General features: G+C 53.8%; 112 protein-coding genes and 1 other annotated feature (2 of these 113 cut by a window edge). Of the genes, 9 read left to right on the plus strand and 103 right to left on the minus strand.

Annotated elements, in window-relative coordinates:
- The 23 genes from parE to leuC all read right to left on the minus strand — a co-directional run.
- Positions 1-866 carry the beginning of a DNA topoisomerase IV subunit B gene (gene parE / locus MKY86_RS18765; protein WP_036732950.1) on the minus strand. It extends 1,117 nt beyond the left edge of the window, so the window shows 866 of its 1,983 coding nt (coding positions 1-866); the start codon lies at positions 864-866; the stop codon falls past the left edge of the window.
- A gap of 73 nt (positions 867-939) precedes the next feature.
- Entirely contained in the window at positions 940-1,929 is a 990-nt protein-coding gene (locus tag MKY86_RS18770) for an ABC transporter permease (protein WP_036732948.1), read from the minus strand.
- A complete protein-coding gene (locus MKY86_RS18775; RefSeq protein WP_036732945.1) occupies positions 1,922-2,905 on the minus strand; it encodes an ABC transporter ATP-binding protein in 984 nt (327 codons plus the stop codon). The genes MKY86_RS18770 and MKY86_RS18775 overlap by 8 nt, the downstream gene beginning before the upstream one ends.
- Positions 2,906-2,953: 48 nt before the next feature.
- Entirely contained in the window at positions 2,954-3,874 is a 921-nt protein-coding gene (locus MKY86_RS18780; RefSeq protein ID WP_076079228.1) for a GDSL-type esterase/lipase family protein, read from the minus strand.
- Positions 3,875-4,305: 431 nt separating this feature from the next.
- Entirely contained in the window at positions 4,306-5,085 is a 780-nt protein-coding gene (locus MKY86_RS18785) for a CAP domain-containing protein (RefSeq protein WP_076079227.1), read from the minus strand.
- Between the two features lie 265 nt (positions 5,086-5,350).
- Positions 5,351-7,312: a WG repeat-containing protein gene (locus tag MKY86_RS18790; protein WP_076079226.1), complete on the minus strand. Its 1,962-nt coding sequence runs from the start codon at positions 7,310-7,312 to the stop codon at positions 5,351-5,353.
- 1,478 nt (positions 7,313-8,790) lie between these two features.
- Entirely contained in the window at positions 8,791-9,798 is a 1,008-nt protein-coding gene (gene mglC / locus MKY86_RS18795) for a galactose/methyl galactoside ABC transporter permease MglC (protein ID WP_076079225.1), read from the minus strand.
- A gap of 109 nt (positions 9,799-9,907) precedes the next feature.
- On the minus strand, positions 9,908-11,419 hold the full coding sequence (locus MKY86_RS18800) for a sugar ABC transporter ATP-binding protein (protein WP_076079224.1): 1,512 nt from the start codon (positions 11,417-11,419) through the stop codon (positions 9,908-9,910).
- Positions 11,420-11,574: 155 nt separating this feature from the next.
- Positions 11,575-12,645: a galactose ABC transporter substrate-binding protein gene (locus MKY86_RS18805; RefSeq protein ID WP_076079223.1), complete on the minus strand. Its 1,071-nt coding sequence runs from the start codon at positions 12,643-12,645 to the stop codon at positions 11,575-11,577.
- Between the two features lie 151 nt (positions 12,646-12,796).
- Positions 12,797-13,819 carry a substrate-binding domain-containing protein gene (locus MKY86_RS18810; protein ID WP_076079222.1) on the minus strand — a complete coding sequence of 341 codons (1,023 nt, stop codon included), beginning with the start codon at positions 13,817-13,819 and terminating at the stop codon, positions 12,797-12,799.
- On the minus strand, positions 13,816-15,642 hold the full coding sequence (locus MKY86_RS18815) for a histidine kinase (RefSeq protein WP_083685057.1): 1,827 nt from the start codon (positions 15,640-15,642) through the stop codon (positions 13,816-13,818). Before MKY86_RS18815 ends, MKY86_RS18810 begins: the two co-directional genes overlap by 4 nt.
- 2 nt (positions 15,643-15,644) lie before the next feature.
- On the minus strand, positions 15,645-17,294 hold the full coding sequence (locus MKY86_RS18820; protein WP_076079221.1) for a response regulator: 1,650 nt from the start codon (positions 17,292-17,294) through the stop codon (positions 15,645-15,647).
- A gap of 560 nt (positions 17,295-17,854) precedes the next feature.
- Positions 17,855-18,319 carry a GNAT family N-acetyltransferase gene (locus MKY86_RS18825; RefSeq protein WP_076079220.1) on the minus strand — a complete coding sequence of 155 codons (465 nt, stop codon included), beginning with the start codon at positions 18,317-18,319 and terminating at the stop codon, positions 17,855-17,857.
- Complete coding sequence (gene purT, locus MKY86_RS18830) at positions 18,309-19,499, minus strand: formate-dependent phosphoribosylglycinamide formyltransferase (RefSeq protein WP_076079219.1); 1,191 nt, start codon at positions 19,497-19,499, stop codon at positions 18,309-18,311. Before purT ends, MKY86_RS18825 begins: the two co-directional genes overlap by 11 nt.
- A 474-nt stretch (positions 19,500-19,973) precedes the next feature.
- Entirely contained in the window at positions 19,974-23,636 is a 3,663-nt protein-coding gene (locus MKY86_RS18835; RefSeq protein WP_340827341.1) for a dynamin family protein, read from the minus strand.
- A gap of 372 nt (positions 23,637-24,008) precedes the next feature.
- A complete protein-coding gene (locus tag MKY86_RS18840) occupies positions 24,009-24,275 on the minus strand; it encodes a hypothetical protein (RefSeq protein WP_036697991.1) in 267 nt (88 codons plus the stop codon).
- 2 nt (positions 24,276-24,277) lie between these two features.
- Complete coding sequence (gene nth, locus MKY86_RS18845) at positions 24,278-24,985, minus strand: endonuclease III (RefSeq protein ID WP_036697993.1); 708 nt, start codon at positions 24,983-24,985, stop codon at positions 24,278-24,280.
- Positions 24,986-25,197: 212 nt separating this feature from the next.
- Positions 25,198-28,014: an S-layer homology domain-containing protein gene (locus tag MKY86_RS18850; RefSeq protein WP_083685051.1), complete on the minus strand. Its 2,817-nt coding sequence runs from the start codon at positions 28,012-28,014 to the stop codon at positions 25,198-25,200.
- 23 nt (positions 28,015-28,037) lie between these two features.
- Positions 28,038-28,697, minus strand: a complete 660-nt coding sequence (locus MKY86_RS18855; protein WP_076079218.1) for a GerMN domain-containing protein — start codon at positions 28,695-28,697, stop codon at positions 28,038-28,040.
- A 105-nt stretch (positions 28,698-28,802) separates the two neighbouring features.
- Complete coding sequence (locus MKY86_RS18860; protein WP_076079217.1) at positions 28,803-30,242, minus strand: N-acetylmuramoyl-L-alanine amidase family protein; 1,440 nt, start codon at positions 30,240-30,242, stop codon at positions 28,803-28,805.
- 199 nt (positions 30,243-30,441) lie between these two features.
- Positions 30,442-32,019 carry an N-acetylmuramoyl-L-alanine amidase gene (locus MKY86_RS18865; protein ID WP_076079216.1) on the minus strand — a complete coding sequence of 526 codons (1,578 nt, stop codon included), beginning with the start codon at positions 32,017-32,019 and terminating at the stop codon, positions 30,442-30,444.
- 191 nt (positions 32,020-32,210) lie between these two features.
- The gene (gene leuD / locus MKY86_RS18870) at positions 32,211-32,813 is read right to left on the minus strand and encodes a 3-isopropylmalate dehydratase small subunit (protein WP_076079215.1); all 603 of its coding nucleotides are present in this window, start codon (positions 32,811-32,813) and stop codon (positions 32,211-32,213) included.
- 29 nt (positions 32,814-32,842) lie between these two features.
- The gene (gene leuC / locus MKY86_RS18875; protein ID WP_076079214.1) at positions 32,843-34,267 is read right to left on the minus strand and encodes a 3-isopropylmalate dehydratase large subunit; all 1,425 of its coding nucleotides are present in this window, start codon (positions 34,265-34,267) and stop codon (positions 32,843-32,845) included.
- A gap of 168 nt (positions 34,268-34,435) precedes the next feature.
- Between leuC and MKY86_RS18880 the strand changes: the two genes are divergently transcribed.
- The 4 genes from MKY86_RS18880 to proC all read left to right on the plus strand — a co-directional run bounded on the left by MKY86_RS18880 (position 34,436) and on the right by proC (position 39,096).
- The gene (locus tag MKY86_RS18880) at positions 34,436-35,347 is read left to right on the plus strand and encodes a LysR family transcriptional regulator (RefSeq protein ID WP_076079213.1); all 912 of its coding nucleotides are present in this window, start codon (positions 34,436-34,438) and stop codon (positions 35,345-35,347) included.
- Positions 35,348-35,788: 441 nt separating this feature from the next.
- Positions 35,789-36,892, plus strand: a complete 1,104-nt coding sequence (gene proB, locus MKY86_RS18885) for a glutamate 5-kinase (RefSeq protein ID WP_036727210.1) — start codon at positions 35,789-35,791, stop codon at positions 36,890-36,892.
- 59 nt (positions 36,893-36,951) lie between these two features.
- A complete protein-coding gene (locus tag MKY86_RS18890) occupies positions 36,952-38,199 on the plus strand; it encodes a glutamate-5-semialdehyde dehydrogenase (RefSeq protein WP_076079212.1) in 1,248 nt (415 codons plus the stop codon).
- A gap of 30 nt (positions 38,200-38,229) precedes the next feature.
- Positions 38,230-39,096, plus strand: a complete 867-nt coding sequence (gene proC, locus MKY86_RS18895; protein ID WP_076079211.1) for a pyrroline-5-carboxylate reductase — start codon at positions 38,230-38,232, stop codon at positions 39,094-39,096.
- Positions 39,097-39,416: 320 nt separating this feature from the next.
- Here proC and MKY86_RS18900 read toward each other — a convergent pair whose 3' ends face one another.
- From MKY86_RS18900 to MKY86_RS19010, 23 genes are all read right to left on the minus strand, one after another.
- Positions 39,417-40,184, minus strand: coding sequence for a DnaD domain protein (locus MKY86_RS18900; RefSeq protein ID WP_076079210.1), 768 nt, complete (start codon positions 40,182-40,184; stop codon positions 39,417-39,419).
- 24 nt (positions 40,185-40,208) lie between these two features.
- Positions 40,209-41,504, minus strand: a complete 1,296-nt coding sequence (gene asnS / locus MKY86_RS18905; protein WP_076079209.1) for an asparagine--tRNA ligase — start codon at positions 41,502-41,504, stop codon at positions 40,209-40,211.
- Positions 41,505-41,525: 21 nt separating this feature from the next.
- On the minus strand, positions 41,526-42,734 hold the full coding sequence (locus tag MKY86_RS18910; protein ID WP_076079208.1) for an acetate/propionate family kinase: 1,209 nt from the start codon (positions 42,732-42,734) through the stop codon (positions 41,526-41,528).
- On the minus strand, positions 42,731-43,603 hold the full coding sequence (locus MKY86_RS18915; RefSeq protein WP_076079207.1) for a 3-hydroxyacyl-CoA dehydrogenase family protein: 873 nt from the start codon (positions 43,601-43,603) through the stop codon (positions 42,731-42,733). The genes MKY86_RS18910 and MKY86_RS18915 overlap by 4 nt, the downstream gene beginning before the upstream one ends.
- Before the next feature lie 132 nt (positions 43,604-43,735).
- On the minus strand, positions 43,736-45,238 hold the full coding sequence (locus tag MKY86_RS18920; protein WP_076079206.1) for an AAA family ATPase: 1,503 nt from the start codon (positions 45,236-45,238) through the stop codon (positions 43,736-43,738).
- The gene (locus tag MKY86_RS18925; protein WP_076079205.1) at positions 45,231-45,773 is read right to left on the minus strand and encodes a hypothetical protein; all 543 of its coding nucleotides are present in this window, start codon (positions 45,771-45,773) and stop codon (positions 45,231-45,233) included. The genes MKY86_RS18920 and MKY86_RS18925 overlap by 8 nt, the downstream gene beginning before the upstream one ends.
- Before the next feature lie 225 nt (positions 45,774-45,998).
- A complete protein-coding gene (locus MKY86_RS18930; protein ID WP_076079204.1) occupies positions 45,999-46,760 on the minus strand; it encodes an aminoglycoside adenylyltransferase domain-containing protein in 762 nt (253 codons plus the stop codon).
- Between the two features lie 198 nt (positions 46,761-46,958).
- The gene (locus MKY86_RS18935; protein WP_076079203.1) at positions 46,959-47,480 is read right to left on the minus strand and encodes a cell wall elongation regulator TseB-like domain-containing protein; all 522 of its coding nucleotides are present in this window, start codon (positions 47,478-47,480) and stop codon (positions 46,959-46,961) included.
- Between the two features lie 29 nt (positions 47,481-47,509).
- On the minus strand, positions 47,510-48,811 hold the full coding sequence (locus MKY86_RS18940) for an amidohydrolase (protein WP_076079202.1): 1,302 nt from the start codon (positions 48,809-48,811) through the stop codon (positions 47,510-47,512).
- A complete protein-coding gene (locus MKY86_RS18945; protein ID WP_036698060.1) occupies positions 48,801-49,451 on the minus strand; it encodes a redox-sensing transcriptional repressor Rex in 651 nt (216 codons plus the stop codon). Before MKY86_RS18945 ends, MKY86_RS18940 begins: the two co-directional genes overlap by 11 nt.
- A 138-nt stretch (positions 49,452-49,589) precedes the next feature.
- The gene (gene dinG / locus MKY86_RS18950; protein WP_036727234.1) at positions 49,590-52,451 is read right to left on the minus strand and encodes an ATP-dependent DNA helicase DinG; all 2,862 of its coding nucleotides are present in this window, start codon (positions 52,449-52,451) and stop codon (positions 49,590-49,592) included.
- 115 nt (positions 52,452-52,566) lie between these two features.
- Positions 52,567-53,205, minus strand: coding sequence for a tetratricopeptide repeat protein (locus tag MKY86_RS18955; RefSeq protein ID WP_076079201.1), 639 nt, complete (start codon positions 53,203-53,205; stop codon positions 52,567-52,569).
- Between the two features lie 114 nt (positions 53,206-53,319).
- Positions 53,320-53,703 (minus strand): aspartate 1-decarboxylase, encoded by a 384-nt coding sequence (gene panD, locus MKY86_RS18960; protein ID WP_036727238.1) that lies wholly within the window; start codon positions 53,701-53,703, stop codon positions 53,320-53,322.
- Positions 53,696-54,586, minus strand: a complete 891-nt coding sequence (panC, locus tag MKY86_RS18965) for a pantoate--beta-alanine ligase (protein ID WP_076079200.1) — start codon at positions 54,584-54,586, stop codon at positions 53,696-53,698. The genes panD and panC overlap by 8 nt, the downstream gene beginning before the upstream one ends.
- A gap of 1 nt (position 54,587) precedes the next feature.
- Positions 54,588-55,454 carry a 3-methyl-2-oxobutanoate hydroxymethyltransferase gene (gene panB / locus MKY86_RS18970; protein WP_076079199.1) on the minus strand — a complete coding sequence of 289 codons (867 nt, stop codon included), beginning with the start codon at positions 55,452-55,454 and terminating at the stop codon, positions 54,588-54,590.
- Between the two features lie 712 nt (positions 55,455-56,166).
- Positions 56,167-56,967, minus strand: coding sequence for a biotin--[acetyl-CoA-carboxylase] ligase (locus MKY86_RS18975; protein WP_076079198.1), 801 nt, complete (start codon positions 56,965-56,967; stop codon positions 56,167-56,169).
- A complete protein-coding gene (locus MKY86_RS18980) occupies positions 56,960-58,444 on the minus strand; it encodes a CCA tRNA nucleotidyltransferase (protein WP_076079197.1) in 1,485 nt (494 codons plus the stop codon). The genes MKY86_RS18975 and MKY86_RS18980 overlap by 8 nt, the downstream gene beginning before the upstream one ends.
- A 10-nt stretch (positions 58,445-58,454) precedes the next feature.
- Positions 58,455-59,612 (minus strand): N-acetyl-alpha-D-glucosaminyl L-malate synthase BshA, encoded by a 1,158-nt coding sequence (gene bshA, locus MKY86_RS18985; protein ID WP_036727254.1) that lies wholly within the window; start codon positions 59,610-59,612, stop codon positions 58,455-58,457.
- 91 nt (positions 59,613-59,703) lie between these two features.
- Positions 59,704-60,408 (minus strand): bacillithiol biosynthesis deacetylase BshB1, encoded by a 705-nt coding sequence (gene bshB1, locus MKY86_RS18990; protein WP_076079196.1) that lies wholly within the window; start codon positions 60,406-60,408, stop codon positions 59,704-59,706.
- Complete coding sequence (mgsA, locus tag MKY86_RS18995) at positions 60,405-60,830, minus strand: methylglyoxal synthase (RefSeq protein ID WP_076079195.1); 426 nt, start codon at positions 60,828-60,830, stop codon at positions 60,405-60,407. Before mgsA ends, bshB1 begins: the two co-directional genes overlap by 4 nt.
- 17 nt (positions 60,831-60,847) lie before the next feature.
- Positions 60,848-61,651 (minus strand): 4-hydroxy-tetrahydrodipicolinate reductase, encoded by an 804-nt coding sequence (dapB, locus tag MKY86_RS19000; protein ID WP_076079194.1) that lies wholly within the window; start codon positions 61,649-61,651, stop codon positions 60,848-60,850.
- Between the two features lie 32 nt (positions 61,652-61,683).
- A complete protein-coding gene (locus tag MKY86_RS19005; protein ID WP_076079193.1) occupies positions 61,684-62,205 on the minus strand; it encodes a tetratricopeptide repeat protein in 522 nt (173 codons plus the stop codon).
- Positions 62,206-62,264: 59 nt separating this feature from the next.
- On the minus strand, positions 62,265-62,594 hold the full coding sequence (locus MKY86_RS19010) for a nucleotide pyrophosphohydrolase (protein ID WP_036698080.1): 330 nt from the start codon (positions 62,592-62,594) through the stop codon (positions 62,265-62,267).
- Between the two features lie 167 nt (positions 62,595-62,761).
- Between MKY86_RS19010 and MKY86_RS19015 the strand changes: the two genes are divergently transcribed.
- The gene (locus MKY86_RS19015) at positions 62,762-63,634 is read left to right on the plus strand and encodes a YitT family protein (protein ID WP_200869567.1); all 873 of its coding nucleotides are present in this window, start codon (positions 62,762-62,764) and stop codon (positions 63,632-63,634) included.
- A gap of 91 nt (positions 63,635-63,725) precedes the next feature.
- Here MKY86_RS19015 and MKY86_RS19020 read toward each other — a convergent pair whose 3' ends face one another.
- The 53 genes from MKY86_RS19020 to MKY86_RS19280 all read right to left on the minus strand — a co-directional run bounded on the left by MKY86_RS19020 (position 63,726) and on the right by MKY86_RS19280 (position 108,015).
- Positions 63,726-64,625 (minus strand): sporulation protein YpjB, encoded by a 900-nt coding sequence (locus tag MKY86_RS19020; RefSeq protein WP_051478163.1) that lies wholly within the window; start codon positions 64,623-64,625, stop codon positions 63,726-63,728.
- Positions 64,626-64,680: 55 nt separating this feature from the next.
- Positions 64,681-65,328: a DUF1405 domain-containing protein gene (locus MKY86_RS19025; RefSeq protein ID WP_076079192.1), complete on the minus strand. Its 648-nt coding sequence runs from the start codon at positions 65,326-65,328 to the stop codon at positions 64,681-64,683.
- A 121-nt stretch (positions 65,329-65,449) separates the two neighbouring features.
- Positions 65,450-66,325, minus strand: a complete 876-nt coding sequence (locus MKY86_RS19030) for a menaquinol-cytochrome c reductase cytochrome b/c subunit (RefSeq protein ID WP_036727265.1) — start codon at positions 66,323-66,325, stop codon at positions 65,450-65,452.
- Between the two features lie 23 nt (positions 66,326-66,348).
- A complete protein-coding gene (gene qcrB / locus MKY86_RS19035; RefSeq protein WP_036727267.1) occupies positions 66,349-67,020 on the minus strand; it encodes a menaquinol-cytochrome c reductase cytochrome b subunit in 672 nt (223 codons plus the stop codon).
- 5 nt (positions 67,021-67,025) lie between these two features.
- Complete coding sequence (locus MKY86_RS19040; protein WP_076079191.1) at positions 67,026-67,577, minus strand: ubiquinol-cytochrome c reductase iron-sulfur subunit; 552 nt, start codon at positions 67,575-67,577, stop codon at positions 67,026-67,028.
- Positions 67,578-67,798: 221 nt separating this feature from the next.
- Positions 67,799-68,224 (minus strand): DUF2487 family protein, encoded by a 426-nt coding sequence (locus MKY86_RS19045; protein WP_076079190.1) that lies wholly within the window; start codon positions 68,222-68,224, stop codon positions 67,799-67,801.
- A 125-nt stretch (positions 68,225-68,349) separates the two neighbouring features.
- A complete protein-coding gene (locus tag MKY86_RS19050; protein ID WP_036698090.1) occupies positions 68,350-68,529 on the minus strand; it encodes an IDEAL domain-containing protein in 180 nt (59 codons plus the stop codon).
- An 18-nt stretch (positions 68,530-68,547) separates the two neighbouring features.
- Entirely contained in the window at positions 68,548-69,054 is a 507-nt protein-coding gene (locus MKY86_RS19055) for a gamma carbonic anhydrase family protein (RefSeq protein WP_076079189.1), read from the minus strand.
- An 11-nt stretch (positions 69,055-69,065) separates the two neighbouring features.
- A complete protein-coding gene (locus MKY86_RS19060; RefSeq protein ID WP_076079188.1) occupies positions 69,066-70,154 on the minus strand; it encodes a hypothetical protein in 1,089 nt (362 codons plus the stop codon).
- A 90-nt stretch (positions 70,155-70,244) separates the two neighbouring features.
- Positions 70,245-70,832 (minus strand): histidine phosphatase family protein, encoded by a 588-nt coding sequence (locus tag MKY86_RS19065; RefSeq protein ID WP_076079187.1) that lies wholly within the window; start codon positions 70,830-70,832, stop codon positions 70,245-70,247.
- 149 nt (positions 70,833-70,981) lie between these two features.
- Positions 70,982-71,572 (minus strand): anti-sigma factor family protein, encoded by a 591-nt coding sequence (locus MKY86_RS19070; protein ID WP_036727277.1) that lies wholly within the window; start codon positions 71,570-71,572, stop codon positions 70,982-70,984.
- A gap of 5 nt (positions 71,573-71,577) precedes the next feature.
- The gene (locus MKY86_RS19075; protein WP_076079186.1) at positions 71,578-72,165 is read right to left on the minus strand and encodes an RNA polymerase sigma factor; all 588 of its coding nucleotides are present in this window, start codon (positions 72,163-72,165) and stop codon (positions 71,578-71,580) included.
- Between the two features lie 640 nt (positions 72,166-72,805).
- The gene (locus tag MKY86_RS19080) at positions 72,806-73,900 is read right to left on the minus strand and encodes a prephenate dehydrogenase (RefSeq protein ID WP_076079185.1); all 1,095 of its coding nucleotides are present in this window, start codon (positions 73,898-73,900) and stop codon (positions 72,806-72,808) included.
- 58 nt (positions 73,901-73,958) lie between these two features.
- Entirely contained in the window at positions 73,959-75,056 is a 1,098-nt protein-coding gene (gene hisC, locus MKY86_RS19085; RefSeq protein WP_076079184.1) for a histidinol-phosphate transaminase, read from the minus strand.
- 23 nt (positions 75,057-75,079) lie between these two features.
- Positions 75,080-75,904: a tryptophan synthase subunit alpha gene (gene trpA / locus MKY86_RS19090; RefSeq protein ID WP_036727283.1), complete on the minus strand. Its 825-nt coding sequence runs from the start codon at positions 75,902-75,904 to the stop codon at positions 75,080-75,082.
- A complete protein-coding gene (gene trpB, locus MKY86_RS19095; protein ID WP_076079183.1) occupies positions 75,901-77,100 on the minus strand; it encodes a tryptophan synthase subunit beta in 1,200 nt (399 codons plus the stop codon). Before trpB ends, trpA begins: the two co-directional genes overlap by 4 nt.
- Positions 77,097-77,777 carry a phosphoribosylanthranilate isomerase gene (locus MKY86_RS19100; protein WP_076079182.1) on the minus strand — a complete coding sequence of 227 codons (681 nt, stop codon included), beginning with the start codon at positions 77,775-77,777 and terminating at the stop codon, positions 77,097-77,099. The genes trpB and MKY86_RS19100 overlap by 4 nt, the downstream gene beginning before the upstream one ends.
- Entirely contained in the window at positions 77,770-78,600 is an 831-nt protein-coding gene (gene trpC / locus MKY86_RS19105) for an indole-3-glycerol phosphate synthase TrpC (RefSeq protein WP_076079181.1), read from the minus strand. Before trpC ends, MKY86_RS19100 begins: the two co-directional genes overlap by 8 nt.
- On the minus strand, positions 78,590-79,630 hold the full coding sequence (gene trpD / locus MKY86_RS19110; RefSeq protein WP_036727291.1) for an anthranilate phosphoribosyltransferase: 1,041 nt from the start codon (positions 79,628-79,630) through the stop codon (positions 78,590-78,592). The genes trpC and trpD overlap by 11 nt, the downstream gene beginning before the upstream one ends.
- A gap of 78 nt (positions 79,631-79,708) precedes the next feature.
- Positions 79,709-81,262, minus strand: a complete 1,554-nt coding sequence (trpE, locus tag MKY86_RS19115; protein ID WP_076079180.1) for an anthranilate synthase component I — start codon at positions 81,260-81,262, stop codon at positions 79,709-79,711.
- Positions 81,263-81,616: 354 nt separating this feature from the next.
- Positions 81,617-81,988, minus strand: coding sequence for a chorismate mutase (gene aroH, locus MKY86_RS19120; protein ID WP_076079179.1), 372 nt, complete (start codon positions 81,986-81,988; stop codon positions 81,617-81,619).
- A complete protein-coding gene (aroB, locus tag MKY86_RS19125) occupies positions 81,982-83,085 on the minus strand; it encodes a 3-dehydroquinate synthase (protein WP_076079178.1) in 1,104 nt (367 codons plus the stop codon). Before aroB ends, aroH begins: the two co-directional genes overlap by 7 nt.
- Position 83,086: 1 nt before the next feature.
- Complete coding sequence (aroC, locus tag MKY86_RS19130) at positions 83,087-84,256, minus strand: chorismate synthase (protein WP_076079177.1); 1,170 nt, start codon at positions 84,254-84,256, stop codon at positions 83,087-83,089.
- A 183-nt stretch (positions 84,257-84,439) separates the two neighbouring features.
- Positions 84,440-84,616 (minus strand): hypothetical protein, encoded by a 177-nt coding sequence (locus MKY86_RS19135; protein ID WP_179090429.1) that lies wholly within the window; start codon positions 84,614-84,616, stop codon positions 84,440-84,442.
- Positions 84,617-84,724: 108 nt separating this feature from the next.
- Positions 84,725-85,528, minus strand: coding sequence for a CheR family methyltransferase (locus MKY86_RS19140; RefSeq protein WP_036727302.1), 804 nt, complete (start codon positions 85,526-85,528; stop codon positions 84,725-84,727).
- Between the two features lie 28 nt (positions 85,529-85,556).
- Positions 85,557-86,000 carry a nucleoside-diphosphate kinase gene (ndk, locus tag MKY86_RS19145; protein ID WP_036727303.1) on the minus strand — a complete coding sequence of 148 codons (444 nt, stop codon included), beginning with the start codon at positions 85,998-86,000 and terminating at the stop codon, positions 85,557-85,559.
- Positions 86,001-86,111: 111 nt separating this feature from the next.
- On the minus strand, positions 86,112-87,080 hold the full coding sequence (locus tag MKY86_RS19150; RefSeq protein WP_076079176.1) for a polyprenyl synthetase family protein: 969 nt from the start codon (positions 87,078-87,080) through the stop codon (positions 86,112-86,114).
- Positions 87,077-87,937 carry a menaquinone biosynthetic enzyme MqnA/MqnD family protein gene (locus tag MKY86_RS19155; RefSeq protein WP_076079175.1) on the minus strand — a complete coding sequence of 287 codons (861 nt, stop codon included), beginning with the start codon at positions 87,935-87,937 and terminating at the stop codon, positions 87,077-87,079. Before MKY86_RS19155 ends, MKY86_RS19150 begins: the two co-directional genes overlap by 4 nt.
- Complete coding sequence (locus MKY86_RS19160; protein WP_425355098.1) at positions 87,934-88,485, minus strand: UbiX family flavin prenyltransferase; 552 nt, start codon at positions 88,483-88,485, stop codon at positions 87,934-87,936. The genes MKY86_RS19155 and MKY86_RS19160 overlap by 4 nt, the downstream gene beginning before the upstream one ends.
- Before the next feature lie 53 nt (positions 88,486-88,538).
- Positions 88,539-89,414 (minus strand): UbiA-like polyprenyltransferase, encoded by an 876-nt coding sequence (locus MKY86_RS19165; RefSeq protein ID WP_076079174.1) that lies wholly within the window; start codon positions 89,412-89,414, stop codon positions 88,539-88,541.
- Positions 89,407-90,159, minus strand: coding sequence for a demethylmenaquinone methyltransferase (locus MKY86_RS19170; protein ID WP_076079173.1), 753 nt, complete (start codon positions 90,157-90,159; stop codon positions 89,407-89,409). The genes MKY86_RS19165 and MKY86_RS19170 overlap by 8 nt, the downstream gene beginning before the upstream one ends.
- A gap of 3 nt (positions 90,160-90,162) precedes the next feature.
- Positions 90,163-91,032: a heptaprenyl diphosphate synthase component 1 gene (locus MKY86_RS19175; RefSeq protein ID WP_076079172.1), complete on the minus strand. Its 870-nt coding sequence runs from the start codon at positions 91,030-91,032 to the stop codon at positions 90,163-90,165.
- 114 nt (positions 91,033-91,146) lie between these two features.
- A complete protein-coding gene (locus MKY86_RS19180; RefSeq protein WP_076079171.1) occupies positions 91,147-91,686 on the minus strand; it encodes a hypothetical protein in 540 nt (179 codons plus the stop codon).
- A 107-nt stretch (positions 91,687-91,793) separates the two neighbouring features.
- Entirely contained in the window at positions 91,794-92,042 is a 249-nt protein-coding gene (gene mtrB, locus MKY86_RS19185) for a trp RNA-binding attenuation protein MtrB (RefSeq protein ID WP_051478165.1), read from the minus strand.
- A 104-nt stretch (positions 92,043-92,146) separates the two neighbouring features.
- Positions 92,147-92,419 (minus strand): HU family DNA-binding protein, encoded by a 273-nt coding sequence (locus MKY86_RS19190; RefSeq protein ID WP_019909963.1) that lies wholly within the window; start codon positions 92,417-92,419, stop codon positions 92,147-92,149.
- A 354-nt stretch (positions 92,420-92,773) separates the two neighbouring features.
- A complete protein-coding gene (gene spoIVA, locus MKY86_RS19195) occupies positions 92,774-94,252 on the minus strand; it encodes a stage IV sporulation protein A (RefSeq protein WP_036727319.1) in 1,479 nt (492 codons plus the stop codon).
- 432 nt (positions 94,253-94,684) lie between these two features.
- Entirely contained in the window at positions 94,685-95,434 is a 750-nt protein-coding gene (locus MKY86_RS19200; protein WP_076079254.1) for a DUF3939 domain-containing protein, read from the minus strand.
- Between the two features lie 62 nt (positions 95,435-95,496).
- A complete protein-coding gene (locus MKY86_RS19205; protein WP_076079170.1) occupies positions 95,497-95,865 on the minus strand; it encodes a 2Fe-2S iron-sulfur cluster-binding protein in 369 nt (122 codons plus the stop codon).
- A gap of 27 nt (positions 95,866-95,892) precedes the next feature.
- Positions 95,893-96,513 carry a hypothetical protein gene (locus MKY86_RS19210; RefSeq protein WP_076079169.1) on the minus strand — a complete coding sequence of 207 codons (621 nt, stop codon included), beginning with the start codon at positions 96,511-96,513 and terminating at the stop codon, positions 95,893-95,895.
- A gap of 80 nt (positions 96,514-96,593) precedes the next feature.
- Positions 96,594-96,773: a DUF2768 family protein gene (locus MKY86_RS19215; protein WP_036698144.1), complete on the minus strand. Its 180-nt coding sequence runs from the start codon at positions 96,771-96,773 to the stop codon at positions 96,594-96,596.
- Between the two features lie 199 nt (positions 96,774-96,972).
- Positions 96,973-97,248: a stage VI sporulation protein F gene (locus tag MKY86_RS19220; RefSeq protein ID WP_036698146.1), complete on the minus strand. Its 276-nt coding sequence runs from the start codon at positions 97,246-97,248 to the stop codon at positions 96,973-96,975.
- Positions 97,249-97,315: 67 nt separating this feature from the next.
- Positions 97,316-98,356: an NAD(P)H-dependent glycerol-3-phosphate dehydrogenase gene (locus MKY86_RS19225; protein WP_076079168.1), complete on the minus strand. Its 1,041-nt coding sequence runs from the start codon at positions 98,354-98,356 to the stop codon at positions 97,316-97,318.
- Positions 98,349-98,966: a glycerol-3-phosphate 1-O-acyltransferase PlsY gene (gene plsY / locus MKY86_RS19230; protein ID WP_036727324.1), complete on the minus strand. Its 618-nt coding sequence runs from the start codon at positions 98,964-98,966 to the stop codon at positions 98,349-98,351. The genes MKY86_RS19225 and plsY overlap by 8 nt, the downstream gene beginning before the upstream one ends.
- A 12-nt stretch (positions 98,967-98,978) precedes the next feature.
- Positions 98,979-100,304: a ribosome biogenesis GTPase Der gene (gene der / locus MKY86_RS19235; protein ID WP_076079167.1), complete on the minus strand. Its 1,326-nt coding sequence runs from the start codon at positions 100,302-100,304 to the stop codon at positions 98,979-98,981.
- A gap of 175 nt (positions 100,305-100,479) precedes the next feature.
- Positions 100,480-101,808, minus strand: coding sequence for a 30S ribosomal protein S1 (gene rpsA / locus MKY86_RS19240; protein ID WP_076079166.1), 1,329 nt, complete (start codon positions 101,806-101,808; stop codon positions 100,480-100,482).
- 174 nt (positions 101,809-101,982) lie between these two features.
- The gene (locus tag MKY86_RS19245; protein ID WP_036727329.1) at positions 101,983-102,570 is read right to left on the minus strand and encodes a lysophospholipid acyltransferase family protein; all 588 of its coding nucleotides are present in this window, start codon (positions 102,568-102,570) and stop codon (positions 101,983-101,985) included.
- Positions 102,567-103,277, minus strand: a complete 711-nt coding sequence (gene cmk, locus MKY86_RS19250) for a (d)CMP kinase (RefSeq protein ID WP_036727330.1) — start codon at positions 103,275-103,277, stop codon at positions 102,567-102,569. Before cmk ends, MKY86_RS19245 begins: the two co-directional genes overlap by 4 nt.
- 211 nt (positions 103,278-103,488) lie before the next feature.
- Positions 103,489-104,142 carry a flagellar brake protein gene (locus MKY86_RS19255; protein WP_340827342.1) on the minus strand — a complete coding sequence of 218 codons (654 nt, stop codon included), beginning with the start codon at positions 104,140-104,142 and terminating at the stop codon, positions 103,489-103,491.
- Between the two features lie 212 nt (positions 104,143-104,354).
- Complete coding sequence (gene ypeB / locus MKY86_RS19260; RefSeq protein WP_076079164.1) at positions 104,355-105,713, minus strand: germination protein YpeB; 1,359 nt, start codon at positions 105,711-105,713, stop codon at positions 104,355-104,357.
- Between the two features lie 87 nt (positions 105,714-105,800).
- Positions 105,801-105,947 (minus strand): hypothetical protein, encoded by a 147-nt coding sequence (locus MKY86_RS19265; RefSeq protein WP_179090427.1) that lies wholly within the window; start codon positions 105,945-105,947, stop codon positions 105,801-105,803.
- 78 nt (positions 105,948-106,025) lie between these two features.
- Positions 106,026-106,721 carry a glutamic-type intramembrane protease PrsW gene (gene prsW, locus MKY86_RS19270; protein ID WP_036727336.1) on the minus strand — a complete coding sequence of 232 codons (696 nt, stop codon included), beginning with the start codon at positions 106,719-106,721 and terminating at the stop codon, positions 106,026-106,028.
- A 76-nt stretch (positions 106,722-106,797) separates the two neighbouring features.
- A complete protein-coding gene (locus MKY86_RS19275) occupies positions 106,798-107,412 on the minus strand; it encodes a genetic competence negative regulator (RefSeq protein ID WP_036698160.1) in 615 nt (204 codons plus the stop codon).
- Positions 107,413-107,643: 231 nt separating this feature from the next.
- Positions 107,644-108,015, minus strand: a complete 372-nt coding sequence (locus MKY86_RS19280; protein WP_076079163.1) for a hypothetical protein — start codon at positions 108,013-108,015, stop codon at positions 107,644-107,646.
- A 94-nt stretch (positions 108,016-108,109) separates the two neighbouring features.
- On the opposite strand from MKY86_RS19280, the gene MKY86_RS19285 reads away from it, so the two are divergent.
- On the plus strand, positions 108,110-108,982 hold the full coding sequence (locus MKY86_RS19285; protein WP_076079253.1) for a polysaccharide deacetylase family protein: 873 nt from the start codon (positions 108,110-108,112) through the stop codon (positions 108,980-108,982).
- A 62-nt stretch (positions 108,983-109,044) separates the two neighbouring features.
- Here MKY86_RS19285 and MKY86_RS19290 read toward each other — a convergent pair whose 3' ends face one another.
- The 3 genes from MKY86_RS19290 to MKY86_RS19300 are packed head-to-tail and all read right to left on the minus strand — an operon-like array spanning position 109,045 to position 110,875.
- Positions 109,045-109,857, minus strand: a complete 813-nt coding sequence (locus MKY86_RS19290; protein WP_340827344.1) for a metallophosphoesterase — start codon at positions 109,855-109,857, stop codon at positions 109,045-109,047.
- 50 nt (positions 109,858-109,907) lie between these two features.
- A complete protein-coding gene (locus MKY86_RS19295) occupies positions 109,908-110,285 on the minus strand; it encodes a hypothetical protein (RefSeq protein WP_076079161.1) in 378 nt (125 codons plus the stop codon).
- Positions 110,282-110,875 (minus strand): CPBP family intramembrane glutamic endopeptidase, encoded by a 594-nt coding sequence (locus MKY86_RS19300; RefSeq protein WP_036698166.1) that lies wholly within the window; start codon positions 110,873-110,875, stop codon positions 110,282-110,284. The genes MKY86_RS19295 and MKY86_RS19300 overlap by 4 nt, the downstream gene beginning before the upstream one ends.
- 67 nt (positions 110,876-110,942) lie before the next feature.
- On the opposite strand from MKY86_RS19300, the gene MKY86_RS19305 reads away from it, so the two are divergent.
- Together MKY86_RS19305 and serA are read left to right on the plus strand one after the other, a co-directional pair.
- Positions 110,943-111,848 carry a hypothetical protein gene (locus tag MKY86_RS19305; RefSeq protein WP_036727342.1) on the plus strand — a complete coding sequence of 302 codons (906 nt, stop codon included), beginning with the start codon at positions 110,943-110,945 and terminating at the stop codon, positions 111,846-111,848.
- 113 nt (positions 111,849-111,961) lie between these two features.
- Positions 111,962-112,189, plus strand: a binding site (T-box leader).
- 209 nt (positions 112,190-112,398) lie between these two features.
- Complete coding sequence (gene serA / locus MKY86_RS19310) at positions 112,399-113,991, plus strand: phosphoglycerate dehydrogenase (RefSeq protein ID WP_076079160.1); 1,593 nt, start codon at positions 112,399-112,401, stop codon at positions 113,989-113,991.
- Positions 113,992-114,072: 81 nt separating this feature from the next.
- On the opposite strand, the gene MKY86_RS19315 is transcribed toward serA, so the two are convergent.
- Positions 114,073-114,915: an SDR family NAD(P)-dependent oxidoreductase gene (locus MKY86_RS19315; RefSeq protein ID WP_076079159.1), complete on the minus strand. Its 843-nt coding sequence runs from the start codon at positions 114,913-114,915 to the stop codon at positions 114,073-114,075.
- Positions 114,916-115,050: 135 nt separating this feature from the next.
- Here MKY86_RS19315 and MKY86_RS19320 point away from each other — a divergent pair, with 135 nt between their 5' ends.
- Positions 115,051-115,343 carry the beginning of a helix-turn-helix transcriptional regulator gene (locus MKY86_RS19320; protein WP_076079158.1) on the plus strand. Its footprint extends 661 nt past the window's final position, so 293 of the gene's 954 nt are visible here — the first part of the coding sequence; the start codon lies at positions 115,051-115,053; its stop codon lies off the right edge, out of view.

Genomic DNA, 115,343 nt, shown 5'->3' on the forward strand with positions numbered 1-115,343 from the left:
GTCTCCGTATACCCCGCATTATACTGCAGCGCGATTTCCACCTCGATCTCGTCCTTCTCGGAGCTGAAATGGATTACATCGTGCAGTACATCCTTGCCTTCGTTCAGGAATTGCACGAACTGGCTGGCGCCGCCTTCGTAGAAGAATTCATCCTGACGCCCGCTGCGCTCATCGCTCAGATTGATTCTAAGCCCGGAATTCAGGAAGGCGATCTCCTGTACCCGTTCTGCAAGCGTATCATAGTTGAATGAAATGCCCGCAGCGAAGACGCGAACATCCGGCTTGAAGGTAATCTTCGAACCGGTCTTATTCGTATTCCCCAGTATCTCAAGACCGGTCACTGGCTCACCGACATGTTCTTTTCCGCTTTTGTCGACCCAGTATTCAAAGCGCTGACGGTGAATCTTGCCTTCGCGGTAAATCTCCACTTCCAGCCACTCGGACAACGCATTGGTAACCGAAGCCCCGACCCCGTGCAGGCCGCCCGACTTCTTGTAGCCGGAGCCGCCGAATTTGCCGCCTGCATGCAGTATAGTGAATACCACCTGCGGCGTTGGGACTCCTGTCTTGTGCATTCCGGTCGGTATTCCGCGTCCGTTGTCAATGACGGTCACCGATCCGTCTTTACGCAGTGTAATATCAATCTTCGAGCAAAACTTGGCCAAATGCTCATCTACGGCATTATCTACTATTTCCCATACTAAATGGTGCAGACCCGAGGAACTCGTACTGCCAATATACATGCCGGGCCGTTTGCGGACCGCAACCAGACCTTCGAGCACCTGAATGTCGTCAGCATCGTATCCAGTCCGGCCTGCTTCGCCGTTCTTAGAGACTTTTGCAAACATATCGATCTGTTCGAGCATTCATGCTCCTCCTTCACTTGTCTTCCTGTCTCTCTAAAAATGCAAACAAACGTTTTCGTTCACTTTGTACATTCTAATTCAAAATATCCCGTTTCGTAAAGACGGCGAATGAAATGATTACGGCCGCAAGCCCCCAAATGCCCAGAACCGCCATCGAAAAGCCCAGTGTCATGCCCTCTATCGGCGCGGGAGTGCCCGCTAAATAAGTCGTCAGCTCCATATTGACCATAAATAAATATTTGGCCGCCGTCCAGGCGGAAGCCATATTCGTCAGGATCGTTCCGGCAATCAGCGCCGCCATCATCACTACAATGCTCGCAGCCGTACTGCGGACCAGCACCGACACCATGAAGGCCAGCAGGGCCACCACGATGCTGACATACCAGATCAGCCCGCCCTGCATCAGCAGATACTTCCACTGCTCCACGGCATGAACCTTCGTCATATCCACAGTATCACCGTTTAGCTGGAAGCCTGTAAAGACTGGAACATTGAACCCCTTATAGCCAAAAGCCAGCCCCGATATCAGATAGCTGATTACGAATACGGACAGGACAATCAGCGAGACGAACATCAGCAGCGCTACCATTTTGCTGAACAGTACCTTCCAGCGTCTGACCGGGCGGGTCAGCAGCATTTTGATCGTGCCTGTCGTCCGCTCCCCGGAGACCAGGTCGGAGGCAACCGCCATGATCAGCAGCGGAATGAACAGGGAGACGGAATTATTGACAAACTCCCGGGTGAACGTTACTCCGCTCGGCTCGTTCGGATTCACATCATGGTCCAGATAATACTGCAATTGCTGGAGAAAAATCCGCCGGTACGACTTCCATTCCTCCGGAATCCGGTCGCTGCCGAGCGAATTCTGGTTATCGGTAATCTGCTGCTGGATCTCCAGCCTCCAGTCAGAGTTAAATTTGTCACGGCTGCGCTCGGCTATGCGCATTTGCGCATAGGTAAACATTGGCACCAGCACGAGCAGGATGAGCAGGATGACATAGAAACGTTTCTTTTTAATAATCTTCAGGCACTCATTTCGGATGAGCGGCAGCAGGTTAGTCAATGGCTTCACCTTCCGTTAGCTTCAAGAATAGCTGTTCCAGTGTAGGGTTGATTTTATGCACAGCCCGGACTTCCACCTCTTGTGCAACCAGCACGGCAACAATCTCCGGGATCAGCTCCTCGTCCATCGCCGTAACCAGGGAATTCACGCCCATGCCTGCGATGACCGAGTCATCCAGGGTAACCTCGTCCAGATGAAGCAGCGCGATATCCGGCCGCCCGGCCATGATGTCTCTTGCCCGCTGAAGCGGCTCCAGCTCCCACAGGACATAAGGCGAGTTACGGGCAACCAGCTCGTCTACAGCGCCAACAGCGAGTACACGGCCTTTGCTGATAATGGCTACCCGGTCGCACAGCAGCTGAATTTCGCTCAGCAGATGACTGGACACAAAGACCGCCAGCCCTTCGTCTGCCAGCTTACGAATGAATTCGCGCAGCTCCTTGATCCCCTTGGGGTCCAGGCCGTTGGTCGGCTCATCGAGAATCAGCAGCCGGGGACGGCCGAGCAGAGCTTGGGCAATACCGAGCCGCTGGCGCATCCCCAGCGAATACGTGCTGACTTTATCCTGGATGCGCTGATCGAGCCGCACAATTTCAACGACCTCGGCAATCCGCTGCTCGTCCACTCCGGGCTGCATACGGGCGAAATGCTGCAGGTTCTCCCAGCCCGTCAGATACGTGTAGACCTCGGGATTCTCGACAATAGAGCCAACGTATTGCAGCGCTTTTTCCGGATTCCGGTTCACATTATAGCCGCAGACGGTAATCGTCCCTTCGCTCGGGCGGATCAGGTCCACCAGCATGCGGATGGTTGTGGTTTTGCCTGCCCCATTCGGACCGAGAAAGCCGAAGATTTCGCCTTTTTTCACATCAAACGTGACATCATCTATAATCCATTTGCGGCCGATTTTTTTACGCACTCCCCGGGCGGACAGAACGACTTCTTCCCCCGGTGCCTCATGAATGGTTCTCGCCATCTTATACAGCTCCTTGCCACAGTCATTTCTGTTCAAAAAATCATCGATTCAACGAACCGCCTGTACAATCCGCTCGCTCATCCGCTGATAGCCGTCCCCGTTCGGGTGAAAATGATCATTTGACAGATATTTCGCCAAATGGCGGTCAAACAGGTCAAAGGTCGGGACCAGCGTCATGTTCTGATGCTTGTTGATCATATCCATCGCCGCATTATTCCACGCCGTTACCGCCTGATTACCGGGAATTAGCAGCCCCTCGATATCTCCAAAGGGATTATACAGTCCGATGTAATAGACTTGGGCCTGCGGATTCACTTCTGCAACTGTATCCAGTATGCTGCCCAGCCGTTTGGCGGCCCCAGGCAGAGCGGAGAGAAGCGATTCCGGGGTCAGATCACCTGCAGACGCGGTTGGAACCGGGGTAGTGCCTTCTACCTTGTTATTGGCAGGGGCTTCCGTGCTCTGAGGTACCGCTTGCTCCGAAGGCTTCGCAGAGGCGGCTGCTTGTCCGCTGCTCCCGCCTGTGCCCAGAATATCCGAGCCCCGGAACAGGTCGTTCCCGCCGATGGAGATCAGGATGACATTCGCCTGACGCAGCGCGTACTGTACCCCTTCCTCCTGAAGCTTGCTCTGTAAAGCAGCTGTGGTCAAGCCGTTAATGCCCATATTGCCCAGCAGCTCTGCCTTTCCTCCATTGGCCGACAAGGCATCCACGGTCCGTCTAACAAACCCTTGCCCGGAGTTGTCTCCGGTCCCTTTGGCCAGAGAATCACCAAGCGCCAGGATCTTGTATTCGTCACTTGCCGCGGCTGTCGGTGCAGCCGTCTCCTGCGGAAGGGACGAGAGGAACTGCTCCCCCTTCGGGTTCAGAATATCTCCCACTGCATACACAAATCCTGTAATCAAAAGTAAAGTTGCCAGGATGGACACCAGGCTTACTGTCCTCCAGGTCCATTTGGATTCCTTCAATGCTATCCCTCCATCTGCCGTACTCTTCTGCCTCTTCCATCATTCACAACATTATTAACTATGTAGATAAACATAATTCTTCTTTGCACAATTTGCAAACCGTAGGGGGGTTTAGGTGGGGGCGCGGCTGCGGTGATTTTGGACTTACGGCCGCTGTTGTCTCCAAATTTATTGAATGAACCGTTATACGGTTAAAATTCGGAGACAAAGGCGGACGCATTCGCTCCTACAGTTCCAAAATCCCCTCCGCCGCTTCACACCTAAACGGTGGAAGCAGTAAGGGCGGCACGATGGCGCTACGCTGATCGTGCAAGACCGCGGACTGCGGCACGATGACGCTGCGCTAATCGTATCAAGACCAATATTACTTTAATATCCTAAAAACATAAAAACGCCCCCCGGCAATGCCGGAGGGCGGAGTTAACGTAACTTTATTTACCGATGAATTCCTGGACCCAGTAATTATTATCGAAGCCCACGCCGATGTAGTTGAAATTCGCGCTCAGGATGTTAGCCTTATGACCCGGGCTGTTCATCCACGCCGTCATAACTTCCTGAGGGGTCTTCTGGCCCATAGCGATATTCTCACCAGCCGCCTTATACGTAATGCCGAACGCCGACATCATATCAAAAGGTGATCCGTAGGTCGGAGAAGTGTGTGAGAAATAGTTGTTCGAGCGCATGTCCGCAGCCTTCGCCGCAGCCACTTTGTTCAGGCTGTCCAGTGCGGAGACAGGGGCTAGTCCAGCTGCAGCGCGCTCTTTGTTCACCAGTGCGACTACTTGCTGTGTGTAGCTGGAGGCGTTATTGCCAACTGCAGGAACCGCAGATGGGGCAGGGGTTACCACAGGTTTTGCAGTGGCAGCGGGGGCCGGGGCTGGCTTAGCAGTTGCTGCCGGTGCCGCTGTAGCCACTGGTGCTGCTGTTGCAACCGGCTTAGCCGGAGCTACCGGCTGTGCTGCCGGGGCAGCTGCAGCTGGCGTTGTGTATACAAAGGTTTTAGTGACAGTGTACGTATTGCCATCCAGTACAAAGGTCTTCGAATTGTTCTGTGTGAAATAGTCCATGAGCTGTGCGAAATTCATATCTGATCCGGCTGCCGCAGAGGCACCGGCTGCTGCTGCGTTTGCTTGTAATGGAAGAGAAATGCCAAGCGCCATAACAGCGGCTACGCTTCCACCTATCATTCTTCTCAAAGTCTTGCTTTTCATTCTGCCATCTCCTTAATCTTCGTTGTGGTGTATCATGGGGACAAGGGTGTCTGTCTACATATGTTACAAAGTTGTAATCTGTTCTTAGGTCATTGTAACACAAAACTATCAGCTGTGCGCTTCTAAATTCTGTCATTTTATAGTATAGAAAGGATTTCATAGATAGGAAGGCTTGTCCCTCCGCCAGCGGCAAAAGAAAACAGCATTGCCGTCCTTTTCAGGACGGCTGTGTCTATCCTATATATCGGCGATTCTATCGCTTATTTTAATGAAAAGACTGCCAGAACTCCCCTTCGGTCGAGATCAGGCCCATAATCTCAGCATACGGAATGCGGAAGGTTGGAAATCCTGCGGCGTACGGAGCAATCTCATAAGGTGCAAAATACAGGTACAGCGCCTCAGCATCCACATAAAAGGGCTGATCGGCTGTAATGCCTTTATACGTATCAGGGAAAACATAGGAATACTGCGGATCATTCGCAATCTGCTTGCCGACAATATCACTGAGCTTCTGCACGTATTTGCTGCCGGGCTTGAACAGATCGCTGAGCGTGTAGAACTTGCCGGTGCGCAGGTTGATATGCTCATAGATCCGCGTAGGCATGCCGTGCGCAGCGCCGAACGGAAAATGATAACCGCTAAGCTCCAGCACCAGCAGATTCTTGCGGAAGAAGGATACGGCGAAATCTCCCGTATAGCTGAAATCCTGCGTGCCTCCCCCCGTCCCCGCCCCGTATGGGAGCGACAGGCCCCGCAGCTTGTCATTCACTGCCTTCGAGACCTCAGCAACCGCGATCCCTTCCACGACCGGATAATAGACCAGATAATCCCGGTTAGGCTTGTATTTCTTCTCCAGCACAGAGTATGGCGGTCTGAGCGGAATGACCCCGTTTTGCCGCCAGACCTGCTTGCCTTTACGGTCATAATAAGAGGTGCGCAGATCAATATCCGCGCGGATCAGGCTGCCGCTGAAGGACAGTGATCCTGAGCCTGCGATGACCGGGGGCTGGGCGGCTTTTTTCCCGCTGGTGTCAATAAAATACGTATCCTTCGCATCATACACCGACGCGAGTCCCTGCTGATAATTGTTCACGCCCAGCAGCGGGTGGGTGCTGAGAATTCTTCCGGTCAGCGCATCGGCGATGACATATCTGGAGCCTCTGTAGGGCTGATCCGCATACAGCGGGGTCCCCAGCGCCACACGGTTCTCTCCCAGCTGCTGCACCTCATAATAGACGGCGGGAATGATCATTTTCCCCTGCTTATCGATCAGACCGTAGGCGTTGCCATAATCAGCGGCTGTGTTAATCACCGCCCGGCCCTCCGAGAACGGCAGAGCTGCCGTATACTGCGGCTGGATAGCAATCGTGCCGTCCGTGTGCAGATAACCGTATTTTCCATTCTCCGTCGCCTGAAAGGCCAGCAGCCCATCCCCCGGATACCCGACAAAAGGATGTTTGTACGTATGCAGCACCACGCCATGGAGATCAATCAGCGCATATTCCCCTTCGGCTATTTTGACCAGTGCAGTCCCGTTTGAGAAATCCCCGGCGTCCAGATAGACGGCTGGCAGCACCTCTTTGCCCTGGGCATCCAGGTAGCCATACAACGAGTTCCCCCCGGTAGTATTCTGCTTGGAGAACAGCGCACGGCCTTCGTGCAGCGAATTCAGATAGTCATAGCGCGCGGACGTCACCTCTTTGCCTTTTTCATCAATAAAAGTGTAGCCCTTCACATCCGACACCACGGCCCGCCCCTCGGAAAAAGGACCAATAAAATTATAGACCGGTTTGACCCGCTCCCGCCCGGAGCTGTCAATCAGACCGCTGACATTCCCCCGCTGCACTACCGCCAGGCCATTCTCCTGAAACTCCTCCGCATAATCATATCTCGGCTCAATCACAATCCGGCCGTCGTTGTTGATATATCCCCACAGCGTCCCGTCCTTAAGCTTAAAAGGAGCCGGATGCAGCAGCGCTGCCCGCAGGCCTCCGCCGTCATCCGGAAGCACAATGAGCGCCTCCAGTGGCTTTTTGGAGTAGTCTACACGATATAAGCCCGCCTCTGCCGGGATTGTCACGAACAAATCCTCTTCCGCACGGATGAAATCCTCCTCCTGCTGCGGAATACACTCATTCCAGCCGATACCGTCCCACCGCCATACCTCCGTCTGAATCAAACCGTTGTCGTTCCCTTTTCCCAGCTCGTTCAGCTTAATCCTCAGCATGTTGTCGTTCTCCTTTACAAAGGCTTTTGCCTATAGACTATGAGAGCGAGGGGGAAAGGGTGTGCTTGGGCGTTAAAAAACAGAAAAGCGATGTCGTAACTGCGGTGAGTTTTGGACTTCCGGCCGCTGTTAGGTTTGGATTTCTTGATTCAGACCGCTGTTCGCGGTAGAAATCCAAACCTAAAGGCGGACGCTGCCGCTCCTACAGTTCCAAAATCCCCTCCGTTACTGCTGCCTTTCTGTTGTAAAAACACAAACACACCCTTTTGGAGGGTGTGTACCGGGTGAACAAGGGCTGCTGTGCCTGCCCTTGAAATATGAGAATAACCCTTTTGCTGGGCAGGCAAAGGTTTATAAAACTCTATAAAGGATAGAGGTCTAAAACTCTATTCAGCGGACTGGACAAATACGTCCGTAAAAACCGTGCTAATTCTGCCTGTTACCAGTCACTTGACTGCAACCCGACTACTTACTGCTAACTTGCTGACTGCTAACTGCTGACTATTCAATATTGACTGCTGACCGCTAACTATTTACCGTCTGCTACCTGATTACTAGCCACTTGTTACTTGCCGCCCACTGCCTGCTACCTGAATGCTAACTGCTTGTCTCCTGCTGCCTGCCGCCTGACTGCTTGCCACTTATCACCTGGCACCTCTCCCCCCACCCTCTGCCCCCTGACGCCTCTAAATCAGAATAAAAACTATTAATTAGTTACTGTAAGCTGCGAAATCCTGCCCAAAATGCAACATTCGGCTATGTATATCGACTTTAAACTAACATTGTTGTATGAAAGGCAGCATTTGTCCGCCCGCAAGCCAATTAGAAGAGGAAATGTTGTAATTCGTGCAGCAATCCCCCCTGAGTACCCCTACTCGAGCCAACTGGAATTGCATTTATTGCAACATTTTAGGATCATGTGATAGGAGAAGCAGATGGAAATCGGGAACCGAAGGAGGGGTAGCATCCGGAAGCCCCAAATCCGGCAGGCACGTGTATTCGAATGATTTGGAGCAACGCTGCGACAAATCCGAGCAGGCCAAAAAGCGTTTGCGTGGGTACCGCAAACGCTCTTTCCCTGCCTTCCCCACCCTTGGTGAGATGATAGGAGTACCGGAGGGGATTTGAGACTGAAGGAGCGCCAGCACCCGCTGAGTTCTTGAATTCAATTGTAATGGAATTTGAATTATGAACTGATCCTCGGGTAGAAGGAAAGTGGCGGAGGGGATTTTGGAACTGGAGGAGCGGGAGCGTCCGCCTTTGTCTCCGGATTTCTACCGCGATTAGCGGTTTAAATCAAGAAATCTGGAGACAACAGCGGCCGGAAGTCCAAAACTCACCGCAGTCACGATCATACCTTCCACCCAAGATGCTCAGTTCAGTTCAAATTATATGAACACTTGAATTCAATAACTTAGGAGCGACAGCGGCCGGAAGTCCAAAATCCCCGCAGGTACGGATCATCACCGAACCCAAGCCTATTTTTTCGATGAATATTTCCGCATATCAAACGATACAGCCGCGATAATGATCAGGCCTTTGATGATCAGCTGATAGTAAGGGCTGATGCCGATGAAGGTCAGGCCGTAGTTGATCAGGGTGAAGATGATAACGCCGACCAGGACGCCCGGCACGGTACCAATTCCGCCGGTGGTGGATACGCCGCCGACTACGCAGGCTGCGATGGCGTCAAGCTCATACATGTTCCCGTAGTTGTTGGTCGCGCCGCCGGTTCTGGCTGCTTCAAGCACACCGGCCAGACCGTACAGGGCACCAGCGATAGCGTAGATGTAGATCAGGTTCTTGGAGACATTGATCCCGGATACCTTGGCTGCCTGCATGTTGCCGCCGATGGCGTACATGTTCTTACCCAGCTTGGTTTTGTTGAACAGCACCCAGACTATCGCCGCGACTCCGAGGGCTATGAGCACGATGTACGGGATGGAATACTGGCCGCTGCCGATGAAGCCGGAGCCGATGTCGGTGAAGTCGGAACGCAATCCGCCGATCGGCTGGGATTGGTTCGGGTCCATATCGAAGTAGAGCGAGTTCAAGCCGTACACGATGAGCATCGTGCCCAGAGTGGCGATAAACGGCGGAACGTTCAGCTTAGATACGATAATCCCATTGACGAGACCGCAGAGCAGGCCGGCCACAATGGCAATCAGAATCGGCAGCCAGACCTGCACCTGCGGCAGATCGGGGAAGAAGCGGCGGGAGTAATCGGGTATCTGCAGCATGGAAGCTGAGATCACCGCTGTGAAGCCGACCACCCGGCCTGCCGACAAGTCGGTCCCGGCTGTGATCAGGATAAAGGCCACCCCAAGCGCAATAATCACGCGTGTGGAGGACTGGATCAGGACATCCCGCAAGGTATTGATGGACATGAAGCTTGGCTCGTATATGATAATCCCCATGATCAGCAATACCAGCACGATGTAGATTGCGTTTTGAGTCACGAAGGACTGCGCTCTTTTAATAGTCATAATTGTGTTCCTCCTTAATTGTTACGCGAAGTTTAAGCATTCATTGCTAAGCTTCTTCAGCCTTGCAGCAGCCCTATGGTCTTCGCCGTCCTGTGAGTATAGCTCCTGATTAATGCTGTGCAGCGAGACGCATCACTTCGGTTTCCGTAGCCTGCGCACCTTCTAATATTCCTGTAAGCCGTCCTTCCGACATCACCATAACACGGTCAGACATCCCCAGCAGCTCGGGCATTTCCGAGGAGATCATGATGATGCTCTTCCCCTGCTTCGCCAGGTCGGCAATAATCGTATAGATTTCGAACTTCGCACCGACGTCAATTCCGCGTGTCGGCTCATCGAGCAGCAGCACCTCAGGCTCAGTGAGCAGCCATCTGGCCAGCAGCACCTTCTGCTGGTTCCCGCCGGAGAGATTCATAATCTGTGTCTTGGTCGTTGGCGTTTTGGTGCGCAGCTTTTCAATCATTTTATCGACTTCTACCTTCTTCTTGCGGCCGTTCAGCAGCAGGTATGGCGTCTTGTAGCGGTCCAGGTTGGCGATGGCGCCGTTCTCATGCACAGACAGCACCGGAAAAATCCCCGTCACGCGTCGCTCCTCGGTCAACAGGGCCAGCCCGTGCTTCTTCGCATCCTGCGGAGAGTTAATCTTCACCTTCTTGCCGTCAATCGAGATGGAGCCGGATTTCACCGCGCGCAGTCCGAACAACGCTTCAATAACCTCGGTTCGCTGTGCGCCGACCAGACCGCCGACACCCAGAATCTCCCCGCGTCTTAATTCGAAGGACACATCCTTGAAGGATCTGGGCTCGGGTGAGGTCAGACCTTCCACCTTCATGAACACCTTGCCTGGAACATTGGTGCGCTCCGGGAAACGGTTCGTCAGATCACGCCCGACCATCTTGGAGATAATCAGGTCCGTGGTCAGCTCGGCCGAGGGCCAGGTGCCGATCTTTTTACCATCACGCATAATCGTCACTTCATCGGAAATCTCCAGGATTTCTTCCATTTTGTGAGATATATAGATAATAGCTACGCCTCTTTTTTGCAGGTCCCGGATGATCCGGAACAGATGCTCCACTTCCACGCTGGTTAAGGACGAGGTTGGCTCATCCATGACAATCACGCGGGAGTGAAAAGAGACCGCCTTCGCAATTTCGATGGATTGGATCTTGGATACAGACAGCTTGCCCACCAGTGTTTCGGGATTCAGGTCGATATCCAGATCTTTAAATAAGTTTTCGGTGTCTGTGAACATTTTTTTGTGGTCAATGAACTGAAGCGGCCCGATGCCCTTGGTTGGAAAACGTCCCAGCCAGATGTTCTCCATCACGCTGCGGAAAGGTACAGGGTGCAGCTCCTGATGGATCATCGAGATGCCGTGCTTCAGTGCTTCGCTCGAATTGGAGATGGAGGCCTTCTGGCCATCCAGGAAGATCTCACCGGCATCCGGTGAATAGATTCCAAAGAGACATTTCATCAGTGTGGACTTGCCTGCCCCGTTCTCGCCCATAAGTGCATGAACCGAGCCCGGACGAACCTTAATGCTGACTCCATCCAGCGCCTTCACGCCGGGAAATTCTTTGGTAATGCCGTTCATTTCCAGCAAAAATTCCGTATTTGCCATGTTGTTACGCCCCCTACGCTTTTTTTCTTTTTCCATGAGAGGCACAGCGGTTCCATCCTGCTCCCTACCCGTAAGGAATTCCGGAGAGCGCATTGCAGCGCCCTCCGGGACTGGTATCTATGATACGTATCTGTAGCCTTGCACCTGTTAACGGATTACTTGGCGTCTGCTACGTTGTCTTTGGTGATTTTTTTGTAGGAGATCCATACGAACTGGTTGTCCGTGATGTCGAAGCCTACGTTCTCTTTGGTTGGCGTTTCGCCTTTGGCCAGCAGAGCGGCCAGGGTGATCGCTGCTTTACCTTGGTTGTTGGCATCGTTCAGTACGGTACCCAGCATCGTTCCATCCTGCAAAGCTTGAACCGCAGGAGCTGTTGCATCCACGCCTACAACCGGCATGTATTTGTCGCCGCTGAAGTAGCCTTGAGCCTTCAGAGCTTCGATCGCGCCGAGTGCCATATCATCGTTGTTGGCCAGTACGGCTTCAATCTTGTCGCCGTGTGAGCCGAGGAAGGCGGCCATTTTCTCCTGGCCTTTTACACGATCCCACATCGCGGTATCTTCAGCCAGCTTCTCCACCTTGATGCCTGCATCTTCGATGGCCTGGATGGAATATGTGGTGCGAAGTTCTGCATCCTGATGTCCCGGTTCGCCCTTCAGCATGACATACTGCAGCACGCCGTCGCCGTTCTTGTCCGCTTCAGGGTGTGCCTTCCAGTAGTCCACGATCAGCTGGCCGGACATAGTGCCGGACTCTTCAGCTTTCGCACCTACATAGTAGACTTTATCCCATTTCTTCATATCTTCCGGCAGCGGCTCGCGGTTCAGGAAGACCACCGGAATGTTCGCTGTCTTGGCTTTGTCAATGATGACGCCCGCAGCGGTGCGGTCTACCGGGTTGATCAGCATGCCGTTATATTTCTTGGTGATGAACAGATCCACCTTATCGTTCTGTGTAGGCTGGGAATTCTGGCTGTCTACGATATCAACCGTGGCAATGCCCTTGGCAGCAGCATCGATGGCGTTGCGGACACCCGTCATGAACGTGTCGTCGAATTTGTAGATCGCTACGCCGACCTTCGGAGTCTCAGCAGAACCGGAATTCGCTGTGTTAGCCGAAGTTCCTGTGTTAGCAGCGTCAGCCGCCTTGTTATTGTTGCCGCCGCAGCCTGCGAGAGCAGCACCCAGCAATGCACTTGCAAGTAGAACGGAAGTGATTTTTTTCATGTCTAATTGACCTCCTGAGGATATTTCTTTATTTGGGATGATCCCGGTGTGTCCCGGGTACATCCTTATTATGCCCTACGTGAAAACGGTTGCGAATATAAAATCCTACTCAATTTCATGAAAATTCTAATGTTTAATTCTTAAATTTCTGCTACCTTACAAACGGGAACAGCAGCTTCTGATTCTCCGGCCACAGCATATTCTCCAGATCGATGAGCTTGGTGCCGGTGTCCACACGTTCGGGAATATCCATGCCTTCGAGTGCCTCCACGGCATATTTCACCGCCAGATACCCGTTGCTGAACGGATTCTGAATGACGGTCGCCTGCACCGTGCCATCCTGGAGCGATTCCATCATGGAGGGCGAGCTGTCAAAAGCAATCATTTTCACACTATCCCTATTAAGGCCCTGAATCACCCTGGCCGCGCCCTGTGAAGCAATCTCATTCAGGGTGGCAATACCTCGCAGATTGGGGTACTTGTTCAGCATCTCGCGGGTCAGATTTTCGGCGTCGGAGGTGCTGGAGGAGGTGTAGGCGATCTGTACGACCTTAACGTTAGGAAAGCGGGCGGCATAATTCAAAAAACCCTTTTCCCGCTCATCTGCATCCCGCGCACCATAGTCGATGCTGCCCGTCTTGCCGGAGTCCGGGGTAAGCGACGAATTGGTGAAGTTAATGATCCCGATCTCGCCATAGCCCCCCAGCAGCTGAATCAGCCGTTCGGCGGACTTCTGTCCGGCCTCGTACCCGTTCGACCCCACGTAAGTCCGAACCTTGGCCGAGCCGACCTCCGCATCGACTGAGATCACCGGAATTCGGGAATACGCCGCCTGATCCACGACCTGCGCCAGTCCCATATAGCTGCTGGCCGCGAGTATAATTACATCCGCCTTCTCCTGGATAGAATCCTCCACCATGACGACCTGCTCCTCAATATCACTCTCCGAATCGGGCGCCTTGAAGGTCAGATTGACATTGAATTCCTTCGCCGCAGCCTCTGCTCCGAGCTTCAGGGTGTTCCAGTAATCCCCTTTGTTCATCTTGACAATCAGGTGGATATTCCGCGTCTTGCTGGTGCTGATATAAGCTGGCGAGGCGTTAAAGCAAGAAGATACAGAGATCCACAGCACGCCGCACAGCAGCACGGTGAGCCATACACGCAGGCTTTTCACAGGTTCGTCTCCTCCTTCTGCTCATCCATAGCCTCTCCCGCCGGGAGGGCCGGGAACACAATCGTCACAACCGTCCCCTCTTCCAGCTCACTCTCAAAAGCAAGCCCGTACTCCCGCCCGTAATACAGGCCGATACGTTCGTGCACATTCCGGACACCGACCCCTGATCCGCTGGTGCTTTTGACGCTTCCGCTTAGAATGCCGTTCACCGTCTCTTTGGACATCCCGAGGCCGTTGTCGCTGACCCTGATGAGGATTAGCCCGTCCTGAAGCCCGGCGGTGATCGAGATCAGCCCCTCGTCCGGCAGCATTTCGATCCCGTGATAGAGCGCATTCTCCACGATAGGCTGCAGAATGAGCTTGATGGTCTGGCACTCTAGGACCTCCTCCTGCGCCGTGATCTCATAACGGAATTTATTCTTGAAGCGGAAGCTCTGAATCACCAGGTAATGGCGGATGTGGTCCAGCTCTTCCTGGATGGTGATAATGTTCTTGCCTTTGCTGAGGCTGATGCGGAAGAATCTGGAGAGCGACTGGATCATGGTGACGACTTCATCCGTTTTGCCGCGTTCTGCCAGCCGGATGACCGAATTCAGCGTATTGTACAGAAAATGCGGGTTAATCTGCGATTGCAGCACCTCAAGCTCACCCTTCCGCTTCGTCTCCTGCTCATAAATGATCTGCTCCATCAGCTGGCGGATACGCTGGAGCATCATGTTGAAGCGCCTCGACAGCTGCTCTACCTCATAGGCTCCGCTAACGTTAATCGGCGTATTCAGATCCCCCTCCGCCACCTGCTTCACAGTACGCTCCAACTTGCGGATCGGACTGGCAATCAGCCAGGACAGGAAGACCGACACCGCAATGACGCAGACCAGAACAACACCAAGAAACCACGCCAGGAACTGGTTCAGATCCCGCTTGGTGGTGACAATCTCATCGTAATAGGCGACCCCGACAATCTTCCAGCCGGTCTGCGCCAGCGTGCGTACGGTAATAAACCGCTTCTCCCCGGTCGATTCGTCCAGATAGCTGCGGTAGGCGTATTCCAGCACCGGCTCCACATTCTCATACTTCAGCCCGGCGTAGATGAGCTGCTGCTGCGGATGGTAGACGATATTGCCGAGCGGGTCGAGGATGTAGGCGTAGCCTCTTTTGCCCAGCTTGACCTGCTTGCTCAGTTCATCAATCGTTCTGAAGTTGAAGTCCAGCAGCAGCACACCGGTTCTCAGCTCCCCGTTCTCCCTGTATTGAATCAGCTTGGAGATGGAGACTACCCAGGTATACCTGCCCTTGAACAGATTCTGGATATGCGGGGCGGAATAGGAGATCTCGGAGGTACGCTTGGCTGTGGTGAACCAGCTCTGGCTCTCAAGCCCTGTGTTCATGCGCATCGTCTGCCCCGGCGTCCCAACCACATACTTCCCCTGGGGTGTAAAAACAGCCACGGACACCAGATCCTCGCGGCTGCTCATCAGGGTATCCATCCGTTCATAGAGCAACGGGGAATCGATGGAGGGCGTAGAGGTAATCTGCTTCTCGGCGGTCGCAAAAATACTGCCCATCCCCTTCACATACAGCTCCAGGTTATAGTTCACCTGCTCGATGATCTGCTGCATGTTGAGATTGGCATTCTCCTCGGCCGTGTTGGCGAACTTGCCGTACAGCATAATACTAACGATTACGGCCACCGCCGCAGTCACCGCCATGAACGTAAGCGTGATGATCAGCTGAATGCTCCGCAGCTTCGAGGACAGGCGCAGCCTGCCGCTCTTGCGGGACCCCGGCCGCAGCGGGAAGAAATAACCCCTCGGCTTGTTCATGGCTATTCTCCCCGCGCGCTGTTCTTATACTCTTTGGGGGATTGTCCGTATTTCTTGCGGAAGCAGAAGCTGAAATAGTTCGGGTCGGCAAAGCCGATCCGCTCGGCGATCTCGAACGCCTTCAGCTCGGTGGAACGCAGCAGCTCCTTGGCGGCCTCCAGCCGGATCTGCAGCAGATAGCTGACGAAGGTCATCTTCATTTCTTTTTTGAAAATGCTGCTGAAATAGCCTGTGCTGATATGCAGATGATGGCATACCCTGCCGATGGACATATCGGATTCTTCATAGTGGCTGCGGATATATTCCTTAGCCTGGTCAATGAGCTGCTTGTAGCTCGACTGGCGCTCCGAGGCGATGGAATCCATCAGCCGGCTGCATACGGTAATAATCCACTGCCGGGCTTCTTCCAGGTTGTTGAATTTGTTCATATCGCTAAGCGAGGTCAGGCCGGGTCCGATAAAATCATTCGTTCCGCTCCCGGATTCCTTCGCCACCCGCAGAATGGAGGTGATGATCTCCAGCAGGAAAATCTGATAATCCTGCGCCGAGACCTGCTCCGTATCCAGTCCCCGGAACAGCTCGTCCACTACTTCCCGTAGCTCCTGAATGGTGCCCAGCTTGATCGTACGGATCAGCGACTGCTGGGTCAGCTCATCATAGTCCAGCATCCGGCTGGACCGCGATTCCACATCCTCAATCCAGATGACCCGGTTGTTGCCGAGGATCAGCCGGTAATCAAGCGCTTGCAGCGCATCCCCGAAGGAATGGAACAGCATGGACGGTGCCTTGCAGACGGTTCCGGCCCCGGCAGTTACGGTCAGCTTGAGGAAGCGCTGCACATTCTGGCAGATCTCTTCGAGAATGGCGAAGGTTCTGGCAGTGATGTCACTCTCCTCCGGGCTCTGGCTGACCGAGAGCAGCACAACATCATCCCGGTGGATGAATACCTTGCCGAAGCCATGCTTCTGGCAGATCTCCTCCGCGATGTTCAGCACAGCATAGAGCTGGAGATTACGGTCGCCGGTATCCCGCAGGGAGACAGGCCGCTGAGCTTGAACGGCGGAAGAATGGTCCGGGCGGATATAATCGATGCTGATTACAGAGGACTGGAACAATTCACCGGTGAGGGGGATGCCGTACTCTGTGCTTTTCTCAGCGATCTCTGCGGAGCGCAGACGGCGGGACACCAAGGTGGAGAGGAACTGCTCGCGCAAGACTGGCAGGCTCTTACGGTAATGCTCGCTCAGCACGAACACATTCTCCTTCTCGGCGATCTCGGTCTCGATCGTGGCGCGAACCTTAAGCAGCACATCAATCAGCTCCTGGGACGAGAAGGGCTTCAGGATATATTCATCAATCTGCAGCTTAATCGCCTTCTGGGCGTATTCGAATTCATCAAAGCCGGTCAGAATGATAATCTTCGTATTCGGATGGCGGCTGCGTATCCATTCTGCGAGCTGCAGGCCATTCATGAAGGGCATCTGGATATCGGTAACGACCACATCCGGCAGCAGCCGGTCGATCGCATCCGCCGCCTCCCGCCCGTTCTCGGCCTGCTCCACGACCTCGAAGCCGTACTGCTCCCAGTCAATCTGGGCGATAATGCCTTCTCTTACATCTTCCTCGTCTTCGGCGAGTATTAATTTGTACATGCTTCATCCCTCTTCGGCATAGAATATGGAGGTTCACAGAACTATAATAGCTGATTCAAATGGCCCGATCTATGGTTATATAGAGAAGGCTGCGGATCTTGGGAAACACTATAGTGACTGATTTAGGGACAACTGTAGTGACAACTATAATCAATAGGAGCAATTCACTATATAGCGTGCCCTGATATAACGCAAGGGGAAATTATGTACATATTTTAGGGCAAGTGCTACTCATATAATTAACAAGTGGATTTTGTATACTTAATTTGATTATTTTAACCAATTAGGCTATTTCAAGTGGATAAATGACATTTATTTCTGCGGATTTACTCATAATACGGGGATTATGGACGAATAGATGTACTTTTTCCAACTGCTAGTTTGGACACGGGAATTTCGGGCGAAATAGATGCTCTTTTTCCACTAAATTCCGGGGGGAGCCTCGGGGAGAAGGCGAAACGGGGAGCATTCCCGACAAGCTGCGGCGGGGTTGCCGCGCTATCTCCAAAAAAAACCATCCCGATTACGCCGGGATGGGGATGTTCGGTACACGTATAGGATTATAGCAGGGCTTTGTTGAAGCGGTAGCCTGTTGTCTTTTCAAAGCCGATATGGCGGTAAAACGCATGTGCAGGTGCACGTTCAACGCGATTGCCGCTCCGCAGGAACAGCTGGCAGCAGCCCTGATGGCGTGCCCATTCTTCCGCTGCAGCTACGAGTCTTTTGCCAAGGCCTTGTCCTCTAAGCTCCTCTGCTACGATCAGCGCGGTAATCTCCGTAATACAATCGGCATGCTTGTAGTAGGACTTCACCTGCCGTAAACCGATCATTCCCACAACTTCGTTATTGAGCTCTGCGACCAGTGTGCAGTGGAACGGATCATGCTCCATGCCTTCCATTCTCTCTTTCATCACGCTAAGCGTTGTCGGATAGCCGAATTCACGCAAAAGGGCTGTCACTCTCTCCAGATCATTCATGCCGCATTTGCGAATTTGCAGTACCTGCTCCTGAGTACTACTGTTCATCCTTGTATACCTCCACTTGTAGCTTAGACGCAGCCTGCTTGGCCGTCATCCGCGCGATTTCAATATCTTCCGCTGAACTGAGTGTTACTGCCATCCGCCGTCCTGGGCGGATCTCCGGCTTGCCGAATATCCGGACCTGCGTGCGGGGAAGGGCCAGCGCCTCTTCAATCCCGGTCACCGCAAAAGCTTGTCCGGCTCCATCAGTCTTCAGGGTGGCCGAAGCTCCCGGTGTCAACAAACGTACCGCTTCCAGCGGAAATCCAAGAATGGCTCTGACATGCAGAGCAAATTCCGACAAATCCTGCGTAATCATTGTAACCATACCTGTGTCATGCGGCCGGGGGGACACTTCACTGAACAGAACCCCATCCGCGGTGAGAAACAGCTCCACACCAAAAATTCCATAACCGCCAAGCTGATCGGTAACCTTCCGGGCGATGGCCTCAGCCTCTTCCAGCTGCGCCCCGCTCATCTGATGTGGTTGCCAGGACTCTACATAATCGCCATCCTGCTGAATGTGGCCGATCGGCGGACAGAATACAGTTCCGCTAACCGAACGGACGGTAAGCAGTGTGATCTCGCTCTCAAACGTAACAAAAGCCTCCACGATGACGCGTGTTCCCTTCGCACGAGCGCCTTCGAGCGCCGTATTCCAGCAGCCTTCCGCATCCTCATGTGTTCTGCACACGCTCTGGCCTTTGCCGGAAGAGCTCATGATCGGCTTAATGACACAAGGCGTTCCCAGTTCCGACACGGCCTGGCGCAGTTCATCCAGACTGTCAGCGAACCGGTAGGCTGCTGTAGGCAGGCCCAGCTCTTCTGCCGCCAGACGGCGGATGCCTTCGCGGTCCATGGTCAGCCGTGCCGCACGGGCAGTAGGAACAACCAGGAATCCTTCTTCCTCCAGCTCCACCAGCGCCCCGGTAGCAATGGCTTCAATCTCCGGTACAATCAAATCGGGCTTCTCTGTACGGATAAGCTGCTTCAGTGCCTCTGCATCCAGCATGTCCAGTACATAAGAGCGGTGGGCCACGCCCATCGCAGGTGCCGCTTCATAACGATCCACAGCTACGGTCTCTACGCCAAGGCGCTGAGCTTCGATAATGACTTCCTTACCCAGTTCACCGCTGCCGAGCAGCAGCAGCTTTTTACTCCGGGCTGATAAAGGAGCTCCCCACATTGTCGACTCCAACCTCTTTTCGCAAATTTGTCTGCTGACTTCTCTGTTTCTGTAAAATGTCGCAGTTTGATTGTAAATTTTCAGTCTTCTTTATTTTCATCCATCATACACCAGATTGCAAGCGTTCTTCGACATTTTCCTACAAACTTCACAGATGGCTGTTCAACAGACTTGTGAAAACGGTTTTACTGTCCCTTTTAGGGGCGGCACCATTTCATTGAGAAATACAAGGATATGTTATCAAGTGCATTGAACAAATTCATCCTAACGGATGAATGGGATTACCTGCGCTCCGGCACAATGTATGCTGTTTTTCACATCCATTCCGCCTTTAGGTGAGATCAGATACGCTCCTGCTCCTCACGGCGAGTCTTCAGCCACATTCAGCCACAAAGTCACTCTATGCATCATTCAAAAACTCCCAACCACAAATTTACGCACACCTTGGCCACAACAGGAGGAAACTATAGTTTCCTATACAACGACGAAAGCCTGCTCCTGAAGCCGTAATTCTTCGGCGATCCGGCCCCAATGCTGCGCACCATCACCCCCTTTCAGCAGCGCCGACATGGCTGCCTCCTGTTCGGACAGGCCTTCACGCAGCTGATCTGCAGCCTGGGATAAGGCGGCTGCTGCTGCATCGGTATAGAATGTCAACAGAGAGTCCTCCTGTCCTTGCGCCGCCGCAGCCACCGCTTCTTTGAACCACGGCTCGGCAGCCGCGCGGATCTCTGCCCGGCCCGGCCCCTCGAAGAAGTGGCGCGGAGATTTGAAGCGGCTCCACAGTCCGGCCCAGTCCAGCGGAGCCAGTACGCAGTCCAGCTTCGCCGGTGCCGGCCAGCGCTCATCCGGATTCTCCAGCAGCTGAAGCTCCTGATCCGGGATGGACAGCTCGGCTGCAGCCGCTGTAGCCGCCTGGGTCACGAATCTGCGCCCTGCCGACTCCAGCCGCAGGGTCGTTGCCCACAGCTCCTGCTCCAGTTCACGCAGAATACTGCGCTCCAGCTCCCGCCCGCAGGCGATGAAGATGTCCTTCAGGTTCCCTCCGTCTTCCCGGAGAATGGAGGGATGGAAGGACTCCTGGAAGGAACGCCCGAAGGAAAAGGCAATCCGCTGCCGGACATGATAGAGCAGCTCCGCACCTTCTCGGCGCAGGTCCCGGAGCGGGCGGTCTTCCTTAGCAAGTGAGGCCAGCCGCAGATTCGCCGCTTCCCGGCGCTGGCGGAACTGCTTCATTCCTTCCTCCTGCTGGTCTGCCTCCATCAGCGCAAGGCGTTGCCATTCTTCCGCGCGCCCACGCACCGAGCTTAGACTGTCCCTGGCTGCTGCCAGAGACAGTCCCGGCAGTTCATCACCGGCGAACGCGGAGAGTGCGGCTTCAAAGCTGCCGAATCCCGAGGCCTCGTAGGCTTCCGCCGCTCCGCTTGACTTACCTTCCAGCGCAAGCAGGCTGGACACGCTGTAGATCCGCGGCGAGGTCAAGCCTCCAGCCCGCAGATTCTGCGCCACATGCTGCTTCACCTCTTCAAGCTCCGCCTCGTCCGCTGCGAGGTCTGCGGCGTTGATGATGAAGAACATCTTGTCGAGCGCGAAGCTGTCTTTGATTCTGCCCAGCTGGGCAAGCAGGCTGCGGTCAGCCTTGGAAAAGGCATGGTTATAGTAGGTCACGAAGCAGATAGCATCAGCATTCTTCATGTAACCGAAGGTTACACCGGTGTGCCGGGCATGCAAGGAATCCGCACCTGGCGTGTCCACTAATACAATGCCGCTCCGTGTCAGCGGGCTGTCATAATACAGATCCGTGCTCTGCACGAAACAGGCGCGCTTCTCGTCTGCGACCAGGCTGCGGTATTCGGCCAGACTGACCGTCCGCTCTGTTCCGAGCAGCGGACGGGATTCCTCCCATCCGGCGGCAGCTGCCCGCAGGAAGCCGGCATGCGGCAGCGCGGACGGATGGAGCCCGCCGGTCTGCAGCCGGGCCACGGCTGCGGTCCACGAGTCGTGCTGCGGCGTCGGCAGTTGCAGCACGCTGAAGGAATGGAGGATGTCCTCCCAGACCTCCTCCGCCCGCTTCATGGTGATGGCCGCCGTCCCGTGGGCGAAGCCGCCCTCCGGCGCCAGAATCCGCCCGACGGCAGCCGTTGCCGGATGCGGCGACACGGGCAGCACCTCTTCGCCCAGCAGGGCGTTGGCGAAGGAGGATTTGCCGGCGCTGAACGCTCCGAACAGCGCCATCGTGAAGCGGCCGCCGGCGAGGTCCTCCGCCCGCGCCGCCAGGCTGCGCGCAGCCGAGGCCATGGCCGGCTCGCTCCGCAGCACCCCGGCCGCCGCGTGCAGCGCCGCAGCGGCCTGCGTCAGCCGGCGGCGCCCGCCCGCCGGCGTTGCCGTTCCCGCCGCCCAGGCCGGGGCGGCGTTAGGGCTTGCCGCCGCTGCCACGCGCGGCGGCGGTTCCGGGCTGGCGGCGCTAAGCGCGCCAGCCGCCAGGGGCGGCACCCCCGGCAGCGCGCCGGGGGTGAGGGTGCGGCGCGGCGGCAGCAGCGCCGCAAGGGCGTCCGCGCGGGCGGCAGCCGCGCGGTCCAGGGCGGCCAGCGCGGCGTGGGCCGCAGCCTGCCGCCGCAGGGCAGCTTCGCGGTGCGCAAGCTCCGCGCGCCGCTCCTCCACCAGCGGCGGCAGCGCATCCAGCAGCGGCTCGCCGAAGGCCAGGACCGCGCGGCGGAACTGCGCCTTAAGCTCTGCCGCAAGCGTGCGGCAGAAATTAAGCAGCGCCTCGCCCGAAGCCCCGGTCCCCGGCTTCACCTGATCCGCCAGCCACTGCTGGCTCACCGCCGGGAAGGCCTGCTTCAGCAGCGGCTCCGCCTCCTCCTGCCACAGCTCCAGGCCTTCCGCCCACTCGCGCACCAGCTGAAGAGTGTGCCACTCCAGCTGGGCAGTGATCTCTCTCTGCTGAAGACTGTGCCAGTGCAGCAGCCGCGCTCCCTGCTCCTTCTCCCGCTTCGCAGCAGTGAAGAACAGGCCGCGCCGGAAGCCCGGCTGGAGGCTCTCGATGTATGCGCCCGCCGCGTCCCGCAGATCAGCCGGCATCAGATTCGTGTTGCCGAGCAAGGCGTCCAACCTGCTGCGCAGCTCAAGCCGCGCCTCTTCAGGCAGCTCCTCCAGCGATGCTTCCTCCTGCATCGTTGCCCGGATCTCTGCTTCCACAGCTTCCGCCGCTGAACCGCCTGTCTCTTCCAGCAGCGCCGCCCGCTCCTCCTCCTGCTGCTCACGATAATCCGCCAGGACAGCATCCGCCGTATGATGCATGGAGCGGGACAAGCTGTACTCCAGCAGCTCCTGCCGCTTCTCCAGCAGACCGGAGATCACCGCCAGCAGATTTTTCCACTGATTCAGCGGATGCTCTTCCACCTTAAGCGAAGTGAACAACAGTCCCGTAGAATGAATCCCCCATTCCCGGAAAGCGCTTTCCACTTGCTGCCGGTATTCCTCCAGCGGAATTTCCTGCTCCCTGTGCTTATCGATCTGATTAATGATCAGGTACAGCGGCTTACCCCAGTCGCTAAGGCTTTTGGCAAACGCCAGATTATTCTCCGACTGTACATGATTGTAATCCATCACATAGAACACCGCATCCGCCAGATGCAGCGCCGAGCGGGTCGCCGCCTGATGGCCCTCGTCTGTCGAATCTACGCCGGGAGTATCCATCAGTACCCCGTGATTACCCAGCACCGGGACATCCTCCCACACCTCTATCGCTGAATATTCAGTCCCCTGGCGGCAGTAATCCTGAAGCCGGTCAGGCGTAGTCTGGATCACCCCGGGATTCCCTCCGGTGCTTCCGTCCACCGGATGGAGCAGCACCTGCGGTGCTCCGCTGCGGATCGATACAATATTGGCGCTGGTTGGAACCGGACCCGAAGGCAGCACGGCCTTACCGCAGAGCTTGTTAATCATGCTCGACTTCCCCGCCGAGAAATGTCCGCAGAATGCGAGTGTCAGCTCATCCGCCTGCTCCTTGACCTTTAGATCCGCTACGATCTGCGCACTCTTCTGTTCTCCCCATTGCCTCAGCCGCTCCTCAAGCAGTCTAAGCGCTGATGACCCCGCTGTAACCTGCTTCACTCTTTCCCGTTCTGCTCCCACAACATCCCCGCCTCCGCTGCAATCTATAGCTTCTTTCATTATTATTACATTTGTATGATTTATCTCACTGCAAGAATAGAACAATTATATTTTATCATCAGATCGTCACAAATCAAATGTCCACATTTACAAAATCAGCTATAAACCTTCACGAAAAACAAGATTTCGCAGATGGCTTTCCAATCTCGCCCGCACATCCTGCTTATATGGGTTCGCAAAATAACCCCACAAAGTGGGGCTTTAGCGTAGGTGATGACTTAGGTACTTTGCGTGAACCCCAAAACATATAAATTCTTATCTGTCAAAAAAAGAGGCTGCCCCGTCAGCCACTTCATGGCTATGGGACAACCTCTCTAATCAACTCCAACCGAATTAAGCTGTTTCCAGCACGGGAAGCAGGATTTCAAAGACTTTGCCGTGCTGTAGAATGGTCAGGCCACGGGATTTGTCTTTCATTACGACAACCTCTGGCTTCGCGGACATACGCTCCAGGTAGAACTCAGGCACATCGCCGGAATGGCTGATTGTGATGCCTTCCACTTCCTGCTCTTCGTTCTCTTCCATCGGGCTGTCCACAACGCGGTCAAAAATATCAGAGAACGCTTCAAAATTATCAGTATATACAGAAATGCACTTCATCTCTATCCCATCCTCTTCTTCTCTAATTCTTGGTTAGCTTTCGTATGATCCTTAGCTTTCCTGATTACAGCAGTTTTCATACGTTTTTTGCCCTCCCGGCATACATCCAGCAGCGGGCAGATTTGGCACCCGGGATTCTGAGCCTTACAGTGATATCGCCCGAAAAAGATCAGCCGGTGGTGCGTCAGCGTCCATTCGTCACGCGGCACCGCCTTCATCAGCTTCTTCTCCACTTCCAGCACCGAATCTTTCCAGCCCGCAAGTGCGAGCCGTTTGGCTACCCGTTCCACATGAGTATCCACGGCAATCGCCGGAACGCCAAACGCATTGGAGACGACCACATTGGCAGTCTTGCGTCCGACACCAGGCAGGGTTACCAGCAAATCATGGGCCTGCGGCACTTCACCCCCGTACTGCTCAATCAGGATTGCGCAGAGGTTCTGAATATGCTTGGCCTTGTTGCGGAATAGACCAATCCGCCGGATATCCAGCTCCAGCTCTTCCAGCGGCACTGAGATATAGTCGATCGGCGCCTTGTACTTCTGAAACAGGTCCTCGGTCACCTTGTTCACTGTTGCATCCGTACATTGGGCTGAGAGCAGCACGGCTATTGTAAGCTCAAAAGCGTTGCTGTGATTCAGCTCACAATGTGCATCAGGGAACATGCCTCCGATAGTGTCCAGGATGTGGCGGACCTCTGCAGCTTTCATAGCGTCCCCTCCACGGAGCAGGTATGACTGCAAGTTCTCTTACAGCATATCTTCTCAAATCTGAAGAAATATAAGCAAAGATACATTATATCGTATACTTTCATAGCGTTCAAGCGAACACCCTGCTGCCCTTATATTTCAAAAAAAACGCCTTGATCCAAGGCAAAACCAAGGATCAAGACGGTGTTTCACACGGAAAATCACCAAAACGATTATTGTTTCACAATTTCTACAACCTTGCCGTTGTTGAAATACATTATAATATTATCATTTTCTTTGAGAGATTGCACGGATAAAGTCGTGTCACCTTGATGAATATATACATTTGGGGCAAGCCCAAACGTATAATTATCAGTCAGCGTGGCGCGTTTGGTCAATATTTCATTCGTTGCGCTCTCATAACGGGCGAACGTCCGGTTCAACTGACTGAACACGGAGATGATCACTACACCGCTGGCATCCTTACGCACCAATACCCGGTCTGCTGTGGTAAGTCCGCTCAGAGCGTTCGTTGCAACCCCGTCCCGGAGGATCCTCACTCCGCTGCCCGCAGTGAAAGGCTGGGAGGCTCCCGTATAATCCTTCACGGTGAACGTACCTGCTGCGGCATCCACTGCCGTTACCTGTCCGGCAACCTGTTTCACCGACTGCAGGGACAGCGGTGTGGAACCGTCGAAGCTGAGATTCACGAAATCTCCGGCCTTCAGCTCAGTCAGCGCGATCTTCTGGCCTGCTTCGTTGGTAAGCGGCACATTCACCAGGTTCAGCTCGCTGCTGTTGCTGCCACCCTCAAGCTTCACGGTCATTTTGTTAGTGCCCGCATTGATGGTAGCAATCTCGAACTGGGACGACCCGTTCACACGCAGCACAGAGATGAGCTCCTGATTGCTGGCAAGCACTGCCGTTACCGGCACATTGAGCGGAACATCGGTGATGACTGCCCCGCTTTTGCCAAACATTTCAATGGCCTGCGGATAAGACATCGTCAGCAATTGTCCGTTGCCCAGCTTGAACACAATCGTTCTGGCCGAAGTATTGATAGCCGTCAGCGTGCCGGAATATTTGGTCGTCAAATCAACAGACATTGCACGCTCATTAATGGAGGTCACATCAATCTTGCGGTTCTCAACCAGTCTGGACCCCATCGTGGTCAGCGAAGTGGTAAGCAGTCCGCCGTACGACATCTTTGTTTTCTCATCCATTTTGACTACATGAGCCTTGCCGTTATTGTCCGTGAAGGTCAGGTACTGGGTCTTGGTGTTATAATCCACAACGGTAGCAGCCGCGTACTGTTCAATCTGACGGCTCAGCACCTCAATCTTGGTCACCTGATCATTGCTGTTCAGCGTAAGCTGCACATTGTCTCCGCCTGTTTTGTCAGCAATCAGGTCAGCCATCACCGGACTTACAGCATTCGGAATCACAATGGCCGGATTAGTAGCAAGCAGATTGACCTCACGGGTGCCATCGCTCTTCTGATAGACAATTGTTGAATCTGTCAGCTCATAGATGAAGCCCTTCACTATGCGTTCCACTCCCGAGGTTACTTCCACGGAACGGATCGCATTATCCTTGATAGTATAAGAGACAGCAGCACCGGCTTTCAGCTCTGCGGGCTGAATAATAGAGCTCTGGGAGCTGAACAGCGTAGTCCCTTCTTCCCATTTGAAGGTTTCTACTGTGCCGTCGGCATTCTTGAATGTAATGCTCTTGGCAGCAGTGTCAACGCTTTGAACCGTGCCTTTAGCCGTCTTGTTCACAATACCGGAAGTGACCTGCACCTTCACAACCTTGCGGGAACCGGTGAAGGTTTCACGCAGCAGCGTAAGCTTGCTGCCGGCGGTAATCGAAGCAGGCTGAATAACGGCTCCATTCACATCCAGGAAGGCCGTGCCTGAATCGTAGGGATACTGATCATATCCGTTCGCGGAATCGACCCAGATGATACCCGGCGTATGCTTGGTGAACACACCTTCCGCCTGCTCAACCTGAACTGCCGGGTCTGTCAGCTCTACATATGCTGCGCTATAGGTGGCTCCAATTACAGTTACTTTCGTATAGGGCTGAATCTCGTTCAATGTAATGCGATTCTCGGAAGTACTGGTGTAGTAGGCGGTATTGGCATTCAAAGTGAATTCCAGCGTATTGCCGTTAGTGTACAATCCCAGCTTGCCGTCCTTGAGAGCACTTATTGTTCCTTTGAACGTATTGTCGTATTCCAGGCTATTATGCGCTTCAGCACGGCTGAAGAAGGTAGCCAGCTGTGCACGGGTCACAGCGCCTTGCGGATCGAAGCGGTTGCCGGTTAGCCCGTTAGCCAGTCCCAGCTCCACCGCTGTGTTAATATAGCCGCGTTTGTTCGCGGACACTTTGGCATCATCTGCAAAGCCTGTCGGCCGGCCCGCAGCCGCAGAAGCGGATGCACTCTGGCCAAGCGCACGGATCAACAGCTCAGCGACCCATTCACGGCTGGCCTTTCGCTCGCCCCACGAGCTTTTTAGATTATCTGCAGCCATCTCCGTGGTCTTATCCAGCAGTCCTTGCTGGAAGGCCAGGATTACATATGGCTTATAATAGTTCGTAACAAGGAAATCATTAGGCAGCGCAACTTCGGTACTGGTGTTCACATTTCCCTGCAGCTTCATGAAGCGCAGCGCCATCAGCACCGCTTCCTGCTGGGTCACAGAATCGCCAGGACGGAACAGGCCGTTATTGCCGACCACAATTCCCTGAGTTGCCAGCTTATAGATATGCTTTTCGGCCCAGAAGCCCGTCTTGACATCACTGAAGATCCCTGAACCAGTTGCAGCCGTCTGCGAAGTCGCTGCAGCAACGGTTGCTCCGGTTGAAGCGTTGTCGGCAAAGGCAGCGCCTGCCCCGCCAAGCACCATCGCACCGGCCAGAACGGCAGATACCGCTTTTACAGAATAAGATTGAACCGTACGCTTTAATCGTTTTGGACCGGACAATTCGATATTCCCCTCTCTATGGCTTATCTGGATTTCTATGTTGTTAATTTCGTTAGCCATCCGGCTTATTCCTGCCAAATAGCCTACAATCCGTTATTCTCGCGTGTGATGGGATGCACAAGATCCACATGCCCCATCAGACTCTCCACCTGTTCTCCGTCTACCAGCACATCGATATTCTTCACTTCATCGAACTGGAAGAACATCTGGGACAATGCGCCGATCGCCAGAGCCTCGCCGCCTGCACCAAGCTGTGCCTCATCCGGCTTATGAATATCCATCACAATCTGTCCATTGGAGAATTCTAGTGATTTCAGTTCAATCTTGTTCCACAGCGGAATCTGGTCAGCATTATCGCTCTTCTGGAGTGTTTTGAAGGCTTCCTTATATTTCTCCTCCGCATCCTTGAAGGTGATGGAGACATCAGCAGGAACCAAGTCGTTCTGTTGCAGGTCTGTATAATACGTCTTGATCTTAAGGCTCTGCTTCTCAGGCACTGCTGGTGCCTCCGTAGCCGCCGGAGTGACCGTTGCTGCAGGCTCAGGCGTGCTTGTAGCTGCCGGTGTGGCAGCGGGACTAGCGGGACTGTCATTCCCGGCATTGTTTCCTTCAGCGCCGCTGGATACCGAGGTTGAATCCTGACCGGACGCATCGCCCGGTGCAGCAGTAGGTTTATCGCCGCAGCCCGAAATTACGAGAAGCAGCAGCGCAGCGATCCCTGCATATGTCAATTTCTTGTTCATTTGATTAACCCCCTCAGATGAATATGGGCAGGAGGGACCGCAAAGTCCTTTTGACCGCAATATAGGGTCTTTATCCGACTCTGCGGCCCCTGCTGCCGCCCGTTGTTATTGAATCCCGAGATACTCTTTAATTCCGCTGACCATCGATGCGGCTACATTGTTCTGCAGTGCTTCAGTGAACAGCAGAGCCTCGTCTTTCTTATTGCTGAGATAGCCCACCTCAAGCAGTACCGCAGGCATCTTCGTCTCGCGTATCACATGGAAGTTGCCGTAACGCACTCCCCTGTTGCTAAGCCCGGTCGCCTGCACAAGATACTTGTGCATCACATTGGCCAGAGCCTTGCTCGCGTCCCGCTGATAGTAGGTCTCCGTTCCGCTCGCAGCCGCTGATCCGCTGCTGTTGGCATGAACGGATATGAACAAATCTGCACCGAGGTTATTGGCGATTGCCGCCCTTTCCTTCAGTTCCAGGAAGGTATCATCGCTGCGCGTCAGTACCACGTCAATCTTGTTCTCCTGCCGCAGCAGCGCAGCCGCCTTCAGAATCACAGCCAGGTTGAAATTCTTCTCATATTTGCCGGTAACGCCTACAGCCCCTGAATCCTTCGCGCCATGTCCGGCATCGAGCACAACCAGCTTACGCCCGCTGTTGCCGGGCTGCGTTGAAGTGTCGCCTGGATCCTGTGCGTTCAAATCAATGACAATGAGCTTGGAGGAATCTCCCGATACCTCTACGCTATAATTTTTTGGGGTATTAAGATCAATTACAAATCGGACAGTATAAGGATTAGTGCTATACAGCGAATAGCGGATACCGGAGACATCCGGATAATCCGTAACTGTCAGGTTCCCGTTCAGGTCAGGATCAAGTATTTGTCCTGTTCCGAATATATCCGAGAACGTGGCATTCGGCAGATCAACGATGATTCGGTCCGGTCCGCTGATCTTAGAGACCTTAGGCTCGGCATTGCCGTCTATGGCAATCGTGAACCGGTTCTCATTGAAGCTGATGCCGTTGATCATGCTCACGCTGCTTGAGGGTTCTCCCGGCGGCACTACAACCGTCCCTCCGTCCCCATTACTTTGTCCCGGGTCAATGTTAGGCTCGGAAACGGGCGGGGTAATAAGATCTACTACCTTCTTCGTGTTATCCCATTTGACCGTAAGTCCGAACTGCTCACCAATGAACCGGATCGGTACGAGTGTCGTGCCGTTCCGCAGGAGAGGGGCCGTTGACATAATTACCGTCTTGCCATCGACGGATGCCGCAGTCTGATCTACGATCAGCTGAATGGTCTTTCCCTGCTGTTCAATCTTGATGGTCTTGCTTGTCTGATTCCAATCCACCTTGTATCCAAGGTTCTCAGCGATCATTCTTAGCGGCACCATGATGGAGTTATTTACATTTTCCACCGGAACGTCTTGTCCTGCATTCAGTTCCTGGCCATCCAGGAAGATCTTGTTCTGGCCAGCAGCGGCTTGTCCATGCCCTGGCAGCACCACAACAAAGAGCAGCAGCAACAGCATAAAAGCAAATTTCTTCATTCTTCACCTCTAAGACTCTAGTATTCCGCCCCCAATCGAGCGTTCTTGATGGCATGCCAACTGACAACCTTCGACATAGTGTAGACGCCTTTAGAACTTAAAAGTTGCGAATAAATCCCAACCAAAGTGGAAATGTCTGTGTATTCCCTATAGCTAAAAGGTATGTAGTGCGGTTACAGACAACTCCGCTTATGCAGTGTTACAAACCAAGATATTCCTTAATTCCAGCTGCGATTTCGCGGGCCAGATTATTCTGGAGCTGTTCACTATACAGGCCTGCTTCATCCCCCGCATTGGTCAGATACCCGGCCTCCAGCAGAATCGCAGGCATCCGGGTCTCCCGGGTAACATGCAGACTCTTCGAGCGGACGCCATTGTCTTTGAAGCCGGTTCCCGCTACCAGATGCTTTTGCATAATTTCGGCAAGCGGCAGGCTCTCACTGCGGCTATAGTACGTCTCACTTCCGTTAACTTTGCTGCGGTTCGGATAGGATACATCCAGTGAATTCGCATGAAGGGATACGAACAGCGTAGCATTCGCCGCTTGGGCAATCTTCACACGATCCTGAAGACCCAATGTAATATCCGATGTACGGGTGTAGACGACATCAGCCCAGCCTTCCTGCGTCAGAATAGCTCCGGCTTTCAGGATGACCGCGAGATTGAAGGTCTTTTCCAGCTTGCCTGTAAGACTAACCGCGCCCGATTGCTTCCCCCCGTGTCCGGCATCAAGCGCAATAATCGGTCTTCCGGTGAATCCCGGATTCACCGGTGCCCCCGTTTCACTGCCTGTTACATTGAGATCGATTGTGACTAGTCCTGTACTCTCATCTGTACTTACCTGATAATTCTGGTAGCCCGTAGTCTGGATTACGAACCTGACCGTCGGGGGATTCGTACTGAACAATGCATAACGTATTTCAGTTACAAGCGGGTAGCCGCTCACATCCAGCTTGCCCTGCGGACTTCCTCCAGTAGATACGCCCGGGAAGTTCCCGCTGAAATCAGGGGCAAATGCCGCTCCGGCAAAATCCACTACGATCCGATCGGGTCCGGTAACTCTCGTAACCGTAGCCTTGGCTCCTCCGGCAGCGGCTACAATCAGCCGGTTCTCGCTGAATACCGCCCCTTTCACTACAGGGGATGTAGCTGGCGGAGTCGGAGCAACTATAACACTTCCGTCCAATTCCTCCAGAGTCTCTGTGCCGCTCTGAGGCGGAGTGGTTGGTGACGGGGACTGAACTGCCCCTGGAGCCGCTTCGGTTGATTCTGATGGAGCTGGGGTGGCTGACGGCAGCAGATCTGAAGCGACTGGCGCTGTATCCGTTATCCCTCCGCTCAAGTACACCGTCTTATCCGTATTGTCCCACCCGACGCTAAGACCAAATTGCTCACTGACAAAGCGGATAGGCACCAGTACCGTCCCGCCGTTCTGCTTAGGTGCAGCATTGAGCGTCAGGTTCACTCCATCGGCTTGTGCGGTGGTACTACCGACTGCAAGCTGTACGGATTTGCCGTCCTGCTGGACAGTTACCTTGCGGCTGCTCTGTTCCCACAGCACTTCGAAGCCCAGATTCTCCACCACTACACGGATCGGAATCATAACGCTTCCATTCACGTTCTCGAGGATTACCCCCTTGGGCAGTGCAAGCTCCTTGCTGTCCATCACGATCTTACCGGGGGTTGTTCCGGCTGCCGCAGCTTTGTGGCCGGCGAATGACAGGAGGAGCAATGGCAGCAGCAGTAGAAGCAACACCCGTTGTCCGGCTTTCTTCATCCTTTCCTCTCCTTTGGTCCATTGATAGATTTGCAGATAAGATTAAGACGACAATAATCCCCAAAAGTTGCCTTCGCAGGCAATAATATCTCGATTATAGCAAAAAAACTTCTATTTCCGACACCCGGAAATAGAAGTTTTGTGTAAATACTAAGAATAAATATGCTTCAGCCGCTAACTTAACTTAGCTCTTAGGCAAAAAGCTTGGCTGCATGACGCTCTTCATAAGCAGCAATCTCATCGGCATGCTGAAGTGTCAGGCCGATATCATCCAGCCCCTGCAGCAGGAACTGGCGGCGGTGCTCATCCAGCTCAAAGGTGATGGCCAGACCATACTCATCACTCAGCTTGTTGTTCTCCAGATCCACTGTAAGCGTGTAGCCCTCATGCTCTGCCGTGCGGCTGAAGAGATCGTCTACCTGGGCCTCCGAGAGCTTGATCGGCAGAATGCCGTTCTTGAAGCAGTTGTTATAGAAAATGTCGGCATAGGATGGCGCTATGACCACTCTGAACCCGTAATCCATGATGGCCCAAGGCGCATGCTCCCGGGAGGAGCCGCAGCCGAAATTCGCGCGGGAAATCAGCACAGAGGCTCCTTCATAACGCGGTTTGTTCATCTCAAATGCCGGATTGTCATTCCCTGCTTCATCAAAACGCCATTCGTAAAATAAAAACTGTCCAAAGCCTGTGCGCTCGATCCGTTTCAGGAACTGCTTGGGGATAATCGCGTCCGTATCTACATTAACCCGGTCTACCGGGGCTACAATTCCTGTTAACTTCTTGAATTCTTCCATTGCTGAATCCTCCTGCTCTCTCAATTATTCTATGAGTTGACGGCTTCCGTCTTGTAGTTCCAGTCACGCACATCCGTGAAGCGTCCTTTGATGGCTGCCGCAGCCGCCATGGCAGGAGAGACCAGATGCGTGCGTCCTCCGCGTCCCTGACGTCCTTCGAAGTTACGGTTAGAAGTAGAAGCGCAGCGCTGGCCCGGCTGCAGAACATCCGGATTCATCGCCAGGCACATACTGCAGCCGGCTTCACGCCATTCAAATCCAGCTTCGGTGAATACTTTATCCAGACCCTCCTTCTCGGCCTGCATCTTCACGCGCCCGGAGCCTGGCACAACAATAGCTGTAACTTTGTCAGATACCTTATAGCCTTTGGCTACTTCAGCCGCAGCCCGCAGATCCTCAATCCGGCCGTTGGTGCAGGAGCCGATGAAGACATAATCAATTCCGATCTCGGAGATCGGTGTACCGGGAGCCAGATCCATATATTCAAGCGCCTTCTCGGCTGCTTTGCGTTCATTCTCGGTAGTGAAATCAGCAGGGTTCGGTACGGTGGAGTTGATATCCGTTCCCATACCAGGGCTAGTTCCCCAGGTAACCTGCGGGATAAGTGTTTCTACATCGAATTCGACCACAGTATCATACTGGGCGCCTTCGTCACTAACAAGGCCCTTCCAGGTCTCAACGGCGGCATCGTACGCTTCACCCTGCGGCACATATTGACGTCCGCGCAGATAGTTGAAGGTTGTCTCGTCCGGTGCGATCAGGCCCGCTCTTGCTCCGCCTTCAATCGACATGTTGCAGACGGTCATGCGCTCTTCCATCGACAGCTCACGGATAGCTTCGCCGGTATATTCGATAACATAGCCAGTTGCAAAGTCCGTTCCGTATTTGGCAATTACGCCGAGAATCATGTCTTTGGCAGTCACACCCGGATTACGTTTGCCGATGAAGCGCACTTCCATGGTTTTGGCCTTGGATTGCTGCAGACACTGGGTGGCAAGCACATGCTCCACTTCGCTGGTGCCGATCCCGAAGGCCAGTGCACCGAAGGCTCCGTGTGTGGAGGTATGGCTGTCCCCGCAGACAATCGTCTTGCCGGGATGGGTCAGGCCAATCTCAGGTCCCATGACGTGAACGACACCTTGGTCAATATCATTCAGGTCAAACAATCTTACGCCGAAATCACGGCAGTTCTGCGAGAGCGTATCAATCTGCTGCTTGGAGATCGGATCGGTAATATTGTAACGGTCCTTGGTAGGCACGTTATGATCCATTGTCGCAAAGGTAAGTCCCGGACGGCGGACTTTACGGCCGCTCAGACGCAGCCCTTCAAACGCCTGCGGAGAAGTAACCTCATGAACGAGATGCAAATCGATATAAATAATGCTCGGCTTGCCTTCTTCCTGATGAATAACGTGATTATCCCAAATCTTCTCAAACATTGTCTTGTTGCCCATGAATTTCACCTCATAATAGTAGAATCGTTCCTAATGAAGAGAGCGTGGAGTCTCTCTTGAATGTTCTAAATATAACATCGCCACGTTTATAATTCCAAGATATGATTTCTATAGGGTTTATAGGTTATACTTATAAACAGATGATCTACTCATTAAAGGAGCTTATGTATGGAACTCAGACAATTGCAATACACGCTGCAGATTGCTGCAGAACGGAATTTCTCCCGTGCGGCGGAGAAGCTGCATATCGCCCAGCCCTCGCTCAGCCAGCAGCTGTCGAAGCTGGAGAAGGAGCTTGGCGTGCTGCTCTTCCAGCGTAATACCAGCTCGGTGGAGCTGACCTATGCCGGCGAGAAATTTGTGGAACAGGCCCAGGGGATCATTGATGCCGTTGAACTGCTGCGGCAGGAGATGTCCGATATCTCCCAGCTTCGCACTGGACGCGTAATGGTTGGCAGCATGCCGATCACCGGAGCACATCTGCTCCCGCATGTGCTGCCTGTATTCAAGAGCAAATACGCCGAGGTTGAAATCACCCTGCTGGAGGACTCATCCATGAATCTGGAGAAGCTGACAGCCAGCGGCCAGACGGATCTCAGCCTGCTCTCCCTGCCGCTTGAAATTCCAACCCTGGCCTACGAGGTGCTTGGTGAGGAGCGGATCGATCTTGCCGTTCCGCCGGGACATCTGCTGGCCGGCCGTGAACCGCAGGGCATCCGCACCAGCCTGGCCGAGCTTAAGGATGAACCGTTTATCGTGCTTAAGGAAGGCCAGGGCTTCCGTAAAATGACTGTAGAATTATGCCGCGGGGCCGGATTCGAGCCGCGGATCGTCTTCGAGAGCAACAATATGGAGACAGTCCAGTCGCTGGTTGCTGCCGGGATGGGCGTTACTCTGGTGCCCCACTTTATTGCACGCGCTGCCAGGAGTGAATTCGTGCCGGTCTACCTTCCGCTGGCTGAGCCGGTGCCAGGCCGGACGCTGGTCATTGCCTACCGGCGCGGACGTTACTTGTCCCGTGCAGCCGAAGCTTTTATCGAGACCTTCAAGGCAACCGTGGCCGGACTGACCGATAACTAGCCATAGCACACAAGCGGGCGGTGCACTCATCCACAGCTACTTTATCCCGCAGGATAAACATAAATCGGTTTGCCTGCACAGCATGAAAAAATTTATCCGCGGCTCTTTGCAAACCCTGCTGCCCCATGGTATCCTAAGTGACAAATAGTGAAACGTGCTGACGGGACCAGTAAGAATGGACGTATATTCGTGTGCAGAGAGTAAATTCCTGAAGGCTGGGAGAATTTACCGCGAATGACCATTCTGAATCCTACCCCTGAGCGGCCTGCCATGCAGGACGGATACTCCCGTTATGAGAATGAAGTCGGATGAACCCTCATCAATGAAGGTGGTACCGCGGAAGTTAATCAAGCTTTCGTCCTTTGCTAAGTCTAAGGATGGGGGCTTTTTGTCATTTCCGGGCGTTACAGGCATTTCAATTCGAGAGGAAAGTGAAAGACAATGACGTCAAGAATTGTGGTCAAAATCGGCAGCAGCTCACTCACAGGTCCCGAAGGCGGCCTTAATCGTGAGGCGGTCGCCTTCTTCGCCGCCGAGATTGCAGCGCTCCGCAAGGACGGCTGTGAAGTGCTGCTGGTCACCTCCGGGGCGGTCGCAGCCGGCTTCCGGGGCATCGGCTATGCTTCCCGCCCAAGGCTGCTGCATGAGAAGCAGGCGGCGGCGGCGGTAGGACAGGTTATGCTGATGCAGGCTTATCAGGAGGCCTTCGCAGGCCACGGTATACCCACTGCTCAGATTCTCCTGACCCGTACGGATTTCTGCAGCCGCCGGGCCATGAACAACGCCATGATGACGGTTGAAGAATTGCTCCGCCAAGGCGCTGTGCCCGTGTTCAACGAGAACGATACGGTATCGGTGGATGAGCTGAAGTTCGGTGACAACGATACCTTATCGGCGCTGGTTGCCAATCTGCTGAAGGCCTCGCACCTGCTGGTGCTGACCGATATGGACGGCGTCTACAGCGGCGATCCCCGCAAGCACCCGGATGCTGTGCGGTATGAGCACATAGAAGAGATTACGCCTGAGATCTATGCCATTGCAGGCGGTGCGGGCTCAAGCGTGGGCACCGGCGGCATGCGCTCCAAGATCGACGCGGCCAAGATCGCCACGCGGGGCGGCGTTCCGGTCTTCGTGGGCCAGGTTAAGGAGCCAGGGGATTTATCACAGGCCGCAGCCGGGACGGGCAAGGGCACTTATTTTGCCACCACACTCTCCTCTCTGCCGGTCAAAAAACAGTGGCTGGGCTTCATGTCTACCCCGCTCGGATCACTGTATGTCGATGACGGTGCTGTTGAAGCGCTGCTCCACGGGGGGCACAGCCTGCTGCCGGTTGGGGTCAGACGAATCGAGGGTAGCTTCCATTCCGGGGATGTCGTCGAAGTGCTCGGCCCGGATGCGAAGCTGCTTGGGCGGGGCATCGTCAATTATGATGACAGCCAGCTCCGCAGCATTCAGGGGCTTCCGAGCCGCGAGATTGTGCCCAAGCTCGGTGAAGTGCACCGGCTGGAGGTTATCCACCGGGACGAATGGATCACACTGCGTTAATCTTGCACAACCTATTGTATATCCATATGCCAACATCATTTTATTGAGGAGGAATTGCCATGAGTGAAGTGGTTAACAAGACAACGCTGGCCAAAGCAACGACAGGGGTACTCGCAAGCCTGACTACCGCCCAGAAGAATGAAGCCCTGCTGGTGATGGCTGCCGCCCTGCGCGCCGAAGCTGATTACATTATTGCCGCCAACGCCGAAGACCTGGAGCGCGGCCGGTTGAACGGGACACCGGAGTCGATGCTCGACCGGCTGGCCTTGGATACGGGACGGATTGACAGCATAGCCGAAGGCTTGCAGCAGATTGCCGTTCTGCCTGATCCGGTTGGAGACAATCTGGAGACGATCGAACGGCCAAACGGCCTGCACATTGAGAAGGTACGGGTTCCGCTTGGAGTCATCGGCATTATCTATGAAGCACGCCCCAACGTCACCGTTGACGCTGCCGGACTGTGCCTTAAGACCGGCAATGCCGTGGTGCTGCGCGGCGGCTCCTCCGCCCTCTCCTCCAACCGTGCCATCGCCGAGGTGCTGCACCGCGCACTTGCAGGTACCGCCCTTCCGCCGGATGCCTTACAGCTGATCGAAGATCCTAACCGTTCCTCCGTGGATGAAATGCTGAAGCTGAACGGACTGCTGGATGTCATCATCCCGCGCGGAGGAAGCTCTCTGATTCAGAATGTGGTTCTGAACGCCACCGTACCGGTTATTGAAACAGGAGCAGGCATATGCCATACTTATCTGGATGCAAGTGCCAATCCGGAAATGGCCCGGCGTATTAGCGTGAATGCGAAGGCCCAGCGGCCTTCGGTCTGCAATTCAATGGAGACACTGCTGGTTCACCGTACTTACGCCGAAGAACATCTCGCCGCACTTGCCGAAGCCTTCCGCGAGGCCCGTGTGGAGCTGCGCGGCTGCCAGGATACCGTTGCTCTTATCCCTTGGGCTGTGCCTGCCACACCAGAGGACTTCGCTACAGAATACAACGATTATATTCTAAATATTCGTATCGTGGACACGCTGGAAGAGGCTCTCGGACATATCGCGGAATTCGGCACCAAGCATTCCGAATGTATTGTAACTGAAGACGCGGCGAATGCTGCACGCTTCCTGCAGGAGATTGATGCTGCAGCGGTATATCACAATGCATCTACCCGGTTCACGGACGGCTTTGAGTTCGGCTTCGGCGCCGAGATCGGCATCAGCACCCAGAAGCTCCATGCCCGCGGGCCAATGGGACTGCCTGCACTCACTTCAAGCAAATATATGATTCACGGCTCCGGCCAAATCAGGGGTTAACTCACTCAACTTATAGGGGGACTGCCAGCCATGTGCCAGCAACCAGCAATTCCGCTCATCAATCATAATATCGTTTTTTACGGCGCAGGCTCGATGGCTGAGGCCATTGTACGGGGATTGATCGCCCGGAATGTAGTGGAATCGGACCGGATTATTATGCTGAACCGCAGCAGCAGCGAGCGCCTGGCTGAGCTCCGCAGCCGTTACGGCGTGCTCGGCTATAATGCTCCCGAGTCCAAGCTCGAGGCTCTGCGCACTGCGCCGGTCATCGTTCTAGCCATGAAGCCCAAAGACGCTGCCGAAGCGCTCCGTTCACTGGGACCGCTGCTGTCGCCGGATCAGCTCGTCATCTCTGTCATTGCCGGGCTGACCATCCGTACGATGCAAGGCTTACTGGGGAATCCGCAGCCTGTGGTCCGCACCATGCCGAACACCTCTAGCTCCATCGGCCTTGGTGCTACCGGGATTGCCTTCTCCAAGGAGGTTGGCGAAGACAGCCGCCGTACAGCGCTTAATATCTTCGAAGCGGTCGGCCTGACGGCGGTCATTGACGAAGAACGGATGGAGACCTTAACCGGGATCTCCGGCAGCGGACCGGCTTACATCTATTACATGATGGAAGCGATGATCGCTGCCGGTATCCGCGGAGGGCTGCCGCTTGCGCAGAGCCGTGAGCTGACCGTCCAGACCGTGCTTGGCGCAGCCCGGATGGTGCAGCAGACCGGTGAAGAGCCTGCCGCCCTGCGCAAAAAGGTCACCTCGCCGAATGGATCTACCCAGGCGGCCATTGAAGTACTGGAGCGCGGCGATTTCTTTGAGACCGTCATTTCCGCCGTCAACCGGTGTGCGGAACGTTCCCGCGAGATGGGCTCGGCTCTGGAGCAGGAGCTGCACTAATTTTTTGGCCTAGTTATTGATATTCTTACTACAACATAACAGCCCGCAGTTCCTTCCATGTGAAGGAATTGCGGGCTGTTCGCGGGTTGTGAGGCACAATTCCGCCAGCTTCAAGTGCATTTATACCCTTCATTTTGCTCATCAAGCCACTTTTGCTGAATTCAGTGGCACTTCAGCCCCTCACCCCCGCTCCCCTCCCACTTTCCGCCAACTCACAAGCAGCAAATCAAAAAAAGTGCCCCTTAAGCCACATACATGACTTAAGAGACACCTTAACCGGCCGGGACTTGCCCTGGACCGGCATCTCTAACTCGCTCCGCTCATCTGCCGCCGCCCCGGAATTTCTGGGAATAAGCTTTGACATCCAGAGCATTCTTCACCCGGTTGCGGGCCCATTCCAGCAGAATGCGGTCAATGTAACGGAAATGAACCTTTCCGGCAAAGACCGACTCCTTCAGCGCGAGCAGAATCAGTTCCTCGGGATAGCGGTCTTCATCCACCCAGCCGGAAATGGATTCACATTCCATGGGGGACAGCGGACGTCCGAATTCCTTCTCGAAAATGCTGAACAGACTGCGTCCGTCCTCTGACTCCTTGTCACCCGGCACAGCCGGGCGGCCATAGCCGCCATCCGGTGCGGTAGCCCCGGAGTAATGAGCCACTGCACGGGCACCCGGCTCCCGCCCGCTCTGGCTGGGCTTCTCCTGGGCATTCTCCCGGGTGAGTTCCGCCAGATAAGCTCCCAGCTTGGCGTATAGGCCGGAGAAGTTATAGCGCTCATAATGGATGTCTCTCAGCTCGTCGTTATCTCCGTCAATGCTGATGAACCCTTCCTTCATAAGCTTCTGCAGTTCTCCGGCAATCACCGGAATACTGCGCCCGGTTACTGCCTGCAGCTCCTCCAGGGAAGGGAAATCAATCCCCTCCACCTGTCTGAAGGAGAGCAGGTGAATCAGCAGCATGGATTCACTGCCGGTCAGATTCAGCTTCCGGTAATATTTCAGGAGTGCATAAGGAATGACGGCCATTCCGTTCTCCAGGCCGAAGGCTACGCCCTCGCCCCAGGTATTCCATCCTTTTCCGTCCATACTTAAGCCCCCTTTCCCTATTCTTTAAGGGTAAAGACGGTACAGTGTACGAGGGAAGGCAATGGTCTCACGGACATGGTCCAGACCGCAGATCCAGGCTACAGTACGCTCCAGCCCCAGACCGAAGCCGGAGTGTGGAACCGTGCCGTAGGTGCGCAGATCCATGTACCATTTGTAGGTATCCATCGACAGGTTATGTTCCTTGAAGCGGGCTTCCAGCAGCGCCGGATCATCGATACGCTGTGAACCGCCAATGATCTCCCCGTAGCCTTCAGGAGCGATCATATCCGCACACAGCACCACTTCCGGACGATCAGGATGCGGCTTCATATAGAAAGCCTTGAAGGAAGCCGGATAGTGGGTAATGAAGACCGGTCTGTCGCTCATCTCGGCAATCGCCGTCTCATGAGGAGCCCCGAAATCATCGCCCCAGGCAATTTCATAGCCTTTTTCGTTCAGGAACTTAATCGCATCGTCATAGCTGATACGCGGGAATGGCGCTTTGATGTTCTCAAGCTTCGAGACATCGCGGCCCACCGCTTCCAGCTCGGCGCGGCAATTCGTAAGCACGGACTGCACGACAAAGCTGATGAAATCCTCCTGCACGCACAGGCTCTCTTCATGATCGGTGAAGGCCATTTCCGGCTCAATCATCCAGAACTCAATCAAGTGGCGGCGGGTCTTGGATTTCTCTGCACGGAAGGTAGGCCCGAACGAATAGACGCGTCCCAGAGCCATGGCTGCAGCTTCCATGTACAGCTGTCCGCTTTGGGTAAGATACGCATCCTCTTCGAAGTACTTGGTGTGGAACAGGTTGGTCGTGCCTTCCGCTGACGTTGGTGTCAGAATCGGCGGGTCCACCTTCGTGAAGCCGCGCTCATTGAAGAACTGCTGAACCGCGCGGATAATCTCCGCACGAATCACCATGACCGCCCGCTGCTTGGAGGAACGCAGCCAGAGATGACGGTGATCCATCAGGAAATCGACGCCATGCTCCTTAGGTGTGATTGGATAATTCTCGGTAAGATGCAGAACCTCAATACCTGTAACCGTCATTTCATAGCCTGACTGGCTGCGCGGCTCCTCCCGGATGATTCCGGTCACATACAGCGAGCTTTCCTGGGTAAGGCTCTTGGCATCGTCCCAGACCTGCTCAGGCACTTCCGATTTCACCACAACTCCCTGGATATAGCCCGTACCGTCCCGAAGCTGCAGGAACTGAATTTTACCGCTGGAGCGCTTGTTGTTGACCCAACAGCCGATGACAACAGTCTCTCCGACATGCTCATTCACGTTCTTGATTACACTTTTGTTAGCCATGCCTACTATCTCTCCTCTAATTTAGCCGTTAACTCCTTGCACAATACGATAGGTATCGCGTGCGATCACAAGCTCTTCGTTCGTTGGAACCACAAGCACCTGTACCTTGGAATTGGCTGTAGAGATACGCCGAGGATCACCCGAACGGACCTTGTTGGCTTCTGCATCCAGCTCGATTCCGAGGAACGTAAGATTGTTCAGTACTTTTTCGCGCAGCAGGGAAGCATTCTCGCCTACACCAGCGGTGAATACAATTACGTCTACCCCATTCATGGCAGCTGCATAAGAACCGATATATTTACGCAGACGATACTCGTACATTTCAAAAGCAAGCGTCGAATTAGGCTCGCCTTTCTCCGCACCGTCAATAATATCACGCATGTCACTGCTCACGCCAGAGATTGCCAGAAGTCCGCTGTGCTTGTTCAGCATGGAGTTCACTTCACCGACAGACAGTTCTTCCTTATTCATTACATAAGGAACAATAGCCGGGTCAAGGTCACCACTGCGTGTACCCATCATCAGACCTTCCAGCGGAGTCATCCCCATCGAAGTATCAACAGAAATGCCGCCGTTAACTGCAGTTACGCTGGCACCGTTACCGATGTGGCAGGTGATAATTTTGAGGTCGCCAAGCGGACGGTCCAGATACTCTGCAGCAGCCTTGCTGACGAAATCATGGGAGGTTCCGTGCGCGCCATAACGGCGTACTTTGTATTTGTTGTAAAGCACTCTCGGGATGGCATACATATAAGCCTTCTCAGGCATCGTCTGGTGGAAGGCAGTATCGAATACAACGACCTGCGGCACACCGGGCATATTATTCTCGGATGCGGTAATCCCCATCATCGCAGCCGGGTTATGCAGCGGCGCAAGGTCGAACAGCTGGCGGATCTTGGTCTTCGCATCGGCATCGACCAGCGCGGAGGATTTGAAGAATTCCCCCCCGTGCACTACACGGTGGCCCACTGCATTAATCTCATCGGTGGATGCGATAACGCCATGCTCTTTGTCTGTCAGACAAGCAAGCACTTTACGGATTGCCGTATTGTGCTCCAGAATTTCGCTTACTTCGGTTACTTCCTGCTTGCCGGTCGGCTTATGGTTCAGAATGGATGAATCCATTCCAATACGTTCTACCAGGCCTTTGGCAAGTACAGATTCATCGGTCATATTGTACAGCTGGTATTTCAATGAAGAACTGCCGGAATTAATAACTAAGATATTCATACACGGTCACCATCCTTGTCATACTTGAAGAAGCCTTCGCCCGATTTTGCACCCAGTTGTCCGGCACGCACCATCTTTTTGAGAATTGTAGATGGACGATACTTGAGTTCGCCGTATTCACGGAACATATTCTCCAGTGCGGCAAGAACGGAATCCAGACCGAAGCGGTCTGCCATTTCAAGCGGCCCGTTCTGGAACTGGTAGCCGATACGCATAGCGTCATCAATGTCTTCAGGAGAAGCGACACCTTCCTGCAGCACATGCATAGCCTCGTTAATGAACAGGCAAATGAGGCGCGAAGATACAAATCCGGGGGATTCGTAGATCATAACGCCTTTTTTCTCTACAATCTCATCGACAAAGGCTTTGGTATCTTCAAATGTGCTGTCCGAGGTCTTCAGGCCGCGCACGATTTCAACCAGATCAACCTTTCCTACAGGATGTATGAAGTGCATGCCGATAACGCGTTCCGGATACATTGTAGAGCTTGCAAGCTCCGTCAAGCTGAGCGTTGACGTATTGCTCGCAAGAATAATGTGACTCGGACACACCTGATCGAGCTGATTGAATACCTTTTGCTTCGCCTCCAGATCTTCAACGATTGTCTCAATGACCATATCGCAGGAGCTGAGTTCAGCGAAATGTGTAACCTTCTGGATACGGGACAGAATCAGCTTCTTCTCCGCCTGGGTAATTGCCCATTTCTCCAGCTGCTTGTCCAGACTGGTCTCGATCATTTCGTAGGAGTAGTTCAGTCTTTCAGCAGTTTTCTCCACCAGCATAACATCCAGGCCCTTGGCTGCCAGCATTTCGGCAATCCCTTGTCCCATTGTGCCTCCGCCGATGACACCGATCTTTTTAAAATTCATGTAAAAGTCTCCATCCTTTCAGGTATCTATACTTCTGTATTGTACCTTGTCTGTCGAAAAAAATAAGTAGCCCGACATATAATGATATCTTAGCATGTCTGAAAAGTAAAAAAAAATAACCGGCATAAAGAATTATGCCGGTAAAAGGACACTGTCACGAAATTGACAACGAAATTGCTCTCCGGAGAGAACTTCTTCCTTCATTAAAATGTCAAGGGAGTAATCAAATATATTTCTCTGCTGCTCCAGCAGGTCATTCGTGCGGATCATAAGTTCATCCAGTATCTTACTGTTTTCCTTCATTAATTCTTCAGTGGTAACCATTTGCAGATTCGCAATGCCGAGCGAGGTGAGCCCTGACTTCATCATGGTCTCGACGATATTCAGCGCCTGATCGAAGTCTCCACGGGAACCGGTACTGCGTCCGCCGTAATACATCTCTTCGGCAGCCGCTCCTCCCAGGGCAATCATGATCTGGTTCTCCAGGTAATCCTTCGTGTACAGATACTGCTCGGTCTGCGGATTATGCCGGACATACCCTAGAGCCTGACCGCGCGGGGTAAGTGTTACCTGGCTAACGCTTCCGGGGCGCAGCAGCTCAGCCATAATAGCATGTCCAAGCTCATGAATCGCTACCCGCTTCTTCTCTTCATGGTTGGTCTCACGGTCGGTCTTCTCACCCATCATGACCTTGTCGATCGCCATCGACAGATGACGCTGCTCTACCAGGGTCAGATTCTCACGCATCATGTAGATCGCGGCTTCGTTCATCACGCTCTCCAGCTGCGCACCCGAGAAGCCGTAAGCTTCTTCGGCGATTTTATCCAGATCCACGGTATCATGCAGCGGCTTGTTCTTGGCATGCAGGTCGAGAATCGACTTGCGGCCCTTCTTGTCAGGCATATCCACCTGAATATGGCGGTCAAAACGCCCCGGGCGAAGCAGCGCAGAATCAAGCATCTCCTTGCGGTTCGTTGCGGCTACCAGCAGGATGCGCGGGGTATCGTTGTTATAAATCCCGTCCATCTCCGTCAGCAGCTGATTGAGGGTCTGATCATATTCACGCTGCTGTCCGCCTTCTCGCTTCCCGCCGATGACGTCGATTTCATCAATGAAAATAATGGCGCTTTGCTTATTCTCCTTGAGTGCGCGTGTGCGGGCATCCTTGAACAAATCGCGTACGCGTCCCGCACCCACACCGACATACATCTCAACAAATTCACTACCCGAGGCAGCTACAAACACGGAGCCCGTATAATGCGCAGCAGCCTTAGCCATCAGCGTCTTTCCTGTTCCCGGAGGACCTGTAAGCAGAATTCCCTTAAGCGGGCGAATCCCGAACTTGCTGATTTCTTCATGCCGGATCAGGAAGTCCAGCGCTTCACGCAGCTCCTGCTTGGCATTGTCCTGTCCGCCGATCTCTTCAAAAGTCAGCTTGGAGGGGCCGTTCTTCTTGCGCTTCTTATCTGCACCTGCATTAACTGTCAGACCGCCACGGGCATGGGCAATGAACAGGAGCGCGGCAACCATACCCAGCGCTATGATTACGGGGAAGATATTGATCCCCACAAAAGCCATAAAAATCAGCATGACCGGAACGAATCCGGCTAAAACCTCTTTCCAGTACTTAGGCATTGTTCCACACTCCCATCTTGGCTGCTGCACGCGGCAGAATGATAAATTTGCTCTCAGTGCCGTTGCTCAGGCTTACATACACATTATTGTCATCAATCTCTGTGGTAGCTGTAACCCCGCTGTACTTGCTGTCCTGCTCCTTAAGTCCATCCAGCTTCGCTGGTATCAATGTATACTTCCGGCTCTCCATCGCTTCTGCTACAGAGAACATCGCTTTATCCCAGTACTCATCCAGCAGCTCGCTCGGCTTCTGCTCCACATCCAGCTTCAGGGTCCGTCCGTCAATAGCAGTGCTGCCTTCTCTTGATACATACTGCACCAGTTCACGTAATTTCGTGCCCGGCTGCAAATCCAGTTTCAAAGTGACCTCATTGCGTTTAATAGTAATATGGGAATCCTTCACTCCCTCGTAGGATGATACCAGCTTCTGAAGCGGCTCCTGCACCGCGAACTGACGGTAAGAATACCAGCCACCAAACAATAATGCAGCAGACAGCAGAGACGTTAGCAGTACAGGCATAAGACGCAGTTTCAAGAAACGTCCTCCTCTCAAAAATGACCGAGCATAACTCTATAATAAAGACCATCCAGCGTGTCTAGCGCCCTTCCGAGACTGACATGCTCTTAAGCATGTCTTAGTACAAGTAGTAGTATATCATAGGTGTATATACGATTTTACATAAAGTTGTGAATATATTTAAAATTTTTGATACTAATTTCTGGATGTTTCATGCGCTTATCATTTTTACCCGGCCAATCTTCAGTTCGGAGTCCGCTGGATTTCAGCCATCATATATTCCGCAAAATCAGTTAATTCGCCCGGCTCATAGCCTTCGGCGTCCCCCGCACCGCTATATTCCTTCAGACACTGTCTAAGCAAGCCGTGATAGACTTCAGGCAACTGCTGCAGCCCCCACTCCCCGCCTTCCTTCTTGGAAGAAACATGACCTTCCTGCATATAATAGAGTATCCTGCATAGATTCAGTATGTAATACACCGGTGATTTCTTAATATTCTGCGGCGCATCATCGATATCCCTGATAATGGAATCCAGATAGTACCTGTTGTCTACCGGCGCAAAGGCCTCGCGGATCGGCTCCCCGTACAAGATAAACCCGCGATGGTAGACTACTGCAAAATGCGCCGCCAGATCAGCATCCTCAAAGCCGCCGCACAGATAATTCTCATCAGTTCTGTACCGCTCTAAATGTGCTTCCGAAAAGTGAAATTCAAAAGGCGTAGGATACACAAAATTTCGCAGGTATGTCTTAAGGACGATGGATAGTTCAATTCCGCGCTTATTCGGCAGACTGTCATGATAACCTACAATACGCCTGGCAAGTCTATGACTGACCTCTGCGGGCAGCTTGTCATGTACGACGATCAGCAGATCGATATCGCTGGTATCGGGGTGAAAACAGCCCATCGCCAGTGAGCCATGCACGTAAATTCCCGACAGATTCTCCCCCAGCTCCTCCTTGAACAGATCCACCGCCTGATACAAATAGGACAAAATTTCCATATTATCAATTCCCCCTGTCTAAAATTCCGTCTCCTGTGGCTGATCTAATATACATGAATGGTATTGCAACCCGTATATACTCTCAAGCCCATGAACGGCTCTAACCTGTTCTTTACTCTTATGGATACACCAAAAAAAGCGGGAGCACAGTATCACTGTATCTCCCACTTCTCCTATAATCCAAGCCTGGCCGTCCGCTTAACGGTTCGGCAGACTGTACCCCTCACCGATGGCGCTGCCATCCTTGAAGCGGTAAAAGTTATAATAGAATCGCCCGTCTTTTTTGTAAAATAGCTGCCAGGCATATTCCCCGTTGTATACACCGGGCAGCAGCCGTTCGATCGTAATGTCCGGCAGCTGAGCGGCTATGATTCCGCGCATTTTCTCTTCTGAGGTGCCATTGCTCAGTTCCTCAGCATACAGGTCGTTGTCGCCTCCGGCAGGCTTGCCCTCCAAGGTGAAACGGACCCACACCATCAGCTCGGTCCCAGCTTCATTTTTACCGGTCAGCACCCAGTAGATCTCATTCTCATTCCAGACAGATTTCTGGGCCTTGGTTACCTCTGTTAGTCCGGCACGCGCCCGGGCCAGCTCCTTGGCCTCACTCCGCTCGTTCCACTGGTCCTTCATAATGTAGGCATAGAACTGGCTTAGTCCGAACAGAAGGAGCAGCACCACGGTAATCCCCAGCCAGATCCATTTTCTCCTCTTCTTCTTCACCACGCTGCTTCCTTTCCCGTTCCCCTGAATTACCGTTTAAGCAGGCTCTCGAACGTCTCCTGTGCTTTGCGGCGGATGGCTTCTTCATCAAGTGTCAGGCATTGTCCATGCTTCACAACCTGCTGGCCGTTCACCCATACATGCTCTACATCCTTGGCACTTGCCGAATATACGGCATGGGAGAGCAGATCGGTATGCGGCAGCAGATGAGGCTGGTCAATATCAAGTGCGATGAAGTCGGCCTTCATTCCTGCTGCAAGCCGGCCTACCCCGCTTAGGAAAATAGACTGCGCCCCGTACTCCGTAGCCATCAGAAGCGCCTCAGGAGCCGGTACCGCTGTAGGATCACCGCTTACGCCCTTGTGGATCAGAGCCGCCAGCCTCATCTCTTCGAACATATCCAGATTGTTGTTGCTTGCCGCACCGTCTGTACCCAGGGAGACCTTAATCCCGGCTCTCAGCAGTTCAGGAACACGGGCAACCCCGCTGGCCAGCTTCAGGTTACTGCCGGGGTTATGCGACACGCCAACGTTATGGCGGGCCAGAATCCCGATCTCTTCATCGTTCAGATGAACCCCGTGGGCAATGAGCGAAGGACGGGTGAACATTCCGAGCTTCTCCAGATGTGCGACCGGACGCAGGCCGTAGTCGGCCACGTTCTGTTCCACTTCATGGCGCGTCTCGGACATATGGGTGTGCATTGGCAGGTCTAGATCATGGGCAGCCTGCACAAACTTCATGAAAAACTCTGGAGGACAGGTGTACGGGGCGTGCGGTGAGAGCATGGTCGTAATTCTGCCGTCAGCCTTGCCGTGCCAGTTACGGGCAAAAGCAATCGCCTCAGCGAGCTTCGCTTGCTGTACCTCTTCCGGGCACAGCCCAATTACGCCGCGCATCAACACAGCACGAATACCAGACTGCTCGGTCACTTCCGCTACCCGGTCCATATGATCATACATATCGAGGAAGGTGGTTGTGCCGCCCTTCAGCATCTCCAGCACGGACAACGAGGTTCCCCAATATACATCATCACCAGTGAATTTCTCTTCCATCGGCCACATCTTCTCCTGCAGCCAAGACTGAAGCACCATATCGTCGCCGTATCCGCGCAGCAGTGACATTGCAGTATGACCATGGGTATTGACCAGACCAGGCATGAACAGCAGACGGCTGCCGTCTACGACCTGTGCGCCATCCTCCACTACCGGCTCAGCTTCACCTATGTAAGTAATCAAATCATTCTCCAGGGTCATGTACCCGCTCAGTACCGGCTTGTCACTGCCCGGAACCAGGAAGTGCCCATTCTTGATTATCGTGATCTTACTGCTCATCTTCAGCCTCATCCTTTCCATCATGCAAATAATAGGCCAAGCTCTGCAGATCTGTGGTGAAATCTGCGGCATGAATCCGGATATTGGCAGGCGTCTTGAGAATAACCGGTGCGAAGTTCAGAATCGCTTCGATACCGGAATCCACAAGAATATCAGCTACGTTCTGGGCTTCACTGTCGGGCACGGTAATAATCCCGATCCGGATGCCCTGCGAACGGATTGTACTGCTTAGCTCCTCCATCGGCTGCACAACCAGCGAGTTGATCTGCTGGCCCACCTTCGGCGGGTAGGCATCGAAGATGGCAGTAATCTTCATCGTATCCTTCAAGTAAGCGTTGTAGTTAGACAAGGCATGACCGAGGTTACCGGCTCCAACCAGTGCAACATTAATTTGCTGGTCAAGCTTCAGGATATGGCGGATCTTCTCAATCAGATAAGATACATCATAGCCGATGCCTTTCCTGCCAAAATCGCCGAAATAAGCCAAATCCTTACGGATCTGGGCGGGATTTAGGTCAAGCTTCTGGCCCAGCTCCTGAGAAGAGACTGTGGAGATTTCACGTTTTTGGAGATCGTTCAGGAAACGCAGGTACACTGGGAGCCTGCGCACGACGGCCTCCGATATTTTATCCGATTTCATGTATTCTCCTCCTTAAAAGTTGTGTTAGACCCGTACAATTATAGCAACCGTGCCCCGCCGCCTGCCGGAGTGGCAGGGCAGGCGGGAACGGATCTTCAGGTTAATCATGACTTATTAATAATAGCAATAGCAGAAGAATTAGGAAACCCCGCCGTCATCCAGCCATTCGGCAATTCTCGGGACCATCTGCTCGGTGAGCATATGCTCCATCTTGGGACCGGGGAGCGAGTACAGGAAGTACTTTCCATAATGCGATTCAATGACTCTGGTATCGTACACAATTACGATGCCCCGGTCCTGCGCCGTGCGGACCAGCCGCCCGAAGCCCTGCTTGAAGCGGATGACGGCCTGCGGCACGGACAGCTTCATGAACGGATTCTTCTTCTGTGCCTGAAGCAGCTCCGACTTCGCTTCTGCCAGCGGGTGATTTGGCGGCTGGAACGGCAGTCTGACAATCGCCAGGCAGGTCAATGCTTCTCCCGGGATATCCACCCCTTCCCAGAAGCTGCTGGTACCCAGCAAGACCGAAGCCGGGCTGTCCTGGAAGCGGCGGATCAGCTTGCTCCGGCTGCCGCCTTCCACACCTTGTCCGAGTACCGCGATATCCTGTGAGGCAAGTGCCTCCTTCAGCGGTTCATACACCTGGCGCAGCATCTTGTAGGAGGTAAACAGCACCAGCATCCGTCCCCGTGTTGTTACAGCTGTCTCGGCAAGGGAGTGCACGAGGGTGTCCACAAAGCGGGCATCCCCAATACTCCCCTTGACGCTCGGGAAGTCCCGGGGAATGACCAGGAGAGCCTGCTCACGATACTTGAATGGCGACGGAAGCAGTGCAGTCATCAGACGCCGCTGCTCTGCAGCTTCGCCAAGACCCAGGTTATCAATCATAAACTGGAAGGATTTATCCACGGATAAGGTGGCCGAGGTCAGGATAATGCTCTTCTTCTTATCGAAGAACAGCTCCCTGAGCTGGGTGCTGACATCTACGGGAACAGCATACATTTGCAGCGACTTGCCCTTATAATTGCCGCTTCCCTCCAGCCAATACACGATGTTCTCATCGTTCAGACTCATGAAGAAGCGGATCTGCTCTCTAATGGATGCCAGATCCTTGAATAACCCACCGATATCAGTCACAAGACTGTCTGAGGAGGATTGGCTGTCCGTGTCACGCATTTCACTGAGCATTTTGTCGCCCTTGCGGATGATATCGCTCAGACTGAGGTTCAGTGTATTCTCAAGGGCAGCCAGCTCCTCCCAATCCTTCGGCTTCTTGCCCGGCTGCAGGCGTGCCACCAGCTGGCCTGCTTCACCGGCCCCGGCATCGCTGCGCTCGGGCAGCAGGCTGAAGAGCCGGTCGCTGAGCGCATCCCAGGACTCCTTCACCGTCAGCAGATCGGGATAGATCCGGTCGATCACGCCGCTCCATTCGGAGGCCTGCTCACTGCCCGAAGACTGCAGACTCTGGCGGAGGGCAGGCAGCTGCCCGCTCCGGCTATCCTTATAGAGACGGGTGAGGGTATGGGCGAATGTGAAATATTTCATCTGCATGCCAAGATGCTTGCCGGCAATATCCTCCAGATGATGGGCTTCATCAATCACAAGATGGTCGTACGCCGGAAGAAGCTGATGCCCGGCTTTGACATCTGCGAACAGCTTGGAGTGATTGGTGACCACCACATCGGAGATCCCGGCTTCATGCTTGGCCCGGTGGTAATAGCATTTGCGGAACCAGGGACATGCGCGTCCCAGGCAGGAGTCGGTATCACTGGCTACCGTCTCCCAGAAATCGCCGCCCCGTCCGCTTAAGTTAAGCTCCTCATCATCGCCGGTCGTCGTCTGGGTCAGCCAAACGAGCATTTGCGCAGCGGTGAGCGCTTCTTCCCTTGGACTCGTAAAGTCCTTTTTGTTCATTCTATGTTCGAACTTGCGCAGACACAAATAGTGCCCTCTTCCCTTAAAGATGGAGGCCTTGAACGGGAACGGCACAACGCTGGTTAAGAGCGGAATATCCCGCTCCCGCAGCTGGTCCTGAAGGTTAATGGTATGCGTGCTGACCATCACCTTCTGATCACTTTTCACACTATGGTAGATAGCCGGAAGCAGATAACCCAGCGATTTACCGGTGCCTGTTCCCGCTTCAATCAGTAGATGCTTGTCCTGCTCAAGCGCTGTAATGACCTCATGGATCATCAGCTCCTGGGCTTCCCGGCTCTCATACTGGGGAAGAACAGCCTTCAGCCGCTTGGTTACCTCATCCATATATTCTTCAAAGGTAATATTCTCCAGCGGATTGACGCTTCCATCCTCCCGTGGCGTAGCCAGCTCTGCCCAGTCCCCCACAGCCAGCGCAAGCTGGCGGTAGAAGCTCAGCTCACCTTCCGGCTGAAAGGTCTCCATCTCCCGCTCCCGCAGCAGACCGTCGAAATACCAGGCCAGATCACTGTCTTCGTCCGCGAACAGCTCATTCAGCCGCTGAATCGTCAAGAGCGGCAGACTCTGCAGCTCTTCCAGACATTTGAGCAGCACAATAGCCGTGGCAAGCGCATCACTGTCCGCCTGATGGGGACGGTCATGCGTAATGCCGAAGTGGCTGCTTACCGCGCCAAGCTGATAGGTGCTCAGTGAGGGAAAGCATATTTTGAGAAAATCGATCGTATCCAGAATCCGCCCCTGAAACGGCAGGTAGCCGCAGCGGTCCAGCGCATTCTGCAAAAAATGAAAATCAAACGCGACATTGTGTCCGACGAGGACGACATCATCCAGCAGCGGCACCAGCTCCATCATCATCTCATCGAGCTCCGGCGCATCCTGTACGTCGCTGTCTGTAATTCCGGTCAGGCCCGTAATAAAAGGAGGAATGGGCGCTCCGGGCTTGACATAGGAACCATACACCCGGGAGATCGTCCCGTCTTCTTCTATAATGGCAAGGCCAACCTGGATGATCTCTCCCACAGATTGGGTTCCCGTAGTTTCAAAATCAAGCACGGCAAATTTCATTATAAGTTCTATTCCCTTTCACTTGAGACTCTTTATCAGCATAACAGAAGTTACGAAAAAAGGCGATGCACACCCCGGGAAACGGGGCGCATCGCCTAAAGAAACCGAGGATAAATTATAAAAGCGAAACCAGCTGATGGCCAAACTCCAGCTTCCCGCCCCGTCTGCGGCATACCTCCAGATTCACATTCGGCTCCGGCAGATCCGGGTCATGCAGCAGCGACAGGCTGAATAGCTCACTGGCCTCATTGAAGCGTTCCTGAGAAGCCCGGATACAGCCCAGCGCATTATAGATCATCGCCTTCAGCTTCTCCTCACGGATCAGGCCCAGCATGTGATTCAGATGTCCCCAGGCGGTATCGCCTTCTCCCTCCTGCAGATAAGCCATGGCCAGATACAGGCGGGCAGCGAGGCTGTCCGGATACTTAGCCGTAACCTCCCTGAACTGTTCAATGCATTTGCGGTACATCAGCAGCTTGTAATAGCCCTGGCCTCTGACAAAAGCATCCATCCCAAGCTCGGGCGCTTCCTCTTCCGGCAGCTCCTCTGGCTGAACCTGGAAATCCGCCTGTTCCCGGAACTCGCTCAGCTTCTCGGCGAAGACCAGCCATTCATCCATTACATTATCACTGATTCGGTGGAGCATATTATACTTGGATAAAAGATCGCTTCGGCGGGCACCCTCCGCAGTAGGATAGTCGGCTTTGATCTCCTGGAGCATCTTGTTCATCTCAGCAAATAAATGTTGAAACACCGGACATCCCACCCTTACTGATAATGAAGTCAGCTTAAGCTTGCCTTACTTCATTATCAGCAAGTACAGGGGTCTTCATCCCTGCCATTGATTACATGGCTCAAAGCTCAGAATTCAGGCAATCGTCGCGTGAATCTCATGATCCGCCAGCTTCACCGGCTTGTTGCCCGCATCAACGAACACTACAGTCGGCTTGTGCGCCGCCAGCTCCTCGGAGGACATGACAGCGTAGGATATAATAATCACTGTATCGCCAGGCTGTACCAAACGCGCCGCCGCCCCGTTCAGACAAATGACGCCGCTGCCGCGCGGACCTGGAATGACATAAGTCTCCAGACGGGAACCGTTATTATTATCCACGATCTGCACCTTCTCGTTCTCCAGCAGGTCTGCAGCTTCCATCAGATCTTCATCAATGGTAATGCTGCCCACATAATTGAGATTGGCTTCAGTGACCGTTGCCCGGTGGATTTTGGATTTCATCATATGTCTAAACAAGAGCGTGTGCCTCCTTAGGAATAAATACATTATTGTCAATCAGACGGGTTCTGCCGAACTTCACGGCCAGAGCCATTATAACCTCTCCGCCCGCATCCGTCAGCCTGCTGCCGCCTTCCAGCTCTTCCAGATCAGGGAAGGTTAGAATCTCCGCATAATCAATGACCGCAAGCGGCGATTCAGCAATGACCGAGACCAGCAGAGCCCGTGCTTCATCTACGGTACGAATGCTGCCCTCTTCCATAGCCTGGCGCACCTCGCGCAGGGAACGAGACAATACCAGCGCCTGTCTGCGCTCCTCGCTGCTCAGATAGACATTGCGGGAGCTAAGCGCCAGCCCATCTTCCTCGCGCACAATGGGACAGGCGATAATGTCCACGTTCATGTTAAGGTCAGACACCATCCGGCGGAGAACCGCTACCTGCTGGGCATCCTTCAGTCCGAAGAAGGCGTAATCCGGCTGCACGATATGAAACAGCTTGCTGACCACAGTAGTTACTCCGTCAAAATGTCCCGGACGCGAAGCACCGCAGAGCTGCGACGTAAGCGAGGAGACCGATACGCCTGTACGGATCGGCTGCGGATACATCTCTTCTACACTGGGGATGAACACCAGGTCCGCACCTTCACGTTCAGCCAGCGCCAGATCACGCTGCTCATCCCGCGGATAAGAAGCAAAGTCCTCATTCGGGCCAAATTGCAGCGGATTGACAAAAATACTCATCACCACCGTGCCGCTCTTCTCCCCTGCCTTACGCAGCAGACTGGCATGTCCTTCATGCAAATATCCCATGGTAGGCACAAAGCCAACAGGGCCATGGCCCCCTTGACGCATATATTCGAGCGCTTCGCGCAGTTCAGCAATCGTTCGGATCACTCTCATTTTATTTCACTCCTTTGCCGGCATTGCCGTATAAAGATTCCAAAACGGTCTCGTCCGCGCGAAACACATGCTCTTCCGCAGGGAACGAGCGGTCCTTCACTTCTTGAACGTAGCTGGTGATGCCTTCACGAATTAGAGTGCCTACATCGGCGTAGGTTTTGACGAACTTTTTCTCCCGGTAAGGTGAGGCATACCGCAGGACATCATGGAACACCAGAACCTGTCCGTCACAGTAACGCCCGGCACCGATGCCGATGGTCGGTATGCTGACAGCCTTGGAGATGGCTTCTGCCACTTCCTCCGTAACCAGCTCCAGTACAATGCCGAATGCCCCGGCTGCTTCCAGTGCCTTCGCTTCGTCCATCAGCCGCTGCGCATCCTTGGCATCCTTCCCCTGAATCCGGTAGCCGCCGATCATATTGACCGACTGCGGGGTCAGGCCGATATGGCCGAGCACCGGAACTCCGGCTGCTACTACAGCCGACACTGCGGAGCAGATCTCAAGACCGCCTTCCATTTTGACCGCATGGGCCTGGCCTTCCTGCATCAGTCTTCGCACACCGCGCAAGGTCTCATCCACACTTCCGTGGTAGGTCATGAACGGCATATCAGCCACTATAAAAGTATTAGGCGCCCCGCGCTTCACCGACCGGGTATGGTAGACCATATCCTCTATGGTAACCGGCAGCGTGGTGTCATAACCAAGCACGACATTTCCCAGGGAATCACCGACCAGAATCAGGTCGATTCCGGCTTCTTCCGCCAGCAGGGCTGAAGGGTAGTCATAAGCGGTCAGCATGCTCAGGGGCACCCCGTCCGTTTTCATTTTTTTCATCTTGATAATATTCAGTGCGTGTTTGTCTGCCATTGCTCTCATTCCCCTTTTCCATAAAATACGCGGTATCCGCGCAAACAAAAAAACCCTTTAGCATGGTCCGCTAAAAAGGTCCGAAGGGCAAAAAAGAGTCACTCGCGATCGTCCCTTCTGTCTCGGTCCTTACGGCTCAGAGCAGAATCCAACGTAACCGTTACATCCAGTTATGAAGGTACATCCGGTAAATAGGTGTCCTGTTAAAAGATACAATTGCGTGAGTACAGCTCGCCATGCGATGCCGCCTCATGAGGACAGTATACCAAAAAAACACAAAAATAAACACCTCAAGTCGAAACAGCTTTACCGTCCTTATAAAGGACGGTACCGTTTCAGCGAGAAATAGAAGGATAAGTTATCGTGTGAAACAGATATTTCTTATATTTTAAAATATGACATGTCTTGAAGTAGCTGATGGTGTAAGTGGATGGTGTTAACTGTATTTTGTGCAACTAAAGTGAAGGATATTTAAGCTGGGAGGGATTTAATTGCAGTATGTACCATTAAATACCCTTTAATTCTGAAAAAGGCGGAATTTTCCATATTTTAATTGTACAAAATACATCTATCCCCGCCATTATAAAAATTTCGCTGCTTTTAAGTGTACCAAATACAATTAAACCAATTGTAGTTCTATTTACAGTGTTAGGCAGCTATGAGATCCTATGGGACTTTACTATTGTAACTTAATGGCGGCAGCTTCTGCCGCCTAGATCATCTCGATTTCACCTGAAAGTACGCTCACGACCTCACCGGATTCGTTACGTAACAGGAGTCCGCCGTTATCGCTCAGTCCGACAGCAGTGGCTTCGGTGCGGCCTTGGGGAGTATTCACGTATACCTGACGCCCCAGTGTCACCGACATTGACTCCCACAGCTCCTTTACAGGCTGGAAGCCTTGCTGCAGATAGACCCGGTACAAATATTCGAATTCCTTCAGCACGGCTTCCGCAAGCCTTGTGCGGTCTACAGGAATGCCCCCGCCTTCGATCAGCAGCGATGTACCGATCCCGCGCAGCTCCTCCGGGTAGTCTTCCTCCGTCAAATTTGCAGCGATGCCGATACCGGCGATGCAATAATGCAGCCCGCCTTCACGAAGCGAGGATTCCAGCAGAATTCCGCAGATTTTGCGGCCGCCGGCCAGCAGGTCATTCGGCCACTTGATGCCGGCCGGCACCCCGGTAACCTCACGGATGGCTGTGCAGACAGCCACTCCGGCGAGCAGCGTCAGCTGCGGAGTCAAGGCCAGCGGCAGATCTGGACGCAGCACCAGGCTCATCCAGATTCCTTTGCCGTGGGGGGAGTGCCATTTACGGCCCATCCGCCCACGCCCGCCGGTCTGCGCTTCGGCCATGACCGTTGTTCCCTCCGGGGCGCCGCCTTCGGCGAGTATTTTGGCTTGCTCCTGTGTGGAACCGACAGTATCCAGCCGCTGAATTCCCTTGGCCCAGCGGGGAACGAACGCCTCCCGCTTCAACACGCCGGAATGCTGCGCATGACCGCTATTCATTTCTATCCATCCTTTGCGCTGCTTGCAGCAGTAATTGGTTGTCATTGGCAAGGTCACCTGCCGCGACAGCCAGAAGAAGCTGGTTCAGCAATACGCCCAGCCACGGGCCGGGACGCTTCTCCAGCGCCGCTGTCACCTCATGGCCGCTCACCGCCAGCTCAGCGAGAATACGGATCGGCATCTCTGCGGTCCAGGACCGCAGGAGGCTGGTGGTGACAGAGGGGATGGAGCTTGCCATTGTAGGCGCGTCAGGGACAGCTGCCGATGTGGCGGGTGCGACTGGAGCCGTGGTGGCAGGGACGCCTGACGATCTGGCGGGTGCGCCAGCATCTGCGGCAGGGACGTCCTCCGCCGTGGCGGGTGCGACTGCGGCTGTGACAGGGACGTCTGCGGCCGGGACGCGCGCACCTGCGCTAACAGCGGACGCGGCGTCAGCCCCCGCCGCCTCAAGCAGCGTCAGCCACCCTTCGGCGGCTGACTGGCCATGGCCCAGCACGGCGGCGATCCACCGCCGCCGCAGCCGCTCCCCGGCGCCGGAAGCCTCCGGCCGCGCCGAGGACAATGCCGCGTCCCAGGCTTCGCGGACGCGGAGCACGGCGACGACGCCAGTGCGCGTCGCCCCCGGGAACGTCCATGCCCGCAGGAGCTCATCGGCGGAAGCCGCCGACGATCCCAGGGCATGCAGCAGGAGCGCCCAGCGCAGGCGGGCGCTCTCCAGGTTCCCGAGACCGGCGAGGCGGGCGGCGGCAGCCGCCAGGTCCCGGCCGGTCCAGGGGAACGGCGCTTTGCCGCGCGGCAGCAGGCCGCTGCGCAGCAGGAGCCCCAGCCCGCGCTGCGGGTGCGGGCCTTCCAGGATGCGCTCCACCTCGGCGCGCACCCGCTCCACAGCAATATGCGCCAGCTTGTCACGCTGGCGCAGCAGACCGCGCCAGGTATTCTTCGCAATCGCGAAATCCAGCACGGAAGCAAAACGTACGCAGCGCAGCATCCGCAGCGCATCCTCCTCGAAGCGTTCCTCCGCTTCGCCTACACAGCGGATCACGCGGAGCTTGAGATCCCGCTCCCCCCCGAAAGGGTCAATCCGCCCGCCGTCAAGTCCGCAGCAGATGGCGTTGATCGTGAAGTCACGGCGGCGGAGATCCTCCCGCACATCCCTGACGAATACGACATGCTCCGGACGCCGGTGATCGGCATAGCCGCTCTCCGTCCGGTAGGTCGTAACTTCCAGGCTGTAGCCTTCCTGCAGCACAGTGATCGTGCCATGCGCCAGTCCGGTAGGGACGCAGCGCGGAAACAGGGCCATCACCTCCTCCGGCAGTGCGGAGGTAGTGATGTCTATATCATGCACCGGACGGCCCAGCAGCTCATCACGCAGGCAGCCGCCGACGAAATAAGCTTCATGGCCGCCTGCCACTAGTCCTGCAACAACAGTCCCGGCGGCTTCAGCCATGCCGGGTGATGCCATTCTCCATTCCATATCGTACTCCTTACCCCAGAATCGGGTCTAATCCGGATACCTTGCGCCCGAGCACACGGTAATAGATATCTTCATATTGATTGGTGATCATATCTCTGCTGAAATCATTGCAGGACCGCTCCAGGCATGCGCGCCGGAAGCTCTCAGCCATCGCCTCATCCGAGAGCAGCCGGACGGCATATTCTGCCATCGATTCCGTATCGCCGACTGGCGCAAGGAATCCGGTCTTGCCATGCTGAATCAGCTCCGGAATCCCACCGGCCTGCGAGCCAATGGTCGGAACGCCGCAGGCCATCGCTTCCAGGGCGACCAGCCCGAAGCTCTCCTTCTCAGAAGGCAGCAGCAGCAGGTCCGCCAGCGAGATCACCTGGGCAATCTCGTCCTGCTTACCCAGGAAACGGACATGATCGTCGAGGCCCATCTCGCTGATCTTAGCTTGAATCTTCGGCAGGTCAGGGCCTTCGCCGACCAGCAGCAGCTTGGAAGGCACCTGCCGGTTCACCTTGGCGAACACATCCACCACATCACTCACCCGCTTGACCGGGCGGAAATTGCTGATATGCATCAGAATCTTCTCATCCGGGGCCGCGAAGTCGCCGCGCAGATCCGTTACATCCCGGGGATAATAGACACGCTTATCTACGAAATTATAAGTCAGATCAATTTCACGCGTAATATCAAGCGCCTTGCGGGTCTCCTTGATCAGATCACGGGAGACTGCGGTCACCGCATCACTCTCGTTAATGCCCAGCCGGATCAGATCCTTCAGGGATTCATCCTGGCCCAGCACTGTAATATCCGTACCATGCAGCGTGGTAACCACTTTGATATCATTACCAAGGATCTGCTTGGCCAGAAAAGCACATACCGCATGCGGAACCGCATAATGCACATGGAACAGGTCCAGATTTTGCATTTTGGCTACCTGCGCCATCTTGGTCGCCAGCGCCAGATCATATGGCGGATAGCGGAATACATAATAATCGTTAACCTCTACCTCATGGTAAAAGATATTTTTCTGAAACGTTCCCAGCCGAAACGGGATGCTGTGTGTGATAAAGTGAACCTCATGGCCTTTTTCAGCCAATAGTTTGCCCAGTTCAGTTGCCACCACGCCCGAGCCGCCAAGAGAAGGATAACAAGTGATGCCTATCTTTAGCCGCTCCATAGCTCCGCCCCTTCATTTAACTTAGCTCTATTACTCCAAGTAACGATATGAATTAATTATAGTTGTTTTCCGGGCTTTGTCGAGTGGCGCCTTATCCGCGTGCAGCACTGAACAGATCTACAGTATACGGTACCTTACCGGCGAACCCTTCGGCATAAGGAATGAGCCTCCGCTGGCCCAGCAGCATGTCTCTGGAACGGACTCGCTCGATATACCCTTCCGTCAATGGCGTTGCAACGGCATCTTCACCCGGAGCGAGTCCAAATTGGGAACGGTAGCAGGACAATGCCTGCTCCTTCAGCGGATACTGCGCAGTCACATCTACGATTAGATCCGTCCGTCCTAGATCATTAATGAAGTAGAAATATAATTGTGGCTCGGGGATAGCGGGCTTGTCCGGCATATATTTGCGCAGCTTGGCGTTAAATACCGCTTCCTCCACCAGCTTACTGCAGGCAATATGATCAGGATGGCGGTCTTCCCAGTAAGGGGCAAATACCATAGACGGGGCATAGCGGCGGATTTCCGCTGTTACAGCCGCCAAATGGCCCTCTGTCATATACAGGCCTCGGTCAGGCAGCCCCAGATTACTCCGCACCGCAGCGCCCAGCACTGCGGCAGCCTGCTGTGCTTCCTGTTCCCGCAGCTCCACCGTGCCGTTCGAGGACATCTCTGCCCGGGTCAGATCGCACATTCCTATCTTGAAGCCGGCAGCAGTATGCTTGGCAATCGTCCCTGCCATGCCGATCTCGGCATCATCTGCATGCGCGCCGAATACCAGAATGTCAAGCTTCATAACTCGTCCACACCCGGCTTGTATTTATGTACCAGCTCACGCCAGCCGAAATCTCCCCGGTCAATAGCCTTCACCAGAATTTCTGCTGTAGCAATATTCGTGGCCACCGGAATCCCATACACATCACACAGACGTAGCAGCGCTGTAATATCCGGTTCATGCGGCTGGGCCATCAGCGGATCACGCAGGAAAATAATTAAATCAAGCTCATCCGTAGCCACCATCGAGCCGATCTGCTGGTCGCCGCCAAGCGGCCCCGACATGTAACGGTGAATGGAGAGCTTGGTCACTTCCATGATACGCTGGCCCGTGGTCCCGGTGGAGAATAATTTATGACCTTCAAAAACATGCTCATAAGCAGTTACGAAATTAACGATTTCATCTTTTTTGCGGTCATGTGCGATAAAAGCAATTTTCAACATTCTGTTTCTCTCCCCGTCTATTCTATAAAATGCTCAAAACCGTAAATCAAGCCGGTATAGCCCATCACCTTTTGAATCCCGAGCTTGACTCCAGGCATATAACCCGCGCGCTCATAGGAGTCATGACGGATCTTCAGCGACTGTCCGAACCCGCCGAATACAACCTCCTCCTGGGCAAAAACGCCCGGAAGACGCACACTGTGAATACGGAAGCCGTTATAATACCCGCCGCGCGAGCCTTCAATCAGCTCTTCTTCCTCCGGATGTCCCTGGCGGAGCTCCTGCCGCGCCTCAGAGATCATCTCTGCCGTCTTAATCGCTGTTCCTGAAGGAGCATCCAGCTTCTGGTCTCCGTGATATTCGATAATTTCGAGATGAGGGAAATACTTTGCGGCCTGGGCAGCAAATTTCATCAGCAGAATCGCGCCGATGGAGAAGTTAGGCGCAATCAGTCCGCCGATTCCCTGCTCCTGGCATTGCTTGTCCAGCCCGGCGATCTGCTCCGGCGTGAAGCCGGTGGTACCGATAACCGGACGGACGCCGTATTTGACCGCCAGCGCAGTATTGCTATATGCAGAGTGTGGAAGCGTAAAATCAACCATTACATCCGCCTCTGTATCTGCAAGCGCAGTCTCCAGATCCGGAGTCACAAGTACACCGCAATCCTCAAGGCCAACCAGCCGTCCGGCATCTCTGCCATGTGCAGAGCGGTCAACCGCTGCTGCCAGCTCGAGTTCATCATCCTGCAATACCAGCTTCACAACCTCTTTGCCCATTCTGCCTCCGGCTCCGGAAACAACAATCCTGATCTTGTCACTCAAATGAATTCTCCCCGCTTTCCCTGGCTCTGTTATTATTGTATATAGTGTTGCAGCGATTTTTGCAGATCCTTCATCAGCAGACGCAGTCCGCTGTCATCCGGGTGCAGCGACATGACTTCCTTCAATACCGCAATCGCCTGCAGATGTTCATTCATCCGGCTGTGCGCAATCGCCAGCCATACATAAGCATCCCCGTAGAGAGGGTCAAGCGATACTGCTTCCTTCAGCAGCGTAATCGGATGATACGGATTCACACTGTCCGCTGCTTCATCCTCCAGCAGCCGCTTCGCTTCCTGCACAAGCTTAAGAGCCTGCAGATGCTGAAGATGCAGCTGATACTCCGGTTTGGTTCCATCCAGTCTGCGTGCGGCTACAGCATGCTCAAGAGCTTTGTCCAGCATGCCGCTGCGGGCATAGGTAATAGAGCAGCGGTATCTGACTTCCGCATCATCGGGACTTGCGGCAATGGCCGCCTCGAACAAGGTGATGGCCTCAGCAAAGTCACTGCGGAGTATTGAGCGGTAGGCCGCTTTTACATAATCATTATGATCCATATCCTCACCATCCTTACGGCTAAATCCCGTTCGTTTGGTACAGCATATGTAGCATAGGCCTAATCGGTGTTTTTGGGCGTCCAGCGCCCGGCATCACGCGTATTGAATTTGTGCATAACCTTATTATGTGCCTCAGTTAAGTCTATACCGAGTGAATTGGCGAAACAAACGGTAATGAAGAGAATGTCGCCCAGCTCCAGCTCAATCGAATTATCGGCTTCATCCGCTTTTTTCGGCTTCTCGCCGAATTGATGGTTGACTTCGCGCGCCAGCTCCCCGACTTCCTCGGACATCCGGGCCAGCATCGACAGCGGACTGAAGTAGCCTTCTTTAAACTGTGAGATATAGGCATCCACCTCACGCTGAATGTCACCAAGACTTTTATCCATAAATTGTCGTTTCACCCCCGTGTGTTCTTGCCTTCTGTTTGCCCCTATGTTATCGTAAAGACGTTTTGAAGACAAATCTTTTTTGCAATGACGCCTGGAGCTTACGTGCTCTCCGGGGGGATCATTACATATAAATTGCCCATTTAGAGGCGTAGGCGAGGGATGTTATGAGTTCAACCATTAAAATCAGCACAGTCAGCAAAACAGTGGCCCCCATCATGCTGGGCACGGCCATCTACGCATTCGGACTCCTGTATTTCATCATTCCCAACCAGCTGATGGAGGGCGGAGTTACCGGGATTACCATCCTGCTCAATTACGCCTTTAACATCCCGATCTTCTTAACGACACTGCTGCTGAACCTTCCGCTCTTTCTGCTCGGCTGGAAGGTGCTGGGGGCGAATCAGATCGTCTATACCGGACTCGGCATCGGCTCGCTGTCTTTTTTCCTCTGGTTATTCGAGCGGATGATTAAGGCAGGCTGGATTGTGACGTTCAGTACCGAGCATGATTTTATTCTTGCTTCATTATATGCAGGGGTTACCCTGGGTCTGGGCTTGGGGATTGTCTTCCGCTTCGGAGGCACCACCGGGGGTGTAGATATTGTGGCACGGATACTCGGACGCAAGTTCGGCTGGAGCATGGGACAGATTATTCTGGCCGTGGATATCATCATTATCGGGGCTTCCCTGCTCTACATTCCCCGCGAAAAAATACTGTATACGCTCGTGGCAGTCTTCATCGCCTCACGTGTAATTGATTTCATCCAGGAAGGAGCCTACGCCGCCAAAGCCTTCACCATCATCAGCGACGAGGCCCCGCAGATTGCCGAGCTGATCACCGTAGAAATGGATCGCGGCGTTACCTTAATCCCGGCGATCGGCGCTTATTCCAAGCAGGCGAAGCATATGGTCTATTGCGTGGTCTCCAGACAGGAGATCCGCCGGCTAAGCCTGCTGGTGAAGTCGGTGGATCCTAAAGCCTTCGTCATTATCAGTGAGGTTCACGACGTTCACGGCGAAGGCTTCCGGGAGACCTGAACTATACACACATAAGGGCGGACCCCACAAGCCGGCAATGGCTGCTTGTGGGGTCCGCCCTCTTTGTATCCTCTGTTGCCGCCGCTCAAGTCTACACGGGTTTTAGATTCTGCTTCTGGCCGCGGTACTTACGGTAAGCCGTATACACGAGCACCGTAAGGATGAACGCGCCTGCCAGCAGGGCCCAGCCCCCGTATTGCTGCGGAGCCAGCGGCAGAGACAGGACCGGCTCGCTGCGGTCCTTGCCGAACATCACTCTTGCTGCATCCTGCCCATAGGATACAATCTCCAGCAGGCGGGCCCGTTCCACGGGCTGCTCCGAGCCTGCCACCCCTCCTGCGTAAGACATCCAGGAATCAAAGGTGCTCACCGCCTCAGCAGGCCGGGAGATGATCACCGCAGGCCGGATATTCGCATACCGGCTCTGAAGTCTTGCCAGGGCCGCTGTCCAGCTCTTCAGATCATTCGCGGCAGCGCTTTGCTCCATATCGTTCAGATCCTCACGGACCAGCTTATAGTACTGCAGCCACATGGGCTGGCGGGGGTGATTCAGGCTGTTAGCGGCAAGCCGCAGCTTCGCCGCTGCCGCTTCCCATCTCTCCGGGGACGGCTGGGCCGCAGCCAGTGCCGACTTCATGTCCAGGATCACAGAGGATAGTGCATTGACCCCCTCCACTGAGGTCATCCCTTCAAAGGACGAAGAGATGAAGATCTGCGAGACCTCCTCTGCCTCCTGGCGGGCCTTCAGCACATCGCCTTCAAGCACATAGCCGTATAGAGCTTCCGCAGCCTGCTCCAGCCGCTGCGCTCCGCTTCTGGCCGTGAGAGCAGCGGGATCACTGGGTACACTTCCGGCTGCTTCTATGTAAGCCGTACTTCCCTGGTCTGCAGCGGCATCCCCTGCTTCAGCCTGAACGCGGCCTCCGCTGATACCGGCCAGCAGCCAGCACAGCAGAATTCCTGACAGTATGAATACTTTTCTGCGCGGCATAAGACATCCCTCCCACCTTAATGTATGGCGGAAGGACAAGAGTTAGAACAGAGGCTCAGTGCTTCATGGCAGTGCTGTCCGGAAGTGCCGGACGCCTTGTCCGGCCGCAGAACAGCCAGGCAGCAGCCGTACTGAACAGTGTAAGCCCCATGGTGAGGTACTGAACAGCGATAAGATCATCATCAAGCACAGAAGGCAGCCATGGATACACGCCTTGTGAATAATCCACTATATCATTAGCGAATGTCCACGCAAGCGCCACAGGCAGCATTCTCCGGAAGGTGAAGAAGCGGGCATAGATCAGAGCTTCCACAGCCATTCCGATATGGGAGATCATCAGCATCCAGTCCTTCCAGGTGATGGAATCTCCCTGATAACCGCCGGCCACAATGATGCTGACCGCCCATATTCCGTACTTCACAGAGGTTAGGACTGCCAGCGCTTCAATCAGTTCACGTATCAGCGTCCCCGCAAGCCCTCTTGGCGGATACAGCAGCAGCAGTAATGCAGCCGTGAAGAACAGACTGGCCGTAGGGCTGTCAGGAACGAACGGCAGTAGCCAGAGCGGTTCAGTCTGCGCCGTGAACGTGAGCTGGTTGCCATACCACATATATCCGTAGACCGTTCCGAGCAGATTCACGATAAACAGCAGCCATATTATTCTCCGGTCCCTAAATAATTTCTCAAACCAATGACCCGGCATACAAACAACTTCCCCCCGACTGTAGCAGCTTCATTTCAATACAACACTGATTTCATTACAACTCTTATGACATAACAAAGACCTGAGCGCATACACGATCAGGTCCTGCGTTACTGTTATTTTACTGTCCGCTTTTTTGTTTGGCAAGCCAGCCGGCCAGCTCATCGATATCCTGCTCGGTCAGCCCTGCTCCCATAGCCGTCTCCACCATTGGCGGCATCTGACCTTTACCTTCTTTTATAATAGTAAGAATCGCCGCCTTATCATGCTTATCGCCTACACCCCGAAGCGAAGGAAAACTGCCGGAGCCCTTCATATCTACCGCATGGCAGGTTATACAGGTTGCTTGCTTATAGAGTGCCATCGCCGGATCATCCTTGTCCACAATGGCAATATCCTTCGGCTTGACGGCACTTGTGGTTGGCAAGCCCGCCGCCCTGTTCTCGGCCGCCTTCTCCTCGCGCTGAACATCCTCTGGAATCTGGCCGGTTTCAGCCATCTCATGCTTGTATTCTGTCCAGGCTGTGTTGGTCAAATAGACGATTGCTGCGAGAGACAGGAACATCAGCGAGGACGCAATCGGTCTGCGGTAGAACCGCCGCTCGGGGCCGGTATCCAGGAAAGGCGCCAGCAGCAGCGCACCGAAGGCCACGCCTGTCACGCCCAGTGTTCCCAGCACGATATAGTCACCTGATGCATAAGGAAGCTTCAAATACTGATAGAGAAAGAGAAAATACCAGTCGGGAATCGGAATTACCGTTGCTGCCGGATTGGCAGGGAACCCGAGCGGAGCCGGCTCCGAGATGGTTAGAACCAGGATTCCCACCAGCACCACTACGCCAACCATCCATTCCTTGAGCAGAAAGTTAGGGATAAAGGCTTCCGATTTGCCCGGATACGCCGTATAATCCGGCGGGGTAATGAATCCGTTTCCTCTGCGGACCCGGGAATCCCCGACGAATATCACCTTCTCTTTGGAGTCGTCTCCGTGTGCCATGACCGTGCCTCCTATACGTTATTTTACAGCGGACCGGATATGCCTTGTCTGCGGATCATAATGAAGTGCCCGACAAGCAGTATAAGCAGAACCGCCGGGAGGAAGAATACATGTAAGGCGAAGAACCGGGTCAGCGTCTCGGCGCCGGCAATACTGCCGCCTTGCATCAGCTCCTTGAGCACCGGTCCCATGAACGGAACCGAATTGGCGATCTCCAGCGTAACCTTGGTGGCGAAGTACGCCTTATTGTCCCATGGAAGCAGGTAACCGGTAAGTCCCAGTCCCAGCATGACAAAGAAAATCAGCATCCCCACTACCCAGTTCATCTCGCGCGGAGCCTTATACGAACCGGTGAAGAACACACGCATCGTATGAAGGAACATCATGACAATGACGAGACTCGCGCCCCAGTGGTGCATGCCGCGGACGATTTTACCGAAGGCGACCTTGGTCTGCAGATATTCCACGCTGGCGTAGGCATTAATGATATCCGGGACATAATACATGGTCAGAAACATTCCTGAGAGGATCTGTATTACAGTGATGAAGAAGGTTAGTCCGCCGAAGCAGTAGACAAAGGCTGAAAAGTGGTGTGCGGGATTGACATGCTCGGGGACCTCGTGGTCGGCAACATCTCTCCAGATCGGTGTAATATCCAGACGTTCGTCAATCCAGTTATATACGTTTTTGAACACGCCGTTCACGCCTCCTTCGCCGAAACAGTATTAGGGACGATTTCACCGAGATATACCCAGCCTCCGTCAATCTTGGTGGTGTACTGGTCCAGCGGCTTGGCAGCCACGGCCAGTTGCCGGCCCTGCTTCGTATAGCGGGCGCCATGGCAAGGGCAATGATATTCATCAGGATGCGCCTTGTTATTATTCCAGCCTACGGTGCAGCCCAGATGCTTGCAGATCGGTGAAAGCGCATAAATATCTCCGTTCGCGTCTTTACGGATCCACGCCGTAAGCATCGCTGTACTGGCATACCATCCGTCCTGCTGCGGAAGCTCGAAGGTGAACTCCTGGGGCTCTTCTGTAATTTTGGACGCTTCCGCTACCTTGATGAATTCCCCCTCGCCTTTTTTCTGCAGAATCGGATCTACAGCAAACCGTACCATCGGCAGGATAACTCCGGCACCCATAAAGGCGGTAGCCCCGCCTAGTGTGTAGGTCAAAAACTGTCTGCGTGACATCTCGTTTCGGCTGGGCGGTTCTTGCGGAAGTGATTCTTCTTCATTAAGGCTGCTCATACTGTATGTAACCCCCTTTTCAAAATGTGAGAAGGCACCTGCAGAGTTGTTGCATAGGTTTTTTAGGTAAAAATTCCGTTTTCAATGAAAAATATCACAGTTCATATAAGTTCATCCTAATCATAGCTTAGGGTCTAAAACCCGTCAAGAATATTGTCTAAATTGTGACAGGCGTTTAAGGTGTTTTTTTGATAAATTGTTGATTTTCCGTCACATTTAACTTATTTTCCATTCTCCCATAGGGCCTGGATTTCACTCCGCACATACACGCTTACCGAGGTTCTGGAATCGGCCGCTATCTCAGACAGGCAAAGGAGTAAATCGCTTTCAAATACCTCCTCCCTGCGCAGCCCCTCATTGGCAGACATCACGACCGCATACTGGAAGCCGCTGGATTTGACTTTTCGGCAAAGTTCATTCAGCAAAGCTGTCATTCCAGGCCCTGCATACTGTACCGCCGGATAAGTCACGACCCGCCCCTTGTACGGTTGTTCGGCCAATTCCAGGAAATCACGCTGCCGTTCAAGTAACTTAACTGTCTCAGGCGGAGTCTCCGTGCCTTGAAGTCCGCTATACGGAATGATACAGGTATCATAGTATTGTCCATCGGTCTCCCAGGCTCTACTGTCAAAATCACTGAATTTCATAGATTCGCCCCCTCTAGCCGCATTCCGCAGCATGCATTTAACTTTAAAAGCATCATAAACAAGTGTATTCAGCTTGGCAATCCTTAATTTCAGCAGAAAAAAAGAAATGCGCCAGGCGCATTTCCCTATGCCAAACTTTTCAGTTCTTCTGTCAGATTCCGGAAAGCCGCCTCATCACCAGCAGCCAGCGCCGTGTCGATCTTCCGGTACAACATGTCGGTACGACGCTTTCTTAACGCTTCATCCCACACCATTTCCGCAGCCAGCCCCAGCATCACTTCATAAGTAGCCTTCATTTTGTCCATTCGATACACCTCCGCTGTTTAAGAAATTCCGTATTCCAATGCTTTTTTCACATAGCTTTCACTTGTGCGTGCCATCCTCAGCAGATCCTGCTCAGTCAATTCACGGACCACTTTGGCCGGTGTGCCCAAGGAGAGCGTGTATGGAGGAATGATTGTGTTCTCGGTTACAAGGGAGCCGGCTCCTACTAAAGCATATTCACCAATCTCTGCTCCGTTCAGTACAATTGCACCCATTCCGATTAATGTGCCCTTGCCTATCCGGCAGCCGTGGATGATTGCTGAATGCCCGACCGAGATGTCATCCTCCAGCATCAGCGGCAATCCGTCCGCCACATGGCCGACCACACCGTCCTGGATATTGCAGCGCTCCCCGATGATCACCGGCGCCAGGTCACCGCGAAGTACGGCGTTGAACCAGACACTGGATTGTTTGCTTATTCTTACATCGCCAACGAGCTTAGCGCCTTCCGCCACATAGACTGTCTCGTCAATCTGCGGTATGTAACTCCCATAGGCAATCCGCATCTCTCTCCTCCTTACCTGAGCAGATGCTTTGGCACAGCCGCCTCACATCCCCAGGGTGTCATCATGACCACTGTTCCTGCGGGTTCCTCACCAAGCTTAAGCATGCCCAGATGCAGCATCATCCGCAAGATTCGCTGTTCGAGAATGGAAGCGGCATCATCGTAATAAAAGGGCTTGATCAGCCAGCCGATTCCTTCTGACAGCGAGGCTGTGGTCACCCATCTGCCGGCACTTAGACTAATCCAGTAGACCAGCGAAGGCAAATTGGGAATAGCCCCTTTATACAGTCTTAACCAAAAGGAGAATAACTGCATCAGCTTTTCCGATTTCCCCTCCGCCAGAAAATGCCCGCCTGCCGCTGTAAGCTGCAGCCTGTAGCCCTCCTCGGAGATCCAGCGGCGGTGGCGGGCATAATCGTACAGCAGGGCAAATCTCGGCGGATAATGCTCACAAGCCCTGCCATAGCCGAACCTCCAGCCGCCCTTGCCGAGTAAAGGCTCTGCAATCTGCAGCGTATTCATCACTCCCTGCTGATTGCGCTTATAGAGCGCGCCTTCCTGGTTCAGCTCAGGCTCATTCTCCATCACATACCGCAGGAACAGCAGCAGATCTCCGGCCAGCAAATCCCCCTCCCCCCTGTACACCGCCGGCTCCGTGCCCGGAACAATCCGCTCCTGCAAATGCTGGCCCATCTGCTCACGGAAGCGCTTCTTCAGATCCAGCGGCACCTGGAACAGATACCGGCTCTGCTGGGAAGCTCCGCTGAACAGCCAGCCGCTGTTCTTAAGCCGGCTGACCAGCTCGCGGTAGTCACCGCTTTTGCCGGGCGGGGCATCGAAGGAAGCCTGCCTGGCTGCAGCCAGCAGATCCTCCAGGCTGAAGTGGCTTCGTTCATCGAAGAGCAGGCTGTTCAGCAAACGCAGCTCTCCCGGGGAACTCCCCTTAATATGGGACTCCATGAACTCCCGGCTGCCCAAGGTGATCAATATACTCTGAATCAAATCATGTTTGGAATTCCGTTTGCATTCACACTGATAGCGTCCCGCAATGGCGGTCAGCTGACCAATGTCTGCATAAGTGAGCATATCCGCCAGATTCATCTCTCATCGCCTCACTGTTTTACTACCATTATGGGAAATACAGCCCTTTTTATTCCTTATGCCGCAAAAAAAATAACCCGAAGGGTCGGGTTAATGCTGTTTTTGTAAAATATGACGGGTACAGTTGTACACTAAAGGATTCCATTCCTGATCGTTCTTCTCCAGAATCGTGAGTGAGAGATTGCCGAGCCGTTCCGAATATTTGTCTTTGTAGAGTGCGGTGTAGAGCTGTGCAAGGAATCCTCCGTGGGAGATGACCAGGACATTCTTACCCGGGAACCGGGCCGTAATATCCTCCAGGAACGCAAGCCCCCGGACCTGAAGCGCCTCATCGCTCTCCTGTCCCAGAGACAGCAGCTTCCAATCCTTGCCCCACTTGGCTTCACGGGCTTCGGCTGTCATACCCTCCACCTGGCCGTAGGCACGCTCACGGATACGGTCATCCGGCTCAAGTAAAGGAATGCCCAGCTTGGCCGCTACGATCTTGCCGGTCTCTGCTGCACGGGACAGACTGCTGGTAATACAATAGTCCCAGTGATAAGGCTCCTGCAGCAGCCGGTCACCCAGCATCTCAGCCTGCCGCCTGCCTTCATCATTCAGCGGAATATCACTTTGTCCCTGAATTTTACCTACTGCATTCCAATCCGTCAGCCCATGGCGTATTAAGCCGATCAGCATCGCCTATCACCGTTCCCTTCCCTATTTATGTTTGCTTAATAATGTAACACGAATGAAAACAAATGTCTTCTTTTTTAGAACAAGTAGAAACACATACATTCTTGTACTCAAATCAAAAACCCTCTTCTCCATGCTCGGGAAGGGGGTTCTCATTGTCTGCGGTACCGGTTCAGACGGACCAGCAGGAATATGGATAATCCGACGCCCAGCGTCGACAATACCATCCAGTACTGCGGATGTGCAGGGCCCATATTGGCCACCAGCGGCTCAATAATCCCGCCCTCAGACTCCACCGGATATGAAGAAGACCAGTCCAGGGTTAAGCCTGCCACACCTGTCTCGACGATCCCGCTCTGTGCCGCCGTCGTATTCGAGGGGGTCTTAAACACGGTGAAATATAAGAAGCTTGAGATAAACACGGCTAAAAAACAGGCAATCCAGAGGCTTAAGCGATGCCGGAATACTGTAGAACTCCCCGCAGACTTCCCGTCACCGGGCATAAGCCAGGGGCTCTCCAGATAGATCCGCTCCATAACCTTACTGTTAATCGCTTCTGCCCGCTCATCGCTGACATCGAATCTTGTATCCTGCATAAGCTCACTGGTCTCCTGCCACAGCGCCCATTCGGCACTGCAGTAGGAGCAGGTTGCGATATGTCTCTCAAGTCTAATCCGCCTGGGATCTGTGGGGGGAGCGTCCCACAAGTGTGGAATGGAATCCTGCGCTTCCCTGCAATTCATAGGCCTTACATCCTCTCAGCCTGCTCTTCAAATTCAGGCTCATAGAAATAGGATTCGAGCTGGAGCTTCACACTGCTCCTTGCCCGGAACAGCAGTGACTTCACTGAGCTGACGCTCTGATCCAGAATCACGGCAATTTCCTGGTAATCCATCTGATCATATTCCCGGAGAATCAGCGCGGAGCGCTGCTTCTCCGGGAGATTGTTAATCGCTTCGCGAACGAGCTCCATCCGTTCCTTGCGCAGTGCTGCCTGTTCCGGGGCAACATCAAGCGGTGCCACAGGTGTATAGCCGCTCTCTTCAAGCGACACATTCCCGGCACGGTTCTTGCGAAGCTCACTGAGCACTGTATTGCGGGCAATGGTGTACAGCCATGTGGAGAAAGAAGCATCCACTTCCCGGAAGGAATGAAGACTCCGGAAGGCTTTGTAGAAGGTCTCTGAACAGAGGTCTTCGGCAATCAGCTCCATATGGGAGTTCTTCAGCATGTGGTACACAAAAGCCAATATCTTGCGTTGATATCGTCGCATGAGTTCCGAATATAATTCTGTATCGCCTTGCTTGATTAGCTGGATCAACTGGGAATCCGTCATGGTGAGTCGGCCCTCCTCGCCCTTGCACGTGTAATCCCGTCCGGTCCGTATCTACTTATACCGGGCAGGTAACAAAAAGTTGCGGCATACCTTCATTTTTTGCAGCACAAAAATCCAATCTTCCTATGTATATTCAACTTACCGTTATTTAAGGCTTCCAACCTTCAATTCCTTTTGTAAGACAGAAGAATGGCAGCATTCTCCTCACAGGACAACACAGCCCGTCTCCACTTGTTCAGCAAGCGGTTACCTATACTTGGAAGGAATCTATAAACATACTTAACCCAGTATAGCATAGTTTCTAACGGGAGGAAATTAATAGACTTTGAGAGATGCGCAGACAGTCCGATGAAAGCGGTCTTTTTTTCTTTAAATAAAGTGTTGACAATATGTAAACGGATACATATAATAAAAGTACAGTATGGTTTCTCTCCACTCCTATCCAAACACTACACGGTTCCAAGAAATTGTGAACTGTAACCGCTTATTATGTAAGCGGTCTTTTTTTTGTCCATTTTTACGAACATTTGGGTATTTAGTGGCCGCTTGTTTACTGCCGCAGCCTGGGCACCATCTGACAGCAGTTTAATTTCCTCTAATTAATAAATAAGAGCCGGGGCATCCGGCCCCGGCTCTGCTTTTACATATATACGGTATAATCATTCTCCTGCAGCAGAATTCTGGCCCGCTCCATATCGTTCTCCTGGCGGAAGGACAAGCGCATGATCCCGGGAACATCCTCGCGACTCTCAATAATCTGCACGTTGCTAAGGTTGATGCCCTGGTCGCCCAGCTCCGTAGCAATCCGGCCGATAATGCCGGGGTGATCGGGAACATCAATATGCAAATCGAACAGCGGAGTGATCATTCCCTTGCGCCGCTCAGGAAGCTGGCTGCGGAATTGATTCGCCTCCTGGAAGGCCGACTCGATCCCTGCGCCATCCCCGCTCTCCAGCAGATGGATGAACGAGGACACCTCATCGTTCCAATCCTTCAGCAGCCGCAGCATCACAGAGCGGTTATTCAGCAGAATATCGCGCCAGATGATCGGATCGCTCGAAGCAATGCGGGTAATATCACGGAAGCCCCCCGCAGCCAGCGTGCTGTACAACGAGTCCGAATGGTCGTATGCATGAATCTGATTCACCAGGGCTACCGCAATAATATGCGGCAGATGGCTGATCGCTCCAACAATCTCATCGTGGCGCTCCGGATCAAGCCGGACTATCTGCGCTCTCGTATGCAGCAGGAGCGATTCCAGAGCCTGGTAGGCAGCTTCCGGCACGCCAGGCGGAGGTGTAAGCACGTAATACGCATTCTCAAACAGTAAGGAGGAGGCTGCCTCTACGCCTGAACGCTCCGATCCGGCCATAGGATGGCCTCCGATGAAATGTACACCAGGAATATCCAGTGTAAGGGCACACTCCGCGATGCTGGCCTTGGTGCTGCCGACATCCGTAATAATACAGCCCGGCTTCAGCGGCAGCTTGCTTAACCGCTGAAGATAGTCCTCAAGCATGCCTACCGGCACACACAGAAAAATATAATCCGCATCCAGTGCAGCTTCCTCAAGTGATAATGTAGCTTGATCAACCACACCTCTGCTCACATATTTAGCAGCAGATTCAGGGCGGTGGGCATGGCCCACAACGGTCAGACCCTCCTTGCCTTTGAAGCAAAGGGCCAGTGAGCCGCCGATCAGGCCGACACCGAAAATTGCTATTTTTGTCGTCATCTTCTTAGTACTACCTGCCTTCTGTGGTATCGTCAATCCAGCTGCTGAGCCCTCACGGTTATGCGCGAACTTCCTGCTCCTTCAGCACCTGCTCCAGGGCAGCTACGAAGGCTGTGTTCTGCTCGGCGGAGCCGATGGTCACCCGCAGGTAGGTCGGATACCGGTGGAAGCCTGTTCTGACGATGATTCCCTGACGCAGCAGCGTATCGAAGACTTCAGCAGCCGGCTTGCGTACATCCACCATAATGAAGTTCCCGTGAGCCGGGAACGACGTAAGCCCGAGACGCGCGAATTCCGCCTCAAGCTGCACAATCCCTGCACTGTTAAGCGCACGGCACTGCTGCACATATTCCTGATCGGAGAGTGCTGCCACCGCCGCCACCTGAGCCAGGCGGGTCGTATTGAACGGCTCGCGCACCTGATTAATCAGGGAGATTACCTGGCTGCTGGCCACACCATAGCCGATACGGAGCGCCGCAAGACCATAGATCTTGGAGAAGGTACGAAGGACTACCAGATTAGGGTATTTGTCGATCAGCTTAATGCCGTCGGTGTAGCTGAGATCCGTTACATATTCGTAATAGGCTTCATCCAGGACTACCATCACGCTGGCAGGTACTGCATCCAGGAACGAAATCAGGGCGTCCTCGGGCACAATGGTACCGGTTGGATTGTTGGGATTACAGATCCAGACGATCTTGGTCCGGTCTGTAATCTTCGCCAGCATTGCATCCAGATCATGCGTTCCGTCTTTAAGCGGGACTTCTATAGTTATAGCCCCTTCGATATCCGCATTGCTCTTATATACGGAGAAGGTCTGATCGGCCATAATCGTCTCGTCACCGGGCAGGAAGAAGGCACGGGCAATCAGAGCAATAATCTCATCAGATCCGCATCCGAAAATAATACGCTCACCCGTAACGCCCAGATGCTTAGCCAGCGTCGCTGTCAGCTCTGCGGCAGAGCCGTCCGGGTATAAAAAGAGATTATCCAGCTCCGCTACAATAGCGGCCTTCGCACTTGGTGCAGCCCCGTAAGGGTTCTCGTTGGATGCCAGCTTAATGACTTCGCTTAAGCCCAGCTCCTTCTTGACTTCTTCAATCGGCTTCCCCGGCTTGTAGACAGGAAGGTCAACGATATTCGGTTTTGGATTCATGGGTGATCCTCGCTCTCCAAATATTAATTAGGTCTTAATTGTGCCACAAATTCACGAATTTGCAACAGTCCGGCGCTTCTCGTCTGCGGCTGGGACAGCAGAGGAATAACCTCCTCCACCTTGCGGACAATGGCGCTTCCGACTACTACACCATCACAGATCTTCGCAAAACGGGATACCTGTTCTCCAGTGGAGATCCCGAATCCTACAGCAACAGGCAGGTCCGTTGACCGGCGGACGGACGCAATGAACTCATCTACTCCGCTGTGGAAGCTTGAGCGCTCCCCGGTTACACCGAGCGAGGATACGCAATAGACGAAGCCGCTCGCGCCGGATACGATCCGGGCAATCCGTTCGCTGGAGGTCGGAGCCACGAGCGGAATAAGATTCACTCCGGCGGCACGGCTGCGTGCACGCAGGTCCTCCGATTCCTCCACCGGCACGTCAGGGATGATCAGCCCGCTGATCTCATGGGCATTCAGCTCCGCAAAAAACGTATCCAGCCCCAGCTGCATCACCGGATTGTAATACGTGAACAGGATGAACGGCAGTTCACTGCCTGCCTGCCGGGCCTTCAGCGCCGTCTCCATGCAGGTGCGCAGATGAACCTTGCTGCGCAGCGCTCTTGCAGACGCCCGCTGGATGACCGGACCGTCGGCCAGCGGATCGGAGTAAGGAACGCCCAGCTCCAGAATATCCGCTCCCGCTGCCTCCAGCTCGGCAATAATATCCAGCGTCGTCTCAAGATCAGGATCGCCTACGGTTAAGAACGGAATAAGGGCAGTACGGCCTTCCGCCTTCAGCCGGTTAAACGTCAGGTCCATCCGGTTCGTCGTTTCGGTTGTCATTGCTGCTCCGCCCCTTCCGTATAAGCCATAATGGATTCCACATCTTTGTCGCCGCGTCCTGACAGGCAGATCACCACAATATCATCCTTGGTCAGTGTCTTGCCAAGCTTGACCACATGGGCAATGGCATGAGCTGATTCCAGAGCGGGAATAATCCCTTCCGTCACGCAGAGCAGCTTCAGCGCATCCAGCGCTTCCGCATCGGTCACCGGCACATACTGGGCACGGTGAATGTCCTTGAGATAGGAATGCTCAGGCCCCACGCCCGGATAATCGAGTCCGGCCGATATGGAATGGGCCTCGATGACCTGTCCATGCTCATCCTGCAGCAGATAGCTCAGCGAGCCCTGGAACACGCCATGGCTTCCCTTGCTCATGGTTGCTGCATGGAACGGAGTGTCTACGCCTTTACCGGCGGCTTCAACACCAATCATCGCCACCTGCTCATCCTCCATGAACGGATAGAACATGCCGATAGCATTGCTGCCTCCGCCTACTGCGGCAACCAGCAAATCCGGCAGGCGCCCTTCCGCCTCCAGAATCTGGCGGCGGGTCTCATCCCCGATAATCCGCTGGAAGTTGCGGACCATCATCGGATACGGATGGGGACCAACCGCAGAGCCAAGCACATAGAACGTATCTTCCACATTGCTCACCCAGTAGCGGAGCGCCTCATTCCCGGCATCCTTCAGCGTTCTTGAGCCGGATGTCACCGGAATAACCTCTGCCCCGAGCAGCTTCATGCGGAAGACATTCAGCGCCTGGCGGCGGGTATCCTCTTCACCCATGAACACCTTGCATTCCATACCGAGCAAGGCGGCTACCGTAGCTGTCGCTACTCCGTGCTGGCCTGCGCCGGTTTCGGCAATCACCTTGGTTTTACCCATCATTTTGGCCAGGATGCCTTGTCCGATAGCGTTGTTGATCTTGTGGGCGCCTGTATGATTGAGGTCCTCCCGCTTCAGATAGATTTTGGCCTCGCCAAGCTCCTTGCTTAGCCGCTCTGCATAATACAGCGGGGTCTCGCGGCCCGAATACTGCTTGAGCAGATAATCTATTTCCTCCTGAAAGGCCGGGTCTGCCGAAAATTTATTGTAAGCCTCTTCCAGCTCGATCAGTGCAGTCATCAAGGTCTCAGGAACGAAGCGGCCTCCAAAAGAACCAAAACGTCCATTTTTGTCCGGTACTTGTATCATGATTGCTTCACCCTTTCTACGAAAGCTGTCATTTTGGCAATGTCCTTACTGCCGTTACTCTCAACTCCGCTGGAGACATCCACGCCATAAGGAGCGTAGCCGTCCAGCAGCTCGTTCACATTGTCCGGATGCAAGCCTCCGGCTATAAATAAAGGCAGCGCATGCTTCGCCGCCGCTTGCTGGTATAAGGGAATCTGCTCCCAATCAAATGTACGGCCCGTACCGCCGCGCTCCTGCGGATCATAGGTGTCCAGCAGCAGAGCATCAATGGTGCCCGCATAGCTGTCCAGCAGAGGCTGAACCTCATCCCCTGCTTCAGGATTACGTCCGGCTACCGAAAGGGCCTTCCAGACCTTAACCTGGGGAAAAGCCGCCTTGACCTCCGCACAGAACTGTGGACTCTCTTGTCCATGAAGCTGCACAACATCCAGCGGTACAGTTCTCAGCAGCTCTGCCAGCTCGGAAAGGCCGGGGTTAACGAATACGCCCACCGGTCGGGGCGCAGGCTCAGACTTCCAGTTGCCCAGCTCTGCAATCAGCTCCGCAGCCACATCAGCAGTAACCCTGCGGCGGCTGGGCGCAAACACCAGGCCCACATAATCGAGCGGCAAACTATTCATAGATTTTAGCACTTCAACGCCCTGAAGTCCACAGATTTTTACGAGAGGTTCAGTCACGATGCACACGATCCTTCCCGGCAGGAAGCGGACCGAGCAGCTGATGTACCGCCTGCTCTACATCCGGCTGGCGCATCAGGTATTCTCCGACCAGTACACCGGTTGCCCGTGTCTTGCGGAGATACGCAATATCCTCCGGCCCGGTAATCCCGCTCTCGCTGATTACCGGAAGACCGGCAGGCAGCAAAGCTGCCAGCTCCTCCGTAGCGGAGAGTGAGGTTTCGAACGTCTTGAGATTCCGGTTATTGATGCCCAGCAGAACCCCGGGATGTTCAGCCTTACCCGTAGACAATACCGTCTCCAGTTCAGTGCGGTCATGGACCTCAATCAGGATATCGAGTCCAAGCGCGGCAGCGGAGTCGGTGAACCCTGCGAGCTGCTGCGGGGTCAGAATGGCCGCAATCAGCAGAATCGCATCCGCGCCAAGCAGGCGGGCCTCGTAGATCTGCTTCTCATCGATGATGAAGTCCTTGCGCAGCAGCGGAAGCTTCACCGCCTCTCTTACCTGCTGCAGATACACGCCGCTGCCCTGAAAATAATCCTTGTCCGTCAGCACGGACAGGCAATCGGCTCCTGCCGCTTCATAGCCCCGGGCAATCGTCACCGGATCAAAATCGGCCCGGATCAGCCCCTTGGACGGCGAGGCCTTCTTCACCTCGGCGATCAGCCCCATCTCCCGGTTCCGGCGTTCAGTCAGAGCGCTGCGGAAGCCTCTGGTAGCAGGCAATGCGGCAATGGAGCGCTCCGCCGCGGCGAGCGAGAATTGCTGGCTTAACGCTTCTACCTCTTTCACTTTCGTGGCAACAATCCGGTCAAGATACATAATCAAGCTCCTTTGTCATCGCTTTTAACTGTTCCAGCTTGCGCAGGGCCGCCCCTGAATCCACAACCTCTCTGGCACGGTCCACGCCTTCCTTAAGTGTATCCGCCAGACCGGCGACATAGATGCAGGCCCCGGCATTCGCCAGTACGATATCACGGTACGGATTGATATTACCCTCCAGCACTGTAGTGATAATCGCCGCATTCTCAGCAGCATCGCCGCCCATGACGTCCTCCAGCGGATGCTGGCTGAGGCCAAGCTCCTGCGGTGTAATTTCGTAGGTGGTGACTACGCCCTGCTTCAGCTCGGAGACCTGCGTCGGTGCCGAGATGCTGATCTCATCCAGGCCGTCCAGGCTGCTCACAATCATCGCCCGCTTGGAGCCGAGCTCACCCAGGACCTTGGCAACCGTCTCTGTCTTATTGCGGTCATAAATGCCCATCAGCTGCCGGTCTGCTCCGGCCGGATTGGTCAGCGGGCCCAGCATATTGAAGACCGTCCGTACACCCAGCTCACGGCGGGGAGCAGCGGCATGCTTCATGGACGGATGATAGATTTGAGCGAACAGGAAGCAGATGCCGATACTGTCCAGACATTGCCGCGCCTGCTCTGCATTCAGATGAATATTGACACCGAGCGCTTCCAGCACATCTGCACTGCCCGCTCTCCCGGACGCCGAACGGTTGCCATGCTTCGCAACTCTTACAGAAGCAGCGGAAGAGATAATCGCTGAAGCTGTGGAGATATTGAATTTATGAATACCGGAGCCGCCCGTGCCGCAGGTATCCAGCAGCTGGCTCCGCTCGGTAAGCACCTGTGTGCCGAAACCGCGCATCGCCTCGGCGAAGCCGGTGATTTCTTCAACGGTCTCGCCTTTGATCCGCAGCGCGGTCAACAGCGATCCGATCTGTGCGGGTGAAGCTGCACCTTCCATAATCGTGCCCATAATCTCGCGGGCCTGCGTACGGGTAAGATCCTTTCCCTCGATTAAACCGGCAATTCCTGATTGTAGTAACTGGCTTGCGTCCATAGTTCATGTCCTCCTAAAATTTTTAAGTTTTATGGAGCATTCTCTGCTCTTCTGATCTCGTCTCTGCTAATTCCCGGTTCACGGGGTATATTCATACATATAATCCTGGTTAATGACCTGCTTCTCCTTCATTTCAGCAGGGAACATCGCTTCCGCCATTCGGATTGCTTTCAGCATTCCCTTGGCCTTGTTCACTGTCTCCTCATATTCCTTCTCCGGCACAGAATCCCAGACGATTCCTGCTCCGGCCTGCACATAAGCGCGGCCTTTGCGGAAGATAATCGTACGGATCGTGATGCAGGAATCCATATTCCCGGAGAAGCCGAGATAGCCGATCGCTCCGGCATAAGCCCCGCGGGCTTCCCGCTCCAGCTCGGCAATAATCTCCATCGCCCGCAGCTTCGGCGCTCCTGATACCGTACCTGCCGGAAGGCAGGAAAGGAAGGCATCGAAGAAATCCTTATCCTCGGCCAGCGTTCCGGTCACATTCGAGACCAGATGCATGACATGCGAGTACTTCTCGATCTCCATAAATGTATTGCATTTCACGCTGCCGAATTTCGAGACCCGGCCGAGATCATTGCGGCCCAGGTCGACCAGCATGAGATGCTCCGCACGTTCCTTCTCGTCCTCCAGCAGCTCTGCGGCGAGCTGATGATCCTCTGCCGCGCTCGCTCCGCGCGGCCGGGTTCCGGCAATCGGCCGGGTCTCCACCCGTCCGCCGTCCACCTTGACCAGCGCTTCCGGCGAGGTGCCGACGATGATCTCCTCATCCATTTTCAGATAATACATATAAGGGGATGGGTTCAGGATGCGCAGCATCCGGTACACATGCAGCGGAGAGACCTCGGTCTCGATATGCATCCGCTGTGACAGCACCACCTGGAAGATATCACCGGCACGGATGTATTCTTTGGCCTGCTCTACGTTACTTATATACTGCTCCTTGGTGAGATTCGAGTGAATCTCTCCCAGCTCGATATCCTGCGGAATGCTGCGGCGGTTGACGTTCTCCTTCGGGCCTTCCTTTTGCAGCTCCTCTGCCAGACTCACTAAGCGATTGCTCAGTTCCTCGTAGCCCGCCCGGATATCCGAATCCGTATCTCCATCCTTGATATGAAGATTACCCACCAGCAGGATCTGCTGCTTCACATGATCGAAGACGATAATGCGGTCACAGAACATAAAGCGGATGTCATCCATATTCAGGTCATCTACCGCATGTGCGGACAGCTTCTCATAATACTGCAGCAGATCATAGCCGAAGAATCCGATGGCTCCGCCCGTAAACGGCGGCATACCTTCCAGTTTGGGACTGCGGTAGGAACGGAGCAGCGCTTTCAGCTCCTCGACAGGTTTGCCGGACAGCTGTTTTTTCTCGCCGCCGACCTCCACCTGGATCTTCCCCTTTTTGCCGGAGATCATCAGGAACGGATCACTGCCGATAAAAGAATAACGCGCCCATTGAATGCCGCCCTCTACACTCTCCAGCAAAAATGCGCGATCCTGCTCTGCAAACCGCTGGAACAGCCGGATCGGCGTTTCCATATCAGCCAGCAATCTTGTTACGACCGGGATCAGATTGTATTCGCGCGACAGCGACACCACTTCTTCAATGCTCGGATTCGTCACTTGGGTAACCTCCTAGGGGATAACGGATATTGTCCGAAATACAGAAAAACCTCTACCGGAGTAGAGGTTTGTTGATAGTCAGTATGTGAATTAGCGCCTCGGACCGGCATGAACCCAATCGAATGCTAGAGATTCCTCCATGGATACAGGGATAGCGCAGATGCAACTCATCATAAGTTACGGCTATACAGGTATACCAAAAAAGAACACTGACAATCAAGGGTCTGCTCTGCAATAGGTCCTACACTCAGCTCAACTATACTCTACTCAACTCATTCTAAACTCTGCTTTACTCGGCTAACTTCACTATACATGATGACGGTAGTCATTGACAACCCCGCGGGCTATAATTTATTACTTGCTCTGTGAGAGATCCGGGCGAAGCCGCTGGGCTTCATTCAGATACACATGACGGATATCGCGCTGGGATTTGTCGGTGTTCACCTGCACCATCAGGCGGATGCAATTCGGCAGGCTGCCCTTCACAGGGATCTCCACGGAACACATCAGCGGAACCATCTCCCAGCCTTCGATCTCACGGATCGCCCGTGCCGGGAAGGTTGCATCCAGATCAGCAGTCATCGTAATCCACACACTGCAGATATCCTCTGCGATCACATCATTGCGCTCCACAATTTCCCTCAGCAGGATCACCGTTTCACGTAAAATTTCCGTCTCTTCATTCTGGGTTACGGTCGTTGCACCGCGTATGCCCCGGTTCACCATGGGCTCCCCTCCTTCTTAAGCTGGGCTATGACTTCTGAGACATCGCTTGCCTGCACATCACTGATGATACTTACTTCACCAATGGCCTCCGGCACGATAAAAGTCATTCGGCCTTCCTTGAATTTTTTGTCATGCATCATCGCTTCCATCAGCTCTTCCCCGCTGTACTGCGAAGGAAGCCGGGTGGGCAGCGACAAGGCGGTGAGCATGGACACTGTGTCCTCGTAGATCTGTCTGTCCCGGCCCAGCTTCGCTGCGAGCAAAGCAGATCCGGCCATCCCGATCGCAATCGCCTCTCCATGCAGGAAGGTGCCATAGCCGCCGACAGCTTCAATGGCATGTCCGATGGTATGCCCCAGATTCAGAATCGCACGCTGTCCATGCTCCCGTTCATCACCGCCGATTACCTCCGCCTTGATGGCACAGCCGCGTTCCAGCGCATATCCCAGCGCCTCGGGGTCCAGTGCCAGCAGCTTGTCCGCATGCTCCTGGCACCAGTAAGCGAACTCACGGTCCAGAATCAGCCCGTGCTTGACCACCTCAGCCAGGCCTGAAGCGACCTGCCGGGGTGGAAGCGTAGCTAAGGTGTCCAGATCATATAACACCATAGACGGCTGATAAAAGGCGCCCAGCATATTCTTGGCCAGCGGATGGTTAACGGCCACCTTGCCGCCTACACTGCTGTCATGGGCGAGAATGGTCGTTGGAATCTGCATGAACCCGATTCCCCGCATATAAGATGCAGCAACGAAGCCGGCCAGATCGCCAACGACTCCCCCGCCAAGCGCCAGCACGGCTGAGCTGCGGTCCAGACCGCCTTGAATGGCTGTGGTAATGACTTCTTCATAGACGGCTAGTGACTTCGAAGCTTCACCCGCCTGAATGACATGGCTGACCACCGTATATCCGCTGCTGCGGAGGGAAGTCTCCACCTGCTCGAGATAACGCGGCGCTACTTCGGTATCACTGACCACCAGCAGCGGGCTGCGCTGTGCGAATCCGGCTTCGGTGCAGCGTTCGCCGATACTCTGCAGCAGACCGCTGCCGATATAAATCGGATAAGAACGTTCCCCTAAGTCAACAGTAATGCTGCGCATCTTAGTAGCTCTCCAGCTGAGCCAGGTAATTATTGTAGTTCGCGCGGATCTCTTCCAGAGAGTCACCGCCGAATTTATCCAGGAACGCCTTGGCAATCTCCCAGGCTACTACACTCTCCAGTACGACACAAGCTGCCGGAACGGCACAGGCGTCTGAGCGCTCCACCTGGGCTGTGAACGGCTCCTTCGTGTCGATATCCACACTCTGCAGCGGTTTGTACAACGTCGGGATCGGCTTCATTACCCCTCTGACGACCACCGGCATTCCATTGGTCATTCCGCCTTCGAACCCGCCCAGCCGGTTGCTCGCCCGGAAGTACCCTTTCGAGGCTTCATACATAATCTCGTCATGGACCTGTGAGCCGCGCAGTTTCCCGGCTTCGAAGCCGATCCCGATCTCCACGCCCTTGAAGGCATTGATCGACATCACGGCTCCGGCGATGGCACCATCCAGCTTGCGGTCGGACTGTACATAACTGCCAAGGCCAATAGGCAGACCTTCGACAATACATTCCACAATCCCGCCGATGGAGTCGCCTTCTTCCTTGATCTTGTCTATGTAAGCCTCCATCTTCTGCTCCGTCTCCTTGTCCACTACCCGCACAGAGGATTCTTCAGTCCGGGCAATCAGCTCATCGATAGGCAGATCGTTAGCAGGTGCTTCAATCTCTCCGATCCGGATGACTTGTCCGGCAATCTTCACTCCGAAGGCTGCAAGCAGCTGACGGGCAACCGCGCCTACAGCTACTCTTGCTGCCGTCTCACGGGCGCTGGAGCGCTCGAGCACGTTACGCAGATCGGTATGGTTATACTTAAGTCCGCCGTTCAGGTCCGCATGACCGGGACGCGGACGGTTCACCCGGCGCTTCTCTTCGTCACTGCCCGGAATCGGCTCAATATTCATAATGTTCTTCCAGTGTGTCCAGTCCTTGTTCTCCACAATGAGCGCTACAGGAGCTCCGGTAGTATAGCCGTGGCGTACACCGCCGGCAATCTGGGCAGTATCCTTCTCAATCTGCATCCGGCGTCCGCGGCCGTAGCCCTTCTGTCTCCGGTGCAGCTGGAAATTAAGCTCTTCAAAGTCAAGTGTCAAATTACTGGGCAATCCCTCAATAATGGCTGTAAGCTGGGGGCCGTGCGTCTCCCCCGCTGTTAAATAGCGTAAACTCATGCTGCGTTCCCCCTTCACACTTTTGGACTGTAAACCGCTAAAATGTTAAATGTCTTTGCTTATTATAGTATAGGCTCTCCGCTTTGACAAGAAAGCAATAGCCCGGCCCTCCGCTTATATTTGAACAAAACAAGCGCCGCTCCTGCTCTTTCGAGTAGAAGCGGCGCTGCTGTGCTCCCCCGTTCAGGAGCCTGTCTCCAGACTGTCGCTGCCTGGTGCCGGAAGGCGGCCGCCGGTTCTGCCCTCTTCCGCAGTAAGCAGGCTCTGGAGCTGCAGCTCCTCGATGCCGAGAATCTGCCCGCATTCGCGGACGGTGAGGAACCCCCGCCGGTAGGCGGTGATGACCTTGCTTTTGTCCATCTGGGTTAACGACCTTTCACTTGGCGTTAGGTTTCTTCCTACTTCCCAGTATCACTGAAAAGCGCCTAAAGTATACCCTGCACCAAGGGAGACTCCAGCAGACTACGGCTATTTCTTGCGGTAAAAGAAGGTTTCGGTCGACTCGAAGCCATACTGCGCCGGTGTGAAGATCTGCTCCGTGCTGCCCACGAACAGATAACCCCCGGGCCGCAGACTGGCCGAAAATTTGTGATACAGCTTATTCTTGGCTTCTTCGGTGAAGTAGATCATGACATTGCGGCAGATAATCAGATCGAAGCCTTCGTCGAATTTATCCAGCAGCAGATTCTGCTTGCGGAAATCGATATTCTTCTTTAGTCCTTCACTGACCTTGAAGACCGGGCCTTCCGGTGTAAAATACCGGTCTGCCACATCTTTGGGCACATCCTTCAAGGAGCGCTCCAGATAGATCCCCTGCTTCGCTTTGGCCAGCGCCCCGTCATCAATATCTGTAGCCAGAATACCGGTCTGGGCCAGAATATTCTTGTCCGAGAGAATCATCGCCAGCGTATAAGGCTCTTCTCCCGTTGAACAGGCGGCACTCCATAGCTTCAGTCTGCGGCCGGAGCGCTGAAGATCCGGCAGAATCACATCCCTCAGCACTTCCCAGCGGTTCGGATTCCGCCAGAATTCGGAGACATTGATGGTCATGCGGTCCAGGAACTCATAGAACAGAGCCTTGTCCTTCATCATTGCCGCATAGAACTCGTTAAAGGTATTGTAGCCGTTCTTCATACGGAGCGTCGTCAGCCGCCGCTTCATCTGTGCTTCCTTATACTGCGCAAGGTCAATGCCTGTGCTTTGTTTGATATTATGAATAAATCCGGTGTAATCAGGGTCCGGGGTTAATGAGGATTCTTCACGTTCAGCCATAATAATCTCCTGTCTCCTGCCCGGATGCTTACATCCAGGCCGCGATGTCTTTATGATACTGTGCCAGCTCATCCGGAGCGAAGAAATTGGCGATCTCACGTGCTGCACTGTCCGGTGAGTCCGATCCGTGGATCAGATTAAGCGGAGTATGGCTGGCATAATCCCCGCGGATGGTGCCTGGCAGGGCCTCACCGACTTTGGTTTTGCCGATCAGGAGACGGGATAATGCGATGACATCATCGCCTTCCCACACCATGGCGAACACAGGGCCGGAGGTAATGAAGCTTACCAGCTCCGGGAAAAAATCCTTGCCGTCATGCTCCGCATAATGCTTCTTGGCCTGCTCCTCAGTAACGGTAATCAGCTTGGCAGCGACCAGCTTGAATCCCTTGTCTTCCAGGCGGGCGACGATGCGTCCGATTAGTCCGCGCTGTACACCATCCGGTTTGATCATCAGATACGTTTGTTCCATAGAGTCACTCTCCAATTTCCCTTATTCTAAATGAATGGGCTGTTTATGGTCTGATATTATCAGAAACCCCGGCATCTGTGAACGTAAATTTGCAGATAATTTCTTATATTTTCAATAAGCCCGGCCTGTTACGAAAAAGGCGATATCGCGCAAATTGCGCTTGGTCCGGTTGCTTGGCAGCTGCTCCAGCGCATCCAGCGCCTTGGCGATATAGCGGGAAGCCAGCTCCTCCGCACGGGAAATCCCGTCGCCGGAGAGAATCAGATCAATAGCGCGTCCGACCCCTCTGTTCCCTTCACGAATCGCTTCAAGCTCTTCCAGCAGGCGGCCGCGGAGCCGCTCATCCTGCAGACTGTAGATGACAGGCAGAGTGATATTCCCCTGCCGCATATCGCTTCCGGGCGGCTTGCCAATTTGCTTCTCCGTTCCGGAGAGATCGAGCAGATCATCACGGATTTGAAACGCCATCCCAACGTTATATCCGTAATTATAGAGGAGCCTGGCAGTTCCCGGCTCCGCATCTGCAGCCAGAGCGCCAAGCTGACAGCTGACGGCAATCAGCAGCGCTGTCTTACGGCGGATTCTCCGCAGATAATGGCGCACGCTCTGTCCGCTGTTGAAGAAGTCGCGGATCTGCTCCATCTCTCCGATGGACATTTCTACCATGGCTTTGGAGAGAATCTGATGAATCAGGGGATTTTTCAGCCCTGAAGTCATCACGAGTGCCTTGGCATAAATATAGTCGCCGGTGTACATGGCGATCTTGTCGCCCCATTTCGCCTTGACGGTAGGCTCTCCCCGCCGGAGCTCCGCATCGTCAATGACATCATCGTGGACCAGTGAGGCGCTGTGAATCAGCTCCAGCGGAATCGCGACGCGCTTCAGCTTATCGAGATCATAGGTCCCGAATTTGCCGCCCATCAGAACGAATACCGGCCGGAGCCGCTTGCCCCCAGCTCTCAGCAGATGCAGCGAGGTCTCGCTCAGCAGGTCATCATCCCCCTGGACACTGCGGTACAGCTCTTTCTCAATCTGATCCATATCTTTGTTCAGCAAGCCGAATATTTGCAGTCGCTTCATTCTTTCACCCGTGTCAGCAGATTGTGGCTCCAAAGCTCCATCTTCACTTCCTGCGGCAGCAGGCCCATTTCATAGGCATAGCGGAAATAGAGGTTCAGACCTTCCTGCTGCCTTTCCCCAAAGTCATAACATAAATTACGGAAGTAATCTCTCCAATAGGAGGCCGTGCCCCCGATCGTGCAGCAGGCTTCGTGAATTACCGGTCCCAGCTCATTCAGGCCGCGTCTCTTGCTCCGCTCGAAGGCTTCAGCAATCTCGGCAATGGCCTCAGGATTCAGGGCTGCAGCCCTGCGGTTGACCGCCCACACAGCAAAGGTCATACTGTGGCCCGTCCATTCCTTCCACAGCCCGCCCAGATCCGTCACTTCATAGCCCTGATCCTGCCAGGAGGCGCGGATGGCATGGTCTCCGATCAGGAGGCCGGCATCCGCCTGCTGCATCATAGTGTTCAGATCGGGATCGCTGCTAATGTACTCCGGACTAGTGCCTAAGGCCTTGTGCATCAGGATCTTCAGCAGATTGACCGAGGTAGCCGAAGTATTCGTCACGGCTATCGTTCCGCTGCCAAGCTGCTGTAACGGCTTTTTGGAGAAAAGAAATATTGACCTCACCGGACCGTCCGCGCTGACGGACAGACCGGGCAGCAGCAGCAGCCGGTCGCTGGCCGCTGCATAAGCAAAGGAGGATAAAGCCCCAACATGAATATCTCCTGCTGCCATGCCCCGGTTAAGCACAGCAGGCACCTCACTCACCATTTCAGCAGGAAAGCTTAAAGAAGAGGGATCGAAATAATGATAGACCGGCCATGAATTGGTATAGCTGATTTTGCCGATGACGGTGTGTTCCAGGTCTGTCACCCTTCATCCCCCCATCTGCGAAATAAAGTATGCTCAATCCCGAAGCTGTCGAGCACCTTGCCCACCATGAAATTGACCAGATCATCCATGGTGGCAGGACCGTAATAGAACGCCGGCATTGCCGGAATCAGCTTGACGCCCATCCGCGACAGCTTCAGCATATTCTCCAGGTGAATCGCATGCAGCGGTGTCTCCCGGGGTACCAGAACGAGCGGACGGCCCTCCTTCAGCATGACATCCGCTGCCCGTGTCATCAGATTGTCCGAGCTGCCATGTGCTACAGCAGACAGTGTTCCCATCGAGCAGGGCATAATAATCATCCCCTCTGTCCGGAAGGAGCCGCTGGCAATCGAAGCGCCTATATCCTGTACCGGGTGATACAGAAGAGAACCGGGATAGCTGCCGAACTGCTCATTCAGCAGTCCTTCCCGGTCAGTTACGGCATAACCCAGCTCTTCCTTGAAGACACGCCAGCCTGCATTACTGACAACCAGATGTACTGTATAACCGAGGGACAGCAGGGTCTCTGTCAGCCGGATGCCGTAGATCGCCCCGCTCGCACCGGTAATGCCAACCACGAAGTTCTTAGGCTTAAGTTCGGTCATTTGTAGAACTGCACCACCAGGTCAATCAGAGTAAAGGAAAAGACCACAATGCTAAGTACACCGTTCATGGTGAAGAAGGCGGTCTGCAGCTTGCTTAGATCACCCGGAGATACAATGTAGTGCTCATAGAACAGAATAATATAAGCAATCACCATGCCGGCCACATACCACCAGCTCAGTTCCGTGATGAACAAGAGGGAGATGAAGCCCAGGGCTGTCAGCAGATGAAAGACCTTGGCAATCCCCAGCGCACGGGGCACCCCGAAGCGCACCGGAATCGAATACAGTCCTTCCTTGCGGTCGAAGTCCACATCCTGGCAGGAGTAGATGATATCAAAGCCTGCTGTCCAGAATACGATCGTGAAATAGAAGATCATAGCAGTCAAGTCCACCGTTCCTGTAACCGCAACCCAGCCGCCGAGAGGCGCAAGGGCAATGGTGAGCCCGAGAATCAGGTGACAGGCCCAGGTGAAGCGTTTGGTGAAGGAATAGAGGACCAGCAGAAAAACAGCAATCGGCAGCAGCTTCGCTGACAGCGGATTGAGCTTGAAGGCTGCCCAGAACAGCAAAAAGAACGAGAACGCGATGAACAGCGTCACCTCTCCAACCTTCAGTAATCCTGCCGGAATGGCTCTGCCCGCTGTCCGCGGATTCTTCGCATCACTGATCCGGTCGATCAGCCGGTTAAGCCCCATAGCCGCGCTGCGTGCGCCGAACATAGCAACAACCACCCATCCGATCTGGCTCCAGGAGGGCAGTTCCCCAAACATAACTACTGAACCCAGCAAGGCCCCCATAAAGGCAAAAGGTAAAGCAAAAACCGTGTGTTCGAATTTAATCATTTGTAGAAAAATACCGATTTTCTTAAACATTACAGTTCTCCTTGAGTCCAAGATGTAACGCCGCGATGCCACCGTTCAAGGGGAACGATTCCACTTTTGTAAGTCCGGTATCCCGGAAGATCTCCTCTAATTGCTTCCTGTCCGGGAAGAGTGCCAGTGATTCAGGAAGCCATTTATATTGCTCATACCGCTTGGCGAACAGCCTGCCGAGCAGCGGAAGCACACGCTGGAAATAAAAATAATAAATACCTTTGAACGGCTGCTTCATCGGCTTCGACAGCTCCAGGCAGACCACCATACCGCCGGGCTTCACCACGCGCTTCATCTCACTCAGCACCTGTACGGGATCAGGCACATTACGAAGTCCAAAGCCAATAGTGGCGTAATCGAAGGAATTATCACCGAACGGCAGCTCCATCGCATTCCCCTGAATCAGGGAGATGCGGTCCTGCAATCCGCGCGCTTTCACCTTACGCCGTCCCACCTCCAGCATGCCTGCGCTGAAGTCCAGTCCCATGACATTTCCGGTCTCGCTCGCATCAGCGAGGGCAATGCTCCAATCACAGGTACCGCAGCACAGGTCTACTGCCGAGTCCCCGCGCTTCATGCCCATCTTGCGCATGGTGAACTTCCGCCAGGCCTTATGACGCCGGAAGCTCAGAATATCATTCATCAGATCATACTTGCCGGCAATGCTCTCAAATACCGAATGGACAAATTGCTCCTTCGGCTTGTCGCCTTGCCCCCCTGTTACGGTAACTTTATCTACTGTCATTCTCTAACCCTCCACGGCAGCTTGTCCGGAAATTTTCATTTGCAGAAGCAGGCGGTCCAGTGCAGCTCTAAGCTGACCCGCCAGATCCTCGTCCCTGATCCCCTGCAATAACGACTGAATGGACGCGAGCGAGCTATGCAGCTTGTCCGTCAGCAGCGTATCGCATTTGCATCTCAGCTTCAGCTTCTGCCAATCCTTGGGGTCCAGAGTCTGCCCCTTAAGCTGCTGACGCTCCTCTTCGGTCGCCGACTCCATCACCTTCCAGTAAGCATAGCCATCCAGCGCACTTGCCGGAGCTGCCCCCCGGCGCAATTCCAGGGCTGCTGTCTCACACTGGCTGAATTCGGCGAGCAGCTTCTGCCAGATATCTCTAAGGGACTCTTCAATCATCGGTGTAAAAGAAAGAAACAGCCGCATATTGAGCTGTACCGTGTGCTTCAAGTATTGTTCGGCCGGGACAAGCGTTCCGCTCATCTTGCCGTAAAGATTGGCCTTCATCACATTGAAATCAGCGATAGCCGCGCTCAATGTGCCAACCATTTCAATCTGACCGTGTCTCGCGAGCAGATGGTAGAACCAGCTGCTGAAATAATCACCGGCCAGAACCTTCAGCTGGCGGGTGCGCATCATATCGCCGCCGGGCTCTTCATGATTCCGGTCAATGCTCTCATGGGTATCCAGTCCAAGCTGGACGAGTCCGGTCACCAGGGTGAACAGCTCTGCCTGCTGGAAGTCTGCCCCCCGGCCCCTGCCGAGAAAAATATATAACAAATGACCCCGCCCGTCTGAGAACGGCGGCAGTTCCGTATGCCGCTGAATCATATCGTAGTCGGTGTAGGGTTTAGCCAGTTGCGGTATGCGGTACGGTTTCATTTTAGCCTCCGAAGCCATTGACGTTTGTCAAACTCATTGTTCACAATCTTGTCTATTATATCACATGTTTTTTTGTCACGCACGGGTGAAGCCTTCTAGTTTCAATTACCCGGTTCAGGGATAAATGAACTGCTTTTTCCACAGCTCGCTTTCGCTAATGCGGAAGCCGTTCTTCAGCGAATCGGGAAGAGGCGAATTGCCTGCGTTCTCCAGCGCCTCCTGCAGCAGGGGGCTCCACTCGCTGCGGCGGATATCACCGGCAAGGAGCAAGCGGCGGGTATCCAGCCACCTATCCTCTGCCACCACACGCAGCAGCAGTTGGTCTACGTTCGAAGTCTCCTGAATCGCGAACCCGATAGCCAGAGCCATGTTACGGTACAGCTCCTGCGGTTCGTGGGCATCACCGTTCACCTTGAGATCCATAGACAATACCCCGTTCTCCCAGCCTGCCTTGTCAATCATCAGACTGAAGGGAATCTCACTGAGCGCATCTACCAGATTGTCATTCTCCAGTACCAGGCCATTCGGGCCTATCGTCTGTACTGCGCTATAGTTACTCTGGGCAGTTATAACGTTGCCGGCCAGTTGCGGCAGCAGCAGGGTAGTAGCTGCACTAAGCAGCAACGCCGTTCCGATCAGCCAGCTCCGGTTCATAACATGCCTCCCTACTCATAGTTTCCGCTGCTATGCAGGATTATACGGCACCGCAGAGCGGCCCATATCTAGTTATATTTTGAAAAAAAGCAGGCTATGCCTGCTTTTCAGCTTTCACTCTCTAATTGTCCGTGTTTGCTCCAGATTTCAGCCTTGCCGCGGATTTTCATTGCTGAGGTGTGATCGGTGAATTGGGCAATGAGCACCTCGCCTTTGTCCAGCTTCTCCGTATGGTGAAACCGTGTGTCCAGCCCTCTGGTCAGCCCGATGACCTGAACACCGTTCTCCTTGGCCTTGACTACGATATAGTCGCTGCCGGACGGTGCAGGATTCACTTCATTCTTCTTCTCAGTCATTGTAATCCTCCTCAAAGTTTATGAGCCTCTCTCAAAAACAAATGCCGCCCTGGAAGGCGGCATCGTTGGTATTCAAGGACTATGGGGCAGATATGTAGAAATCTTTATTTGATTCCGTCTTTCAGCGCTTTACCGGGTTTGAAAGCCGGTACTTTGCTTGAAGGAATTTCGATTTCTTCACCAGTCTGCGGGTTGCGGCCTTTACGTGCGGAACGTTCGCGCACTTCAAAGTTTCCGAAGCCAACCAGCTGAACCTTATCGCCGCTTTGCAGTGCACCTGTGATCGCTTCAAAAACAGCATCTACCGCTTTCGTAGCGTCTTTTTTGGGAAGTTCAGTTGCTTCTGTAACTACGTTGATCAAATCTGATTTATTCATGTCTTCTCACCTCCCTGGTTAAAAGTTCCGGTATCATACACTCTTTCCGTTTCAACGTAAAATATACGTGATAATCCCGTTTAATGCTAGAAACTGGCACCTCTCTTCTAGAAGCGCAACAAACTTATAGTAATACAGCCCAACCATAATATCAAGGCGTTCCTCAAAAAAGGAGCAGAAAGTAGCAGGTTTCCCTTCATTCCGCTGCAATTGCGCAGTCTATTACTACCAGTTATGCCGTAAAAGCGGAAGCTTTCCAGGGAGAATTCCCCTTTTCCGCTCTAGCAGCGAATGGGCCAGGAAATAGCAAAAGAGCGGGAAAAGCTCCCGCTCCAAAGGACAAGCCTATTTCATTTAGAGGATGATGGCGATCAGGCCGCCTGAACCTTCGTTGATAATCCGGCCCAGCGTTTCCTGCAGCTTGTAGCGGGCATTGTCCGGCATCATCGCGATCTTGCCCTGAATGCCCTCACGGACTATGGAATGCAGGGACCGGCCGAAGATATCGGATTCCCAGATTTTGATCGGGTCATTCTCAAAGTCCTGCATCAGGTAGCGCACCAGCTCTTCACTCTGCTTCTCTGTACCGATAATCGGCGAGAACTCCGACTCGACATCCACCCGGATCATATGGATCGACGGCGCCGTAGCCTTCAGCCGGACTCCGAAGCGGGAGCCTTGGCGGATCAGCTCAGGCTCATCCAGCGCCATCTCGGCCAGAGAAGGTGCGGCGATGCCGTACCCCGTTGTCTTAACCATTTCCAGCGCTTCCGAGAAGCGGTCATATTCGCGCTTGGCGTGGGAGAAGTCCTGCATCAGCTGGAGCAGGTGATCCTTGCCGCGAATCTCGACCCCGACTACCTCCATCAGCACCTGATCATACAGCTCTTCGGGAGCGTAGAGGTCAATCTCGGCTACCCCCTGGCCCATGTTCATGCCGCTGAGGCCTGCCCGGTCGATGAAATCATATTCGGTAAACTGGGAGACCAGGCGGTCCACATCGCGCAGACGACGGATATCCTTCACGGTATCACGGACAGAATTCTCATAGCTGCTGCGCAGCCAGTGATTCTCGCCCAGCACCATCACCCAGCTCGGCAGGTTAACATTAACTTCATGCACAGGGAATTCATACAGTACTTCACGCAGGACACCAGTCACATCGTCCTCGGTCATATTCGCAGCGCTGAGCGTCATCACCGGAATATCATATTTGAGGGCAAGCTCACTGCGGAGCTGCTGGACTTCCTCACTGCGCGGCCGGGTGGAGTTGATGACCAGCACGAACGGCTTGCCGACCTCCTTCAGCTCTGCGATCACGCGCTCTTCGGAATCGACATACGAGCTTCGTGGAATCTCGGCAATCGTACCGTCGGTAGTCACTACCACACCCAGAGTCGAGTGCTCCTGAATGACCTTGCGTGTCCCGATTTCAGCCGCTTCCTGGAAAGGAATCGGTTCCTCGAACCATGGGGTCGAGATCATCCGCGGACCATTCTCATCCTCATACCCTTTTGCGCCTTCCACTGCATAGCCTACACAATCGACCAGCCGGACGTTAACCTCCAGGCCTTCGGCCACCTTAATCTGCACCGCATTGTTGGGTACGAATTTAGGCTCGGTAGTCATAATAGTTTTGCCTGCCGCACTTTGCGGCAGCTCATCGACCGCTCTTACCCGGTCTGCTTCACTCGTGATGTTCGGCAGAACAATCGTTTCCATGAAGCGCTTGATGAATGTCGATTTCCCCGTGCGAACCGCGCCGACGACGCCAAGATAAATGTCTCCGCCGGTACGCTCGGCAATGTCCTTGAAAATATCCACTTTTTCCAAAAGAGATCCCCTCCTCATATTACTCCGAAGAAAAAATGCCTGAAGAGCATCGACTTCGCGTTCCGCCGGCAAACTGACCCTTGCAGGACAACCACCGGACTAAGCTTTGCCCGCCCGAAGCCTAGCTTACTTGCCTGAGGCGAAGCAAGGTTGCCCCGCGCTAAACTCCGAATGCTCGGACATGCATTTGGACTAGTATCATCATATGTATCCGTAACGGATTTATGACCAGCGTCCGCGCATTTTTGCATCTGAAATTTCGTATACCCGCTCTAGCTCGCCACTGCGTCAAGACACCCGGAAGTCTTCTCATCAAGTCTATGAGGGCGGCTTGCGGCCTAGAACTACTATCCATTCTGAGATTCCCCATACAAAAAAGCAGCAATCCCCCGCTCCCGGAGAACTGCTGCCTTAATTTATAATAGTATATTGCTATTCCTGCGGAGCCTGCGGGACGGGACGGCCATCCACCCACAGATAAGGGAGAGACTTGACAGGGACATAATAGGAGGCCTGCGTAAGCTCCAGACGCAGGTCACGGTCTGCCTCCGGGCTGCTGCCGTTCTTATCAATGGCTGAGGAGATATCCGCACCGTAATCAACATAGACTGCCCCGCTGCGATCCATCAGGAGCCCGAGCGTCTGGCCCGAATATACGCTGCTTAGCTTGATTGTCCCTGTCCCTGCCCGTTTGGCATCGATAGATACAAGGCCCGGATACAGCTCCTCCCCTGCCGGAAGCTTCCCGCCGTGCGCAGACTTATAGAGGTTCACCTTGCGCTGGATATCGTTAACCTTCTGCACGGTCACCAGGTCCATTAATTTGACCTGTGGGTCCGTCTCCTCATCCAGCACCAGAAAATGGGCGCTTCCGCCCTTCTCGAACGCTGCTGCCGGGATCTCGTCCAGGTACCCTTCCTGCTGCAGCTTATTCAGGTCAATCACGAATTTCTCGTATCTGGGCGTGTCCTGATCGCTGGTCAAGATCGGCAGCAGCCCCTTCTGCTCCTGATAATCATCGACCGCCGCCTGCACCCGCTTCACACTCTCGCGGTAACTGCTGCCGGGCTGCTGCTGCTCCCGGGGATACATGCAGCCGGTTAGAGACAAGATCAGCAGGAGAAGCAGCGGCAGCAGCATCGCAGACCTGTGCCGACTCTGCCGGAGCTTCACCAGATGCATGGAGTCCACTCGCAGGGCTCCTCTCTGTTCGTTTAAGGTTGCATTTGCGCCGGGAGTAACCATCACCATAAGTCCTCCGATTCGCCACGGCGCGCCGCTTCCAGTCTGCGGCGTACAGCCGCCTTCAGCGGGTCCTCGGGAATATGCACTTGGACGTCGCCCCATACAGCGGCCTGACAGGCCAGGCGGACGCCTTCATTGAGCAGGCTGCCAAGCTTGCGCTTCTCCGCCTCCGCAGGAGGTCTGAGTCCCGCGGCATCCGTATGCTCTACGGACACTTTGCACATCATGCATCCCGCCTTGCCCCCGCAGCGGGTAGGCAGGACGATTCCGGCTTTGCGCACAGCCTCCAGCAGCGTAACCCCATGCTTGACAGAAGCTGTGCGTTGTTCCGGAAGGAAAGTGACCGTTATTTGCGATTTCGCATTCATCTTACAGCCTCCTTCCTTGGAATCAGGTTATATACGTATAGATTCGGATATCCCCAGCAGCTCGTCCAGCCTAGACTGCAGGCCGTCGGCTTCCAGATGATTCTCCTCAATGAGCTGCTCCAGAAGCGGCAGATGACCGGCTACATCCTGCTTCATCAGCTCCGCAATCGCCCGGCAGCGTTCTTCCCTGCCGCGCAGCAGATTGAAGATCAGCTCATGGACAAGCGGCATCAGGGCCAGGCGGCCGCTCCCTTCGAATGTACATTTCGGGGCATAGGACTGCAGCTTGCTGATATCCACTGCATATTGCCCGGAGCCGCTGCCGATCCTGAATCCGCCCACCAGCTCAACCTTCACCTCCCCGATGAAGTAGAGCCCGCGCAGAGAGTAACAGCCTCCGCTATAATCCTCCTCCGGTGCGCAGACAGTGTATCTCAGCAGTGCCCGATGAAGCTGCGCGGTATCCTCCAAATCACAATAGAGGTCAATATCGCGCGGAGCAGCACTCAGCTGAACCCCGTGCAGCAGCAGACCGCAGCTTCCCCCCAGCAGCCACACCGGCGGCTTACCCGGCCCGATCACATCCAGCTCCCGCGCTATGCTGCCCAGTGCCGTCTCCAGCACATAAGGAATTCCTGAACCGGCCATCAAACTACACACGCCCCATTCCTGTAAAATCAACTAACGATTCTGTCAGAAATACGTCTGCCTGAGTATAATGTAAATGCTTACATAATTGAAGCAGCCCCGCCCAGAACTCCGATCAGTAGGATGACAAAAGCAATGACCGATAAAACAGCTCTAAGCAGTCCCTTCGTCTTGCTGCGTGCAAAAGTAATCAAAAAAACGGATAAGCCCATAATCAGTACCGCAATCAGAGACAGCCACATTTTTGTCATCGGGTCCATAGGTCATGCGCCTCCATTTCACTTTTCCCGGATTGCGACTATTATAGCGTGAAATCCGTCATTTTTTAAGTATTAATTTACAGATTAGCCCCTGCCGATGGAAAAAAGGGCATCAACCACGGAATCAGCTTACCTTCCGGAGTTATGCCCAGTCTGAAAAAGAGCCATCCCGGCAGGAATGGCTTACTTCACGGATATGCTATTTTTTCAGCATCATTTTCATTAAAGACTCCATCGTACCGGAACCGGCGCCGCCTTTTTTAACAGCATTGACGATCTCCTGCACTGTAGCCTCGCTGACCGGCACTTTAGCCATAGCTGATACCTGTTTAATTAACTGGCGGAGCTGGGCTTCATTCTGTGTGGTGCCCGGCTTAACCGTACCGGCCAGCTTTTTGATGGCACCTTCCGAAATGTTTTTGCCCGTCTTCTTGTTGATGGCGTTCAAAGCATCCTTGGAAAAATCTCTGCTCACTGTTCATCCCTCCTCCGTCAATCCCCATTAACAACATATGAGATATTCCGGCAAAAGGTGAACGTGATCAGGAATGCCACTGCTCCCAGGTCTCCTGGGAGATGGCCTCCATCTCCGTCTTACGGTCACGGCCCATCAGGGCTTCCACCGCATTACGCGGTGTTCTGCCTTTGAACAGCACATGATAAATCTGGTCGGTGATGGGCATCTGTACGCCCAGCTTCAGCGAGATCGCATAAGCCACCTCCGTCGTCCGGATGCCTTCGACAACCATCCCCATCGAGTCCAGCACCTCATTCAGCGGCTGGCCCTGGCCCAGCATGGAGCCGGCGCGCCAGTTGCGGCTGTGCTGGCTTGTTGCCGTTACGACCAGGTCACCAAGTCCGGCAAGGCCGGAGAAGGTTAAGGGATTCGCACCCATCTCTACCCCGACCCGGGAGATCTCAGCCAGGCCGCGGGTAAGCAGTGCCGCCTTCGCATTATCCCCGAACCCCAGCCCGTCGGACAGACCCGCACCCAGCGCGATAATATTCTTCAGTGCACCAGCCAGCTCTACACCTAGCTGATCCCTGTTGGTATACACACGGAAGTCGTTGTTAATGAACAGCCCCTGCGCCGCCTTGGCACGGCTCTCATCCGGCGAAGCCACGACGACCGTGGTCGGACAGAGCCGTACCACTTCTTCAGCATGGCTCGGCCCGGAGAGCACCACAATATCGCCTTCGCTGCAGCCCAGCTCTTCCGAGATCACTGTGGACATCCGCTTCATGGTCTCGGTCTCGAAGCCCTTGGTGGCGTGAATGCAGAGCATATCTTCCTTCCAGAACGGCTTAAGGCTATGCGCCACCTGGCGCATTCCGGAAGAAGGCGCCACAATGACTACCGCCTTCGAACCGGAGACGGCAGTCTCCATGTCCGTGGTGGCAATAATATTTCCAGGGAGCTCAATCCCCGGCAGGAAATGATGATTCGTATGTGCTTCGTTAATCTCGGCAGCCTGCTCAGGCTTTCGCGTCCACAGATAAACCTCCGAGTGGTTAGCCGCCAGCACAGTAGCCAGCGCAGTTCCCCAACTGCCCGCGACCAGCACGGTTACTTTATCAGACAACGCGATTCCCCTCCTTGGCTTTGGAGCCGATTTTGTTCTCACGGCCCTGTGAGATCTTCACGATGTTGCTGCGGTGACGCCAGAAGGCGAACACTACGATGACCAGGCTTCCCCATAGCTCAGGGGTCGTATGCTCCGTGAACAGCAGACACACTGGAGTCAGAGCCACAAAGATCAGCGAGCCCAGCGAGACATACCGTGTAAGTATAATAGCGAGAATGGCAATCGCCCCGGCAATCAGTGCAGGCCAGAATACCAGTGTAGCCATCACTCCAATCGTCGTTGCAATCCCTTTTCCCCCGCGAAAGTGAAAATAGACCGGCCAGTTATGCCCGATGATGGCAGCCAGTCCGCAGACCACTGCGACCCAGCTTCCCCATCCCCCGGCCCATGTGCCAAGCCAGACTGCGGCAATTCCCTTCAGTACGTCCAGAAACAGCACCAGTATGGCCGGTCCCTTCCCCATCACACGCAGTGTATTGGTCGCTCCCGCATTGCCGCTTCCATATTGGCGGATATCAATCCCCTTAAGCAGCCGGGCGAGCAGTACACTGAAGCTGATGGAGCCAAGCAGATAGCTTATAACGATAACCAGAAGTTCAAACGCCACTACTCTTCTCCCCTAACCTTCGTTCTCGGATTTGCGCCGTGTAAAGAGGCGGATCGGTGTACCCTCGAAATTGAACGCTGCACGCAGCTTGTTCTCCAGGTAACGTTCGTAGGAGAAGTGCATCAGCGAAGGATCATTGACGAATACCACGATGGTCGGCGGCTTCGTTGCCACCTGGGTGACATAGTTAATGCGCAGACGGCGGCCTTTGTCCGTAGGCGGAGGATTAATCGCCACGGCATCCGATACCACATCATTCACCAGATGGGTGGTAATCCGCAGGGCGTGCTGTTGGGCGACATGCTGCACGACAGGCAGCAGCTTCTGCAGACGCTGTTTCGTAAGCGCAGACAGAAATACCACCGGCGCATAGCTCATGAACAGGAAGTGATCGCGGATGTTGCGTTCGAAGTTCTGCATCGTCTTGTCGTCTTTCTCAATGGCATCCCATTTGTTGACAACAAAGACCGAAGCCTTGCCCGCATCATGGGCATACCCGGCAATATGCTTGTCCTGGTCGATGATGCCTTCTTCCCCGTTGATTACAACGAGTACAACATCAGCACGCTCAATCGCCTTCATGGCTCTCATTACACTGTATTTTTCCGTGTTCTCATAGACCTTGCCGCGTTTGCGCATGCCCGCTGTATCGATCAGCACATAACGCTGGCCATCCCGTTCGAACGGCGTATCAATCGCATCGCGTGTAGTCCCTGCAATATCACTGACAATAACGCGTTCTTCGCCCAGAATTGCATTAACCAGTGAGGATTTACCCACATTCGGACGTCCGATCAAGGCTACACGGATGACATCTTCATCATATTCCTCATCCACTTTATCCGGAAGACGTTCAACAACCGCGTCCAGCAGATCGCCGATTCCGGTTCCGTGACTTCCTGAAATGCCGATCGGATCACCGATTCCAAGGGTGTAAAATTCATAAATATCTTCCGTGCGCTTCATGTTATCCACTTTGTTGATAGCCAGAACGATCGGCTTGCCGGAACGGAACAGAATCTGCGCCACTTCCTCATCCGAACTCGTGAGTCCGCTCTTCGCCTCGCACATGAAGACGATCACATCCGCTTCCTCAATCGCCAGCTCCGCCTGAACGCGGATGGATTTCAGAATAGCGTCTTCTCCGTCAATCTCAATCCCGCCAGTATCAATGACACTGAAGAATTTGCCGTTCCAGTCGGAGACTCCATATATCCGGTCACGTGTAATCCCCGGTTTATCTTCTACGATGGCCAGTCTATCGCCAATCAGCCGGTTAAAGATCGTCGACTTTCCGACGTTAGGCCTGCCGACAATGGCCACTACGGGTCTTGCCATATTCATTCCTCCTGTCTTCCTTACGTTACTCATCATAGCAAAAAACATTCCAATTGGCTAACCGTCTTACCCATGTATTGCCGCTATCCTGTATGCCCTGGAACAGACAATCGGCGAACCCTCTGATCGAGGGCTCGCCGATTACTTTACCCGTTATGATGAGATAACAAAGGGATTAGTTGTTACCCTTGAATTTGTCCAGCTTGTCGCCGAAACGTTCAGCCAGTGTGAAGCTGAGGCCTTCGTTGCTGAGCGATACGTTAGGATTGTTCAGCACTTCCTTAGGCGCTCTGTCTCTGCTGTTGCTGCGTTCTGGTCTGGCCGAAGGAGCTGGAGCTTCTTCAGTTTCCTTGATGCTCAGGCTGACGCGCTTCTCGGATGGGTTGAAGTCAAGCACTTTCACTTGTACTTCCTGTCCTTCCTTGAGCACTTCATGCGGAGTGCCAATGTGCTTGTGGGAGATCTGGGAGATATGCACAAGGCCTTCAACGCCTGGCAGCAGTTCAACGAATGCGCCGAAGTTCACAAGGCGCTTAACTTCGCCTGTAACTACATCGCCGATGTTGATCTTGCCTGCTGCGGAATCCCAAGGACCCGGAGCAGCTGCTTTGATGCTGAGGCTGATTTTGCCCTTTTCAGGATCAACCTTAAGTACTTTCACGCGAACCTTGTCGCCTTCGGATACAACATCGGATGGCTTCTCTACGTGGTTCCAAGCAATCTCGGATACGTGAACCAGTCCGTCTACACCGCCAACATCAACGAATGCGCCGAATTGAGTCAGGCGTTGAACCGTACCTTCGATGATTTGGCCTTCAGACAGCTCAGCCATAATCTTCTGCTTGTTAGCTTCGAATTCTTCCTCCAGAACTTCTTTGGCGGAGAGAATTACCTTGCTGTTCTCACGGTCAAGCTCTTTCACTTTGACACGCAGTGTGCGGCCCTTGTAGTCGCTGAAATCTTCAACGAAGTGACGCTCAACCATGGAAGCCGGGATGAAGCCGCGTGCGCCAACGTCAGCCACAAGGCCGCCTTTGACAACATCAGCTACAGTAACTTCGAAGGATTCCTGGGAAGCGAAATACTTCTCCAGATCTTCCCATGATTTCTCGCTGTCGATGGCACGCTTGGAAAGCACCAGGCTCTCCTTGTTGTCGTTGATGCTGACAACCTTGCATTCCACTTCCTGGCCGACTTCTACCGCTGCTGCGGCATTGTCCAGCTGAACGGAAGACAATTCGCGAATAGGAATAACGCCGTCGTATTTATATCCAATGCTTACATAAGCTTGGTTATCTTCAATTTTGACGATTGTTCCTTTCACGGTATCGCCTTTTTTCAGAGAAATGATTTCCAGACCTTCCTGGCTTGTCACTTCTTCTTCATTGCTGGCAACAACTTCTGCAGATTCGGTAACAGCGGATTCTACAGTTTCTGCCTTATCTACGGTCTCGTTATTCTCAACGTTATCCGCAGCTTCTTGATTCTTGATTTCTTCAGACATGTGATTACCCTCCTCGATTCAAAACCCCATTTATTTAAACCCGCGTAGAGCAGGGTTCAAAACAATCATTGCTTCGTTAAACCATTTCATTTTGTTGATTAGTATGTTCCAAAAAATAGCGGTTATGCTGTAATTTATAAGCTATTCACAGAAACAGAAGATTGACTCCCGGACTTACCGCGAACTGGGCTTGCCGGTACTGATCATTTCATGGATGCGTCCCATAATAACATCGGTTACAGCGTCCAGAGAATCACTTCCCGCACCTTCAAATGCGCTGAGGTCTATGGGCGCCCCATATACAACAGTCATCCGGCGGAACGGCTTGTAGGACCCGATAATGGCTGCCGGTACAACGGCTGCGCCGCTGCGGAGCGCGAAGCTTGCCGCACCCTTCTTGGCTGAACCTGAATCGGAGTTCCGCGTTCCTTCCGGGAAGATGCCCATCACATGTCCGCTGCGAAGCGTATTGAGGGACGTCTTAATGGATTCTTTGCTTACGCCGCCACGCTTGACAGGAAATGCGCCCAATTGCTTAATGAGCCAGCCCAGCACCGGAACATTGAACAATTCCGCCTTGGCCATATATCTTACCTGTCGCTTCAGCTTAATGCCGATCGTCATGGGATCAAGCAGGCTGATGTGATTCGCGCAGAGCAGGACTCCACCCTCCTTCGGCACATTCTCTCTTCCCACAATCTTGAGCGGGAACAGTATGGCATAAATCATACGAAGCAAGGCCACGCAAAATGCATAAATCATAGATGATTTCTCTCCCCGTTAACATAGGTTCTGCAGTGGGAGACGATGGCTTCCACGGCCTGAAGGATATCCATATGCGTCGTATCCAGAAGAATAGCATCCTCGGCACGGCACAGCGGTGAAATCTCCCGGCCTTCATCAAGCCGGTCCCGCGCTGCAATATCATGTTCAAGCTGCTGGAGAGTCACTGTTTCCGTATCCTTCAGTTCCTTGTAACGACGGAGAGCACGCTCCTCCACACTTGCCGTCATGAAAATCTTCACTTCGGCATCCGGCAGTACGGTTGTACCGATATCCCGGCCATCCATCACGACTCCCTTGCGGAGCGCCATCTGACGCTGCAAGTGACTCAGTCTGGATCTAACACCCTCAATCTTCGAATACTGCGACACCTGGCCGCTGACCTGAAGACTGCGGATATGCGGGGTCATGTCTTCCCCATTAATCAGCACTTTCTGCACATCTTTCTCAGGCAGAAGCTCAATCGCCATATTCTGGACCTTCCGGTCCACCAGCTCATGATTCTCTGCAGCTATGCCTTCACGAAGCATATACCAGGTGATTGCCCGGTACATGGCACCCGTGTCTACATAAATGTAAGACAGCTCCCGTGCTACCAATCGGGCTACAGTGCTCTTGCCTGCCCCGGCAGGTCCGTCGATGGCGACGTTAATTCGGTCGTTAGTATGTGTATCCTGCCTGTCCAACGGGGCATTCCTCCTCAAACACTCTTCCGCAGAAATACGCATATCGACATATCTCTCTTGGAACTTGCTGATATTCTCAAGAAAAAAGCAGGCATTGCCTGCGACTTATAAAATTATACCACAGTTTGAACCCCAGTGCAAAATGACATTGAGGTTTTTTAGGGAGAAAAAAGCTGATTCAGGGCCCTCTTGAAGATTCCTGCGCAAGGAATCAGCGGTTGCGGAAATCAAACTGGCGTTCAAAGCAGTACCGGATAATTTTTTGCCGCTCCGTATCGGAAATGGCCGAGAATTTAACCATAACCAGATTCCGTCCGGTCTCCAGCGGTTTGATCCGTACAATCTCGCCTTCAAAATTAACATGCTCCGTGCTTCCGTTGCGGTAGGAGACGAGCAGCCAGCAGGCCAGCTTGTCGGCCACCTCTAATGTAATTTTGGCATCGCTTAAGAATGATGTCCCGCCGCCGCCGATATCCTCGGTGCGCACCAGAAAACGGCTGCCCAGGGCATCCTTCACGGCCAGCTCCAGCTCGGCATTGACACGGAAGAAGCTGCGCCGCTGAATTTTGAAGATGGACTCCGCCGCAGGCTTGCGCAGCCGGACCATCCGGATGACATCTTCCTTGAAGCCGAGCACATGAGTATTGAAGTAATTCTTGATGCCGCCCTCTGTGAGAAAATACACCGACAACTCATCACCGACGAACAGCTTCTTAAGCCGGCCGTTGCTCTCCTGCATAGGGATCTCTATCAGGATACTCTCATCCTCCATGTCAGCAATCCTTGCCCGGTACTGGATCTCAGACTCTGCCGCATCGCTGGATGCGACCTGGAGGTATAGATATTCATTGATTTTGGGATACAAACCTGTCACCGCCGCTTGAGTTAGTAATAAATGCTAAACCGATTATAGCATGCCCTCTTGAGGCAGGTCAGAAATATTATTAGGCGTTGAACACCAACAGCCGCAACCGGCGTGCAACCTATATTTTCAGCATCAAAAAAAAGACGCCCTCCGTTTCCGGAAATGCGCCTTCTTTATAGAGCCGGTTTTAGCTGTCCCCATGGAAAGTCCGGCTATTTATCCTGTGCCCCCGAAGAGGTGCGCACCTGCTCCACCGCTTCCTCATTGCCGTCATCGGCGTTCAGATAAATCCTGAACTGTGAGCCGTTGATTTTGCCGCCGAATTCATACGTCAGCAGCTCCACCGCATCTTCATTCTCGATCCAGGCCAGCCGGTTATAGAGCTCCTTGAACTCCGGGTTAAGCATCGCTCTGGCTTCCGCCAGGGACAGCTTCGGCTTCGGCAGCACACGCTTCTCCTTATGCTCATTCACATAGTCGCTTGCCTGAAACCCTATGGCTTCCCCCGTATCCAGCCCGACACGAACCGTCATTTTCTCGGGATAGATAAGAACGCCGTCCTGGCTGCTGACAAAGGTCAGATTGCCCAGATTATCGTACCGGTCCGCACTGACTGCGGTCATGCCGGGATAGCCCTTCTTCTCCAGGAACTTACCCGCCTTCTCCACAGCCTGCTTCATGGATACTTTGGCCGGCCCTACCTCGCGGTTGTCGTTGTAAGAGATCAGCAGTCCGCCTTCCGCCGTGAAGTCCATCGAGACCGGCTCCTTATGGTCACTGGAAGTCACAGTGGCTGTATAAGAAGCCCACTCCGTTCCCTTCCCATTCTCCTGAATCTTCACCTGTGCCTTCCCGCCCAGCTCGGCGAACTTCATCGCCTTGCCCTTGATCTGGTCAGCGGTAACCGGCTTGCCGCCCAGCTTTTTCACCGACCGCTTATCATAGATACTTGCAACCGAAGGGCCGTAGTCCAGCTCCGGGTATGCCGCCACGCGTTTATCCACGGTTTTGAATCCGTCGATGATCGTGTTGTCTTCGGCCTTCTGCTCTGTAGCCAGTGCAGTCTCTACATCCATCCAGCGCAGCTTTTTGCCGATGACCTTGTCCTGAACCTTCTGCAGGTCCTTGGAGATTTCAGCCGAATTCTGGTAGAGCGTCTTCAGATTCGCCATTTCCCCCTCTGTCAGCGGCTTCTTCGTGAAGTCACGCACCGCAGCCTTGTAGGAGAAATTAGAGATCTTAGAGAGGAACTCCTCCGTCTCACTGAACGGCAGCAGCGTCAGCGGCAGCTGATTGATCTCGTTCTGCGCCTCGCTGGTAATCCGCCATACATTGACCAATCCCTTGCGGTGCATTCCATTAGAGGTAGTGTTCACCGCAAGCGTATTGCCCAGCTCGCCGTGAAGCCGCTCCACATGGAAGGAGAGATCATGGAACGCGCGCTGATACTGGTTCTCCGCTTTGATCAGAATCGAATTCTTCTCCTGATTCTCCTGATACCCCCAGACGAGCGCTCCAAGCAGCAAGAGTGCAGTAAGCGGGAACATTATGGCACTTAATCTTTTGTACATAGGTCCGCATAGCTCCTTTCAGTAGCTTATTGCCGTTAGTTTGACAATAACTGAGAAGTCTTATGCACTTTTTCAAGAATCCGGTCTTCAGGCCCGTTCCTCAATCTCAAAGCCGCTTACACAGCTGCACAGACATTGCTTGAAGCCGGTCTGGACAACACCCTGCTCCTTGTTCCCTCTTAATATGTAGGTTTCGCCGCACTGCTTGCAGACAATCCGAACTTTTACTCGCAAAAAAAGACACCTCTCTCTCCTTTCTGGAATTCCTCGCCTTAAGGAACTGCCCTGTAGGATTAAGTGTGTCCATCTCGATTATAGGTTAACCTCTTCCTCACGCTTCAAAAAGCGAAACGGGGAACGGCTGTTGGCCCGCGCTACCTTCCCCATGCCTCTGTACCATAAAACTGCCATCAGGGGCACGATAAACCAGATCCAGTAATTAGCTGTCGTCGCGAGCAGAAAATCATAGATTCCATGCCACAGCCAGGGCAGAAGCAATGAAATCAGCAGAATCTTACGGGTCTTGACCCCGCCGGAGAACTTGGCTCTGCCCATATGGTAGCCCATAATTACCCCGAACATGGCATGTCCGGAGACTGGAAGCAGCGCCCTTAGAATCATGGTGCCGATTGAAGCATTGCTGTACCACGCATACATTACATTCTCTATTGTTGCGAAGCCGAGCGAAATCGCTACGGCGTATAGTATTCCATCATAGGGCTCGTCAAATTCGGTATGATTGTAAATCATATGGTACAGCACAAACCACTTCAGGGCCTCTTCCACCCCGGCTGAGATCAGAAAGGAATCCACATAAGGACCGCCGTCCAGCCCCAGCACAAGTCCCCTCTGGATAATCATCACCGGCAGCACAATCATCAGGCCAAGCAGGAACACCTTAAGCACCATATGGAGCGGTTCCTGATCATACTTGTCTTTCAGATAGAAAAAAGTCAGCAGCGCAAGTCCCGGTGCAACTGCTGACGAAATGACCGATAACAAAAGCACCGAATAGCCTCCCTTGCGCTAATACCTAATCTCTGCTGAAGCCGTTATGGCCGGACTGGTACCTTCCCACTATCTCTTATTCCTGGCGTTTGAAATGATTGCACAGCGTCTGAATCGCATTCTCCGCCATAACCGTCTTGCCGTATTCGGCCAGAACAGCCTGAGTTACCGGAGAGGAATCTCCGAATTCAGCGAGCACGCCTACCAGCCCTGACAGTGCAGCCTCTTCAAATTCCTTCGGATCGAAGTAGAGGTACCATTTATCATTATAAGAATACAGTTGTCCTTGAGAAGTAATATTGCCGATGAGCACATGAGCCGCTTCCACCAGAACCTCGAAATCGCGGAATGCATATACAATGGAGTCGCTTTGTTCAAGAGTAACTTCCATTTCATAAATCTCTTCAGGCAATTCATCTTCCCCGGCCCCACCGTACTGATGGTGATCATATTTCCCCCGGGTCACAATAACGACCATGCCTTGCGCGGGCAATGCGAACACTTCCACGGCAAGCGGACCCGTAGCGTCAAAACCAAGCTCGCTGTACGCCTGATCCATCATTTCCGTAAAGAGGTCGTGCACCTTGGGAACCTCCTGCCACATGTCTTCCTTCTGGATGCCCCGCTCGCTCAGGTCGTCAAAAGTGAGGAAAATCCGTATCTTATCTTGACTTAATCGCTCTATTCTCATGACAGGATCCTCCTTTTGCAAGCTCATTTAATATTAATGTATGATGAGTCCCGAGTAATGAGCCAAAAATGGTTACTATGTATGTATGTTATCATTTTGAAGCTACAAATGCACGTAAATAAATATAGATTCAGCCCAATTTGCTGCCCATTATATGTAAAGCCATATTAAAAAAGAATCACTTCAGCGATGCCGGCATCGCCAAAATGATTCTGCAGCGGTTAAATCCGGTTACAAACCGGGTATGGCGGTATGAGTATCTTTGAGAATCTGCTCGACTTCATGCTTCACATCAGGGTTGCTGCGGATGAAATCCTTCAGCATGTTCAGATTTGATTCTTTGGACTTTAACGGGGAATCCTCTTTATGATCGCCACCGCCGGATACATGTGAGCCGGAGTGTTCATGGCTGCTGCCCGCTGCCGTGCTGCCGAAGCCGGTCATGGCCATTCCCATAATTTTGTCCTTGGCCTTGTCACCCGCATTATAGGAAGAACCATTCGAGTGAAGTAAGGCAGACATCATGGCACTGCGTTTTTTGGACATAATCATACTGGCGGCTGCACCAATCAGCACCCCGCACAGAAATGACGAAGTATTCATATCTCCAACCTCCTTGTATGGTAAAATCATGCTTAGTGTTCGCGGAAAGGTAGCCGCTCATACAGCCAAACAACAAGAAAGCGAGATGAAAAAAGTGGGTAAAGCAACAATAACGCTGCTTTTGGCGGCTTGTCTGCTGTCAGCTTGCAGCAACAGTGGAAATACAGGCAGCCAGGCGGCGGAGAAGACGCCACTGCCTGCGGCAGCAACAGAGGCGGCGGAGACAGCCGCATCTCCTGCACCTGAGGTAACAGCATCAGCTGCACCTGAGGCAACTGCATCACCGGAGGCCACGCCTGCGGCAGCCAGCGATGCGCAGGTGCCGCTGCTGTATCATATGAACAAGAATTATGACATTGTCCCGAATGATCCGGCCACGAATAAGAAGGTAGTCCTGCTGACCTTCGACGACGGGCCGAAGGAAGCGGAATTAATCAATCCGCTGATGGATACACTGGACAAGCACAAGGCCAAAGCGATCTTCTTCGTCAACGGGTACCGGGTGAAGGAGCATCCCGAGCTGCTGGAGCTGATCCACAAGCGGGGCGGCGTACTCGGCAACCATAGCTGGGATCACATCGTACTGAAGGATAAGCCGGAAGCCGAAGTGAAGAAGCAGATTGAGGATGTGCAGAATATCGTCAAGGAAATCACCGGTGAGACCCCTCACTTCTTCCGTCCGCCGCATGGTGCCGGCGGTGACGTAGGCAAAAAAATCGCCGCTGCAAACGGCATGCTCTATATGACCTGGTCCAATGGCTCCCTCGACTGGGAGATGAAGGCCAAGGATGCGGGCAAAACGGAGAAGCTGATCAAGAATGTAACCGATCAGCTGCATTCCGGCAGCAATATTCTGATGCATGAGCTGCCTTGGACGGTAGAGGCGCTTGACACTCTGCTGACTACGCTTGAAGGCAAGGGCTACAGCTTTGTAGATCCGCGCAGCATTGAGCTGAAGATGCGCTAAGCGCAGAATGAACAAGCAAAAACGGCTGCCCCGTTGGGAGGGCAGCCGTTTTTTTGTCATGCTTATGGGTTCATCACATTGAATCTCTGAGATCCGGAATGCTGCTGTCCGCAGCACAGGGTCAGCACATGCATCTCGGCCGGACTGCGCCAGCGCAGCGGCAGATGCGCCGTACCGAACCCCCGGCTGATCAGCATCTTCAGCGGCGGGAGACCCGCATTATAGCTCCGGGGGATCTCATACATCCCCGCATTATATCGGCGGTAGAACTCATCGGTATGCCGGTTCCCGATCAGGGGCAGTACAACCTGGCCTCCATGGGTGTGCCCGGCCAGAATCAGGTCAGCCGGAATCTCCTGCTGCCGGGACAGCCAGAGCGGATCATGCACGAGGATGATCCGGAAGACTTCCGCATCCGCAACAGCTGGCAGAGGCCCGTAGGCCTTCTTGCCACCTTGCCGCGGGAAATCCACCCCGGTCAGAATAAACTGTGCGCCGTCCCGCTCAATGACGCAGTTCTCATCCACCAGCAGCCTGGCTCCGCTTCCCCGGATGATGTTATCCACCAGATTGATGTTCGCCCTGTAATCATGATTCCCATGTACGGCATATACAGGCGCAACCGAAGCGGCCAGAGTCATATTGTTCAACAGGCGTTCTATGGGAGCGCCCTTCTCCGTCATATCACCGCCCAGGAAGACAGCGTCCACCTTCCCCCGCAGCGGGGTCAGCATCTCCTCCGGCAGACGGCGGCGGTGAATATCCGTAATGAGCAGTATCCGGTAGCCGTCGAACGCGGCAGGAAGCCGGTCCAGTACAATATCCAGATGATTCAACCGTTTTTTGAAGGCAGCAGCAACCATAAGGAGACCCATGCCCCCTGCTCCCCCAAGACTCACACCTAATAGAATCAGGAGCACCCCAGTCAACTCCATAGGCTGCCCAGATCCGGCGCCCCGTTAATTCCCCACCACAGGAGGAAGCCCAGCAGCATCAGAAATACAACAATCAGCGAATTGATGAACATTTTGCTGAACCGGATTCTCTCTGACGGATAGCTCTCCGCACGCGAAGGAGTCTGCTCCCCTTCCTGCTGTGCCGCCTCACGCTCCGGCTTCCCGGAGGCCCTGCGCCCGGATAAGCGCTCCTTTCTGGACAGGGTCCCTGCCACCGGTACCGGACTTCCCGCACGCTCTTCTGCTGCCCCGGAAGCCGGCTGACGCTTGCCCGCTCTGGCCGGAGGCTGTTGTTCTCTCTTCTGCTGTTTCTGGCGGGACCTTACCCGGCTTAATTGTTCTGTCATGATACCCTCCTGTAACGAATAACCATACCGGAGAACAAATCTATAAGGAAATGGCACAATATCGGTGCCCACAGACTGCCCGAATGGATGTAGATAAGTCCAAGACCATAGCTGCTGAGGAAGACCCAGCCCGTTGGAATCCAGTGCCGCAGATAACGGACATGAATAACGGCAAACAGTATACTCGTCCAGTAAGGCCCGAGAGAATGCTGGATCGCTCCGCGGAAGAGCAGCTCCTCACACACCGCAACCACCGCCGAAATGACCACAATATGCCACAGCGGCCGTTTGCCGAACAGTAGCTCATTAATCCCCCCGTCATCCATGCTGTCTTCAGGAACAATATGGGTCAGCAGGAAGTCAACAGCAAGCATAATAACGGCAAGGCCAAGGCCCCAATACACGAAATGTACACTATCCGGAAAATTTAATATGTGAATAGGATTTCTTTTCTGTAATAATATCCATATCAAACCGATAAATAAGGTAAGGCCCTGAGTAATGTACAGATTAATAAGTAACAGCTTGTCTGTTAACTGCTGTGGATCGGCCTTTTTAATTTTGATGTCACCCAATTTGAATTTTTTCATTATAACCTGCCTGTTCTATAAATGTTTTTACATAAGTTAATTTACCTATACGAAGGAGCACTTAATCATGAACAGCCGTACCTCCCGCACTCAAATGATGTACACACTAGGTTTTTTGTTTTTTCTAATATCCGCATTCGCTTCATTTTTCACGGGAGTCAAGGTTGGAGCTGACAAGACAGAGGCCAAGTATTCACAGCTGAAGGACCACCCAAGCGCCCAGGAATTCTCCGGCTCCTATCAGCAGCAGGATCTTGTCACCTTTTATCATAACGTATTTTTGCCTTACCGGGAATTCAAGCGCAATTGGAACGAACAGGTGGGCGTTCTTGCCCGCAGCACGGATGCACGCCAGAATGCGGCAACATTGAAGAATCTGAGTATTCTCGCGGACAAGCAGTATGATAAGGTAACCCAGGATTCGCTCTTCACCAATTCGCCGATGCTCTATGAATCTCAGCTCAATATTCTTAAGAGTCTCACACTCTTCTCCCAAGCCTCCAGTAAGGTGACTGCGGGAGCTTCCGGCGCCGAAGCCGCTAAAGTGCTGAGAAGCGACAACTTCACAACCAGTGCCGTGAGATTCGGGCTGCTCGCCCAGAAGAACTTCTATGATTCCATGCTGAAATGGGGGTCGAAGACCCACCCGTCCATTCCGCAGCAGTCCGGTGAACTGAAGACACTCTCTTTCATTCAGTGGAAAAAAATGCCGCTCTTGCTCAAGAATGCTTCCATCGCCAATATCATGCTCAACCGTGGCATCTACGCCGGATATGATCCGCAGGATATCACTGCCAAGATTGATGACATGATCTACTCCGGGACCGCCAGCTCGCTGAAGCTGAATGATATCCAGTCCTCCGTCACCCTGCTCATCTCCACCGGTGCGGTGCAGGAGCAGGACTTCATCAAGTGGCGGGAACAATATTACGGCAAAGAGATCATGCCGCAGCTCCCTTTCTTCTACGAGTAGGACCAGTTATTGCATCATAACGAAATTTACGGTCCACTTCAAGGCGGACCCGCGCAAAAGAATCCTATTGACACACTTGGCATCACCATGTTACATTATGACAAATTAATCAAGCAAAACCGATGATGGAACAAAGATTACTTGCAGTCTTCAGAGAGCCGGTGGGTGGTGAGAACCGGTGGCGGACATTAATCTTTAGCGCTCCTGAGATATTGTATTGAACACAAGAGTAGATACAATCGGATCACTCCGTTACCAGTGTGGCCTTTGCAGGCCAATGAGGCTGCTTCTTAACCGTCGCAGTGAATTAGGGTGGTACCACGACAACTCTCGTCCCTTACTACGGCAGTAGTATGGGGTTGGGAGTTTTTTTATTGCCATATTCCTATGAATCCGGTACCGCTGCATGCTGTTTCTTTTGTGCGACAGCGCGTTACCCCGATGTCAAGCTGCTTATTACGCTCTTGTAAGTTCTGGTACTGCGGATTGCCTTACCCGGTGATCCTTGGCATATACAATAGCTTTCCCATTTGAAGGAGGACAAGAGACCATGTTTAAAGTATTAGTATCGGACCCGATCAGCGATTTGGGCATTCAGCAATTGATGGACGCAAGCGATGTGACTGTAGACAAGAAAACAGGACTAAGTGAAGATGAGCTAGTTGCAATCATTGGCGAATATGACGGCTTACTCGTTCGCAGCCAGACTACCGTGACGGACAAAATTATCGCCGCCGGTACTAATCTCAAGGTTATCGGCCGGGCCGGAGTCGGCGTGGACAACATCAAGCTGGAGTCAGCCACGCAGCGCGGTGTAGTCGTTATCAATGCTCCGGACGGCAATACCATTACGACCTGTGAACATGCTTTTGCCATGATGATGGCCTTGGCCCGTCATATTCCTCAAGCCTACGCGAAGACGATTTCCGGCGTATGGGACAGAAAAACCTTCCTCGGCGTAGAGCTGCGCGGCAAGACACTGGGCGTACTCGGCATGGGCCGGATCGGCAGCGAGGTGGCCAAGCGCGCCAAAGCCTTCGGCATGAGCATCCTGGCCTATGACCCGTTCCTGACAGCTGACCGTGCAGAGAAAATGGAAGTGAAGCTGGCTTCGGTAGACGACATTGTGCGCGGTGCAGACTTCATCACCGTTCACACACCGCTCACCCCGGAGACCCGCCACATGATCTCCCGTCCGCAATTCGAAGTGATGAAAAAAGGCATGCGCATCATCAACTGTGCCCGCGGCGGTGTCATCGATGAAATGGCGCTGGTAGAAGCGATTGACAGCGGTATTGTAGCCGGTGCTGCGTTCGACGTCTTCGAGAAGGAGCCGCCTGAAGCAGACCACCCGTTCCTTACACATCCGAAGATTATCGTGACTCCGCATCTGGGTGCTTCGACGATTGAAGCCCAGGAGAACGTAGCCATCGATGTATCCGAGCAGGTCCTCCATATCCTGCGCAACGAACCGTTCATCAACGCGGTAAACATTCCGCCGGTTGCACCTAGCGTGATGAGTAAGCTGCAGCCGTACTTCACCCTCGGCGAGAAGCTGGGCAGCTTCGCTACGCAGATTACGGACGGAGCGATCCGCGAGATCCATGTGGAATATGCCGGTGATCTCTCGGATGTGGATACCCAGCCGCTCACCCGCTATGTCGTCAAAGGTGTGCTCACCCGCCACTTTGCCGGAGATGTGAACATCGTCAACTCGATGCATCTGGCGAAGACCCGTGATGTGAATGTAGTGGTGACCAAGGCTTCCAAAACCAAAGGCTTCACCAACCTCATCACGGTAACACTCAAGGCTGAGCATGATGAAGAGCGTCTGGTCGCCGGTACCCTGCTGCAGGGCTATGGCGAACGGATTGTTAAGGTCAACAAGTTCCCGGTCGATATTGCTCCAGAAGGCCATCAGGTTGTGATCTCGCATAATGACAAACCGGGTATCATCGGACTCGTCGGCACCCTGCTTGGCGAGAACGGCGTCAATATCGCATCCATGCAGGTTGGCCGTACGATCATCGGCGGAGCTGCCATTATGCTCCTGACCGTTGATAAGGGTGTGCCGAAGGAGGTCCTGGTGAAGCTGGCCGGACTGCCGGAGATCAACACCGCTGAGGAGATCATTCTGCTCTAATTCTTATTTCTTCACAATAAAACACTCTTCGGGAGTGCAGGCCCCAGGCCGCGCACTTCCAAAGAGTGTTTTTGCGTTATACTATGAAATCCGGTAAGCTGGCACCTGCCGGCCATCGGTGTCCGTAAAGCCATATTTCCGTGCCAGGTCCCCTACCTTCTGGGGAGTACCAGTCATGGATATCACTTCAGGATCAGCAGCAAGCGCTGCAACTGCCCGTCCGATATAAGCGGTTGATTCAGTGGTCTGAAGCCCCTCCTCCTCCTGCCAGTGCTCCTCATCTGTGCCGAAGCTGTCCAGGACCAGCTCGGTCCGCATCCAGCCGGGAGAGACGGGAATCACCGCGATGCCATCCGCAGCCACTTCTAGGGATAATCCGTAGGCCATGCGCACCAGTGCATTTTTGGACAGATCATAATAGAAGTTCCCCGTGTACTTGTACTCGTCCCAGAAGGTCGTATGGACGATTAATTTACCCGCCCCCGCTCCTTCCCTGCGCATCAGGGGTACAGCATAATAATTAGTCATTAGCTGCGCCCTCACACCGGCAGTGAACATATGATCCCAATGCTGCACCGGCTGCTCCCAGAACGGTTCATTCCCGATAGGGAGAGTATTGCCGCCCCAGACGTTATTGACCAGAATATCCAGTCTGCCCTGCTCTGCGCTAATCTGCCGGATTACAGCCTCTGTCTCGCTGTCATTGGTATGATCACAGCGGATCACAGCTCCGTCCCCGCCTGAGCGGCGGATCTCAGCCAGCACCCCTTCAAGCGTTCTTGCCTGTCCCTCCTGCGGCATACCGGCATTCCTGCCCGTAATGTATACATAGGCACCAGCCTTCGCCAGCTCCAGTGCAATGCCTCTGCCCGCTCCCCTGCTCCCGCCTGTTACCAATGCCACTTTCCCTTGCAGATTTGTCATTTGATCCGCTCCCTTTCATCTATCATGCCCGGATTAGATAGATCATTTGCGCTAATCCGTACTCTTGTCTAATATATACCTTATACATGACAACCATTGACATATATAAATAATACATTCAAGGGAGGTTGCAGAATGAGAGCGGATCGCCTGATCACTATCGTTCAACTCTTACAGAGCCGCGGGAAAATCAGCTCCAAAGAGCTGGCGCAAACGCTGGAGGTATCCGAACGTACAATCTTCCGGGATATGGAGGCACTAAGCTTCTCCGGCATCCCCGTGCTGGCGGAGCGCGGCCGGGAAGGCGGCTGGAAGCTGGCCGAAGGCTACAGGAATTCCCTGACCGGAATGAACACCAAGGAGATTGCCGCGCTGCTGGTGCCCGCTGATCCGGCGATTCTGCACGCTTTGGGCATTCAGGAGGAGTT

The organism is Paenibacillus sp. FSL R7-0333, from assembly GCF_038000365.1.
GTDB classification, from domain to species: Bacteria; Bacillota; Bacilli; order Paenibacillales; family Paenibacillaceae; genus Paenibacillus_AQ; species Paenibacillus_AQ silagei.

Coding starts and splice junctions, on each gene's coding strand:
- aroB (WP_076079178.1), bottom strand. CDS start 83,085: ATGCGCAGCATTACTGTTGACTTAGGGGAACGTTCTTATCCGATTTAT.
- MKY86_RS19020 (WP_051478163.1), bottom strand. CDS start 64,625: ATGCCGCGCAGAAAAGTATTCATACTGTCAGGAATTCTGCTGTGCTGG.
- asnS (WP_076079209.1), bottom strand. CDS start 41,504: ATGGCTAACAAAAGTGTAATCAAGAACGTGAATGAGCATGTCGGAGAG.
- MKY86_RS18940 (WP_076079202.1), bottom strand. CDS start 48,811: ATGAGCAGTAAGATCACGATAATCAAGAATGGGCACTTCCTGGTTCCG.
- MKY86_RS18910 (WP_076079208.1), bottom strand. CDS start 42,734: ATGAATATCTTAGTTATTAATTCCGGCAGTTCTTCATTGAAATACCAG.
- MKY86_RS18820 (WP_076079221.1), bottom strand. CDS start 17,294: ATGTACAAATTAATACTCGCCGAAGACGAGGAAGATGTAAGAGAAGGC.
- MKY86_RS18790 (WP_076079226.1), bottom strand. CDS start 7,312: ATGCTGAGGATTAAGCTGAACGAGCTGGGAAAAGGGAACGACAACGGT.
- trpA (WP_036727283.1), bottom strand. CDS start 75,904: ATGACAACCGAAACGACGAACCGGATGGACCTGACGTTTAACCGGCTG.
- MKY86_RS19030 (WP_036727265.1), bottom strand. CDS start 66,325: ATGGCACACGGAGACGACTCCAAAGAGAAGGTGATATTCGTCGGGGAT.
- MKY86_RS18880 (WP_076079213.1), top strand. CDS start 34,436: ATGGAACTCAGACAATTGCAATACACGCTGCAGATTGCTGCAGAACGG.
- MKY86_RS19080 (WP_076079185.1), bottom strand. CDS start 73,900: ATGACGACAAAAATAGCAATTTTCGGTGTCGGCCTGATCGGCGGCTCA.
- der (WP_076079167.1), bottom strand. CDS start 100,304: ATGGCAAGACCCGTAGTGGCCATTGTCGGCAGGCCTAACGTCGGAAAG.
- trpC (WP_076079181.1), bottom strand. CDS start 78,600: ATGTATCTTGACCGGATTGTTGCCACGAAAGTGAAAGAGGTAGAAGCG.
- MKY86_RS18800 (WP_076079224.1), bottom strand. CDS start 11,419: ATGGCAAATACGGAATTTTTGCTGGAAATGAACGGCATTACCAAAGAA.
- MKY86_RS18805 (WP_076079223.1), bottom strand. CDS start 12,645: ATGAAAAAAATCACTTCCGTTCTACTTGCAAGTGCATTGCTGGGTGCT.
- MKY86_RS19015 (WP_200869567.1), top strand. CDS start 62,762: ATGAGTTCAACCATTAAAATCAGCACAGTCAGCAAAACAGTGGCCCCC.
- MKY86_RS19175 (WP_076079172.1), bottom strand. CDS start 91,032: ATGAAACCGTACCGCATACCGCAACTGGCTAAACCCTACACCGACTAC.
- MKY86_RS19205 (WP_076079170.1), bottom strand. CDS start 95,865: ATGAATGCGAAATCGCAAATAACGGTCACTTTCCTTCCGGAACAACGC.
- MKY86_RS18785 (WP_076079227.1), bottom strand. CDS start 5,085: ATGAAAAGCAAGACTTTGAGAAGAATGATAGGTGGAAGCGTAGCCGCT.
- MKY86_RS19190 (WP_019909963.1), bottom strand. CDS start 92,419: ATGAATAAATCAGATTTGATCAACGTAGTTACAGAAGCAACTGAACTT.
- rpsA (WP_076079166.1), bottom strand. CDS start 101,808: ATGTCTGAAGAAATCAAGAATCAAGAAGCTGCGGATAACGTTGAGAAT.
- MKY86_RS19165 (WP_076079174.1), bottom strand. CDS start 89,414: ATGTTTAAGAAAATCGGTATTTTTCTACAAATGATTAAATTCGAACAC.
- bshB1 (WP_076079196.1), bottom strand. CDS start 60,408: ATGAAGCTTGACATTCTGGTATTCGGCGCGCATGCAGATGATGCCGAG.
- MKY86_RS18890 (WP_076079212.1), top strand. CDS start 36,952: ATGAGTGAAGTGGTTAACAAGACAACGCTGGCCAAAGCAACGACAGGG.
- MKY86_RS19180 (WP_076079171.1), bottom strand. CDS start 91,686: ATGAACCGGAGCTGGCTGATCGGAACGGCGTTGCTGCTTAGTGCAGCT.
- MKY86_RS18860 (WP_076079217.1), bottom strand. CDS start 30,242: ATGAAGAAATTTGCTTTTATGCTGTTGCTGCTGCTCTTTGTTGTGGTG.
- MKY86_RS18975 (WP_076079198.1), bottom strand. CDS start 56,967: ATGAATAGCGGTCATGCGCAGCATTCCGGCGTGTTGAAGCGGGAGGCG.
- leuD (WP_076079215.1), bottom strand. CDS start 32,813: ATGGAAGAATTCAAGAAGTTAACAGGAATTGTAGCCCCGGTAGACCGG.
- MKY86_RS18815 (WP_083685057.1), bottom strand. CDS start 15,642: ATGAACAAGCCGAGGGGTTATTTCTTCCCGCTGCGGCCGGGGTCCCGC.
- MKY86_RS18920 (WP_076079206.1), bottom strand. CDS start 45,238: ATGCCTAAGTACTGGAAAGAGGTTTTAGCCGGATTCGTTCCGGTCATG.
- MKY86_RS18850 (WP_083685051.1), bottom strand. CDS start 28,014: ATGGCTAACGAAATTAACAACATAGAAATCCAGATAAGCCATAGAGAG.
- MKY86_RS19275 (WP_036698160.1), bottom strand. CDS start 107,412: ATGAGAATAGAGCGATTAAGTCAAGATAAGATACGGATTTTCCTCACT.
- MKY86_RS18840 (WP_036697991.1), bottom strand. CDS start 24,275: ATGAAGTGCATTTCTGTATATACTGATAATTTTGAAGCGTTCTCTGAT.
- aroH (WP_076079179.1), bottom strand. CDS start 81,988: ATGGTGAACCGGGGCATACGCGGTGCAACGACCGTAACCCAGAATGAA.
- leuC (WP_076079214.1), bottom strand. CDS start 34,267: ATGGGCAACAAGACAATGTTTGAGAAGATTTGGGATAATCACGTTATT.
- ypeB (WP_076079164.1), bottom strand. CDS start 105,713: ATGTACAAAAGATTAAGTGCCATAATGTTCCCGCTTACTGCACTCTTG.
- MKY86_RS19065 (WP_076079187.1), bottom strand. CDS start 70,832: ATGCTGATCGGCTTAATACGCCATGGGCTGACGGATTGGAATGCAGTA.
- hisC (WP_076079184.1), bottom strand. CDS start 75,056: ATGAATCCAAAACCGAATATCGTTGACCTTCCTGTCTACAAGCCGGGG.
- mglC (WP_076079225.1), bottom strand. CDS start 9,798: ATGACTATTAAAAGAGCGCAGTCCTTCGTGACTCAAAACGCAATCTAC.
- MKY86_RS19290 (WP_340827344.1), bottom strand. CDS start 109,857: ATGGGTCTCCTTATGGTTGCTGCTGCCTTCAAAAAACGGTTGAATCAT.
- MKY86_RS19070 (WP_036727277.1), bottom strand. CDS start 71,572: ATGAATTGCAGGGAAGCGCAGGATTCCATTCCACACTTGTGGGACGCT.
- proB (WP_036727210.1), top strand. CDS start 35,789: ATGACGTCAAGAATTGTGGTCAAAATCGGCAGCAGCTCACTCACAGGT.
- aroC (WP_076079177.1), bottom strand. CDS start 84,256: ATGAGTTTACGCTATTTAACAGCGGGGGAGACGCACGGCCCCCAGCTT.
- serA (WP_076079160.1), top strand. CDS start 112,399: ATGTTTAAAGTATTAGTATCGGACCCGATCAGCGATTTGGGCATTCAG.
- MKY86_RS19210 (WP_076079169.1), bottom strand. CDS start 96,513: ATGGCCGGTTCAGGAATTCCTTATGTGCTGGAGACGGCACTGGGCAGC.
- MKY86_RS18915 (WP_076079207.1), bottom strand. CDS start 43,603: ATGAATTTTAAAAAGATCGGTGTCATCGGCGGAGGCACAATGGGACAA.
- MKY86_RS18945 (WP_036698060.1), bottom strand. CDS start 49,451: ATGAAATCGGATAAAATATCGGAGGCCGTCGTGCGCAGGCTCCCAGTG.
- MKY86_RS19005 (WP_076079193.1), bottom strand. CDS start 62,205: ATGGATCATAATGATTATGTAAAAGCGGCCTACCGCTCAATACTCCGC.
- MKY86_RS18930 (WP_076079204.1), bottom strand. CDS start 46,760: ATGGAAATTTTGTCCTATTTGTATCAGGCGGTGGATCTGTTCAAGGAG.
- MKY86_RS19215 (WP_036698144.1), bottom strand. CDS start 96,773: ATGGACCCGATGACAAAAATGTGGCTGTCTCTGATTGCGGTACTGATT.
- MKY86_RS18865 (WP_076079216.1), bottom strand. CDS start 32,019: ATGAAGAAAGCCGGACAACGGGTGTTGCTTCTACTGCTGCTGCCATTG.
- MKY86_RS19050 (WP_036698090.1), bottom strand. CDS start 68,529: ATGGACAAAATGAAGGCTACTTATGAAGTGATGCTGGGGCTGGCTGCG.
- trpD (WP_036727291.1), bottom strand. CDS start 79,630: ATGGACGCAAGCCAGTTACTACAATCAGGAATTGCCGGTTTAATCGAG.
- MKY86_RS19300 (WP_036698166.1), bottom strand. CDS start 110,875: ATGAAAAAATTCAAATTGGGTGACATCAAAATTAAAAAGGCCGATCCA.
- purT (WP_076079219.1), bottom strand. CDS start 19,499: ATGTGGGGAGCTCCTTTATCAGCCCGGAGTAAAAAGCTGCTGCTGCTC.
- dinG (WP_036727234.1), bottom strand. CDS start 52,451: ATGAAATTTGCCGTGCTTGATTTTGAAACTACGGGAACCCAATCTGTG.
- mtrB (WP_051478165.1), bottom strand. CDS start 92,042: ATGACTGAGAAGAAGAATGAAGTGAATCCTGCACCGTCCGGCAGCGAC.
- MKY86_RS19045 (WP_076079190.1), bottom strand. CDS start 68,224: ATGAAATTCAGTGATTTTGACAGTAGAGCCTGGGAGACCGATGGACAA.
- MKY86_RS19305 (WP_036727342.1), top strand. CDS start 110,943: ATGAACAGCCGTACCTCCCGCACTCAAATGATGTACACACTAGGTTTT.
- MKY86_RS19150 (WP_076079176.1), bottom strand. CDS start 87,080: ATGAAGCGACTGCAAATATTCGGCTTGCTGAACAAAGATATGGATCAG.
- MKY86_RS19010 (WP_036698080.1), bottom strand. CDS start 62,594: ATGGATAAAAGTCTTGGTGACATTCAGCGTGAGGTGGATGCCTATATC.
- MKY86_RS19315 (WP_076079159.1), bottom strand. CDS start 114,915: ATGACAAATCTGCAAGGGAAAGTGGCATTGGTAACAGGCGGGAGCAGG.
- ndk (WP_036727303.1), bottom strand. CDS start 86,000: ATGGAACAAACGTATCTGATGATCAAACCGGATGGTGTACAGCGCGGA.
- MKY86_RS18825 (WP_076079220.1), bottom strand. CDS start 18,319: ATGAACAGTAGTACTCAGGAGCAGGTACTGCAAATTCGCAAATGCGGC.
- panB (WP_076079199.1), bottom strand. CDS start 55,454: ATGGCAGACAAACACGCACTGAATATTATCAAGATGAAAAAAATGAAA.
- MKY86_RS18855 (WP_076079218.1), bottom strand. CDS start 28,697: ATGAACAAGAAATTGACATATGCAGGGATCGCTGCGCTGCTGCTTCTC.
- mgsA (WP_076079195.1), bottom strand. CDS start 60,830: ATGTTGAAAATTGCTTTTATCGCACATGACCGCAAAAAAGATGAAATC.
- MKY86_RS19040 (WP_076079191.1), bottom strand. CDS start 67,577: ATGAGCAGCCTTAATGAAGAAGAATCACTTCCGCAAGAACCGCCCAGC.
- nth (WP_036697993.1), bottom strand. CDS start 24,985: ATGAAAGCTGCAGAGGTCCGCCACATCCTGGACACTATCGGAGGCATG.
- proC (WP_076079211.1), top strand. CDS start 38,230: ATGTGCCAGCAACCAGCAATTCCGCTCATCAATCATAATATCGTTTTT.
- bshA (WP_036727254.1), bottom strand. CDS start 59,612: ATGGAGCGGCTAAAGATAGGCATCACTTGTTATCCTTCTCTTGGCGGC.
- MKY86_RS19170 (WP_076079173.1), bottom strand. CDS start 90,159: ATGACAGTAGATAAAGTTACCGTAACAGGGGGGCAAGGCGACAAGCCG.
- MKY86_RS19055 (WP_076079189.1), bottom strand. CDS start 69,054: ATGCGGATTGCCTATGGGAGTTACATACCGCAGATTGACGAGACAGTC.
- panC (WP_076079200.1), bottom strand. CDS start 54,586: ATGAGAGTGATCCGAACGATTGCTGAACTGCGCGAAGCGCTCGAATAT.
- trpB (WP_076079183.1), bottom strand. CDS start 77,100: ATGATACAAGTACCGGACAAAAATGGACGTTTTGGTTCTTTTGGAGGC.
- MKY86_RS19075 (WP_076079186.1), bottom strand. CDS start 72,165: ATGACGGATTCCCAGTTGATCCAGCTAATCAAGCAAGGCGATACAGAA.
- MKY86_RS19060 (WP_076079188.1), bottom strand. CDS start 70,154: ATGAATCTGGCGGATATGCTCACTTATGCAGACATTGGTCAGCTGACC.
- MKY86_RS19135 (WP_179090429.1), bottom strand. CDS start 84,616: ATGGACAAAAGCAAGGTCATCACCGCCTACCGGCGGGGGTTCCTCACC.
- MKY86_RS18900 (WP_076079210.1), bottom strand. CDS start 40,184: ATGGACGGAAAAGGATGGAATACCTGGGGCGAGGGCGTAGCCTTCGGC.
- MKY86_RS19025 (WP_076079192.1), bottom strand. CDS start 65,328: ATGCCGGGTCATTGGTTTGAGAAATTATTTAGGGACCGGAGAATAATA.
- MKY86_RS19140 (WP_036727302.1), bottom strand. CDS start 85,528: ATGGCTGAACGTGAAGAATCCTCATTAACCCCGGACCCTGATTACACC.
- MKY86_RS18775 (WP_036732945.1), bottom strand. CDS start 2,905: ATGGCGAGAACCATTCATGAGGCACCGGGGGAAGAAGTCGTTCTGTCC.
- MKY86_RS19245 (WP_036727329.1), bottom strand. CDS start 102,570: ATGATTTATGCATTTTGCGTGGCCTTGCTTCGTATGATTTATGCCATA.
- MKY86_RS19200 (WP_076079254.1), bottom strand. CDS start 95,434: ATGCATCTGGTGAAGCTCCGGCAGAGTCGGCACAGGTCTGCGATGCTG.
- MKY86_RS18980 (WP_076079197.1), bottom strand. CDS start 58,444: ATGGAATGGAGAATGGCATCACCCGGCATGGCTGAAGCCGCCGGGACT.
- MKY86_RS19295 (WP_076079161.1), bottom strand. CDS start 110,285: ATGACAGAACAATTAAGCCGGGTAAGGTCCCGCCAGAAACAGCAGAAG.
- MKY86_RS19280 (WP_076079163.1), bottom strand. CDS start 108,015: ATGAATACTTCGTCATTTCTGTGCGGGGTGCTGATTGGTGCAGCCGCC.